We start from the raw sequence: 113337 nt of genomic DNA, 5'->3' as shown, positions 1-113337 counted from the left end.
TGAGTGAGCTTGGCCTCATCCTTCGTCCTGCGCCTCCAGCATGTAGCCCATTCCTCGGTAAGTGTGGAGCAGTTTCACCTCGAAGTTATCGTCAATCTTGGCCCTTAACCGCCGAATCGCTACCTCGATTACATTGGTGTCGCTGTCAAAATTCATGTCCCATACCTGGGAGGCAATCAGGGACTTAGAAAGGACCTCACCTCGCCGACGCATAAGCAACTCCAGCAAGGCAAACTCTTTGGCCGTAAGGTCGATTCGATTGCCGCCTCGCGCGGCTCGGCGTTTGAGTAGGTCAACCTGAAGGTCTCCGATTTGAAGATTCGTTTGAACCGGCAAGTTACTGCTGCTGCGCCGCAATAGCGTTCTGACCCGTGCGAGCAGCTCGGAAAAGGCAAACGGCTTGACCAGGTAATCATCAGCACCTAATTCAAGACCCTTGACTCGATCATCTACCCCATCCCGTGCCGTCAAAAACAACACCGGTACGGACTGACCTGCGGAGCGAAGGCGTTTGACGACCTCCCAGCCATCGAGTCCCGGCATCATCACATCAAGAATCAACAGGTCATAGGCTACAGCTTGCACCTGATCGATGGCATCGGTTCCAGTTATAACGCGATCCACCGTGAAGCCAGCCTCTCGGAGGCCCTGCTGCAGATAGATCCCGGTCTTGGGTTCGTCTTCTGCTACCAGTAGTTTCATACTCCAACCTCAGCGGCGCGATCTCGGTCTGGTGGAAATGCAGGCTCGGACAGGCTTACATTCCTGCTTCCATCTCAGGAGATAGGGTGCCAAGCCAGGCAACCAGACCCAGCACCAGAACAGCGGAGCCAAGCTCTAGCGCCATGCTGTAGCGGATGGACCGTGCTGCGCGAGTGTAGTCGCCCTGGTGCACAGCCTGCTCCAATGCCGGACTAAGGAAAAATCGGTTGGCCGAGGCCAACCCTATCATCCCGGTAAAGAGGACCAACTTACCGAGCAGTAGAGCGCCATAGGTGCTTTTCGTCAGGCTACTGATATGAGGTCCAACGATGAATAGATAATTCACCACACCCGTGAAGACGATCAGCGCCACAATCACTGCCCCAGCTCGCTCGAAGCTACTAAGCGTGCGTGACAGGATTTGAATTGACTCAAAGGTTTCTACTTTGCTGGGCCGTAGCATAAGAGCGAAAGCCACCAGTGCACCGAACCAGCCACTGGAGGCCAACAGGTGAAGGATGTCTGCACTAAAGTGCAAGAAGCGGCGGGAGCCTTCATCCATAGCACCGTGCCCGGCCCACGCTAACGTGGCCAGCGCAACGCCTGCCAGCAGCGACACCACCAATAGGCTCGCCATTGGCCAACGAGGGTTAAAGGCAATAGCCACAGCAACGGCCAAAAGTGCGACCATACGGATGAGCCAGGCGGTGCCGAGCTCCGTCTCGGCGACCATCATCTCCACGTGCGGCATGGCCTCCTTCCATTCCGCCGCCCCACTCATAGCCTTGGCCATTTGCACAATTGATACGGCCGAGAGCAAGAGGCCCACTAGCGCGGTTGCAGCCAGCAATGGCAGGAACGGCAATACCATGCCCGAGCGGCGTTCAGCGCCACGTAAGCTATAGAGGCCAAAGAGCGCCAGCCCGAACAGCATCATCAAATCGACATACAGGGCAAAGCGAAGTCCGACGCTGAACGGATCTTCCATGGTTATTTGACCTTGAACGTCACGCTACCGGTGATGGGGTGTGTGTCAGATGACACTGCCCGCCAATCGACCTTGTAAGTACCGGCCGTCAAAGGCGACGCAGGCGCGATGACCATAGTCTTGGGATCAGCACCGCCCGAAACCGCCGCTTTGATCGCCATCGGTGAATGCTCCATGCCGGGCATCGCTGTCATGACCAACTTCGCGCCGGAAAACTGGGTGACCAGATTTTCAGAGAAATGTAGTTCTATCTTCGCCGGCGCTGCGCCTTCACTGCCTTCGGCAGGCGTCGAAGACACCAGCTTCGGATGGGCTTGAGCCAGGGCACTGAGCAGCATTCCAGCGGCAAAGAACATTACGAAAGGTGCACGATTGAACATGCGAACTCCTACAGCCAAAGGGCCGTTCGTTGGGATGAAATCTAAAATTGTTAGGAATGAAACTTGAAGCCTAGTTAGAACCACATACGCACGCCCAGCACCAGACGGGCTTCGCTGCGATCTTCACCCTCCTCTCGGGCAAAATCAGCGGTATTGCCATAGGAGCGGTTCCAGGTAACACCGACGTACGGAGCGAACTCCCGGTAAATTTCGTACCTCAAGCGCACTCCAACTTCAGTCTCGGACAGGCCAGAGCCAATCCCGCGCTTAGGATCGTTGTGCCCATAGAAGTTGGCTTCAGCTGTGGGCTGTAATATTAGGCGGTTAGTCAGCAAAATGTCGTAATCGCCTTCCAACCTCAAGGCGGTTTGACCACCCTCTCCAAGGAAGGCAGTCGCTTCGGCTTCGAAGTTGTACAAGGCTAAACCTTGGAGACCAAACGCAGCCCAGGTCTGCGGTGAACCAGGCTTGAAGTCCTGCCGAACGCCGCCGACCACATCCCACCATGGACCAATCGAGTGTCCCCATAGCGCTTGTAATTCGGCAGATTCGGTTTTGCCGTTGGTACGCTCGCCCTCGGAGCGAATCCACAGCCGGTCGATGTCACCGCCGACCCAGCCGTTAACATCCCAGTTCAGGACACTGCCATTATTAGCGTCCTGCCATTCGAGCTGATCGAACAACAGGAAGTAGTTGAGCGCATCATCATGGACGGTATGACCTTTAGCACTTTGATACACCGCAGCCCGGTTGGCATCAGTGACGGGCGGGATAGGGGTGCGGCTTTGGGTGAGAGCTTCTGGCTTGCTAGGAGCCATGGTAGTCATTCCGGAGTCCATACCTTGCATGTTGGAATGATCCATCCCCTGCATCTGGCTGTGGTCCATCCTCTGCATCTGGGAATGATCCATCCCCTGCATCTGGCTGTGGGCCATCCCCTGCATTTGGGAATGATCCATCCCCTGCATCTGGCTGTGGTCCATCCCCTGCATTTGGGAATGATCCATCCCCTGCATCTGGCTGTGGTCCATCCCCTGCATTTGGGAATGATCCATCCCCTGCATCTGGCTGTGGTCCATCCCCTGCATCTTGGAATGATCCATCCCCTGCATCTGGCTGTGGTCCATGCCAGAACTGCCCGCCTCTGCAGCTAGGGCAATAGCCGGGGCGATGCTGAAGCTGGTGATGGCAAGCAGCGAACAAACTTGGAGTCGATTTATAGCGGTCACTGGCTTCACTCCTCTACCCGCACTTCGCGGAACATACCCATCTCCATGTGGTACAGCAGATGGCAGTGATAGGCCCATCGCCCAAGGGCATCGGCAGTCACGCGATAGCTGCGTTTGGAGCCTGGAGGCATATCGATGGTGTGCTTGCGTACCAGAAAGTTGCCCTCCTCGTCCTCTAAATCACTCCACATTCCGTGCAGATGAATTGGGTGCGTCATCATCGTATCGTTCACAAGCACGATCCTTACGCGCTCCCCGTATTTCAGAACCAGAGGGTGAGCTTCAGAGAACTTGATGCCGTCGAACGACCAAGCGAATTTCTCCATGTGTCCTGTCAGATGTAGCTCAATGGTGCGGCTTGGCTCGCGGCCATCAGGGTCTTCGAAAGCACTCCTAAGGTCAGCGTAGGTGAGCACCTTGCGCCCGTTGTTACGCAGGCCCAGGCCGGGGTCACTTAATTTGGCAGTAGGGGTCATCGCCTGCATGTCGACCAGCGGGTTGCTCTGCTCGCTCGCAGGATGGCCTTGCATCGTCATGCCGGCCATTCCAGCCATTGAGCTATGATCCATCCCTGGCATAGCGCTATGGTCCATGCCCTGCATGGTGGACATCTTGCTTTGGTCCATAGCCGACATGGGGTCGCCTCCCATGCTGCTCATGGCCTGCATACCGTCGCCGGAGCCTGAATCCATGCCGCTCATACTGCTATGGTCCATGGCGCCCATGCTACCGTGATCCATACCGCCCATACCCATATCGTCCATTGTGACGAGTGGTCGAGGATCGAGCGGCGGGACTTGGGCAACCAAGCCATCTCTTACGGCCAAGGTGCCACGGGCATAACCGGTACGATCCATGGATTGAGCGAAGAGTGTGTATGCGTCGGCAGTGGGCTCGACTATTACATCGTAGGTTTCGGCCACGGCGATGCGAAGCTCATCGACCTGAACTGGTTTAACGTACAAACCATCCGAAGCTACTACGGTCATTTTCAGGCCGGGGATACGGATATCGAAGTAGGTCATGGCGGAACCGTTGATGAATCGCAGACGCAGCTTTTCACCAGGACGGAACAAGCCGGTCCAATTCATATCGGGCGCTTGGCCATTAAGTAGGTAGGTGTAGGTCGCCCCGCTTACATCCGCAAGGTCCGTAGGGTTCATCTTCATCTCGGCCCACATCTTGCGATCCGCAAGAGTAGCGGCCCAGCCCTTATCAGCAACGTCATTGACGAAGTCGCCAACCGTGCGCTTGTGGAAGTTGTAGTAGTCGGACTGCTTTTTCAGCGTACGCATCAGCGAAGCCGGATCTTCATCTGTCCAGTCCGTCAGCATCACCACATGCTCACGGTCATACTTGAAAGGTTCTGGCTCCTTTGCCTCGATGACTAAGGGGCCGTACACCCCCAGCTGCTCCTGAAAGCCCGAGTGACTGTGATACCAGTACGTCCCGTTCTGTTGGACTTTGAACTGGTAAACGTACACACCGCCTGGCTCGATGCCCGCGAAGCTCAGTCCTGGTACGCCGTCCATATTGGGCGGCAAGATGATTCCGTGCCAATGTATGGACGTGGTCGTATCCAGTCTATTACGCACTCGTAGGGTGACCGTGTCACCCTCTTTCCAACGCAGCAAAGGCCCGGGTAAGCCTCCGTTAATCGCCATCGCCGTGCGACGTTTGCCAGTGATGTTTACCGGCATCTCACCAATTGACAGGTCGAACTCTTTACCAGAAAGCGTGCTGAGCGCGGGTAAGGCAGATGCCGCCCAGCCGGACGTACGCCATAAACCTAGTCCACCGAGCATGCCGGCAGCCGCAAGACCTTTCACGAAGGTACGTCGAGAACTTCTTGATTCCATACACGCGGGTCCAGAGGGCAAGGACGGCACTGAGGCCGTGCGAAGGAGGTAGTGAACGGGACAATGTCACAACTTCGTCAGCGGTACGATTACATTTTTGTAAGCATAGGAGATGCCGCGCCGTTAGCAAGATTCTTCAATTTTTGAAATTTTTGCCGCTACAGAGGCCGTCTCTGTTTCGGCCATTTTGCTAAGCGTTGTCTGTCGCGAATCCATCATTCGGGTGAGCATGCGGCCTGCGCCACCTTCCGAGAACGCAACAGTGGAGAAGGAAAAAACGAAGGTAAGTAGTGCAGGCTTGACCAGATTCATAATGGAGTACCTTGAGCTATACGCGCGGTATAACATGCCCTTGGGTATGAAGACCAATACAAACCCAAGAAGCTAACGCAGTGATGAACGCAAAACTACAATTTCGCAAACTTCCAGATCATCAACTATGCTTCCAACAATCTTCATCTCTTTGCTTCCAGGCAAGAAGCTGAAGCTGTTAAGCATGTAGCCCATGGAGGCGTCACTGCCATCGGAAACTAGGAAAAAATGCGCGTGCATTTAGAACAGACGCTGACATCCCAAATCTTTATCTTGACAACTAAGCGCACTGTAGAAATATGAAATATTTTGCATTATACCGAATCATAAGAACGACCAGTAATTACTGGAAATCGATCACTAGTCGACTAGCCTCTAAGTATCTTCCAAACTAAAACAGCGCACCGCAAAATGCGCAAATTTATCTACACCAAAATCAAAATAAACACCATATCTTCAGCTCATATCATCTTTAAAATAGATATCGACAAAGGCCGAGCCTCCTGACTTAAAGTCAACCTCCAACCCGACCAAATGCCCCGCTTGTTTATTCCCAGCACAGCAACAATGGTAGCTACCGGATAGCAATCTTATTATTCTTCCGCAAAGCAAAAGCATCAAAATTAAAAAGCCATAAAATTTACATTTCTTTAACGTCAAAGTCTCTGCCACTAGAGATCAGCGATTCAAACTGAAAACGTTACGCAATGAAAATTATACAAAATATCAGCAGCATCTCTAGATCATTATAAATCTGTACAGGCCGCGCGAGAGAATCTAGAAAATGACAAAATTGTAATGATATAGTCAGCTTCTTGAAAGGTTAACTATCGAAAAATAAGCCCTCAATAAGAAAAGACACGTCAGCTCATACCTGCCGAACCTTCTAGGAGAACCACCTTGCCCTCCCCTATAAAACCCCTATTGCTTTCCTCTTTATTTTTTTCACCACTGGCAGGCGCTGCTCTAGAAGAAAAAAACAGTCAAGGCTTTTTTGAAGACAGCTCTTTCTCCATTGTAAATCGCAACTATTATTTCAATAGAGACTTTAAAAAAGGCCAAGCGAATTCCGCAGGGAATGGTTATTCCGAAACGTGGGCGCATGGCCTGCTAGGATTTTTCAAATCAGGATACACACAGGGTACTGTGGGTGTAGGGATAGATGCAGTCGGTCTCCTTGGTTTGCGCTTAGATAGTGGCAAAGGTCGATCTGGAATAGGCGGCAGTGTCAACTTGCTTCCAGTAGACGATAACGGCAGTCCAACCGATGAATATTCAAAACTGCTTGGTGCTATAAAAGTAAAACTCCTAGAAACCGAGTTCAAATTTGGCGATGTGTTTCCAAGCACTCCCGTAGTACATTATGGGGGTTCTCGGCTTCTGCCAGAAAGCTTCAAAGGCATAACCCTCACAAACAGCAGGCTTGAAGCCTTAACAATTCAAGGTGGACGCTTACACGCGATGAGCCAGCCCCAAGAGAGCGAAACGGGTAGCGATTTCGTCACATTCTACGGCGGCCAAGTGAGCTCATCATACTTGTCGTACTTAGGCGGCGACTACAAGATCAACGAGTATCTCACCAGCAGCCTTTACACAAGCAAGCTCGACGACGCCTGGCGTCAATACTATTTTGGATCCATAGCAAGCTACCCTATCAATGATAGCTTAGCCATGACAGCGGGCTTCAATTATTACCGATCGATTGATGATGGAAAAAAACTTCTAGGAGAATTTACCACCAATATATGGAGTGTCAGCGGGGGGATTGTGGCTGGAGCACATTCCCTAACTCTTAGCTACCAACGCAACAATAGCGACAATGACTTTGACTACCTGAGACAGTCCGACTCTATCTATCTAAATAACTCAATCCAGTACAGTGACTTCAACTCCCCAGAAGAGCAGTCCGTACTACTGCGCTATGATATAAACCTTGCTCAATACGGCATTCCCGGATTAACCCTAATGACCCGCTACGGCAAGGGCTGGAATGCTGACTACTCTAACGCAAACCCAGTTTATATGCGCCGCGACGAAGGCGGGCTACCCCTGACGGACCAGCGCCGCTGGGAACGTGATATAGAAGCACGTTATGTAGTGCAAAGCGGCCCTGCAAAAGATTTGTCAATTCGACTGAGGCAGGCCACAACCCGCGCGAGCCAGTTTGAGTCAGACTTAGATGAAGTCAGAATAATAACCGAATACCCTCTTTCCATACTCTAAATAAGCAGCTGTTCTACGTACATCTTTTGTTCCTTTGGTTGGGATGTACGTCTTAGGGCGCCGAATGGCGCCCTTTTTTTTATCGCCATGGGCGCCATAGTCACACAGGGAAAGTAAATAACTAGCCTACCCTGACCGGCAAGGATCACATAGCAATATAAGTGTCGCCTTTCTAAAGCCTTTCTTGCCGATAACTCATAGTGACACACAGCGAAAGGCTTTCTTACCCTAGGCCTAAATCCTTACCAATCTAACATACACTGCGTACCGTAGACCGAATGACATTACTATTCGTGTACATCCTAGAGCATCCGCACTGTATGAGCCTTCTTGCTACCACAAGCCGAACCTCAAGCGAACCAAACTGCTTGATCGTGTGTCGGCCTTACTGCGCTGGATAGTCGCTTACGACTACCTGTTCTCCGGTTTTTTTCACCCCCACGATCTGATAAGCATTTCTACGATTCCCGTATTCCATACCCGGCGATCCCATGGGCATGCCCGGCGCGGCTACGCCTGCGAGGTCCTCTCGTTTCGCTAGCTCATTGATTTGCTCCACCGGAACATGGCCTTCTACGAATTTTCCGTTTACCACTCCGGTATGGCACGACATCAATTTCTCAGGTACTCCCAGCTTGGCCTTTAGCGGACTCATGTTGGCTTCCAAATGGTCGTTCACCGTAAAGCCGTGATCTCGAAGATAGGCAATCCATTTGGAGCAGCAACCGCAGTTGGGGTCTCGATACACATCAATCAGCTCACCAGCATCAGCTTGCGCTAACGAGGCAGTAGCCAGCGTAGCGAGAACGGCTAGACGCTGCATAGCTGAGGTAAGGCCTTTAATCTTCATAATTTTTTAGTCACCTGATTAGTTATTACTGGCGAGGACCGGCCCGTAGTGATTTCCTGCTCGCTAGCTCGTCCTGTTGCATTGCAGCAGGAACATGGACTGGTTATTGGAAGAGACCTCTGTGCATTTGACCAAAGACTGCGGCCTAGATCGTTGCACTGAGCACCGCTGCTATGCCACTTGGTGGTCCGGGCATGCATTGGCAACAGCCCAAGATTCGACACAATCCGTCTCTTCTACTTTGGCTGATTGCCACAGGCGCTACCAGAACAGCATCCCCCGGATGTTTGGGCGCGTTGTGCAGGCTTAACGGCCGCCACCTGCGGCGCGCTATCGCAGCACGGTGTGACAACGCTAATAACGCGTGCGGATACAGGAGTTGCAATTGGCACCGTCCGCTCGGAATCCGCCTGCCAGGCTTTCAAGGCCTCACGAATAACCTGCCGAGCCGAGTGCAGGAAAAGCGCAGCGATAGCCAAGCCGACCAAGACGTCCGGCCAGAGGCTGCCACTCACAGCCACAAGTACGGCAGCCACTACCACGCTTGCATTGGCCACCAGGTCATTCCGTGAGCAAATCCAGGTCGACCTCATGTTCAGATCGTCCGCTCTATGGCTGTACAGGAGATAGAAGCAGTAGGTGTTGGCTAGGAGTGCGGCTAGGCCAACGATGCCCATCCAGTCGGCCAGCGGCGCCTCCTGCAGAATCAGCTTACGCACTGCGTCTGCGATCACCACCAAGCCGAACAGCAACATGAAGCCACCTTTCACCAGCGCCGCGCCAGCCCGGGCTCGTTCGCTACGGTTCAGGACGAACAGCGTCAGGGCATAGACCGAGGCGTCCCCAAACATATCCAGCGAGTCCCCCAGCAGCGCGGTCGAGCCCGCCAACCAACCGGCCGTGAACTCAACCAGGAACATGACGGCGTTGATCGCTAGCACAATGTAGAGGACGCGGCTCTGACGACTCCGTAGCTGAGCGAGTTCGCTAGCTTTGTTTTCACAGCAACTGTCCATGGCACCCTCTCTGCAACACTTAGGATTTGCCTTAGGCTGAGGGTTATAGTCGCTATAAGGTCAACACCATGAACGTCAGCACCTACACCATCGGTCAGTTAGCCAAGGCCACGGACACCAAGACCGTCACCATCCGCTACTACGAAAAGGAAGGCTTACTGCCTAGCTCAACACGTTCAGTGTCAGGCTATCGGCTGTATGGCCCAGTTGAGCGGGATCGGCTGCAATTCATCAGGCGCGCCCGAGCGCTGGGCTTTAGCCTGGACGAAGTGCGCGAGCTACTCGGCCTGGCAGATCGCCAACAATCACCCTGCGATGCCGTGGATAGCTTGGTTGCGGAACACTTGCGGCAGGTACGGTTGAGGCTGGCCGATTTGCAGGCATTGGAGGGCGAACTGCAGCGTCTGTTAGCGTGCTGCCACGGCGGGACGATCTCGGAGTGCAGGATCATCGAAGCGCTTGTCAGCAGTGCCAAATCGCAAAAGGCGGGAACCTCTTGCTAGAAGTCAGTCGAGATCGACCCCACTTCGCAGGAACTTGCATTGTCAGGTCTTAACCGGAAGCGTTATCAACCACCGGCCATGTGTACATCATTCCAAGCAGTTTTGCTGAGTAGAGGCCGCAAGACGTGGCCATAAGCGATGCTATGATCGCTCATGGCCACAGGCTGTCAGTTCGTCGCCTGAACACTGCCTGTTTTGTCTGACTGGCGACCTTCTTTCGCCAACGTCTCATGCATCTCCCGGTGCTGCTTGAGAGCCGCTTGGCTCTCTCGGAAGTCTGCATTTTGCGATATAGAACGCTCGCTGCCATCGGCAGCAAAGCTGATATTTGCAACGACGAGTACGGCGGCAGCCACGGCAGCTTTAACGAAAGTCATGATGTTTTTTCCTTCTAGAGTGTAGCGTGGGTATGAGTATCACTCTAGACGGACTTGGCTGACGCCAGGATGAGCCGCGCATTACAATTCCGTCATCCTGCGCCTGCAGTTTCGCGCCGGCGCAGGACGCTGTGGTAGAGCGCAGGCAAGACCAGCAGTGTCAGGGCGGTGGAGGACAGGATGCCGCCGATCACCACGGTTGCCAGCGGGCGTTGTACCTCCGCGCCGGTGCCCGTCGCCAGCGCCATGGGAATGAAGCCCAACGAGGCCACCAGCGCGGTCATCAGCACCGGCCGCAGGCGGACCAGGGCCCCCTCGCGCACGGCGATGTCCAGCGGCTTGCCCTCCTCCAGCAGGCCACGGATGAAGGAGACCATCACCAAGCCATTGAGCACCGCGACGCCCGACAGCGCGATGAAGCCTACGCCTGCCGAAATCGACAAGGGAATGTCCCGTAGCCACAACGCCAGCACTCCGCCCGTCAAGGCGAAGGGAATGCCGGTAAACACCACGAGGCCGTCGCGCAGATTGCCGAACATCATGAACAGCAGCACGAACACCAGCAGCAAGGCCACCGGCACCACGAGTTGCAGCCGGGCGGCAGCAGCCTGCAACTGCTCGAATTGGCCGCCCCAACTGGTCCAGTAGCCTGCGGGAATGCGTATCTGGTCCGTGATGGCGGCGGTGGCATCCGCCACGAAGCTACCCAGATCCCGATCACGCACATTGGCACTGACGATCACAAGGCGCTTGCCGTCTTCACGGCTGATCTGATTCGGCCCCAGTACCGATTCCAGGCGCGCCACATCGGCCAGGGGGATGAACTCGACGCGGCCTTCCACCGCTGGCAATGGAATGGGCAGGCGCGCCAATACCGCCGGATCGCTGCGCAGGGTCTCAGGGAGACGGATCATCAGATCGAAGCGACGATCACCCTCGAAGAGCGTGCCGGCCTTGCGTCCGCCGAGCGCCGTTGCGACCACATCCTGGATGTCACCGACATTGAGGCCGTAACGCGCGGCTCGCTCACGATCGATCTGCACGCTCAGCAGCGGCAGCCCACCGGTCTGCTCCACCTTCACCTCGGCAGCGCCGGTGACCTTCTGCAACACCCTGGCAATGTCCGCAGCGGTCTTGTTCAGCACCGCCATGTCATCGCCAAAGACCTTGACCGCCACATCGCTGCGCACCCCGGAAATCAGCTCGTTGAACCTCAGCTGGATCGGTTGCGACAGCTCGTAGTTGCTACCGGGGACGCGCGCAGCCGCCGCCTCCAGCTCGGCCATCAGCTGCTCGCGCGACTTGCCTGGATCGGGCCACTGCGCCTGTGGCCTGAGCATCACATAGCTGTCGGAGATATTCGGCGGCATCGGATCCGCGGCGATCTCGGCAGTGCCGGTACGCGCGAATACCCGCTCCACCTCGGGTATCCGATCCAGGATGGAGCGCTCCAGGCGCTGCTGCATGTCCACCGACTGCCCCAGGCCGGTACCCGGCACCCTGAGCGCCTGCAGCGCGAAATCACCTTCGCTCAAGCTGGGCACGAATTCACTGCCCAGGCGCAGTGCCAGCAGCGCCGTCAGCACCACGCTCAGGCCAGCGCCGGCGAAGACCAGTGGCCGCCGACGCATGGCTGCATCCAGCGCGACGGCATAGCCGCGCCGCGCCGCGCTCATCAGCCGATTGTCCTTTTCCTGCACGCGACCCGTGACGAACAGCGCCACGGCCGCCGGGACGAAGGTGATGGACAGCAGCATGGCGCCCAGCAGGGCGATCACCACGGTGAAGGCCATGGGATGGAACATCTTGCCTTCCACACCCGTCAGGGCGAACACCGGCAGATAGACCACCATGATGATCAGCTGTCCGAAGATGAGGGGTCTTCGCGCCTCGCGGGCGGCGGCGAACACTTCCTGGAACCGCTCCCTGCGGTCGAGCACCCGGCCGTGCCGCCCCTGGGCATGAGCCAGCCGGCGGATGGCATTCTCCACGATCACCACGGCGCCATCGACGATGATGCCGAAGTCGAGCGCACCCAGGCTCATCAGGTTGGCGCTGACCCGATTCGCGGCCATACCGCTGAAGGTGAAGAGCATCGAGAGTGGAATCACCAGCGCCGTAATCAGCGCCGCGCGCAGATTGCCGAGGAAGACGAAGAGCACGGCGATGACCAGCAGCGCACCTTCCACGAGATTCTTACGTACCGTGGCGATCGCCTTGTCCACCAGCGTGGTGCGATCGTACACGGCGACCGCCTGCACGCCTTCCGGCAGGTTGCGGTTGATCTGAGCCAGGCGCTCAGCCACTGCCAGGGCCACCTCGCGGCTGTTCTCGCCCACGCGCATGAAGACGGTGCCGAGTACCGCCTCCTCGCCATTTTCGGTAGCCGCCCCGGAACGCAACTCCTGCCCTACCCCAACCGTGGCCACATCCCGGACCCGTACCGGGGTACCGTCCACGGTAGCGAGCACGATGGTGGCGATATCCTCGACGGAGCCGAGCTGACCTGGTACCCGGATCACCAGCTGCTCCCCGGCGCGCTCGATGAAACCGGCGCCGACGTTGGCATTGTTCCGCTCCAGCGCCACCGCCAGTTGTTCCAGGGTGATGCGATAGCCGGCCAGGCGCTTGGGATCAGGCGCGATCTGATACTCCTTGGCATAGCCGCCAATGGTGTTGACTTCCGCCACACCGGGTACGGTGCGCAACTGGGGTTTGACGATCCAGTCCTGGATCTCCCGCAGATCGGTGAGCGTATAGGCTTCGCCGTCAGCCCGGCGCACCTGGGGCGCCGCCTTCACCGTCCAGAGGAAGATCTCCCCAAGCCCCGTGGACAGCGGACCCATGTTGACCTCCACACCCTCTGGCAGGGCTTCGCGTGCCCCCTGAAGGCGTTCGCTCACCTGCTGGCGAGCGAAGAAGAGGTCAGTCCCGTCGGCAAAGATGACACTGATCTGCGCAAACCCCGAGCGCGACAACGACCGAGTCCGCTCCAGCCCGGGCAAGCCGGCCATGGCCGTTTCCAGGGGATAGGTGACCCGCTGTTCGACCTCCAGCGGCGAAGCGCCCGGTACTTCCGCGTTGATCTGTACCTGGACGTTGGTGATGTCTGGCACCGCATCGATGGGCAGGTGGCGATAGCTGTAGATCCCGAGTGCGGCGATGCCGAGCGTGGCGAGCAGCACCAGCCAGCGCTGCTCGATGGCGAAGCGAAGAATACGTTCGAACATGATGCGCCCTTAGTGGGAGTGCTCGGCCGAGCCCTTGCCCAGTTCCGACTTGAGAATGAAGCTGCCGCGGTCGGCCACTACCTGGCCGGCGCTCAAGCCCTGACGAATCTCTGTGCGCTCACCGTCCCGGACCCCGGTGACCACGGGTGTCGCCTGAAAGCCGTCTGCCGTCCGGACGAACACCACGGTGCGATCCTCCACGACATGCACGGCGCCACTGGGCACGCCCAGTACCTTGTCCCGTCGCTCGTCATCGAGCCGCACCGTGACAAACAGACCCGGGCGCCAGGCGCCCTCCGGATTGGCCAGGGTGACGCGGGCGGTCGCCGCCCGGGTCTGCTCGCCCAGCAGATTGCCGACATGCGCCACGGTGCCCTCGGTGCGGCTGTCCAGCTCTCCTGCGATTACCTCCACCGTTCGGCCAACGGTCACTCGATCGAGGTCGCGTGCGGGAACGGCGAATGTGGCCCAGACGCGGGACAGGTCGGTGAGCGTGAAGAGATTGCTGGTTTCGTCCACCCGCTCACCCAGGACCAGGTGCTTCTCCACTACCACGCCGTCGAAGGGCGCGCGCAGCTCGTAGCGACTGCCGCCCAGAGCGGAAGCCGCTCCACCCAGGGCCTGGGCTTTCTGGCGGGCGTTGCGGACGGCGATCTCGGCTTCCTGCAGGGTCTGCCGCGCCTGCAGCAGATCCTGCTCGGCACTGATCCGCTCCTGCCAGAGGCTCTGCTCGCGGGCATAGAGGGTGCGCGCCAGTTGCAGACGCTGCTGTGCGGTCGCCAACTCGCTGCGCACCTCGGACAGCTGTTCGCTGGCAATGACTGCCAGCACCTGCCCCTTGCGCACCCGGTCCCCGAGATTGGCCTTCACCTCCTCGATGATGCCGGGGGTTCGCGACACGACATGCGCGGTGCGATCCTCATCGAAGCGAATCTCGCCGGGGAGACTCAAGGAGGCGCCGACGCTCACCGGCGTGACCACCTGGGTCTCGATGCCGGCCGCACGAATTTGCTCCTCCGTCAGCTCGATTTCACCTTCGGCATGGCCCTCCTCCCCATCGGCATGTGCGCCCTCAACTGCCTCATGATCCTCTTTGCTTTCGGCAGGATCCGTGCGGGGTTGGGTCGTACCAGCATTGGCGTCTGCCACCTTTGCCGCTACTGGTGCAGAAGATTCTGGATGGTCATGGCCGGCACCCGCCTGAACCCTGGCAAAGGGCAGCCCGATACCAAGTACCGTGATCAGCAGCAACAATCTCGGCCTCAATGAAATCATGGTCATGCAAGAACTCCGCACCCGGTTTAGTCCCGGGATTTGTAGCGTCATGGGGAAGTGAAGAGCGGGCCGTGAAGGCGTTCAAGGCGGGTCCATGCCTCAATCTGCGCACGCTGGGAGAGCAGGTACTGCCCCCTGGCCGAAATCAGGGCGCGCTGGGCTTCAAGCACGTCTAGCTGGGCAAAACGGCCCAGCGAGAATCCACGCGTAAGGTCGTCGACGGTGCGTTGGCCAGCCGGCAATATTCGGTTGCGCAGGTCATCAACGTCTGCTGATGCGCTGCGCCAGTCACGCAGCGCTTGAAGGGTCTCGGCCTGAACTTGCAGCTCGGTCGCTCGCTGTAGATCGCGGGCCTGGTCGGCGCGACTGGAGGCCGCGAGCAGGTTGCCCTGGTTACGATCGAAGAGCGGTAGCGGGAGCGAGAAGCCCACCAGATTGACCCGCTCCCCCTCGAGCTCGTCGTATTGGCTGCCCAGGCTCACCCGCACGTCCGGATAGCGCTGGCTGCGCTGCAGATCGACGTCGGCATCCCCGGCGGCTACCTGCCACCGCGCCTTGAGCATTGCCGGTGTCTGGCGGATCGCCTGCAGCAGCAGGGCTTCGCCGGGAGGTGCGGGCAGACGATCCAGGTCACCGACCGGCTCACCGAGCTCGGTCACGGAGATACCCAGTTGGCGGGCAAGACTCACCCGCGCGTTGTCACGCTGCTGCAGTGCGCGTCTCAGCTCCAGCCGCTGGGTGACTTGCTCTACTTCAGCGCGGGTGCCTGATACCGGCGAGATCTTGCCGGCACGTATCTGCGATGCTGAGCTGTCTAGGCTACGCTGGGCCAACGCCTGCGACTGCTCGGCGAGACGTACTCCCTCTTCGGCGAGTAACAGTTCGTAAAAGCTTTGGATAATGTCCGCCCGTAGCGCATAACTTCGCGCCGTGAGTTCGGCGTCGACGACAGCGGCGTTAGCCTCCGCCAACGCAACCCGCGCGGCGCGCTTGCCTCCCAGTTCGAAGGGCTGGGTAAGGGTTACGCTGCGGGTCTGACTTGAAGAGCGGGTATCCTCTACCTCGAAGGCCAGCTCTGGATTTGGTATGAGACCGGCCTGCTGGCGTGCCCCCACCGCTGCGGCGGTCTCTTGGCGGGCGGCCAGGTAGTCGGGACTGTCGCGAAGGGCTTGAGCGAGCGCCTGCTCCAAGGTGAGCGGTGCAGCCTGGATGGGGCCACCAGCCAGTAGGAGACCTAGCCCGAAAAGCAGGCCCGTCAGGCGAGCGGACATGGAGTGTCGACAGCGAGGGTGTAACGGCACGACGGCGGCTCCTGTGCGGAAGGCGCGACGCCCGAAGGGATCGTCGCTCGATAGCGGAAGCCGACTCTAAGGAGCCCTACCTATCGCTCCGGTGACGCCAACATTACAAAGTTGCAAGGAAGTTGCTGTCGTGCAGGTATACCGGCACGCTTGCTCGCTTGATCCTCTAGCGACTACAGGCTTCAGCCTGCGCCACATTCTCTACACGACCGACAAAAAACGATGCGCTTACTGATAGTGGAAGACGAAGCTCGGGCCGCGGACTACCTGCAGCAGGGTCTCACGGAGAATGGCTATGTGGTCGATCGCGCCGCGAACGGGATCGATGGTTTGCATCTCGCCCTGCAGCAGGACTACGACCTGATCCTGCTGGACATCAATCTGCCGACGATGGATGGCCTGGAGGTTCTGGAACTACTCCGGCGACGCAAGCAAACTCGGGTGATGCTGCTAACGGGCCAAAGCCGAACCAGCGAACGCGTCCGAGGACTGGACGCTGGTGCTGACGACTACTTGACTAAACCGTTCGAATTTCCAGAGTTGCTTGCCCGTATTCGCGCACTGCTACGGCGCGGGGATACGCGGCAGGTCAGCGATACGCTACAACTGGCCGATCTTGAGCTGCATCCATTTCGCCATCGTGCCTTCCGCGGTGACCAGCGGATTGACCTGACCAGTAAGGAATTCGCTCTGCTTCAGCTGCTCATGCAGCGCCAAGGCGAGGTGCTCTCGCGCACTGAAATCATCTCAAGAGTCTGGGACATGAATTTCGACTGCGACACCAACGTGGTCGAAGTCGCTGTCCGACGCCTGCGGATGAAGGTCGATGAGCCTTTTGGTGAGCCGCTTATCCATACCGTACGGGGTGTTGGCTACGTGATGGAGCGGCGGTCATGAAACCCATGAGCCTGGCCTTGCGCCTGGGACTGATTGTTACAGGCGTGGGCTTGCTTTTGGCAACCGTTTTGGTGGTTCTGGTGTACGGCGTTTTGGCCCGCGAGTTGGATAAGCGCGCAGTTGACCAGCTGCAATCTAAATTGGGACAAATCCAGCACAGCTTGGAAGAGCGCCCCACGGATCCTGGAGCACCTTGGCAGCACATGTTGGCTGACGCGCTGCTCGGTCACGACGAGCTGTCTGTGACGGTGCTGTCTTCCGACGATGGCGCTCCCCTGTATGGTCTCGGCTCACACGCCTATGCTGAGGAGCTGCGACAAGGAAATTGGCCGAATGGCCAGACAATGGCCTGGCATGCCGACGACGGTCACGATCTGCTAACCGTTCGGGCAGACTTGGCAATCCCAGGCTTGCCCGCGCAGCGGCTGCTGCTAAGCCAGGACCGCAGTAGCGATAATTTTCTTCTTGATGCTTTCCTGCGCGCGGCTCTGATAAGCCTACCAATTTTACTGCTGCTAATCGGCGCCGCAGCTTGGTGGACAGGTTACCAAGGCCTGGCACCATTACGGCGCTTTCGCCGTACTACACGCGCCGTTACCACTCGGCAGCTGTCACTGCGGCTTGATGACACCGACCTGCCTGCGGAAGTGGCTGATCTAGCAGCCGCGCTGAACACTATGCTGGAGCGGCTCAATGCCGGCGTGCAGCAGCTTGATCGCTTCGCAGACGACGTCGCGCACGAGTTACGTGCCCCTCTAGGTACGTTGGTAGGTCGTACACAGATGGTATTGAGCCGAAAGCGAGATGAGGCGACATACCGGCAGGCGTTGGAGGAATCGTTGGATGAGCTGGACCGCTTGGGTCGGATCGTCGAGGACATGCTGCTACTGGCTCGACTGGATAGCCAGGAGCCCCTGCGCTCACCGACTCGAGTGAACGTTGATCAGGAAGCGCTCAAAGTCTGTAGCCTGTTCGAAGCCTATGCCGAGGCGCACGAAATCGAGCTGGTGGTCAAAGGTCACCTTGCAGTTGAAGGTGACAAGCTGATGATTCAACGTGCGCTTTCAAATTTGCTATCGAATGCGATTCGTCACGCGAATCCTAAAACACCGGTGTACATAGAGCTGGTAGCTCAAGAACACGGCGCTGGTGGCCACGTAGCTGTGATCAACCAAGGCAAGACGATTGATCCGCAGGACCTTCCCAAAATCTTCGAGCGCTTTTACCGATTGGGTAACCGGCAAACAGGCGGCAATGGACTAGGGTTGGCAATCGTACGCGCAATCATGGCTTACCATCAGGGGCAGGTGCAGGTCGAAAGTCAGAAAGGAAATACGAGCTTCGTCCTGACATTTCCCCCTATTTTCTCTTCTGCCCCCACCACAAAGATTAATGGCAGTCTCACCGTCCGCTAGCCCTCGTGGAATATGTAGGTATTATGTATGGGACTGCTTGGGTCCGAGATAGGGTGCTTGGATACGGATCAACTCCGCTAGTCTTGCAGCGGTGCAAACGACAAAAGGCTCCTTTCCCGCCTTGTTCCCCTTGCCTATTATTGAGCGTGCGGCTCTGTTGGACAGGACGTTTAGCTTGGATAGGGAGAGTTCAGGGCTAGTCAAAAAGCACGTATAGGGGTTTTATATTCCTTTGCCCTGGAGATGCTTTGATCCTTGCAAAGAAGGTAGGAGGACCGACTGCGTTAGTCTGACTGATGCTGGTTGTACTCATAACTACCCGCCTAGCTAAGGGAGCTTCTGAAGGTGACGCTCTGCACCAACCTGCCGTAGGTAAAGATGCGGCTGGATCGCCTCGCTTTAACGGACAACCGCCAACGCGCCAGGCTGCTAGCTGCCCGCTAGGTACGGCCGAGAGCGCGTCATGCTAATTGCTGCATCGATCTTCGTCCTACTCTGGTCCGGGAGATATGGTAGCCACAACAGTTGGGGTTGGCTCGAGCACAGTAGGAGATGCAGTAGTCCCGCTATGATCTGTAGCTTCGTCCGTGATGCAACGGCTATCTTCACCGCCGTGATCATAATCAGCCTGGTGCTGGAGGAAGTACTTTTTCAAGTAGACAGCACTTTAATCACGGCGAGACGCCTACTGTCATGCAGGTCAGTAGCGAATCCCAATCGTTGAATACGGTGAATCAGCTGCGGGTGCTCGGCCGGTAGATGCGCATGATGATCACCCCAAACGGGACGCATGAAGCCCTCGGCCATTATAAAAAGGAAGCAAACATCATGGGAAAGCTAATAAAATTAGCGCTCCTCAACGGAGGCCAAGCCCCCACTGACTGATCTTAATTTAGAGCAAAATGATAGTACTGATATTCGCTAAGCACTAGTTAAATCATGCTCGATATAATCGACCTGTCACAGCTAGCCTGAGGCACTCTGTGCACTTCATCTCCCGTCACACCTGGAAGAGATTCAAGCGCGAGCCATGGTGAAGTGTAGAGACGAGGATAGGCCTAGGCAATAGACCCTGTTGCACTGAAACTAAATGTGAACGGTATGCATAATCCATTTTGAATACACAAATTGCAAATTGCAATTTGCAAAGGCCATATCGCTATCTCGATATGCCCCAATCAGCAACGATTGTTAGGCATTGAACCATAGTATCGCTAGGCAAGCTTATTTGCAGAGATGAAGGGAAAAAATCTAATTGGTGCAGCGTGTAGATAAAAATATCGATAACGAGGAATAGCGAAAGCGCTATACGCACATGTTGCGCCCTCCACAAAAAAACATTGGTAAAACCTCCGTGCCGAAATATTCGAGCATGGCTGGCGCAAAGTACGTGACAAGATCACATATGGTCTGGCTGTCGCCCAGTCGACAATATTTACAGTACTGCAAATAGACCAAGAGAAAAACTAATAGCGATGACTACCATTGGCAGATAGCCATCGCTAATTAAGCAGGCGACCGGATGAAGCATTAGCAAGCAAATGGCATCAAGACGATGATTGTCACCTCGCCCCCCTGCCAAGACAGATGCGTACGCCGGCAGAATACTTACTATCACTTAATCGCCAAACAAGACACAAAAGAAATAGCTACTTATTAATCCATAAGTTGAGCTCATTAATGCTTTTGTTCTGCTCTGCTATGTTTCTTTCCGCCATTTCCCTTATAACAGGATCGCTAGTGTACTTAAGAACAACATTTGACATTTCAATCGCACCTTTATGATGCTCGACCATCATTCTTGCCCAAGTTGCCGACGGATCTGCACTCATGCTTCTCATCATTCCCTGATCCATTTTCTGCATCGCTTGTTTGTAACCTTCGGATGCTCCATTAACCCTTACAGACGACTCTACGCTTTCTGATCTGCCTTTATCTGTGAATGCAGCATGAGCGCTATTATTATCCGCAAATGACAACTGCGCAGAAAATAAAAAAACAAGACCCGCCATAGATACACCCGCCAAACGATGTTTTGTCATAGCACACCTCATATCATAGTACAGAAAAGGGCCAATCCTTCGGCAAGAACGTAGCACTCTACGTCTAAGATAGACTAGTCGACAAAAAGTGCCTTGTCCAACTCTTAGATTACATTCTTGTAAGGTTGGACACCCCTCTTTTCGACCCTTAATGTAGTGTCAATCGTCAAAAATTATTCGGAGCAACAACCGCATGAAAGACTGGAGATCAGTATTCACGTATAGCAGCGGTGTAAACGCCCAACTGATCTAGGATCTGCCAATAAAAGCCAAGACTTACATGCAATCCCTCAGCGCCTGCTCACCAGAATGCTGGTGAACTACGAAATCCAGCCTGACCGAAGGTCGCGGCACTACTATAAGATGTCATGAAGCATAAATAGCTTACAAGGGCGCTACCATAAGGAGCTGGCTCCAAAGCTATGGTTGTATGCTTGACCGAGCTTACAGAAATGTGATCGCGGGATCCACATTGCAATATCTTCTTTAATGACGGCGGTCTCACGTGCCTAGCCATAACAGGCAATGCGATGCGATTCAGCGAATGGATCATATTCGAAGGCAAGGTATGAACCATAGCCGAATAATGAATCGATTAAGCAAATAATAGCTTTGCTCAATGAACTTAAGCGGCAAGACGCTGACAATGCAAGCGCGTTTAGATAAGATGTCATCGGCGTGACTGGTAATGACATCAACAGGCTTAGGGCCCGTGCGGAAGGCGAGGACCTTAACGGCAAGACTGAAGAGGCAAAGGTACAGGCCCTGTATGGGCATACTGTTAAAATCTAGTAAGATGTTGTTACGGGCATTTGCTAGGACTTAAAGCCGGGTAAACCGCAGATCTGGGCAGCATTTGGTCTTCGGGGCCTGGCGTCGTATAACTTTGGAGCTGAAGCCACAGCCTTTATTGACAAAAGCGGGCAAACAGCATTGCGCTTTGAAGGCACTACGACGTTCTCCTGACAAATCGGCCCATCTAGCAACACACCGTATTGTCAATCTATACGGAAAGAATGACGCGTAGAGGGATATGGGGGCGGGGCTGGCCGAAAGCGAAGTGGTGGACGAATTCTCTACAGAATCCGCTGCTAGGTTGCTCCATATACCGGTATGACTTGGAACCAGCCATATGGGAATACTGCCGCTTATGCCGGCGACGAGGGCGAAGATCACAGTGAAGCCCGCTTGGTCCCCCTGCGTACGCATTTGCGTATAACACTTACCTCCATCCGGCAACCTCCTAATCGAGTACTTGTCTGTTTTAAAGTGCGTTTCATGTCTCCTTTAAAGTCTACCGGTATCGCCACAACCATTACTGCTTGCATGCTCGCAAGCGCGGTGGATCGAGCACATCCGAAGCTTATGGCTTCTACGCCTGCGCAAGGAACTGAAGGCATTGCCCCCAAGAAAATTGAACATCATTTATCAGGGACCATGTAACTCCACTTTCCGGTTCCAAGCTAATCAATACTGATATGCCTGACACGGGTAATTCTCCTATGCCAGTAAAAGCAAGCGTGGTCGGAGGTAGCGGTCCCAAAGCGATAGGCATTCCCCTACTTCGCTGCTAACGAACGGCAGCTAGAAGGTAGAGTGGCGCAAGATCTCGTCCGACACCCATCTCATCACTTGTCGCGATTTTCAAGGTGATATAAGCATGGCCGATCCGCTTAACGGCGCGCCTCGCTTCACTCTTTACATAGAACTAATAGCGCGTTTTGGCGCAGCTCAGTTTCAGATTGTATAGTCTGAGGGAGCCTGCGCGGCAATCATTTGTTGTTTTAAAATTTAGGCCACTATTCGCTAGGACAGCATTGCTAGGAGCCATGTTGCCCCCTGCCCCTGTTACAAATGACTAGAGCCATGAGTAATACTACCGAATGGGAGGAGCTTTATATACGCCATATCCAAATGCAAAGATGGAAGCCTCCCAATGCCTGAACCTACACTGATTTGCCCCTGACTCCGGCCAACGAGTCAAGGATGGCGCAGGCAGAGTCTTCGTTGCCCTGGCATTCATCGATCAAGGCCTGCAGCGTGTCGCGTAGGCTGATGAACTCCTCGATCTTGCAGTTCAAGTCCTGCACATGAGCGCTAGCCAGCGCTTTTACGTCGGCACTGGCGCGGTGTCGGTCGCGTTGCAGTTCGAGTAGGGTACCGACTTCTTCTAAGGAAAAGCCCAGGTCTCGGGCACGTTTGAGAAAAGCTAGGGTATCCAGATCAGCAGCCTGGTACTGCCGATACCCGCTTGCCGTTCGTATGGCCGGTTTAAGCAAACCAATGCTTTCGTAATAGCGCAGCATCTTGGGCGTTAGACCACTGGCCTGTGCAGCTTGGCTGATATTCATAGCGTGCTGCCCAATGCCGGTTGCCAGCGTTTGAGCAGCAAAGCATTGCTCACTACACTTACGCTTGAAAAAGCCATGGCGGCACCGGCAAAAACAGGATCGAGCAGGCCGAACGCTGCCAGTGGAATACCGATTACGTTATAAACGAAGGCCCAGAACAGATTCTGGCGGATTTTATAGTAGGTGCGCCGCGCAATATCCAGCGCTGCCGGTACAAGTCGGGGATCACTGCGCAGCAGTGTGATTCCGGCAGCATGCATGGCCACATCGGTACCGCTGCCCATGGCAATGCCGACATCAGCAGCCGCCAGGGCGGGCGCATCATTGATACCATCGCCGACCATGGCCACCTGCATGCCCTTCGCCTTGAGACTTGCAACGACGGCCGCCTTTTCCGCCGGCAGTACCTGGGCATGAATGTCCTTAATGCCCGCCTGATCGGCGACCTGCCTGGCACTGCTCCAGGTATCCCCGGTAATCAAATGGCTACTAATTTGACGTGAGGCCAACGCCGCTACCGCCTCCTGAGCACCTGGCTTAAGCGCATCGCCAAACGCAAGCAGGGCAAGCACCCTGGGCTCAGCGCCTTGCTCGATCAACCAGGACAAGGTCCGGCCTTCGTCGTCCCATTGGCGAGCTTGTTCAGCTAATACGCCTTGATCAAGCCCTAGCTCTTCGAGCAACCGGCCATTGCCTAAGGCAAGTTGCCGGCCTTCGACAGAGCCTTGGACGCCGCGACCAGGCAGCGCACGGACGCTGTTAGCTACGGGGATATCAAGGCCGCGTTCGCTACAGGCGGTCAGAACAGCGCTACCCAAGGGATGTTCACTACCTCGTTGCAGGCGGCCCGCCAGCGACAAGGCTTCGGCTTCGGGGATCAAAGCTACCGCCATATGAACCAGGTGGGGCTGCCCTGAGGTAAGGGTACCGGTCTTGTCAAAGGCCACCGCTTGCACCGCATGAGCCACTTCCAAGGTTTGTGCATCCTTAATCAGGATGCCATGCCGTGCGGCAACGCCAGTGCCTGCCATAATTGCGGTGGGAGTGGCCAAGCCCAAGGCACAAGGGCAGGCAATGACCAGTACGGCCACAGCGTTGATCAGCGCCGTCTCCCAGTCGCTCCCTGCCAGCAGCCAGCCCACAAGCGTTACCAGGGCAATACCGAGCACTACCGGCACGAAAATTTCGCTGACCTTGTCTACCAGGCGTTGAATAGGCGCCTTGGCTGCCTGCGCGTCTTCAACCAGACGTATGATCCGTGCCAGTACGCTTTCCCCGCCCAGGGCTGTGACCTGGACGATAAGCGTGCCTTCACCGTTGATAGAGCCACCAATGACCTTGTCGCCGGCTTTTTTGGCCATCGGCCGGCTCTCCCCGCTGATCAGGGCCTCATCTGTATGGCTATCGCCCGCCTCGATGACTCCATCCACCGGGATACGCTCGCCGGGCCTGACCCGTACGCGCTCATCCAGGCGTAAGTCAGCCACCGCAACGTCCTGCTCGCGGCCATCAGCGTCCAGACGTAGGGCGCGTTCGGGCCGCAACCCCTGAAGCGCACGTATGGCTTCGCCGGTCTGTCGTTTAGCACGGCTTTCAAGGTATTTACCCAGACGGACCAGGCCAATCACGACAGCAGCAGCCTCCAGGTACAGGTGTGGGGTATGACCCGGCATAGCGGTTATGGCTTCATACACGCTCAAGCCATAAGCCGCGCTGGTTCCCAAGGCGACGAGTAGGTCCATGTTGCCAGTGCGCGCCCGTAGTGCTTTCCAGGCGGCGCGGTAAAAACGGGCACCGAGCAGGAATTGCACCGGTGTCGCCAAAGTGAACTGAAGCCACACCGGCAACATGACGTGAATGCCTAACGGTTGCAGCAGCATGGGCAGCACGAGCGGAGCGGCCAGTAGCATGGCAGCGATCAATGCCCAGCGCTCCTGTACCAGTTGAGTATCTACAACGGCTGGGGCAATGGTAGTAAGAGGTTGCGCTTGGTAGCCTGCGTCTCTTACAGTGGCAATCAACGCCTGTACAGAGGTGCCTGCCACGGCATTGACATGGGCCTGTTCAGTAGCCAGATTGACGCTGACTTCACCCACCCCGGGCACTTGGCGTAAAGCTCGTTCGACGCGGTTAACACAACTGGCACAGGTCATGCCGGTGATGCCTAATACCAGGATTTCGTCCGGGACTTGGTAACCGGCGCGGGTAACCGCCTCGCGTAAAGCCGGCATTGCGTCTTCCGGCGCCTGAATGCGGGTCTGCTCGCTGGCCAGATTCACGCTGGCTTCCTGTACGCCCGCCACTTTCTTCAGCGCACGCTCCACGCGACCGGCACAGGCGGCACAGGTCATTCCTTGGATGGGTAAATTAAATTCAGCCATGACGGATTCCTCGCTATCAATGGGTAGAGGATCAACCTTGACCTCATGTAAAGGTCAACCTCATCCGCACCTAATCCTTCAGAACAGAAGGGGCTTGACCTTGACCTTGTGTCAACGTTGAAAGTAACGCAACCCCATGTTTTGGAGACTCGCTATGTATCAGTTCAACGTGCAGGGCATGAATTGCGGTCATTGTGTTAAATCGATCACCGCAGCGATTATGGCTCTGGACAGTGACGCAACGGTCGATGTGGCCTTAGCAAGCCGCACCGTACGGGTTCAAAGCAGCCATCCAGCGCAGGCCCTGCTCGAGGCGATCCAGGGAAAAGGCTATCCCGCTAAGCTCGCCTGATTCCACGCACTTAGCTTCGGTTCAGACTTTACTCGGACGTTTCTCGGCAACGAAATGGCGCCTAGGCCGGCGCCAGAAACCAAGGAGTGGAGGTCTCGGAAGTTAGCTGAACCAAGACTACCCCTTGGTGGCTGGCGTACGCCTGATAGGCTAACTACATTTGTGTGAGATGGCACGATACCTGAAGGTTAGGCAGCAGACTGAATCACGTTTGTAAATGAGGTTGCTGTCATGAAACTGTTGGTGGCGGAAGACCAACGCAAGACCGGCATGTATCTGCAGCAGGGCATGATCGAAGCTGAATTTAGTGTAGATCGGATAATGACCGGTACCGAGGCCCAAGCTAGGCACTGAATGAAGCCTACGACCTGCTTATCCTAGATGTGATATTGCCAGGCCTTGATGGCTGTGCCGTCATTAAGAATGCGCGACGCTAGACAGTCCGTCCCGTGTTGTTTCTCACAGCTCGAGACGGAGTGGATGATCCGGTGAAAGGACTTGAACTGGGAGCTTATGACTAACTAATAAAGCCTTTTGCTTTCTCGGAGCTGCTGGCGTGCGTGCGAAGCCTATTGCGTCGGGGCAGTACTGCCTGGGCTCAGACGACCATGCAGACAAGCGATCTTCAGGTTGACTTACTTAAGAGCAGGACAGTCCGTTCAAGCAAAGGATTGATCTCACAACGAAGGAATTTGCCATACTAAAACTTCTTATGCGCGGAAGGGCCGAAATATTACCAAATTCACCTATCGCTTCATAGGTCTGGGACACGAATTTTGACAGCAAGACGAACGTAATTGAAATGGCGATCCGGATACTGCATGCCAATATGGATAACGGTTTCGACCGAAATTTAGCCTATAGATCGCGCGGCACGAGTTATACGCTTGACACGCAGGAAGACTTATAAAGCTTAGATCACTGACACCACGCTCGACCATCCAGTTTGTAGCTTCAATCTTAACGGTACGAATAGTAGTAGCATAGCATTCAATAACCTGAGCGGGCACCACCTCAGCGCCATGGATAAGTAGATGCTTCTTGAGAAATTCAAAGCAGCGCGACTAACATTTATTAGTAGCCATAGCAGAAGATCGTTATCACCAGGGTACAGCTATACACCCACCAAGTGTCCATCCAGCGCTATCCGCAATAGTACTGACGTCAGACGCATCAATCATATTTTCTACCTAGCCTCGCCTTAAGTTTATTCTGCTAATGTAGGCGAATTACCTGAAGACATATGAGAACGGAGGCACGAAGGTCAGCTCTACTGCGGACTAAGCTCTAATATAGATTCAGACGCGAATTCTCTGTATTTTATATCGCACGAAAAGACCGCGCTATTGGCCTACTAATCGCATTTCGAGATAACGCAGACATCCTCTAAAAGCAATAGTCCCGACCTCCCTGCCCCACAACCATAGTCCACACCACCCTCTAAACTACTACAGAAACCAATTAATACCAAAATTGCTCAACAATATCTAGCCATCCATTTCAGCATGGGTGTACAAAAACGTCTCAAACTTCAACACTGAAGGACCTTCCTGTTTAATTTTTAATTCATATTATTTTGAAAGCGAGCATCAACTGAAGCCGCCTTTTCTGATTGAAAAGGGACCCGGGTGCTTCCGTCTGCCCCACCAAATATGCTCTCTTGACCCGCTTCGGCAATAGATGGCGAGCCTGTCTTACCATGCTTAGACTCTGGCTTCGCTAGAGCAGAAGCGCTAAATCCTACGAAAAAAATTATAACAATTACTGCTTTCATACTGCCTCCTATAAATCTAGACAACTCTTGCATCACGCATCGCATATTAACTAATTAACCTTGCAGCAAAATGACTCAAAAATTACAATCATGTCAGATACCTCCTAAAAAAGCGCACACCTTAAAAACATTAAAATTAGAATTCGATCATAACCCTTACTAGCCTTTGCCTATTCTTGAGTGCTCAGGCCGCTTATAGAAACGCCCTGCCTCTTCAAGTCAACCTTGCATCTCCACATAAGACACTTCCAGTTTTACAGGCAGCAGGGCCAAAATTACAGTTAGATATATATATCGCAACCTCTGCCATGTCTTAGCTTTTAGTCTGAACCGACACTGACTCGCAGTGGGAGTTTCTGGCACGGGTACGGCTATCGAAACATAGGTGGACGCAATTGTCGCTAAGCTGCGCAAATCCCGAAAACCGCGTACCATTCGAGCGTGATTGGAAGTCTACGCGTGTAAATATCGTAGCCACGCTTCGTCTTAACCCCTAATTTTTAGTTAGCTTCTCAGGCAAGTGATCATCTTGAACGGCAAAAGGTCGGCTGCTAACCGACCCGCTGAAAGCGTGATAATCATTAAGAACACGTCGGCTTGGCTGGCTCTCGCCAGCTGTACGAATTTGCAGCAGAATCGCGCACGTTAGCAGTAGCAAAACGAAGCGTTGCGGTATTAACCATAAAACGATTGCAAACCTTCATTCCTGATAAGCACCTAAATCGAGGCCTGGCAAAGCGCGCAGGTAAATCCAGGCAAAAAATTAATTCACTCACCTGTAACATTAAATTAATTTATTTTTAGAATCCACCATGAGCCGAGCCTGACCCTCCCCACATAAAAGCAACTCAACCGGCATTTGTCCTTGCAGACACCGCTATTTTCTTAGGAGACAAGTATTAAAATATGATCGGCATGGATGATCATATTCACCCCCACCATAAACGCTATCATAGATTGTGAAGAATCTATGACGCATTTAAAAACCCAACTTAATAGCCACCAACGGCGATTTTGGCTTTCAATACAAAGCTCACACAACTTATTAATTATCAAATTAAACGACTATCGCAGAAAGATTAATCGCAACGTCACTTGGGACCGAAAACTTTAGCTCTGAGATAGGGCAACTAGCTACAACTTGATTCACCCAACATTATAGCGCATCATACGAAACAAGGCTCCAATGCCGTCTATTTCCTCTTCCTTTCTTAGGCTCGAGTAGCGCGATTAATAAAAATGGAGCTCGGACGCCTGGTGCTGCTGCACATCGTGAACGACATAGGACTGGTCATCGCTGGCATAACCCAGTCCTATGGAGCGGCTTAAAGAGTCACAGCTTAATAAGGCTCAAGATTTTCGTGACATTTCCTTCCATACGGAATTTGAATGTCACCTTGTCGCCTACATTAAAGTTTTTCAACTGTGCAGGCTCAGCTTGGAAGCCATTGTCATCGATGGCCATTTCAGCTCTGCTACCGGGCCGTGAGCCACCGTGATTTTCCCGCTTTGAGGATCTAGAGCCTTTATTGTCCCCTCAGCACGCGCAGTAGGTGCCGCCTGGCTGCCTTGGTCACCCTTGACAGAAGCTGGCATCTTTTTCATCTCCATACCGTCCATGTCCTGGGCGTGCACACTGGCGGAGAAAGCCGTGACCAGCCCGGCGATGGCGATTAGCTTTTTCATAGAATTTCTCCTGAGATGTTGGGGGTAGTTACAGCAAGTCCACGGCGATGGATCAGCCAGTACGCCGCAGGAATCACAAAAAGGGAAAGCAAGGGGGCGGTGAGCATGCCGCCCACCATGGGCACCGCGATGCGGCTCATGACCTCGCTGCCGGTACCGCTACTCCAGAGGATGGGCAGCAGGCCTGCAACAATGACCGCCACCGTCATTGCCTTGGGTCTGATGCGTTGCACCGCGCCCTCACGGATCGCGTCGAGCAGCGCTGCTCGTGTGGCTTCGCCTTTGGCCTGACGCTCAGTCCAAGCGTTATTCAGGTAGATAAGCATGATCACCCCAAATTCCGCCGCTACTCCCGCCAGGGCAATGAAACCAACGCCTGTGGCCACGGACAGGTTGTAGCCCAGCAGGTACAGCAGCCAAACGCCCCCAGTTAAAGCGAACGGTAGCGTGCCCATGATGAGCAACGCCTCACCGAGGCGCCCAAAGGTCAGATAGAGCAGCACGAAGATAATGGCCAGCGTCGCCGGCACCACCCAGGCCAGACGGGCGTTCGCCCGCTCCAGGTACTCGAACTGGCCGGAGTAGTTCAAGCTCATGCCTGGATCGAGCTTCACCTCGCTGTTGACCGCCTGACGTATGTCTGCGACAGCAGACGATAGGTCCCGGCCGCGCACATCGATGTATACCCAGCCCGAGAGACGAGCATTCTCGCTCTTGAGCATGGGCGGGCCATCAGCGATACGTATACGGGCCACGCTGCCGAGGGTCAGTTGGCCGCCCTGCGAGGTGTAGATCGGCAGCTGACGCAACGCCTCCACGGAATCACGCCATTCGCGTGGATAGCGCACGCTGATGGGATAGCGGGCCAACCCTTCAACCGTTTCCCCGATGGTTTCGCCACCAATGGCGCCTGCGACAATGGCCTGTACGTCGGTGATGTTCAGGCCGTAACGGGCTGCGGCATGGCGGTCGATATCCAGATCAATGTAGCGGCCGCCAGTCAAACGCTCTGCCAGCGCCGAAGTCACTCCAGACACCTTTTTCGCTGCCCGCTCCACAGCGAGGGTAGCCCGGTCTATCTGGGCCAAGTCGCTGCCGGCAACCTTCACGCCGATCGGGCTCTTGATGCCGGTGGCCAGCATATCGATGCGGTTGCGAATGGGCGGGATCCAGATGTTGGTCAGCCCAGGCACACGCACAGTGCGATCAAGCTCCTCGATGAGTTTCTCCGTGGTCATTCCTGGACGCCACTCACTCTTGGGCTTGAGCCGAACGGTGGTCTCGAACATCTCCAGCGGTGCCGGGTCGGTAGCGGACTCGGCGCGGCCGGCTTTACCAAAGACACTGGCCACTTCGGGAACGGTTCGAATCAGACGATCCGTTCGCTGCAACAGCTCCGAAGCTTTCTGCGCCGAGAGTCCAGGCAAGGCTGAGGGCATGTAGAGCAGATCACCTTCATCGAGCGGAGGAAGGAACTCGCCCCCGAGATGATTCAACGGCCACAGACTGCTGAGCAGGATGAACAATGCTCCAGCGAGAGTAACCAGAGGCCGGCGCAGGACGACCTCCAATGCCGGACGATACAGCCGAATGAGGCCCCGGTTGAGCGGGTTGCGCTGTTCCTCAGGCAGTGGCCCTCTGATCCAGTACCCCATCAGCACCGGAATCAGGGTCACCGATAGCGCAGCCGCCGCTGCCATTGCGTAGGTCTTGGTAAAGGCCAGGGGTGCGAAGAGACGCCCTTCCTGGGCTTGCAGCGTGAACACCGGGATGAACGAAAGCGTGATGATCATTAGGCTGAAGAACAGTGCCGGCCCTACCTCGACGGCCGCCTCCGTCACTACCCTCCAATGCGCTTCGCCTCGCAACGGCTGACCAGGATGTCGGGCATGCCAAACCTCAACGCGTTTGTGGGCGTTCTCGATCATGACCACGGCAGCATCCACCATCGCGCCGATGGCAATTGCTATACCACCGAGTGACATGATGTTGGCGTTGATGCCCTGATGACGCATGACGATCAGCGCTATCAGGATTCCCACAGGCAGCGAAACGATAGCCACCAGTGACGAGCGCAGGTGCCAGAGAAAGGCTGCGCATACCAACGCCACTACCACGAATTCCTCGATCAGCTTGTGACTGAGGTTCTCCACGGCACGGTCGATCAACTGGCTGCGGTCGTAGACGGTGACAAGTTCCACCCCGGCTGGCAGGGCTTTCTTAAGGGTTTCGAGCTTGGCATTGACGTGCGCGATGGCCTCACGAGCATTCTTCCCGCTGCGCAGGATCACCACACCTCCTACGGCTTCGCCGAGGCCGTCCAGTTCGCCTATGCCTCTGCGGGCTTCCGGACCTATCTGCACCGTAGCGACGTCACCTAATGTCACCGGCACGCCCTTGGTAGCCAGTCGCAGGGGTATCGCTCTGAAATCATCCAGCGATCGCAGGTAGCCGGCCGCACGTACCATGAATTCCGCTTCGCCTTGCTCCAGTACACCGCCACCGGTCTCCTGGTTAGCCTTGCCTATAGCCTCCACCACCTCAGCCTGGGTGATACCGAGGCTGGCCATACGCAGCGGATCGAGCACGACTTGGTACTGCTTAACCATACCGCCGATGGTGGCCACCTCAGCGACATCCGGCACGGTCTTGAGCTCATAGCGCAGGAACCAGTCCTGCAGGCTGCGCAGTTGCGACAGGTCATGGCCGCCGTTGCGATCGACCAACGCATACTGATAAATCCAGCCCACCCCAGTGGCGTCAGGGCCCAGTACCGGCTTGGCTGCCGCAGGTAGTCGCGATTGAGCCTGGCTCAGGTACTCAAGCACCCGTGAGCGCGCCCAATACAGATCGGTACCGTCCTCGAACAGCACATAGACGAAGCTGTCACCGAAGGCGGAGAAGCCGCGAACCGTTTTGGCCCCCGGAACCGAGAGCATGGTAGTGGTCAGCGGATAGGTCACCTGATTCTCAACGATCTGGGGAGCCTGGCCTGGATAGGACGTGCGGATGATCACCTGCACGTCCGACAGGTCGGGCAAGGCGTCGATTGGCAGACTACGCACCGAGACGAAGCCCCATGCCACCAGAAACAGCGTGGCGAGGAGCACCAGCACACGGTTGCCTACCGACCAGCGGATCAGTTTGGCAATCATGGTTGGCCCTCCAACACTTTGATCTCATCAACGACCATGCCCTCGTCGCGTTCGCGTATGCCAAAGCGAATCTGCGCACCGACCTTGAGGCCATCAAGGAGAGACTGATCAGCCACAGGGAAGGTCATGGTCATCCCTGGCATACCCAGGGTGATGAAAGGACCGTGGGCAATGGTGAGCTGGGTGCCGTCTATCTGCACGACACGGCCATCCGCTTCATGCAGGGCTGGCCCCGCATTAGGCTGAATACCCTGCGCCGTCGCTGCCTCGATGCCTTTTAAATTAGCGTCGGAGTCCAACAGGAATTGCCCGGACGCGACAATGCGCTGGCCTGCCTGAAGGCCCTGCAATACCGCAACTTTCCCTCTGCTCTCCTGGCCCAACACGACTTCCACCGGCCGGAATCGACCACCGTCTTCAGCCAGCATCACCAGGTCTCGCTTGCCGGTGCGGATGACCGCCTCGGCAGGCACCAAGAGGCTTTGCTCGGCAGACTCGTCGGGATGGAGAGCCACTTGAGCGGTCATCCCAGGACGAAGCCGCCCATCTCGGTTGGGCAACTCGATACGCAAGCGCAACGTGCGGCTCTGCAAATCGGCATCGGCCAATAGTGCAGTCAACTTGCCTGGTATGGGATCGCCAGGGAACGCTGGCAATTGCGCCTGCACAGGCTGGCCTTCGCGAAGGCCTTGAGCCTGGGCTTCCGGCACAGCCGCTTCCAGCCAGACGTTGGCCACTCCATTGATCGTTGCCAAAGTAGCCCCCGGCGTCAGGGTCATTCCGGGTCGCAAATCGAGAGCTTGGATTACACCGGCAGTGGGTGCGGAGAGCGTGACCGAGAGATGCACCTTCCCAGTGCTCGCGACCCGGTTGATCAGGTCGGCCGGCATGCCGGCGAGCACGAGCCGCTGTCGTGCCGCCGCCGTCAGCTGCGCGTCGCCGGAATGCCGCAGCGCCAGGTATTCCTCCTGCAAACCCACCCACTCCGGGGTCAGCACATCGGCTAGCGGAGCGCCTTTGGCAACGATGTCCCCCGTCGCTCGGCCATAGACGCGTTCGACGTAACCGCCAGTTCTGGCCTGCAGCACGCTGAAGTCGCGTTCGTCGAACGTCAGAACGCCGCTCACACTCAGGGTCCGTTCTAGCCGGCCAGCCGTCACCGTTGCCAATCGAATCCCAAGGTTTTGCTGGAGCCCTACCGAGACCTGAACCGCGGGCTGCTCCTCGCCTGCCGTGTCATCCGAATACTTGGGCACGAGCGGCATGTCCATGAACGGCGATTTTCCGGGCGCCGGGAAGTGCTGCTGGGGATACATCGGGTCATACCAGTACAGCGCTTTTTGCTCACCCAATGGCTGCGATGGGGAATACGCACCTCTTCCACTCAGCCAGAAGCCAGCGCCTATCCCAATAGCAAGGGCAGCAGCCACGACGAAACCAATCGACCTATTCCTCATGCCCGTACCTCTCCATAAACGAAATGCAGACGCGCTGCTGTTGCCGCCAGCTGTCCTTGCAGGTCCACATCCTGTAGCAGTGCCTCTACACGCTGCCGGCGTGCCGACAGCACTTCACTCAACGGTGACTTACCGGCGCGGTAGTCCGTTAGAGCGAGGTGTACCCGGTCCTCGGCCAAGGGCAAAAGTGTTTCGCGACTGCGCCGCACTGCCCGTTGCAAGCGTTGGTACTCGGCAAGGTCTGTTTCAAGCTGGGCTTGATGCTCGCGCAGGGCAGCGTCCTGCTCGTCTTCCAACTGGCGAACTTGTGCGCGTCGTGCCGCAATCATCGGGTCTTGCCGTGAGCTGGTGAACAATGGCAACTGGAAGCTGACTTGCAGGCTGACCATATTGCTGAAGTCCGGACCACGGCGCTGATAATCCACCCCCCAGGACCAATCCGATTTCTTTTCCGCCTGAGCCTGGTGTACCTGGGCTTGAGCCTCGCGTGTCATGGCGTTGTAGGTATTGAGCTCCGGATGGGCATGGACGGAGTGCGAGTATTGAGCTGCATCTACAGGCCAGACAGGGAACGTCGGCGCGCCTACTTCAGCGTCCTGCCCAATCCATCGCTTCAGCGCGGCTCGCGCTTGAGCTGACTGACTCAACAGAATGTCTTTCTGCTCGTCCAACTGTGCGGCTTCTTGCTTGGGAGCCAGCGTATCGGCGGTGGAGCCTGCGCCTCCGGCCAGGCGGGCCCGCACCGTGGAAGCCAGCAGCTCGTTTTCTTTGTAGAAGGCGTCGAACTGTTCAAGCTTTCGCTGCACGGTGTACGCAGTAACCCAAGCCTGTGCGGTTGCCGCCCTAACCTTCAGGCGTTCGAAGATCGCCTCGGCATCGGCTCGCTCGACGGTGGCCCGCGCTGACTCTATGCGAGCTTTGCGCTTATCCCGGTTCGGTACTTCTTGGGACAGGCCAACCACCTGCATGGTCATGAAGTCTCTATTTATGCTCCAGCGATCGGTGCCTTCAATCGGCAGGTTTTGTACCCCGAGATTCAGGCGCGGATCGGGTAGTTCGCCAGCTGGAATGACTGCGCTGCGCGCAGCTGATGCTTGCTCCTGGCGGGCCTGTAGAGAGGGAGCGTTGCGTTCAGCCAGTTGCAGCGCTTCATCCAGCGACAGCGTTGCAGCCTGAGCCGAGACAGCCGGCAGCAGTATTAACAGGACGGCCGTGGTTATCCGTCCCTGAAAACGTTGGGGAGTCATGAAAATGATTCCTCGAAAGATCAGCGCCTAGGCGCGTGCCATCGCTCCGCTGCTAGGCGGAACGACTGTGTGAAATTTAGAGGGAATCAGACGCGGGGAGGCCGCCATGGATCGGGGAGAGAGCCTGTCGCTATGCCTACGGCATAGGTATCAGCAGGTCGTGGCTTGGCGAAGGTCAGCCCAGGCGTCAGGAAGCTGAGCTGTACGGTACTGGCAGTCCTGCACTCCTGGCCGACCTTGCACGATTGGGCATGATCGTCAGTCTTACCCAGGTCTCGGTCCTGGCAGCAGTCATGGTCCATACCCGCCATCATTTCGATGCCCATGGCCTGCATTGGGCACGGTTCAGTCGCCGAATCCATGCCCGCCATCCCGTTAAGTGGAAGCGTCACGATGAGCATTAGGATGGTGAGCAGTCGAATGAACCGATTCATGATAGGCGAGTATAGGTTACCTGAGCGAAGCTAGCATTAAGAGGTGGGGCTGCGTTACCAACCGTTCTGAGGCCAATAGTCTGATGTAGAAATTTAAAACTGCTCTGGTGTTGTCTGTTCTTATAAATATTTTAGATAGCTGATGGTGCCCTACAGCCTCGCCTACAACGAGCACCCTAACTAGCCGTAGTCCGGTATTCCACCGTAAGGTGGGCTATCGCATGTGCAGAGCCACACTTTGAAAAGTCCTGCGCTCACACGGTCGGTATCTGGAGTAGCAACCGGGAGGGCAACGATGACGACAGCCAGCTTCCCGTGTGGCGCCGTGGCTATTGTAGTGGTGATAGGATTGCGCTGCCACGGACCGCACCATTGCCTCGTCAGTGCTGGTGTGGGGTGTCGCGGGAGGCGTTAGTGCAGGCGCATGACGGCAACTGGCGCCGCTGCCTGGCCTGCTTGGAGCAACTTCTGCCAATGTTGCAGCAAAGACCGCGCTTGATCTGCACGAACGCTACAGCCATCGTCTAGCTTTATGCATGTTCTGGCTAAGGCGGGGATTGCATCGCCGTATCGCTGGTCAAGGCTGGTTTATTTCGAGCTGTGCAGGAAAACTAGACAGCAGGTCCACGCAGTTGTACCGAGACCTAAAGTGGCCAAGCTAGTACGGTCTGCAAACCAAGGCGCTGTGATGGCGTCCCGACGCCGGTAGTGATTCAAGACGTCCGGAGAGCAGGGTAATCTAGGCTCGCAATGTTGGCCTTGCGCACCTGCCGGCAACTGCTCGCCAACTCCGTCCTGGATGTCTACATAAAAGGTCTGTTGAAAGACTGGACCCATTTCTGAAGGATTCAATAAATACTGGCCGCGCTCCTTTCCTTCCTCTCCCTTCTATCGCGCGCGGCGCGAATGGATAGGGGTGGAGCTCGGGCAAAGGAGCTCAGGAAGTGGGTTGGCGACTGTGCCTTTCCCTCCTCCTCGCAACCTAAAATTTAACCTCCAAAGACCTAGATAAGGTTTCCTGCTGACTCCCTTCCGCGCTTCTGCGACCGTGCACGGCATCCTGTGCGAGGTCCCCTATGAAGCGCCCTTCCCTATCACAAACGCTCGTCGTCACTGGCTTTGCTGCCCTGTCTGGTGCCTGCCTGTATCTCTACGTTGAGCTGTCCCACGTCAATCGCGACCTGAACGCGACGGCTGACCAGAACACGGTGCATGCCATCACCAAGCGTCTGGACAAGATGCAGGACCAGATGGATGGCTTCGCTGGCGGCAAGCCGGTCCAGGATGTGAACTTCCGGGCGAGCCAGCAGGCGCTGTCGCAGCGCATCGATACCGCCCAGGCCATGCTGGTGGAGATCCAGCGCGCCAACCAGACCGCGCTCCAAGGGATGGCCCAGGCGGGCGACCTGGTGGTGCTCGAGGCCAAGCTCGAAGGCCTGCAAAACGATCTGGGGGACCTGCGCAAAAAAGCAGTGGAGCCGGCCAAGGCACCGCCGCCACTGATCGTCCCCAGGCAGCGCAGCACCCCGGCGATCGCTCGTAAGCCCGAGCCGGCCAAGCCGATCGAGACGACTCCTCCCTTCACGGTAGTCGGCATCGAGTACCGCGGCGGTGAGCGCTTCCTCTCCGTCGCTCCGCCCGGCAGCACCCAGCTCAGCGAGCTCTACCTGGTGCGCCCGGGCGACAACGTCGGCGGCACCCGCTGGCGGCTGGCCAATCTCGACGACCGCCAGGTGCAGTTCAGCGTCGACGGCGCGACCCGCACCCTTTCAGTCAAGTAGTAGAGGCAACTCATGCGCCCCCAGTCCCCTCTCTTCCCGGCGAGCCTTGCGATCGCCCTCATACTGCTCTCGCCGTCCGCACCGGCGCTCACCGCAGACCTTGTCGCCCCCCAAGTCTTCTCCGGCGAAACGGGTAGCGCTGAGCGCCACAGCGCGGTCCAGCGTAACGACAGTGCCGTCGCCCAGGAATGGGGCCTGAGCAGTCAGGAATTCCAGCGCTACCGGACCCTGATGCAGGGTAGTCGCGGCGTCTACTCGCCCGGTCTGGATCCGCTCACCGCCCTGGGCATCGAGGCCCAATCCGATGCCGAGCGGCGCCGCTACGCCGAGCTGCAGGTTCGCGCCGAGGCGCAGCGGGTGCAGAAGGAGCTGGCGTATGACCAGGCCTACCGCGACGCCTGGAATAGCCTCTACCCGAACCTGCAGCCGGTGCAGGCCGGCGGCCAGGCGGCGCCTCAAGCCAGCCCAGCCGTACGCGGCAATGGGCGGCTCGCCGTGTTCGTGACCGATAGCTGCGCAGCCTGTACCGAGCGAGTTCAGGCGCTGCAGAGCGCTGGCCAGGCCTTCGACCTCTACCTGATTGGCAGTCAGAACGACGATGCCCGTATCCGCCGCTGGGCCGTGCTCGCCGGCGTCGATCCGGCCAAGGTGCGCGGACGGCAGATTACCCTCAACCACGACGCCGGCCGCTGGGTCCAGCTGGGCCTGGGCGGCGAACTGCCGGCTGTCGTCCGCGAGGTGAATGGGCAATGGCTACGGCAATGATCAAGGCGCTCGGCGCAGCTGTAGCCGGCGTGGCACTTGCGATCGGCGCCCAGGCTTCCGAGACACCGCCGCCCGCCTATCAGCTGGCTGCTCATCAGGCGGGCATTCCCTCCGAGGTGCTGTACTCGGTCGCCCTGCAGGAGAGCGGCGCCCGACTGCGCGGCAGGGGCGCACAACTGGTCCCCTGGCCCTGGACGCTCAATGTCGCCGGCGCCGGCTATCGCTTCGCCACCCGCGCTGATGCCTGCACTGCGCTATTGGTCGCGCTGAGCACCGCCGGCGCCAAGCGCGTCGACGTCGGCATCGCCCAGGTCAACATGGGCTGGAACGGCCATCGGTTCGGCCGTGGCGTTTCGCCCTGTGAAGCGCTCAACCCCTATAAGAACTTGGAAGTCGCCGCGCAGATGCTCGCCGAGCTGCGCGCCCAGGGCGGCGACTGGATCAATGTCGCTGGCCGTTACCACCGTCCCGCCGGCGGCGCCCCGGCTGCCAAGTACCGCGAGCTCTTCGCCAAACACCTGAGCCGGGTTACCGGCGTCACCTTACTGGCCTCGAACCCATGAAGCAGATCCTCCCGCTCCTCATCCTGACTGTGACCCTACCCCTGGCCGCCCAGGCCGCCAGCCTCACCGTGGTCGAAGACCGCGGCGGCATCTCTGCCCTGCCCTACTACCGGAGCCTGAACCCGGAGCCAGCGCAGACACAACGGCAAGCGCCGCTGCCACAGCCTGCCCAGGCCTTAGGCTTCCCCGTGCGATCGCAGCGGCTCACTCCCGGCACAGTCGAGGGGCGCGCACTCAACGCACCTGGCTTGCAGCCCTTCTTCCTGATCGGCGATGACGATCTGTCTCGCCAGTGGCTGGCCAGCTGCAAAGAGATCTTGCAGCGCCTCGGCGCCGCTGGCTTGGCGGTCAATGTCGCCAGCGCTGACCGGCTGGCCGCGATCCGCAGCTGGGCCGCAGGGCTGGCCATCAGTCCCGTCGTCGGTGATGACCTGGCAGCCCGCCTAGGAATCACGCACTACCCCGTACTCATCACCCCCACCGCTCTGGAGCAATAGGAGATCCCAGTGCCCAGCTCTCAGACTCCACACTCAGCCGCTGATGATGCCTATAAGCCGGATGCGCATGGCGTGAGTCCATCTCAGGATGAACGCCTCGGTTACCCCGTCACCTTCGGCCCAACACGGTCAGGTGCTTCCTTCTATCTGACAATGGTCATTCGCTTACCTGACCATCAAAAGGCACGCGCCGCCCTGGCTGGCGACGTCGAGGTCCTGGTCGATCTCCATGGTGGCGAGATCACCCGGCGTTCTCTGGACGATGAGATGACGCTCTGCGAGCGCTTCGAAGCAGCGCTGCCGCCCGGTGCGGCCGAAGCCATTCGCGAGGAGCACGCCGCTGGCCTGACGCTGCCACGCGCTGGCGAGCTGGAGCGCTAACCATGGCTCGTAATCATGCCCTAGACACGCTGCTGCGGCCTGCGGTGGAGCTCTACACCGTGCAGGTGTGCCTGGCTCTGGCCTTCCTGTGCGTCTTCGCACCCTGGGCCGTTGCTCTGACGCCGCTGTTCGGCCTGGTCACGGCCGTCGCTTTCGTCGGCTTCGGGGTCTACCGCTTGCGTCAAGCACTACGCGTGCTCCGATACCGGCGCAACATTCGGCGCCTGTCGTTCTACAGAATGACCAGCAAGGAGATCCCGGTCAGCAATGAGCGGCTGTTCATTGGTAAGGGCTTCCGCTGGGAGCAGAAACACACTCAGCGCCTGGTCGACACCTACCTGCCGCAGTACGCGCCCTATGTGGGGCCGTCGGAATGGACCAACAAGGCGCGGCGCCTCGAGGCACGCCTGGAGTTCGCGCCCTTCCCGCTCACTCTGCTGGCCAAGGCCACCGCCTGGGACAACGCGGCGAACCCGTTCCGACCGCTGCCTCCGGTGGGCGGCCTGCCGCGCCTGCATGGCATTGAGCCCGAGGAACACGACGTCACCCTGCCGCTGGGCGAGCGAGTGGGTCATTCCATCGTTCTGGGCACCACACGGGTGGGCAAGACGCGCCTGGCCGAGCTCTTCATCACCCAGGACATCCGCCGCAAGCGGCGCGGCCAGCATGAGGTGGTGATCGTCTTCGACCCCAAGGGCGATGCTGACCTCCTCAAGCGCATGTACGTCGAGTGCGAGCGCGCCGGCCGGGCCAATGAGTTCTATGTCTTCCACCTGGGCTGGCCGGACCAGTCCGCACGTTACAACGCGGTGGGCCGCTTTGGTCGGATCTCTGAGGTGGCCACCCGCGTCGCCGGCCAGCTGTCCAGTGAGGGCAACTCGGCGGCGTTCAAGGAATTCGCTTGGCGCTTCGTCAACATCATCGCCCGGGCTCTGGTCGCCCTCGGCCGGCGGCCGGACTACCTGCAGATCCAGCAGCACGTGATCAACATCGAAGGGCTGTTCCTGGAATACGCCCAGAAATACTTCGATGAGCACGACCCCAAGGCATGGGAGAAGATCATCTTCATCGAGAGCAAGCTCAACGATAAGAACGTCCCCTTCAACATGAAGGGCCGACCGCTGCGGGTCATCGCCATCGACCAGTATCTGAACCAGACGCGCGTGCTGGATCCGGTCATGGATGGCCTGCGCAGTGCAGTGCGCTACGACAAGACCTACTTCGACAAGATCGTCGCCTCGCTGCTGCCGTTGCTGGAGAAACTCACCACCGGCCGCATGGCCGAGCTGATCGCCCCCGACTACCACGACGTCAACGACCCCCGGCCGATCTTCGATTGGATGCAGGTGGTGCGCAGACGCGCCGTGGTCTACGTCGGCCTGGACGCCCTCTCCGACACCGAGGTCGCCGCGGCGGTCGGCAACTCCATGTTCTCCGACCTGGTCTCGGTTGCCGGCCACATCTACAAGTACGGCATCGATGATGGCTTGCCCGGCGAGGCCAGCAGCAAGGTGGCCATCAACCTCCACGCCGACGAGTTCAACGAGCTGATTGGCGACGAGTTCATCCCCATGATCAACAAGGGCGGTGGTGCCGGCCTGCAGGTCACGGCCTACACCCAGACCCTGTCCGACATCGAGGCCAAGATTGGCAACCGCGCCAAGGCCGGGCAGATCATCGGCAACTTCAACAACCTCTTCATGCTGCGGGTGCGTGAGACAGCCACAGCCGAGCTGCTCACCAACCAGCTGCCCAAGGTCCAAGTTTTCACCGCCACGCCGGCAAGCAGCGCAAGCGACGCCGTCAACGGCAAGACTGCCTTCACCTCCAATACTCACGACCAGCTCAGCGCCACCAGTGTGCCCATGCTGGAGCCGGCTCATGTAGTGGGACTACCCAAGGGCCAGTGCTACGCGCTGATCGAGGGGGGCAACCTGTGGAAGGTGCGGATGCCCCTGCCGGCGGTGGATCCGGATGAAGCGATGCCCAAGGACCTGCAGGAGCTCGCGGAGAAGATGCGCAAGGCCTACCAGGTGGGTCAGGCCACCGGCAGCGAGTGGTGGGAAGCTCCTGGCCAGCGCCGGGTCGCGGACGAACTGCCCCTGGACCTGCAGGACGACTTCCGGCAGATGGCCCAAGGCGCCGCTGACGAAGGAGACGCGGCATGACCGGCGACCTCAATCATGCCCGCCTCGTCGCCCTGGGCGCCGCCTGGCTGCGCCGGCAGGGCTTTCCCCTCGTCGCCACCGAGCTGCGGTGCTTTGGCTCACGCGAGCAGCCGGATGTGCTGGGCTTTCGCAGCAACTGCTCGACGTTGATCGAAGTGAAGATCAGCCGAGCCGACTTCCTGGCCGATCGCAACAAGCCCGAGCGTGCCGCCGGCGGCCTTGGGCTCTACCGCTTCTACCTCTGTCCCGAGGGGCTGCTGCAGGCGGCGGATCTCCCGTCGGGCTGGGGTCTGCTGGTGGCCACCGGCCGCCAGGTGACCGAGGTCGTGCGACCACGCGGCAACCTCTGGCCACCAGCCGGCCGAGCCGGCGGAACCGAGTGGGAAGCCTTCCAGAACCAGCCGGATCTTGCCGCCGAGCGCCAAGCGCTCTTCTCTATCGCCCGGCGCGCCAGTGCCGCTCCCAGAGGACGCCGCTAATGGCCGACGTCGCCCAACGCGCTCAGCAACAGCAGGGCAAAGAGCAGACATTCATTGGGTCGGTGCTCAGCTTCCCCTTCCACTTCATCGGCGTGATGTTCCTGTCCCTGGGTGGCGCCATCGTGGTGGACTGGCTCTGCCTGCACTTCTTCTGGCCGGAGGCTGGCTGGCACCATGCCAAGGGCATGCTCGATCACGAGCTGGGCTGGCTGTCTCAGGGCTTTCTCTCCAGCGTTGTGGTTCAGGAGCCCGGGCGGACGGCGACCTGGCTGGTAGGGCTGCTCTATGACTGGCTGTTCGTAAAGACCGGCCTGGTCCAGTGGCTGACCGGGATGCAGCAACTGGCGGCTGCCGGCCCGCGGAGCGAGCTCGATGTGCGCTACCTGGCCGCACAGAGTGTCACGACGGTGCAGACCTACGGTCTGTCCGCCCTGTTCACTGTGTTGGTGTTCTGCGTGCGCCTGGTGATCCTGGTCTTGGCGGTACCGCTCTTCGCCATGGCCGCCCTGGTCGGTTTCATCGACGGCCTGGTGCGGCGGGACATCCGCAAGTTCAGCGCGGGCCGCGAGTCGAGCTACTTCTACCACAAGGCCCGCAGCACGATGCTGCCGCTCGCCTTGCTACCCTGGTCGCTGTACCTCGCACTGCCTGTCAGTGTGAGCCCGCTCCTGGTGCTGCTGCCGTGTGCGGCGCTGCTCGCTCTGTCGGTGAACCTTACAACCGCTTCGTTCAAGAAATACCTGTAGCCGCCGGCCTGCTCCGCGGCCGCCACCAGGCCAAGAGCAGCAGCCTCACACCCATGAATATGCAGGGGTGGTATTGAAACCCTGTCCCAGTCGATCTGGAGTTACCCATGCAGTGGACCGCCGAGCAAGCCCCCGCCATCGCGTCAAATGCCCGCAAGCTGCTGATCCAGGCCTTTGCCGGCACCGGCAAGACCACCACCCTGGTGGGCTACGCCAGCGCCCATGCGGACGTGCAGATGCTCTACCTTTGCTACAACAAGTCGGTGGAGATGGCGGCGAAGAATCGCTTTCCGCGCAACGTCACCTGCAAGACCGCCCACGGCCTCGCCTATGCGGTCTACGGTACCCAGTACCAGCACAAGCAGGCGGGCAACCTGCGCATCACCGAGGTCGCGCGGGTGCTGGACACTCAGGACTGGGAGCTGGCCCGGGACGTGGTCAACACCCTCAACACCTTCATGGCCAGCGCCGACATGGCCCTGGACAGTCGTCACTTCGCCCGCTACGACGGCCGCGGCCTGACGCCGCTGCAGGAGCGGCGTGTCACCCAGGTGGTGGGCATGGCCATCAGCGTCTGGAAGCGCATGATCGACCTACAGGACGCCGGCGTGCAGATCACTCACGACGGCTATCTCAAGCTCTACCAGATGAGCCGTCCGGACCTGTCCAACCGCTTCGGCGCCATCCTGCTCGATGAGGGGCAGGACGTGAACCCGGTAATCGCCGACCTGGTGCAGCGGCAGCGCACCATCCAGGTCATGGTCGGCGATCGCCACCAGCAGCTCTACCGCTTCCGCGGCGCCGAGGACGCCCTGAGCACGCCGTGGATGGCAGATGCCGAGAAGCACTACCTGACTCAGTCATTCCGCTTCGGCCCAGCCGTGGCCCACGTGGCCAACGTCATTCTGTCGTTCAAGGGCGAGACAGTGCAGCTGCAGGGCCTTGGCCAACGCACCCTGGTGAAGCGCTCGCTGCCTGAGGACCTCGCTCACCGGACCTGGCTGCATCGCACCGTCAGTGGTGTGATCGAGAACGCCCTACGCCTTGAGAAGCAGGGCGGCCACCGCATGTTCTGGATTGGCGGGATCGACAGCTACTCGCTGCGCGAGCTCGAGGACCTGTTCCAGTTCAGCCGAGGTCGTAATGACCTGGTGCAGCAGAAGAAGCTCTTACGCGACTACCGGGACTTCGAGCAGTACCAGGAGATCGCCAAGGCCACCCAGGATCCAGAGATGCAGCGCTCGGTGCGGATCATCGAGGCCTACTTCGACCTGCCCAAGCGCATCGAGCAGCTGCGGCGCTGCGCGGTGGCCAGCGAGTTAGATGCCACCGTCACCCTGACTACCGCGCATAAGGCTAAGGGCTTGGAATGGGACTTCGTAGGGCTCTATGACGATTTCAGCGCGGATCCTTTGGCACCGGAGATCGACCGAGCCAGCCGAGACGATGAGCTGAACCTGCTGTACGTGTCGGTGACCCGGGCTATGCAGATCTTGGCGCTCAACTCGCTGGTCATCGATATCATGCAGAAGTACAAGGAAACGCATGGCAGCATCGCCACGTAAGCCCCAATCCCCCTAGAAGGAACTATCAAATGCGCTTTGCCAACGTGGACGGCACTCGATCAGAAGCCCAGCCCAAACTGAGAGGTATCTGCCGAGGTTGCGGGGAAGAGGTCATCGCGAAATGCGGAAAGCACGTTGTCTGGCACTGGGCGCACCGCTCGCTCGCAAACTGCGATAGTTGGTGGGAAGCCGAAACGAAGTGGCATCGAGCGTGGAAAAATCAATTTCCATCCGACTGGCAGGAAACCATCCTGCATGACACCACGAAGGGTGAGAAACACATCGCTGACGTCAAAACGGCACACGGTGTCGTCGTGGAATTTCAAAGATCCTCGATTGATCCTGCCGAGGTGAAGCTTAGAGAGCAATTTTACCAGCGAATGGTTTGGGTGATTGACGGATCCAAAAATGAGCTTGATCAAGCGAACTTTGCTATGTCGATAAGTCGGGTAAACGAACACGCTATGGCAGGCTTGCGTTGGTACGGAAGAAGCAAGCTCTTCGCCCGCTGGCATACGACTACGCCAGTGTTCATCGATTTCGGCGAAGAATACGGCTTCTGGCGGGTATGTAGGTTCGATCCCGAAACCAAGAAGGGTGTGGTGATGTTTGTAGACCGCGCTCTATTCGTTGAAGCGCTGACAACTGGTCAGTCTGATTTCAGCAGCGGCGGTGGCCCGGCGTCGAAATGACGTGCAAGTCCGTACGGCATTCTAAGGTCGCTGAGATCGCTGAATCCTCTCGGCAACCGCCCCGGCTATTCGACGTCGAGGCTTTTGTTTGTGCTTGAGGTACTCGGATCGGCACTGGTCGAACAGCTTGGCCGCAGCTTTCAGTAGGAGCTTGCTCTGCGGCGGAGTGATCCGGTCGAAGTCCAGCATGGCCAGAATGTAGCCCTCGAGCTGCTCGTACAGCTTGGCCAGATGCCCCAGGCCCATGATGGCCATGGCGTGGGTCAGGTCCCGCCAGCGTTGTTTGGCTTCTTCGGGGAGAAACGCAATGTCGGTCATACGACCTCCCGTGATTTTTCTGATGACAGCATAGCCAAGCGGTTTGTTCGACGCACTGATCGTAACCTCTTGATACCCAGATACGGTTTCGCCTGGTGTGGTTGCAGTGGACCACAGGACGATGGCCAACCCATCGAACTGGAGCCGTCCATGTCCCCTGCCCGCTTCGAATACCACACCGAATTCGCGCCCCTTACCTACCGCGTCCAAGAGCGCGGCTGGCTGCTGTTCAAGCACGAAGAGCAGACCGGCACACCTGACATCGCGGCTTTCCTGGCCGATCCGGAGCGACAGGCACGGCTACAGGTCCTCGGCGCCGATGGCTGGGAATTGGTCAGCGTACAACCGGTGCTGGAAGGCCGCGCCCAGATCGGTCAGCAGACCGCTCAAGGCAACCAGGGCTGGGGTGTTGGCTACGCGGTGGCCACCGGCTTTCTGCTGTTCTTCAAGCGCCTTATTGCCCCTTCGCAGAGCCAGTAACCAAGCGGGTTTGCAACCTATTTGGGTGCAGTAATGGTTTCCCGCTGACCTCGCCTTCGGCCCTCGGCATCCTGTGCGGCATCCACCCGCTAGCCCAGGGCCATGCTGTGAAACTGTCCTCCTACCCTCGCACGACAAACCACCGCTTCGCCCTTGCCGGCAGCCTGGCCATCGCGCTCGGGATCCTGACGAGCCAGGCCCAGGCCGCTGGTACGGCCTCCGAGCAGGCCAACGTCGATGTCATGATCCGCCAGCTCAATGCCGTCGAGGCTGTTGCCCGGCGCAGTGCCGAGTTGCCCAGCGATGGCAGCACCCGCTACCGCCTGGACTACAACCGCCTGGCCGCCGACATCGCGCGGATCCGTCAGGGTCTGCAGGACTATCTGGCACCGAGCCGCGCCCAACCGCGCGATGCGGCCGAGCTCTCCGGTCAGTACCAGCGCGAAGGCACGCAGCCATGAGCATGACCGCAGCGCAGACCTCTGCCTTTCAGGCGGCGAGCGGTATTCCGCCCTCCGCCAGCAACCTGTTCTGGCTCTCCGCGGCGATGGCCGTCACCACCCTCTGGTTCGCCTGGCTTGCCATCAGCCTCTACAAGGGCTGGGCGAATCAGAACCTCAAACCCGCCACTGCCAAGGGCGCCCTTATCAAGGGGCTGATCCTCTACTTCGTCCTGTCCTGGCTGATTTTGCATTAACCCCTCGAGGATAAATCCATGCTGTCCCTCAAACGTCTGTCCACCCTCGGCGCCCGCGCCAGAGCACAAGCCGTCCTGGCAAGCGCCGCCCTGCTTCCGTCGATCAGCCAAGCCGCCCTTCCCCAAGCGCAAGCGCCCTCGCGCGGTGAAGGTGCTACCTGGCTCGAAACGCTCAAGAACTACGGCTACGACGGCTTCATGCTGATTGCACTGGCCCTGTGCGCCTTCTGCCTGATTGTCGTGGCGGCTCACGGCATCGGTGTCTATCACGAAATCCACACGGGGAAGAAAACCTGGAAAGACCTCGGTGCGACCGTTGTGGTCGGCGTGATCCTCATTGGCCTGGTGATTTTTATCGTCACCAAAGCCAGCGGCATCATGTAAGGCAGGGCGGCGCAGATGGACATCACCCAGGACCTGCATGAGGACGGCACGCTTCGCTTCTTGCCGAATCGACTCAATACCCAACCCGTCGTCACGGGCGGCCTGACCACCGACGAGATGTTCGCCACCGTCATCGTCTGCGCCTCCTTCGGCTTTGTAGTCGGCATCCCCTTGGCGTTTTTCACATCACCGGCCATGCCGATCTTTTCTGCGCTGGCCTGTGGTTCCCTGGGCCTCGTGCTCGCCGGACGCCTGCTACGTCGCTGGAAGCGTGGCCGACCGGAAACGTGGTTGTGGCGGCAAGTTGAGTGGCGCCTGGCCCATTGGGGCATTGCCGGCCGCCGCCTGGTGATCCGTAGCGGAAGCTGGACCTGCAAGCGGATGGCAGGACTATGAGTCGCGCCTGGAAGCTGTCCGATTCGCAGCGCGCCCACATCACGACCCTGCGCCTAGCCCTGGGCCTAATGACCGGTATCGCCATATGGAATGGCTACGGCTGGTCCACGGCGCCGAAGGACCTGACAGTGCACGTTCCGCCGGACCTGCGGTCGGGCAGCACGCGCCCCTGGTGGGAGATACCGCCTGAGTCGATCTATGCCTACGCCTTCTACATCTTCCAGCAAATGAACAGCTGGCCATCCGACGGCGAGAAGAATTACAGCGACAACATCGCCCGGCTGGCTAACTTCATCACGCCTTCCTGCAAGGTCTACCTGGAGGGCGATGAAGCGCTTAAACGCAACGCCGGCGAATTGCGCAGGCGCGTACGCAACGTGGCGGAGATCCCTGGTTCAGGCTACGGCGATGATCCGACCCGGCGCGTCCAGGTGCTGGGTAATAGCGAGTGGACCGTCATGCTCGACGTCGTGGCGAACGAGTACCTGGGCGGCGAGAAGGTTAAGACGGCGCTCACGCGCTACCCCCTCCACGTCGTCAGAGCCGATGTCGATCCTGAGAAAAACCCCTGGGGCATGAAGTGGGACTGCTACAGCGGTCAGCCGCAGCGGATCGAGGCCGGCGTCGAAGTTAAAGCCCGAGGTACACCATGAGGTCCAGTCATTCCCTCGCCCTGGTGCTGGGCGGCCTGGTGCTGAGCAGCCTCGCCCAGGCCATCGAGATCCGCAAATGGGAGCGCGTCCCCATGGCCATCCCCTTGGTGGTGGGCCAGGAGCGGATCCTGTTCGTCGACGCCAACGTCCGCGTCGGCGTGCCCCCTGCGATCGCCGACAAGATCCGGGTGCAAAGCACCGGCGGTGCCATTTACCTGCTGGCCAAGGACGCTATCGAACCCAGCCGCCTGCAGCTGCAGAACGCGGCCACCGGCGAGATCATGCTGGCCGACATCGCGGCTACCCCCGCTCAAGAAGGCCATGCGCCGCTGGAGGCCATCAAGATCGTGCCAGGCGATACCACGCCGACCCGATATGGCCAGGCAGCCTCGACCAGTGGAAGCAGTGCCCCGAAGGCCGCAGCAAAGACCAGCAGCCAGGCTGATGAGGATGACGACGAACCGGCCCCGCCCAAGCGCGAGACACCGATCCCTGTCGTGCTCACGCGGTATGCCGCCCAGATGCTCTATGCGCCGCTCCGTACGGTGGAGCCGGTCGACGGCGTCGCCCAGGTCAAGGTGGACAAGCGCCTGGATCTGTCGACGCTGCTGCCAGCCCTGCCCGTTGAGGCCAGCCAGTTGGGTGCCTGGCGGTTGGACGACCATTGGGTGACTGCCGTAAAGCTGCGTAACCAAACCGGTCAGCGCCTAGCCCTGGATCCACGTGAGCTGATGGGCGACTTCGCGACCGCCACCTTCCAGCACCCCTACCTCGGCGCCCGCGGCGATGCCAGCGACACTACGGTGCTTTACCTGGTCACCAAGGACCACGGCCTTGGCCAGTCGCTGCTGCCCAGCCTGAGCGCCGCTGATCCTCGGGTGAGCACGGAGGCACGCCATGCAGCTCAGAAGTAACCCGCTCCTCAAGTACGCCCTGCTACCCATCCTCGTCCTGGTGGTCTTCGTCGGGGTGAAAATGCTCGAACGCGGCAAGCCAACGGAGCCTGAGCAGCCGCAATCCGCCCAGCTCACCCCCGAACAGGCCAAGGCGCTTGGCATTGAAGGTGACACGGCCAATGACACCCTGCGCACTATCGTCGCGGAGAGTCGACAGCTGAAAGAACAGATGAGCAAGGTCCTGAAAGACAACGAAGAGGCCAAGCGGGAGAACGAAGGTCTCAAGGCTCAACTGAGCAACATCAACAGCACGGTCGACAACCGCGTCCAGGCGGGCATCAACCAGGGCATGGAGAATCAGCAGAAGCAGACCCAAGGACTCGTCGATAATTTGCAGAAGCAGCTCAACACCCTGTCGCAGATGGGCAGTCAGTTGGGCGGCGCTGCAGGTTCTGGCGGCGATATGCCTATCGGGCTCGGCATCAACCCGGGCGAAGGCAATCAGTTTAAGAAAGGCAGCGGTAGCTCGGACCTGGTCTGGATCGAGCCACAGGACGGCACGGCGGTCGATGCCAACGGCAAGCCTATCGCTGCCGGCAGTGGCCAGGTGGCCAGTGGCTTCGCCTTCCCAACCTCATTCGGCACCGCTGGCCAGAAGACCCTGGATGCGGCGTCTGGCAGCGCTCAGCGCGTGGCTGATGGCATGGGCGGCGATGAGCAGTCGCGCAAGAAGGTCCGCAAGGTCTACACCCTGCCGCAGAACTCGACGCTGATGGGCTCGGTGTCCATGACCGCCCTGGTGGGCCGCGTGCCGGTCGACGGCACGGTCAACGACCCTTACCCCTTCAAGGTGCTGATCGGCCCCGACAACCTGACCGCCAACGGCATCGATCTTCCCGATGTCGCCGGCGCTGTCGTGAGTGGGACGGCCTCAGGCGACTGGACCCTGTCCTGCGTGCGAGGCCAGATCCGCAGCATGACCTTCGTCTTCACCGACGGCACCGTGCGTACGCTGCCGGCACCGCAAGAGAACGGCGGTCAGCAGAACAACGGCCAGAACAACCAGAACACTTCCAGCAATGGCCAACCGGCTGCTGTTCAGGGCGGTATGGGTTGGATCAGCGATCCCTACGGTATCCCCTGCATCGCCGGTGATCGCCGCAGCAACGCTGCCCAGTACATCGGCTCCCAAGCCCTCATCACAGCCGCTGGCGCCGGCGCGGCCTCACTCATCAAGAGCGATGGCAGCAGCTCGAGCTACGTGCAGACCTCCAGCGGCACCATCGGCACGACCGGGATCTCCGGCAACGAGGCCATGGGCAAGATCCTGAACCAGGGTGTCAGCGACATCTCCACCTGGGTAAACAAGCTCTATGGCCAGGCCTTCGCCGCCATTTATGTCCAGCCCGGGGCGAAAGTAGCCATCCACCTCGACCAGGAGCTGGCCATCGACTACGAACTCAAGGGCCGCAAGGTCGACTATCGCAAGGGAGCCCGCCATGCCTCGGCTGACCTCGACTAATCACGCACGACTACAGATGGCGGCTGTGCTGGCCATGGCACTGCTGGCGAGTGGCTGCTCGGTCAACAAGGAGAAGATGCTGCCCCATGGTGACCAGACCATGATGGACGTCTGGAACGTCGGCACTACCGCCTCAGCCGGCAGCAGCCAGGGACGCCAACTGGTTGATGCCCGGGCGGAGCTGCGCCGTCCGATAGACACGGCCCAGGCCCGCCCGCTGGCGGACAACGCCGGCTATTCGCGCACCGCGCAGAACGAGATCTACAGCCAGTTCAAGCGCCTGCCCAATCCGGACCTGGTCATGTACGTCTTCCCGCACCTGGCGGGCTCGGACCCCGCACCTATTCCCGGCTATACCACCGTTTTTCCGCTCTACCAACGTGTGCAATACGCCATGCCCGGTGAGCGGGTGGAGAACTATTGATGGGCATCCTCGAACGTTTTCGCGGCCGAAAGACCGCACAATCCGTTGCAACTGAAATAGAAGCTGAGCCAACGGTCTCGGCGGAATCAGACCTCGACCTGCGACAGCATGAGCCAGAAGTAGGCCTTTCAGCCCCGCAGCAGGACGCCCCTCCCCATCACCCCCAATCCATCCGCGCTACGCGCGCCTTGGAGGTCGACGAGGAAGCGGCCTATCAGCGCCATTTGGATCGTCTGAGAGCTCATGGCATTCCCGAGCCCGGTGCCTGGATGACCGCTAAGGAGAAGCCTGCGACCGTGGCTGACGTGGCCAAGCTCTACGACGTCAATCCCAGCTTCACTAATCTGCTGCCCTGGATCGAGTACCTGCCCGAGCACCAGGCCATGCTGCTCGAGGACGGCAAGTCGCTGGCAGCCTTTTTCGACATCGTGCCGATCGGCACCGAGGGTCGGTCCCCGGACTGGCTCCGCCAAGCGCGGGATGCCCTGGAGAATGCCCTGCAGGATAGCTTCGATGAGCTCGAGGTCAGTCCCTGGGTCATCCAGATGTACGCCTATGACGAGATCCAGTTCGACAACTTCCTTGAGGGCTTCCGCAGCTACGTGAAGCCGCGTGCCCAAGGCACGGCCTTTACCGAGCTCTACCAGGGGCTGATGAAGCACCACCTCTCAGCCATCTCCAAGCCTGGCGGCCTGTTCGAGGACAAGGTCGTCTCCAAGCTGCCCTGGCGTGGCCAACAACGTCGTGTCCGCCTGGTGGTGTCGCGGCGCAGTGTTGGCGACGGCATGATGCGGGGCCAGGATCCCGCGCTTTACCTGCGCAACACCTGTGAGCGCCTGGTCGGCTCGTTGGCCAACGCCGGCGTCAAAGCCATCCGTATGGAAGAGCGTGCGATCCGGCATTGGCTGCTGCAGTGGTTCAATCCCTGCCCCGATCATCTGGGGACTACGCGCAAGGACCATGACCGCTTCTTCGAGCTGGTGAACACGCCAACCGAGGTCGAGGACGGCACCATCCCCGTACTGGCCAGTGGCACGGACTTCTCACAGTGCCTGCTGTACCGCGAGCCTCGCTCGGACGCAGACAAGGGCATCTGGTTTTTCGATGGCCAGCCTACTCGGGTGATCATGCTCGATCGCCTACGCGAGGCGCCGCGGACGGGGCACCTGACCGGTGAAACCCGCAAGGGCGGTGATGCGCTCAATGCGCTTATGGATAAGCTTCCCGAGGACACGGTGCTGGCCATCACCCTGGTGATCACGCCTCAGGATACGTTGGAAGCCTACCTCAACAACCTGCATAAGAAGGCCGTAGGCGATAATCAAGCCTCAGCTCTGACCCGCGAAGCCATCCAGGACGCCCGCTACCTGATTGGCCGCAAGCACAAGCTCTACAAGGGCAGCGTTGCCTTCTATGTCCGCGGCAAGCACGAGGCCGAGCTGACCCAGCGCTGTATGGACCTGACTAACATCCTGTTGGGCGCCAGCATGGAGCCAGTGCAGCCGGATGATGAGGTCGCTGGTCTTTCCAGCTATCTCAGATGGCTCCCGGCCAACTTCGACCCGAATCAGCCCAGGGCCCTGCAATGGTATGCCCAGATGCTGCTCGTCCAGCACGTGGCCAACCTGGCCCCGGTCTGGGGTCGGCACACCGGCACCGGCCACCCCGGGACTACCCTCTTCAACCGCGGCGGCGCGCCTCTGACGTTCGACCCCTTCAACAAGGAAGATCGTCAGATGAATGCCCATGGCTTTGTCTTCGGTCCCACCGGTGCCGGCAAATCGGCCACGCTCAACAATCTTATGATCCAGTGGCTGGCCAGCTACCGGCCGCGCATGTTCGTCGCCGAGGCCGGCAACAGCTTTGGTCTGCTGGCGGACTTCGCACAGCGTCTGGGCCTGACCGTGCATCGCGTGCGCCTTTCCCCAGGATCCGGTGTCAGCCTGGCGCCCTTTGCTGACGCTATCCGTCTTGCAGACGACCCGGCTCGTGTTGCCGTCCTTGATGCCGAGGACCTGGAGGCGTCGGACCGCAACAGTACCCCTCAGGCCAACCTCGAGGACGATCAGCGCGACGTGCTCGGTGAGATGGAGATCGTAGCACGCCTCATGATTACCGGCGGTGAGGAGAAGGAGGACGCCCGACTGACCCGTGCCGACCGCGCGGCAATCCGTCACGCCATCATCAATGCGGCCAAGACCTGCTCCAAGGCAGAGAAGACCGTGCTGACGAAAGATGTCCGCGATGCCTTAAGCGAGGCAGCGCGAGACGAAGGCCTTCCCGCAGCGCGCCGAGAGCGTCTGCAGGAGATGGCCGAGTCCATGGACATGTTCTGCATGGGCGCCGACGGGGAGATGTTCAACCGCCCCGGCACGCCTTGGCCGGAAGCCGACCTGACCGTGGTGGATTTCGCCACCTACGCCCGAGAGGGCTACCAGGCGCAGCTCGGCATCGCCTACATCTCGCTGCTCAACTCGATCAACAACATCGCCGAACGCGACCAATTCAAGGGTCGTCCGCTGATCAAGCTGACCGACGAAGGCCACATCATCACCAAGCATCCCCTGCTGCTGCCCTATGCCATGAAGATCACCAAGATGTGGCGAAAACTTGGAGCCTGGTTCTGGCTGGCCACCCAGAACATCGACGACATCCCGCTCTCCGGCGCACCGATGCTCAACATGATCGAGTGGTGGATCTGCCTCAACATGCCGCCGGATGAGGTCGAGAAGATTTCCAGATTCCGCTCCCTGACGCCCGCGCAGAAGGAGCTGATGTTGTCAGCGCGCAAGCAAAGCGGTGCCTACACCGAAGGGGTGGTGCTGTCCAAATCTATGGAGATCCTCTTTCGCGCGGTACCGCCCAGTCTATTCCTCGCCCTGGCGATGACTGAGCCTGAGGAGAAGGCTGAACGCGCGCAACTGATGGAGGAGCTCGGCACCGATGAGCTGGGTGCAGCCGTGGCCGTGGCGGCGCGGCTGGATCGGCTACGCGGCATCGAGCCCTATCACTTCGATCTGCCACCCGCTTCGGGGGCATGCGCATGAGGGCAATGGACCGCTTTACCCAGGACCTCATCGACAGCCTGACTAAGCTACTCAGCCAGCCTGGGCAAGACACCCTGACAGCGCTGCAGATCTGCGCACCAGTGCTGATCACCAACCTGCAGGCGGTGAAGGCGCGCGCAGTGGATCGCCGGGAGGTCGAGGCTCAGCTCGATACGGCGCTCAAGGATTGGTTGGCCAAGCATCCGCAGCCGGACGAGGCACAGCAGGCCTTGCTCGAGGCGCTGCATCGAGATGTGCTGGGTCGTGAACCTGATGAAACCGCCCCTAGGGAAGCGTCGGCATGATCAGGAGGTCGCTCTCTGGAAAGCCCGCGGCTCTAGCGCTGGCAATGATCGCCGTGGCGCTGTTCTGCTTGTGGCACCTGTTCGGACGGGTCGCAGCTACAAAAACTCCTACTCCAGAACCACCCATGTTCGTCTACGGGAATGCAAAGGCGCGCTTCACCCTTATCGAATATGCGGACCTGGAGTGCCCCTACTGCAAGGACGCTTTCCCCCAGCTGAAGCAGCTAGTTGAGCGGCAGGATTCGCTCAACTGGCAGTGGCATCACCTGCCTCTGGCCATGCACGGCGAGGCCGCTGTGCACGAGGCACGCTTGGTCACATGCGCGGGCTGGCTGGGCGGCAACGCCATGTTCTGGCAAGCCGTTGAGGCCGTCTACCGGCACAGCCGCGGTAATGGCGGTGGCCTTGCGGTGCCGATTGATCATCTGGGCTTGCAGTCCGCCTTATCGTCGCAGCACCTGCAGGACTGTATCCAGGACAACGCCACGGTACGCCGAGTGGTCGCGGAGCAGACTGCTGCTGCTGCGAAGAAGCGCATCGATGCCACGCCGACCTTTGAGCTGAGGGATAACAGTTCAGGCCGGGTCATCCGCCTACCGTCGCTGCTCGATGACGCCGGCATGCTGTCCGCCATGGACTGGCTGGCAAGCCAGGAGGGAGCGGATGCGCAGCAGCGCCAATGACATCCCGCTATGGCTGGCCAGCCTCTCCGATAAAACCCTGCAGCGGCTCAACAGCCGCCTCACCTATCTGCTGCGAATGATCGATGTTGAAAGACAACGTCGAGAGGCCCAGCGCCGCAATTCTCTTTCAGCAGGCATTCCCGATGAGTCATCCCGCTAAATCATCCACCTCGTCGGCAGTAGGCGCCTCGACTGTGAAAGCCCGGATCGTCTTCGAATCCAGAGACGCACTTCCTCCGATCAAGCTGGCACAGGTGACTCATCTGTACCAAGTCCAGTGGCTGTTCCGCGTGGGCGTCTATGAACATCAGGAAGCTTACGATAGCGAGCGGGAAGCGATGCAGTCCGCGGAACGTCTGCTGTTCACACTTTTCAGTGACATCGCCGATGCCCAGCAGCAGGCAGCCCTTCGCCGTGGTGATACTGCCCTGGCCTTTCGATTCGCTGAACGCCGTGGGTACTGGCAGGGCCGACAGGACGAAAAGCAGCTGCATCAGGCTGCCGTGGGTAGTGCCTTGGCAGCGCTGAGATACCTGACCTGAGTCGGGCTACTCGCGTCTGCTGGGAAGCTTTTTTAACCTCCAGCGACCTGGATATGGTTTCCCGCTGACCCAGCCCGCGTGATCGCGTTTCCTGTACCAGCCAATCCTTTGCCTGGTACTGCGCATGCACTCTCTACCCTCCCGCTCCCCTGCTGGGCGGCCGCTCCGCTGGCTCATCTGCGCCCTTGCCGCCTGCAACTCCTCCTTCGCCGCAGCGGACGTGCTTGCAGTCTCCGACGCCACTCATCCCCTCACCAACAGCGTCGGCGCCCGGGTGGTGCTTTTGGATGCCCCGGAGCGCCTTGAGCAAAAGCTATCTGAAGGCCTGCCGGCAGATCCGCGACAGTCTGTAGCCATCATGCAGCAGCGGATGCGCTCGGCGTCGGCGCAGCAGCTGGGCCGAGATCTCCCCAAGGCGCACCAGGACGTTGCCGATGCCTGGAGCCTGGGAGTGACCAAGCTGCCGGCCGTGGTAGTGGATCGCCGGTATGTGGTTTACGGGCAGCCTGACGTGGCAGCCGCCGTGGCCAGCATTGAGCGCTACCGGAGTACCGGACGATGAGCCGGCCTCTGCAACGTCTGCGGCGCCTTGCGCTGGCCATCCCTATGGCGACCAGCCTGCAGGCTACAGCGGCTGTCACGACCGCAACGATCGTGTCGTCCTCGCTCTCGCCTGAGTGCCTCGAATACAAGGTGGTTGGCATCTGCTACTGGCTGTTCTGTACCCCCTACGGCTGCAAGGTGAAGACCTCGGCCAAGGTACGGCACTTCGTGCCCGATGCCGTGGTGTCCAGCTACGCCAATACCGGCGAAAACCCCTGGACGGAGATGGCCTCTTTCAGCCCCGTCAGCAGCGTTGCCGCCGGCGGCAATGACCCGGGCGACAGCGCGACCCAGGCCAACACCACCATCAGCGCTCGCTTCAAGAACACCGATGTCATCGGCCACCCGGGCGGCTACGCCTTCAGCCAGTTCGCCAGCGCCTCGGGCTACACATGCAAGGGCGCCGGCACAGCCTACATGCCCTACCTGCTGAGCAATTACGACTACCTGGCCTGGCGGTACGGCATCCCCGAGATGGTCTATCCCGAAGCCCTCATCCCCGGCAAACGAGAAGTGGGCGGCACCCAGTCCGGCGACCTCTGGGGCAACGTCTATCCGCGCAGTGGCTTTCTGCATCAGCCCGATGACTACAAGGCTGCGGCGGTCATGGCCCAGCGCGCCGGCGATGTGGTCACGCGCTCCGGCCAGATCCACGTCTACCAGTCGTTGCTGGCCCAGCCGGAAGACGGCTACTGGCCCGCTGGCGAGCTTCTCGAGGGCGATGCCACCACAGGCAAGTGGCAGGAGCTCGCGCCCACGCTGAGCCAGAGCTGCGCTGCCTTCCCCAACCCGGGCCCACACATCCAGGACGCCGTGGGTGCCTATGCCTGGGCGCTGTGGCGCCCCTACAGCTGCTGCAAGCGTGAAGGCCAGGTCTTCCTGGGCAGCATCGACTTTCAATGATCAGGGAGCCGTCGGTCATGAATACCTCTCGCCTCACCTTGCTGGCCGGCACCTGCCTGGCCGGCCTTCTTCTCGGCAGCGCGGTCCAGGCGGTCGAGCCCTACCGTGTGCAGTCCCAAGGCAGCGTCATCGGTGACGACGTGCTCTACAGCATCGGCGGTGGCAATGCCGTGTCGATGGGCAGCGTTGGCAACATGGACAGCATCCAGATTGGCGGCGGCTGGAACACCAACCTGATCTGCGGAAACATGAGCCTGACCAACACCCTGCAGAACCAGCTAAACGGCGCCACCCAGGGCTTCCAGACCATCATGAGCTCGGTGCTGCAGAATGCCACCGGCGCCGTAGCTTCCCTACCCGGCTTGATCCTGCAGCGCGCCAACCCGGGCCTGTACAACCTCATCACCAATGGCATTGGCCAGGCGCGCCTGGACTTCGATCGTTCGAAAGGCACCTGCCGCGCGATCGCCGACAAGATGCTCGACGTCGCCGGCAGCCAGGTCGGCTGGAACAAGCTCGCCGAAGGCGAGGCGATGAAATCGGCCGCCGCCGGCACCACCGATGCCGTCGCCGCCATCAACCAGGTCGAGCAGAAGGGCGGCAACGAGGGCGTGACATGGGTCGGCGGGGGCAAGGCCGGTGGCAGTGGCCAGCAGCCCATCAAGGTGGTCGGCGACGTCACCAAGGCCGGCTACAACCTGCTCAGTGGCCGCTCACCCACCGCTACCGGCTCGATCCCGGCCAGCAGCTGCAACGGCGGCCTCGTCTGCAGTACCTGGTCGTCGCCGCAGGAGGCCGCGACCTTCGCCACCCGGGTGCTGGGCGAGCAACAACAGCAGACTTGCGACAACTGCCAGAAGACCGTGACCCAGGCCGGAGTCGGGCTTACCCCGCTGATTCAGGAAACCTACGACACCAAGCTCAAGGCGGTAAACGCGCTGATCGCCGGCACTCAGCCGATGACGCCCGAGAACCTGGCCGCTGCCGGCAGCAACTCCATCCCGATCACCCGCGGCATCATCGAATCGCTGCGTACAGAGCAGGAACAGGACGTTCTGGCCAAGCGGCTAGTGTCCGAGGTGGCCCTCGCTGATGTCATCGAGAAAGCCATGTCCTTGACACGCACCTTGGCCGCTGGCCGTCAGGAGCCCAATGTCGCCGCCAACCAAGTCGCCCAGACGCAGGTCGACCAGAACGCTGCCAACCTGCAGGCCGAGATCCAGAACCTCAAGACCGAGCTGGACATGCGCCGAGAGCTGGCTGGCAACTCGCCGACCACCATCCTGCAGCGCGCCTCGATCCGCAAGGACGCCTCCAAGGGCATCTTCCAGGGCGATCCGCTGCCGAACCGGCTGGATCGCACTGAAAACCCAGCAAGGAAGGGCGAATGACCATGACGACCTCTTCCTGGACCCAACGCGTTCGGACCGGCCTCCGGATCGGCCGGCGTAGCCTTCGGATTACCTGGTCACTGCTGTGGCCCTTCCTACTCGCGGTCTGTCTGGCCCTGGCCTTCGTCCTGGTCGCGGCTTGGGGCTTCGGCGACCTGCAGAGCTATCGGCAGTGGCAGGCCGATCATCACACCCACTTTCTGGTGTGGCGGATCTGCCTGTATGCCGGCCTGGTGATTTTCTGGTGGCCATGCCGGAAGCGCCTCATCGCTGCGAACGAGGATCGCGGACGCCTCTATCGCTGCGAAGTGATGACCGTATTGGTCATCGGTCTCTTCGAATTGCGCAATGCCGGCCTGCTGTAGGAGATCGCCATGCAGCTCTATACCAATGACTACCTCGAGTATTACCTGACCCTGGTGGGCTGGATCATCAACAGCGGCATCTGGGAGATGATCGGCGGGACCGGGCTTTTCGCCGCGCCGTTCGCTGCCATCATCATCCAGGAGTGGTTGCGCGCCCGTGGCGAGGGCCAGGACGAGGGCAACAAGGGGATTCTAAGCCTGGCCAGGATCGAGAATCGGTTCTATACGGCCATCTTCGTCATCATGCTCGGGCTGATGCCGTCCACCGCGGCGACGATCAGCTTCTCGACCATCCAGTACGACCAAACTCGCTCCAAGCAATGCCAGGTCGACGTACCCAAGCCTGATGGAACGGGTTGGGCGACGTCCTTCAGCACTCTCAACGGCAAGAGCGCCCAGGTACCGGTGTGGTGGATGGTGGTCCACGCCCTTTCCAAGGGTGCGGCCGCCGCCGCGGTGGCCAGCATTCCCTGCGGTCAGGATCTGCAGCAGCTGCGCATGGAGGTCAATGCCGAGCGGATCGACAACCCCCTCCTCGCTCAGGAGGTCGCAGATTTCACCAACGACTGCTACGCCCGGGCTCGCGCCAAGCTGTTCATGACTCAGCCCTCCCTGACGGACAAGCAGTATCTGGACGTGAGTTGGATCGGCTCCAAGTACTTTCTCAGCACCAGCGGCTACTACAGCGACGGCAGCTCGGGCTTCCGCTCGCATACCCCGCGCACGGCATGGCCCTACGATGCGACCCGGGACGCAGGCCTGGCACAGACCACCGGCGGAGGTGGCTATCCCACCTGCACCCAGTGGTGGTCGGATGGCTCAATCGGTCTAAAAGCACGACTGCTGGCACAGGTTGAGCCGGACACCCTCACCAAGCTGGCCAAATGGGCAAGCTTCATGTCACAGGACGAGGTGAATGACTCAGTGATTCGGGACCTGGTATCACCGAAGAAGCAGACGCTGACGCAGGGGCAAGTCTACGGGGACTACGGCGGCCAGATCGGCAGCTCGCTGTACAACGACGCCGCCAGGGTCACGGCTGGCCTGGGACAGGCAGTGGGCTCGCTCGCTTACTTCCCGGCCATGGACAGCGTCCGGCAGGCCGCGCCGATGGTGATGGCCTTCCTGAAGATGGCGTTCATCATCTGCATCCCACTCGTATTGGTACTGGGGACCTATGACCTCAAGGTGGCCATGACGCTGACATTTGCCCAGTTCGCGCTGATCTTCGTGGATTTCTGGCTGCAACTGGCGAGGTGGGTCGACAGTACGATCATGGATGCGCTGTACGGCACCGGCATCTACAAGGTCAATAACACCGCACCGCACGCGAACTTCGACCCTATCATCGGCCTGAGCAACATGCAGGGAGACATGCTGCTGAATTACGTCATGGGGGCGATGTTCTTGATCCTGCCAGCCTTCTGGATCACGGCTATGAGCTGGTCAGGAGCGAAGGTAGGTTCGGTTCTAGACGCGTTGAACAACGGGACAAAGGACGCCGCCGGAGCATCCAGAAAGGGAGCGGATGTAGCTCAAAGTATCGCTAAGAAATGACGCAGATAGATTGAGGGCACAGCCCTCAATCTATACGAACACCATCTTTGTAATGATGGCCATTAGAATAGTGGTCGTATTCGAAGGATTGCACACAGTCAGAGGGCTTGAAGGAAGACCTGGACAGGGTAGATGCCAGCAGTGCTGTAGCAATCAAACCGGTAGTGAGTAGGAGACCGACGAAAGAAAAGAAAGCAAGCGCAGCACCTATTGAGATGCGTACGAGCCACATGCCCACCACACAAAGATGCGAAGGCAAACCTAGCCCATGTACCGCCCGCCAAACTGCAGATTCGACACTTCCAAGGCGAACTAGAAACCTTCCGGCTAGAGCACCTAGTCGTGCAGCTGTGGAATTGCTGGAAGCCATTCGGTTCACCCAATGATGCTGTAGAGGGATTGCGTTATGACATCACTTATACGCCCCAGCTCACTAGCCCGCAACAGCTTTATCGTGCTTGGACCCATCAGGATTTGAGCTGTCCATCACATGAGCCAAGGGGTTAGAGGCAAAAATGGGCTAGAGCAAAAGAGGGAACGGAAGGGGGCCCTAAGGGTAAAAGCCCTACCAGAAAGGGCTCCGCCGTTGGCTGCGAGAGCAAAGGGTGCCCAGGCCTCAAACCATAGTAGCCATCCGCCTTCCCAACCTTCCGAGCCGTGATAGCGGTTTACCATTGTTCGCTTACCGCTGCTGATCGACAACGCAGGCCCAAGAACCGCCAAGGGCATGCCATGTTCGATCTCTTTTTCAGGAAGAAAGCCCCACCCGCCGTGCCTCTAGGCGCCAGCAAACACGGCTTCACACGACCGTCTGCAGGCCAGGACCTACTAGCCCTCCCCCGCCGGCAGAAGCTCATCGAGAACATCTGGCAGCGGACGTCGCTGTCCCGCGAGCAGTTCGCCTCACTCTATCGGGACCCTCTCGGGCGCTACGCTGACCTGGTCCAGCAGCTTCCCGCTTCGGAAAACCACCACCATGCCTATCCCGGGGGCCTGCTCGACCACGGGCTGGAGATCGTCGCCTACGCACTGAAGATCCGGCAGAACTACCTCCTTCCCATCGGCGCACCGCCTGAGTCACAAGCAGCCCAGGCCGAAGCGTGGTCAGCAGCAGTAGCCTACGGCGCCCTCCTCCACGACTTGGGCAAGATTGCTGTCGACATCGAGGTCGTCCTCGAGGACGGCGAGCCATGGCACCCCTGGCACGGTCGCATTGAGAAGCCCTACCGCTTCCGATACGTCAAAGGTCGCGATTACCAGCTTCATGGCGCTGCCTCAGCACTCGTCTATTTCCAGGTGCTGCCGTCCCACGTACTGGACTGGCTCAGTGGCTACCGCGAGCTATGGTCATCGCTGATCTTCGTGTTGGCCGGGCAATACCAGCACGCTGGCGTACTGGGCGAGATGATCGTCCAGGCCGACCAGGCGAGTGTCGCCCAAGAACTCGGCGCCAACCCGCAACGTGCGATGGAGGCGCCCAAGAACACGATCCAACGTCAGCTGGCCGATGGGCTACGCACTCTGGTCATTGAGAAGTTCAAGCTGAACCAGCCAGAAGGGCCCTCGGACGGGTGGCTGACCCAGGATGCGCTATGGCTCGTCAGCAAGCCTGCGTCAGACCAGCTGCGGGCGCTGATGCTTTCCCAAGGTGTAGAAGGTATCCCAACGTCGAACGCCCCATTCTTCAACCTGATCCAGGACCAGGCCATCATCCAGGTCAACGCTCAGGACAAGGCAATCTGGAAGGCGAAGGTCGACAATGGCAAGGGGTGGAGTCAGACGTTTACCTTCTTGAAGATTTCCCCTGCACTGATCTGGCCAGATCCTGCAGATCGACCAGCTCCATTTACTGGAACTCTCACACTCGAGCAGACAGACGGTGGAGAGCCAGAGCAGCAGCGGGTTGATATAGCGAGCGATATCACTTCGCCATCAATCGCGATAACACATACTGTGACAGATGTCACATCTTTCCAAACGACAGTCCATTCCGAAACACTGCGGCCGCCCGCATTCCAGACCGGTTTGGACTCCATGGAAGACACCCTCGCACTGGCAGATGACCTCTTCGGCCATACGCCCTCTGCTGTTCCACTCACTCCGCCCCAACCGACCATCGACCTCGCTCTCGATGACCAAGAAGCCCACCCAGTCGAGGATATTTCTGCGGCTGCAGTCGCGGTACCAGGTGGAGCGGAGCTAGGTCAGGCATTCATAGACTGGGCTCGTCACGGAGTCTTATCCCACAAGCTGGTGATCAACGATGCCAAGGCGATGATCCACACCGTGGATGGCACCGCGTTCTTGGTGAGTCCGGGGCTCTTCAAACGCTATGTCCTAGAACACCCTCATCTGCAGAAGGAGGCAAAGGAGCGCGATATCGATCCATGGCAACTGGTACAGCGTGCATTTGAGAAGCTCAAAATCAATCGCAAGACGCCGGACAACCTCAACATCTGGACTTGCGAGGTTATCGGCCCGCGAAAATCCAAGTCACTCAAGGGCTATCTGCTGCAGGATCCCACTTCAATCTTCGCTCAGCCGCCATTCGACAATCCCAGCATCAAACTGCAGGGCACGGAGGCAGAGCAATGAACTTGCCGCTGTTTGAGCTCACAGAGAAATTCATCGCTCTGAGCGATTTCCGCCCCGCCACCGAGAAAATCTACCGTGCGGCGGCGCGCGCATTCATACGCCGCTTCGAGGATCTATCGCTCGAACAGGTTGATCGGGAGAAAATTATCGAGTGGCGGAAGCAGTTGCTGGATGACGGCTTGAGCAAGCGGAGCTGGAATACCTATAGCAGCCACCTCAAGACCATCGCCGAGTTCGGCCTCAATGAAGGGCTCGTCGACCTGCAGCGTAACCCCTTCAAGAAGACAAGCGTGGTCCCACCGAAACGTAGGAAGAAGACGGTCGCCCGCAGCGCCATCGAGCGCGCTCGTGACCTTCTCCTCCTGCTGGAGCAGGACGAGCTCAAGGAGCAGAAACGGGCCAAGATCACGCCTGCGTGGTTCTGGCTGATCGTGTTCGAGACCTTCCATCTCACTGGGATACGGTTGAACGCACTAATCTCGATACGCCTGCAGGACATAGACCTAGAGGAGAACCTGATCGTAATTCGCGGAGAACTGGAAAAGACACACCGCGAGTTCGCCGTGCCGATTCCGACAGCCCTCTACCCACACCTGACCCGGCTACTGGATACAGCAGTGTCATGCGGATTTGAGCCTGCCGATCAGCTGTTCAACGTCAACCGCTTCTCAAGCCACTACCGCCGCGACGTGATGAACGACAATCAGGTCGAGGCCATGTACACGAAGCTGATTCGTATGACGGGTGTGAGGATGACTCCCCATCGATTCAGACATACCTTGGCAAGCGACCTGATGCGTCAGCCTGACCGGAACATCCATGTCACCAAGCAGCTGCTGAACCACTCGAATTTGGCGACCACGATGGAATACATCGAGCCAGACTATGAAGTGATGCGCGATGCCATGAACGATAGGATCGAGGCGGCCAAGCCGAAGCATCGGCAACGTGCTCGTGTGGATTACGGCGCTCCGGCGCCAGCTATCACTAAAGCACCATCGCACCATTCAACGCCTACCCTGACTGGCACGAGAGAGCCTGCCGCGGAATCGGTTCAGGCTTCTCCGCGCGCGCTACCAGCGCCAAACGCTGGCAGAGAGCAACGCTCAGCTGTTCGTCTGCCTGAGCGATCTGAAACGTTGATTGGTCCAGACTTGGAAGAAATGGCCCACCAGGTAAGGCAGCTGAGCCAGCTCCTATCGTCCAGTGGGTTGGATCAGCTGCTACTGAGATCTGGGCATTCGATGACGACGGAAACCCGGCTCCAGGCCAGCCCTGCCAGAATTTCCCCCGTAAGCAGATTCGAAGTCCGCTCAAAATCAGGGTGATCGCCCCCACCGCTTCGACTCCCAAAAGTCGCCGTTCATCCGAAATTGAGAACTAGCTCTCAAGGAACACTTTCGCGCCTTCGATAGATAACAGCCGTAATAACATGCCTTCCAGGCTCCTAGCCCAGTGCCAGAGCGTCATTGGCATGAGATATCGCGGTTTGACATCACTTCATTGCGAAGCTATGTTTCGCGACAGACGGCTGCTTGTATTAGCTGCGAGAAATGCCAAAACCCTCCGCAAGGAGGGTTCTGGGTGAAGATGGTGGGTCGTGCAGGATTCGAACCTGCGACCAATTGGTTAAAAGCCAACTGCTCTACCAACTGAGCTAACGACCCAAATATGGTCGGGGTAGGGGGATTCGAACTCCCGACATCCTGCTCCCAAAGCAGGCGCGCTACCGGGCTGCGCTATACCCCGAGAATGGAAGTGGCTCCGCGACCTGGACTCGAACCAGGGACCCAATGATTAACAGTCATTTGCTCTACCGACTGAGCTATCGCGGAATTTCGATCTTCCAACCCCTCTTACGTCAGTGCCTTTCGAGCTTTGCCGTAAGTGAGGTGCGCCATTTTACGGAAGTAGAAACAGACGTCAACACCTAGCCTGCTGTTTTTTCACAAATTTATGCGGAAAGCCGGGCAACCCTGAGGTCACCCGGTCTTTTCCTAGGCGAAGACGATCTCGTCGCCCTCTACGCTGCCGTGGATCCGCGTGTTTGGCGCGAAGGCACTCGACAGGATGCGCTGCGCCAGGGGGTTCTCGATCCAGCGTTGGATGGCCCGCTTGAGCGGACGCGCACCATAGACCGGGTCGTAGCCCACGGCGACCAGCTTGTCTAAGGCCTCCGGCGTCAGCTCGAGTTGCAGATCGCGCTCGGCCAGGCGCTGCCGCAGGTGCTGCAGCTGGATCTCGGCGATACCCGCGATCTGTTCGCGACCCAGGGGCTCGAACACCACCACCTCGTCGATACGGTTGATGAACTCGGGGCGGAAATGACCGGCCACCGCATCCATCACCGCGGCGCGCTGGGCATCGGGATCGCCCACCAGCTCCTGGATCTGCGCCGAGCCCAGGTTCGAGGTCATGACGATCACCGCATTGCGGAAGTCCACGGTACGGCCCTGGCTATCGGTCAGGCGCCCATCGTCGAGCACCTGCAGGAGGATGTTGAAGACATCCGGATGGGCCTTTTCCACCTCGTCCAGCAGAACCACCGAGTAAGGCTTGCGCCGCACGGCCTCGGTCAGATAGCCGCCCTCCTCGTAGCCGACGTAGCCGGGCGGCGCACCGATCAGGCGAGCCACGGAGTGCTTCTCCATGAATTCGGACATGTCGATGCGCACCATGGCGTCCTCGGTGTCGAAGAGGAATTCCGCCAGCGACTTGCACAGCTCGGTCTTACCGACCCCGGTCGGGCCGAGGAAGAGGAAGGACCCGCTGGGCTTGTTGGGATCCGACAACCCGGCCCGCGAGCGGCGCACGGCATTGGCCACGGCGGTGACCGCCTCGTCCTGGCCGATCACCCGGTTGTGCAGGGCCTCTTCCATGCGCAAGAGCTTGTCGCGCTCGCCTTCGAGCATCTTGCTCACCGGAATGCCGGTCCACTTGGAAACCACCTCGGCGATCTCGTCTTCGGTGACCTTGTTGCGCAGGAGCTGGTTGGCCGGCTTCTCGTGCTGGTCCACCATCTGCAGACTGCGCTCCAGATCGGGAATGGTGCCGTACTGCAGCTCGGCCATGCGATTGAGGTCACCCTTGCGGCGAGCGGCCTCCAGCTCGGTGCGGGCCTGTTCGATGCGCTGCTGCAACTGGGCGGAATCCTGGACCTCGGCCTTCTCGGCCTTCCAGATTTCCTCCAGATCGGCGTACTCCTGTTCGAGGCGGGTGATGTCCTCGTCGAGCTTTTCCAGCCGCTTGCGCGCCGCCTCGTCTTCTTCCTTCTTCAGCGCCTGGCGTTCTACCTTGAGCTGGATCAGCCGGCGATCCAGGCGATCCAGAGCCTCGGGCTTGGAGTCGATCTCCATGCGGATGCGGCTGGCCGCCTCGTCGATCAGGTCGATGGCCTTGTCCGGCAACTGGCGGTCGGTGATGTAGCGATGGGACAGCTTGGCCGCGGCGATGATGGCGCCGTCGGTGATGGCTACCTTGTGGTGCACCTCGTAGCGCTCCTTGAGGCCACGCAGGATGGCGATGGTGTCCTCTTCGCTCGGCTCGTCCACCAGCACCTTCTGGAAGCGCCGCTCTAGGGCCGCGTCCTTTTCGATGAACTGGCGGTACTCGTCGAGAGTGGTGGCGCCCACACAATGCAGCTCGCCGCGGGCCAGGGCTGGCTTGAGCATGTTGCCGGCATCCATGGCGCCTTCGGCCTTGCCGGCGCCGACCATGGTGTGCAGCTCATCAATGAACAGGATGATGCGCCCTTCCTGTTTGCTCAGTTCGTTGAGCACACCTTTAAGGCGCTCCTCGAATTCACCGCGGAACTTGGCGCCGGCGATCAGGGCGCCCATGTCCAGAGCGAGCAGGCGCTTGTCCTTGAGGCCGTCGGGCACCTCGCCGTTGATGATGCGCTGGGCCAGGCCTTCGGCGATGGCGGTCTTGCCGACGCCGGGTTCGCCGATCAGCACCGGGTTGTTCTTGGTCCGCCGTTGCAGGACCTGGATGGTGCGGCGGATCTCGTCGTCCCGGCCGATCACCGGGTCGAGCTTGCCGTCTTCGGCGCGCTTGGTGAGATCGACGGTGAACTTGTCCAGCGCCTTGCGGCTGTCTTCGGCATTGGGGTCATTGACCGCTTCGCCGCCGCGCAGATTGTTGATGGCGTTCTCCAGCGCCTTGCGCGAAACGCCCTGCCCCAGCAGCAATTTGCCGAGGCGGGTGTTCTCGTCCATGGCGGCGAGCAGGACCAGCTCGCTGGAGATGAACTGGTCACCCTTCTGCTGGGCCAGGCGATCGGCCTGGTTGAGCAGGCGCGCCAGGTCCTGGGACAGGTTCACGTCGCCGGTGGGATTCTGGATCTTGGGTAGCTTGTCCAGCTCTTCGCCGAGAGTCTTGCGCAGGCTGGCAAGGTCGAAGCCGACCTGGCGCAGCAGCGGGGAAATGGAGCCACCCTGCTGGTCGAGCAAGGCGGAAAACAGGTGCAGCGGCTCGATGGCCGGATGGTCGTGGCCGACGGCCAGGGATTGGGCATCCGCCAGGGCGAGCTGCAGTTTGCTGGTGAAACGGTCTATACGCATGGGCAAGGTCCTTATCTGAAACGCGGGATGGCGCAGCAGAAGGCGCTTTCGATTACCCGCGGGAATGACCTTTAGATAGGGGCGATGCGTAACGATTCAAGCCAGGAAGGCTTGACATCCCAAAAAAATGCCTAGGGCTTGATCCAGATCAGGCTGGCGAAGCGACCGGTGCGAGAGGCGCGCCGGTAGGAGAAAAAGCGCTGGTGATCGACAAAGGTATCGAAGCCACCCCCATAGACCGCCATGATGCCCTGGGCGGCGAGACGCAGACGGGCCAGAGCATAGAGATCGCCCAGGTACTTGTCCCCGCCCTTGGCCACGAAGCACTGCCCGGCGTCACCGTGCTGGGCAAGGAAAGCCTCACGCACCTCGACACCCACCTCGAAGCTGGCTGGGCCAATGGCCGGCCCCAGCCAGACCAGCACCTCGGCGGGCGGCACGGCCAGACTGGCGGCAGCCGCTTCCAGCACCCCACCGGCCAGACCGCGCCAGCCGGCGTGGGCCGCCGCGACGCGGGAACCGTCCCGCCGGCAGAACAGCGCCGGCAGGCAGTCGGCGGTCATCATGGTCACGGCGACACTAGGCGTAGCACTCCAGGCCGCATCGGCACGCAGCACCTGGGTCGGGTCGGCTTCGACCACCGCGGTGCCATGAACCTGTTCGAGCCAGGCCGGCTGGCACCCCAGGGCCTCGCCCAGCCGTCGACGGTTCTCGGCGACCGCCGCCGGGTCATCCCCGACATGGGTGCCCAGATTGAAGCTGTCAAAGGGCGCCTGGCTGACACCGCCCACGCGGGTGGTGACGCAGGCCTGGACGCCGATCGGCGCCGGCCAGTCCGGCCGCAGCCAGTCGGCGCCTGTCACTCGAAGGACTCCCGGTCCTGGCGCAACAGATCCAGCAGCCAGACCAGGTCTTCCGGCAGCGGCGACTCCCAGCGCAGCCGTTCACCGGTCACTGGATGGTCCAGTTCGAGGAAACGCGCGTGCAGCGCCTGGCGCGGAAATTCGCGCAGGGTCTTGATCAGGGTCGGATTGGTCGCTGGCGGAATCTTGAAGCGACCGCCATAGACCGGATCGCCGACCAGCGGGAAACCGACGTGGGTCATGTGCACGCGGATCTGGTGGGTACGGCCGGTCTCCAGCTTGACCCGGGTATGGGTATAGGCACGGAAGCGCTCTAGCACCCGGTAGTGACTGACGGCTGGCTTGCCGCCGGCGATCACCGCCATCTGCTGGCGACGCTGGGAATGACGGCCGATGGGCGCATTGACCGTGCCGCCGGCAACGATCACCCCGGCAACGACGGCTTCGTAGATGCGGCTCACCGAGCGTGCCTGCAACTGGGCGACCAGGTGGGTATGGGCCTCCAGGGTCTTGGCCACCACCATGAGCCCGGTGGTGTCCTTGTCCAGGCGATGGACGATGCCGGCGCGCGGCACGCTTTCCAGTCCCGGTACATGGTGCAGCAAGGCATTGAGCAGGGTGCCGTCGGCATGGCCGGCGGCCGGATGCACCACCAGCCCGGCCGGCTTGTCGAGCACCAGCAGGTGATCGTCTTCGTAGACGATGTCCAGCTCGATGTCCTGGGCCACCCACTCGCCCTGGGCCTCGCGCTCGGCACGCAGCGCCAGCTGGGCGCCGCCATGGACGGAGTCACGCGGACGCAGCACGGCGCCGTCGACGGTCAGGCTACCGTCCTTGATCCAGGCGGCGAGACGCGAGCGGGAATGTTCGGCGAACAGCTGGGCAGCGACCTGATCGAGGCGCTGGCCACCGAGTTCGTAGGGGACTTCGGCATTGAGAACGATGGATTCGGACATGGATCTGCGCGGGCAATGGCGGGGCTTTTGGAATCGGCCCGACCCTGTGGTTAAATACGGCGACTTTTTTGCCCCGGCATTCCGGGTCGATCATCATAACAGGACGGTTCCGGCCCCGTCACAGGCTAGGTGAGCGCTCTCCGCACTCATCCCTGCACCGCCGACCGTTTCGGGGAATCCAAGCCGCCATGCAATTGAAGCACCTGCTGCTGGTCACCAGCCTAGTCCTCACCGCCGCCTGCTCCTCGAAAGCGCCCGAGGTTCCGGAAAATCTGCCGGAAGGCGAGCTCTATACCCAGGCTCAGCGCGATATCTCCAGCAGCAGCTACACGGACGCCATCAGCAAGCTGAAGGCCCTGGAGTCGCGGTATCCTTTCGGCCGCTATGCCGAACAGGCCCAGCTGGAGCTGATCTACGCCAACTACAAGAATGGCGAGCCCGAGGCGGCGCGTACGGCAGCGGATCGCTTCATCCGCCTGCATCCGCAGCACCCCAATGTCGACTACGCCTACTACATGAAGGGCGTGTCCTCCTTCGAACAGGACCGCGGCCTGCTGGCGCGCTTCCTGCCGCTGGACATGACCAAGCGTGACCCGGGCGCGGCGCGCGATTCCTTCAACGACTTCGCCCAGTTCACCAGCCGCTTCCCCAACAGCCGCTACGCCCCGGACGCCAAGGCGCGCATGGTCTACCTGCGCAACCTACTGGCGGCCTACGACGTCCACGTCGGCCACTACTACCTGACCCGCAAGGCCTATGTGGCCGCCGCCAACCGCGGTCGCTACGTGGTCGAGAACTTCCAGGGCACCCCGTCCGTAGGTGACGGCCTGGCAATCATGACCGAGGCCTACAAGCACCTGGGTCTGAACGACCTGGCGGCCACCAGCCTGGAAACCCTCAAGCTCAACTACCCGGACAACGTCAGCCTCAAGGATGGCGAATTCCAGCTGCGCGAGCCGGACGACAAGGATCAGCAGCGTTCCTGGCTGACCCGCGCGACCCTGGGCCTGATCGATCGCCCGAGCGATCCGCTGCCGCCCGGCGAGACCCGCGCCAGCCAGGACATCCAGCGCAAGTACCAGGAAGAGCGTGACAACCTGGCGCCCGAGCTGCGCATCGTCGACCCGGCCGAAGCCGAGAAGGCCGGCGGCGCGACCCCGGCTCCGGCCAAGCGCTCCTGGTTCAGCCGCCTGACCTTTGGTCTGTTCGACTGATCCGGCAGCAGATGTGCAAAGGGGAAGCCACTGGCTTCCCCTTTTTTATTGCGTCAGAACCGGCGGATTAGTCGCCGATCCGCCAGCCCGAGGTGATCGGGTAGCGCCGGTCGCGACCGAAACCGCGCTGGGTCACTCGTGCACCGACCGCCGCCTGGCGTCGCTTGTACTCGTTGAGATCCACCAGACGCAATACCTTGCGCACCGTTTCCTCGTCAAAGCCGGCGGCGACGATGTCCGCGGCCGAGAGATCCTGCTCGACGTACAGTCGCAGGATCTCGTCGAGCACCGGATAGGGCGGCAGCGAGTCCTCGTCCTTCTGGTCCGGCGACAGCTCCGCCGACGGCGGCCGGTCGATCACCCGCTGGGGAATCACCTCACCGTGGCGATTGCGGTACGCGCAGAGGCGGAACACCAGGGTCTTGGGCACGTCCTTGAGTACATCGAAGCCACCGGCCATGTCGCCATAGAGGGTGGCGTAACCCACCGCCATCTCGCTCTTGTTGCCGGTGGTGAGCACCAGATAGCCCTTCTTGTTGGAAATGGCCATCAGCAGGGTGCCACGGCAGCGCGCCTGTAGATTCTCCTCGGTGGTGTCGCGCCCAAGTCCGGCGAATTCGCCGGCCAGGGTTTGCTGGAAGGCCTCGACCATGGCCGCGATGGGCAAGACGCTGTAGCGTACCCCCAGCTTCCGCGCCTCGGCTTCGGCATCGTCCAGGCTGATCTGCGCGGTGTAGTGGTAGGGCATCATCACCGCCTCCACCTGTTCCGCGCCCAGGGCATCCGCCGCGACTGCCAGGACCAGCGCCGAATCGATACCACCGGACAGGCCCAGGACCACGCCCTTGAAGCCGTTCTTGCGCACGTAGTCGCGTACCCCCAGCACCAGGGCGTCATAGACGCTGGCTTCCAACGAAGCCACGGGGGTGAGTTCGGCCGGCTGCGGGGTCAGGTCCCGGTCGAAGCTGACCGGATAGAGGCCCTCGACGAAGGCCGGCGCGCGCTGGCTGACCTGCCCCAGGGCATCCACCACGAAGGAGTGGCCGTCGAACACCAGTTCGTCCTGGCCACCCACCTGGTTGACGTAGACCACTGGCATGCCGCCCTCCCGGGCACGCTCGCCTACCACGGCCTCACGTTCCGGCTGCTTGCCACCATGGAAGGGGGAAGCGTTCAGATTGAGCATCAGCCGCGCCCCGGCGGCACGGGCCTTGGCCATGGGCTCGGCGAACCAGATGTCTTCGCAGATGGTGACGCCGATGGGCACGCCCTGGTAGTCGAACACGGCGGCACTGTCGCCCGGCTCGAAGTAGCGTTTTTCGTCGAACACCTGATAGTTGGGCAGTTGCTGCTTGCGATAGCAGGCCAGCTCGGCGCCATCGCGATAGACCGCACAGGCGTTGTAACGCCGCCCCTCTTCCAACCAGGGAAAGCCCACCAGCACATGGATGCCGGCGATCTCCTGGCGGATCCGCTGCAAGCCCTGCTTGATGCGGCGCTGCATGCTCGAACGCAGCAGCAGGTCCTCCGGCGGATAACCGCACAGCGACAACTCCGGGAAGACGATGAGATCCCCCTGCAACCGGTCCCGGGCCTCATGGGCCGCGGTGATGATCCGTTCCACATTGCCATGGATGTCGCCGACCTTGAGGTTCACTTGCGCCATCACGACCTTCAGCAGCTGACTCATGCACTCTTCCTTGCCCGATTCATCGCTGCATTTTCCTGCATGCAGCGAAGCGGGACAATCGATGCCTGCGGGGGCTCACCCACTGCGGCGGCCCTGCTAAACTCCACCCTCCTTCACGCTGCGAGATCGCCATGGGTCTGCTTCGCCTGCTATTGTGGCTCGTCCTCCTGGGCGCGCTGTTCTGGATGATCAGACGCTGGTGGCGCGGCAAGACGCAGAAGCCCGCTGCCAAGGCGCCTCCGCTGCCGCCCAATGCCATGGTGCGCTGCGCCCACTGCGGCGTGCATGTGCCCCAGGAAAGAGCCCTGGCCGACGGCGAAGGCCAGCGCTGGTATTGCAGTGCCGAACATCGCCGGTTGCAGCATGAGCACCGCGACTGATCCAGGCATCCTGAGAGCCGACGCGGTCCTGCGGCTCTATCATCTCTATCGCATCGTCATCGGTCTGGCGCTGGTGGTGCTGATTTCCAGCGATCTGGATCAGCACTGGCTGCGCACCGTCGACGGCCTGCTGTTCCGTCAGGCCAGCTGGGCCTATCTGGCCACCAACGTAGTGCTCGCGGTCGGCCATCGGCTGCTGCGCGGTCGCGCCTTCGCCCTGGCACTGATCGATATCCTCGCCCTGGGCGGCCTGTTCTTCCTGGCCGGCGGCATCGCCAGCGGCATGGGCAGTCTGCTGGTGGTGACCGTCGGGGTCTCCAACGTCCTGATCCGCGGACGCCGCGGCCTGCTGATCGCTGCCCTGGCCGCCATCGCCCTGCTGTTGGCGACCGGCTACCTGGACCTGCGCCGTGGCGACAGCGGCAGCGGCTATGTGCAGGCGGCAGGTCTGGGCACCCTTTGTTTCGCCACGGCGCTGCTGGTACAGGGCCTGGTCCGGCGGCTGCTGGACAGCCAGGCCCTGGCCGAAACCCGCGCCACTGCAGTGGCCGAACTGGAAGCCCTCAATGCCCTGATCCTTGAACGCATGCGTACCGGCATCCTGGTGTTCGATGCCGAGTACCAGGTGCTGCTGGCCAATCCAGCAGCCCGGCGCCTGCTCGGGGTGGACGACGAGGCCACCATCACGCCCCTGGCCCTGGGCCTCGCCCAGCGGCTGGAGGAATGGGAGCGCAATCCCAGCATCCGTCCCACGCCCTGGCGCGCCCATGCCAACGGCCCGCTGCTGCAACCCAGCTTCGCCCGGCTGCAGCAAGGTGAAGGCGAACGGGTACTCACCTTTCTCGAAGACGTCTCGCGCATCGCCCAGCAGGCCCAGCAACTCAAGCTCGCCTCCCTTGGTCGTCTCACCGCCGGCATCGCCCACGAGATCCGCAACCCGCTGGGGGCCATCAGTCACGCCGCGCAGCTGCTGCAGGAATCCGAAGAACTGACCACACCGGATCGACGCCTGGCGCAGATCATCCAGGACCAGTCACGGCGAATGAATCGGGTGGTGGAAAACGTCCTGCAGCTGTCGCGCCGACGCCAGGCCGCGCCGCAGCTGATCGATCTGCGCTATTGGGCGCACCGCTTCGCCGGTGAGTTGCGCCCTACCCTGCCCGCCGGCCAGACGCTGCACGTCAAGACCGAAGCCGGTACCCTGCAGACCCACATGGACCCCCACCAGCTGGGCCAGATCCTGACCAACCTGGTACAGAACGGCCTGCGCTACAGCTGCCAGAAACACGGCACCGGCCAGGTCTGGCTCAGCACCTACCGCGACCCGGAAAGCGACCTGCCCATCCTCGAGGTGGTCGATGACGGCCCAGGCGTCGCCGCCGAACAACTCGACCACCTGTTCGAACCCTTCTTCACCACCGAGAACAAGGGGACCGGGCTGGGCCTGTACATCTCCCGTGAGCTTTGCGAGAGCAACCAGGCCAGACTTGGCTATCATCCTTTGGCGAACGGCAGCTGTTTTCGCATCACCTTCGCCCATCCCCGCACAATGAGCTGAGCATGGCCCGACAGAAAGTCCTGATCGTCGACGATGAACCCGATATCCGCGAACTCCTGGAAATCACCCTGGGGCGGATGAAACTCGACACCGCCAGCGCCAAGAACATCGCCGACGCCCGGGCCATCCTCGAACGGGAAAGCTTCGACCTCTGCCTGACCGACATGCGCCTGCCCGACGGTTCGGGCCTCGACCTCATCCAATTCATTCAGCAGCGGCTCCCGCAACTGCCGGTGGCTATGATCACCGCCTTCGGCAGCCTGGAAACCGCCGTCCAGGCACTCAAGGCCGGCGCCTTCGACTACCTGACCAAGCCGGTGGATCTGCCGCGCCTGCGCGAGCTGGTGGGCACCGCCCTGCGCCTGTCCGGGCCAACCCCGGCAGTAGCCGGTGCCAGTGAAACCCAACTGCTCGGCGAGTCGCCCCCCATGCGCGCCCTGCGCGGCCAGATCGCCAAGCTGGCGCGCAGCCAGGCGCCGGTCTACATCAGTGGCGAATCGGGCAGCGGCAAGGAGCGCGTAGCGCGCCTGATTCACGAGCAAGGCCCCCGTGCCGGACGGCCCTTCGTCCCGGTCAACTGTGGCGCCATTCCCTCGGAACTGGTGGAGAGCGAATTCTTCGGCCACCGCAAGGGCAGCTTCACCGGCGCCATCGAAGACAAGCAGGGCTTGTTCCAGGCCGCCCAGGGCGGCACCCTGTTCCTCGACGAGGTGGCCGACCTGCCGCTACCGATGCAGGTCAAGCTCTTGCGCGCCATCCAGGAAAAGGCCGTGCGCCCGGTAGGCAGCCAGCAGGAGATCAGCCTGGACGTGCGCATCCTCAGCGCCACCCACCGGGATCTCGCCGCCGAGGTTGCCGCCGGCACCTTCCGCCAGGATCTCTACTATCGCCTCAATGTCATCGAACTGCAGGTGCCGGCCCTGCGCGAGCGCCGCGAAGACATCGGCGTCCTGGCCAACCATATGCTCGAGCGCCTGGCACGCGACTCCGGCCTGGCGGCGGCCACGCTGGGCGAGGATGCCCTGGCCAAGCTCAAGAGCTACCGCTTCCCCGGCAACGTGCGGGAACTGGAAAACATGCTGGAGCGGGCCTACACCCTCTGCGAAGGCGACGTCATCCGCCCGGCCGATCTACGCCTGGCCGATGCCCCAGCAGCCACTGCCACCGGCGAAGCCAGCCTGGCCAACATCGCCAACCTCGAAGACCACCTGGAGTCCATCGAGCGCCAGCTGATCATGCAGGCGCTCGAAGAGACCCGCTGGAACCGCACCGCCGCCGCGGAACGCCTGGGTCTATCCTTCCGTTCGATGCGCTACCGCCTGAAAAAGCTCGGCATCGACTGATCAGCCCGCTGCCAGCCGCGCGCCTGGCGCATAGGGCGCCGGATCGATGATCGGCGTGCGCTCGGTAAGCAGATCGGTCAGCAACTGGCAGGAGGCCGGCGCCAGTACCAAACCATTGCGATAGTGCCCGCAGTTGAGCCACAGCCCGGGCACTTCCGGCACCGGCCCGATGAAGGGCACGCCGTCCGGCGAGCCCGGCCGCAGCCCCGACCAGTGCGCCACCGGCGCCTGCTTGGCGAGCGCCGGCAACAATTCGGCCGCCGACGCCTGCAGACTGGCCAGCGCCTCGGCGGTCGGCGTCTTGTCGAATTCGGCGTGTTCAAGGGTGCTGCCGATGAGGATATGACCATCGCGCCGCGGAATGGCGTAGCGCCCCTTGGCCAGCACCATGCTGGTCAGAAAGCCCACCGGCTGGCGATACAGCAGCATCTGTCCCTTCACCGGCCGTACCGGCACCGCCAGCCCCAGGCCTTGCAGCAAGTCACCGCTCCAGGCCCCGGCACACACCACCACGGACTCGGCATGGATGGCCTCGCGCGCCGTCTGCACCCCTACTACCCGCTCGCCCTGGCGCAGGAACCCGGTCACCGGCGACTCACTCATCAGTGTCACATTCGGCATGTCTAGCAGGGCTTCGCGCAAGGAGCGCACCAGCCGGGGATTGCGCACATTGGCCACCCCCGCCATGAAGACCGCTCGCTCATAACCTGGCCCCAGCACCGGCACCCGCTGCCGCACCTCAGCGACCGACACCGACGCCAGCGGCCGCACATTGCGCCGCGCCCAATCCAGCGCCTCGGCTTCGTCCTCCAGATCGAGCCAGTACAGCCCGGTCACCTCGACCTCGGGGTCCACGCCCGTCTCCTGCCGCAACCGCTCCCCCAGCACCGGATAGAAATCCTGCGACCAGTGCGCCAGCGCCGTCACCGCGGGCTGGTAGCGCCACGGATACAGCGGCGAAACGATCCCGCCACCGGCCCAGGACGCCTCCCGCCCCGGCTCGCCCCGCTCGACCACCACCACCTGCCGACCGCTCAAGGACAGGTAATAGGCCGACATCAGCCCTATAGCACCCGCCCCGACCACCGCTACATCGAAAATCACGTCACACCTCTACATCCTGGAATTGACTGTTCCGCCGTCTTGGCGCAAAACGGCTCTTGTGGCCAGGACGGCCGCCTACCCACAAGGACGTCAACATGACCTATCGCACCTCGCGAGGCTTCAGCCTCTTCGAATCCTTGATCTGCCTCAGCGTGCTGAGCATCGTCGCCTCCCTGGCCATACCGGCCTTTGGCAGCATGCTGCAGCACAATCGTCAGCAACTTGCCATTCAGCAACTCAGGGAGACGATCAACTTCGCCCGTGCGGCCGCCATCAAAGGCTATGGCAGTGTGTCCATCTGTCATGCGCCAGCAGGCGACTGCGACAGCTCGAACCTCTGGTCGGCCACCACACGCGTTTTCCGCGATGGGGATCGCGATGGCTTGCAGTCTGCCGAGGAGCCCACCCTGCTGATCAGTCAGCTTCCCGAAGGCCTGCACTGGCGGTGGAACAATTTCCGTACGCTACCTCATCTGACGTTTTTAAACAGTGGCGTGACCAACGCCCTGAATGGCAGCTTCATTCTCTGCCAAGGCACCGAGCCGCGCGCACGACTCGTTCTGAACAAGGCCGGACGAATCGAGACAGCGGATCTTCGCGACAGCGATCGCTGCGCCTGAACGCCCTGACCAGACACCTTCCCGTTTCGACCGGATATCCACCGTACGCTGTTCCAGCCGCCTGCGATACCCCATGCTTGGCTTTCCAGCCTGGCGAAAACGATGATGCGTACCCAGTACGGCTTTACCCTGATCGAAACTCTGGTAGCGCTCGCCATTCTGGCGATCGTGGTTAGCATTGCTGCGCCGTCGTTTACCCGCATGCTGCAAAGCAATCGCGCGGCTGTGTTAAGCAACGAGTTGCTGGGCACTCTGCAACTCGCCCGGTCCGAAGCCCTCAAGCGGCGAACCAATGTCGTGCTTTGTCGCAGCACCGCAGGTAGCAACGTTTGTGTAGACGGCGCGGACTGGTCATCTGGCTGGCGCCTGATGCAAGGCACCGCCGTGTTACGAACCTGGGAACCTATCAGTGGTGGCACTCTCACGGGCCCAAGTACGGGCATGACCTATCAAAGCAATGGCCTCAGCGGTGCTCAAGCAACGTTCACGATCACCACGGCATCCACGTGCAGCCGTACCATCCAGGTCAGCGCAACCGGCAATGCCACGGTCAACGCGGGTGGCTGCCCATGAGCGGACACGAACGGCAAAAGGGCGCCACCCTGATCGAGGTACTGGTCGCCATGCTCATCCTGGCTATCGGCTTACTGGGTCTGGCCGGCTTGCAGACAGTGAGCGTACAGAGCAACCAGGGCGCCTACTACCGCTCCCAGGCTACTATTCTGGCCAATGACATCGTTGATCGCATGCGCGCGAACCGAGTTGCAGCGCTGGCCAATCGGAGTAGCTATTCAGTGAGCTTTCCGACCTCAAAAAGCGATAACGCACTTTCGGGCTCAGCCGCCCAGCAAGACGTCAATGGCTGGCTGAACGCCCTGGCTTTGAGTCTTCCCCAAGGCACAGGCAGTCTAAGCCTGGACAACAGCAACGCAGTCGTCGTCACCATCTGCTGGAATGATCGCCGGGCCGCGATCAAATCAGCTCAAGCGGTGGCACCGACAAGCGACAGTTGCAGCAGCCCCGCCAGCAGCAACAGCAGTTTCGAGCTCTTCACCTACAGGACGCAGCTATGAGGCCCATCTCAGCCAAGCGGCAAGGCGGCCTTTCCATCATCGAACTGATGATAGCCCTGCTACTCGGGTTACTCTTGATGGGCGGCGTACTGCAGTTATTCCTATCCTCCAAACGCACCTACCAGACCAATTCCGCGCTGTCACAGGTGCAGGAGTCGGGACGCTTTGCCTTGGAATTTCTGTCCTTCGACCTGCGTAACGCGGGTTATCGAGGGGGATGCCTGACAGCGCTCACCAGTCTGCTGCCGAGCACCCTTACCCAACAGGCGGACGGCACGGACGATGTCCGCTTTGTCTTGACTACGGGTATTCAGGGCTGGAGTACCGCGAGCGATACCAATAACCAAGCCCCGAACAAGACGCCCCTATGGTTCAAGCCAACCTTCGATGCACGTACATCTGACACCGATGTAGTCTTTCTTGCCCACGCGGTAACACCTGCCGGTGTCTTGTTAACTGACGCCACGACAACTCAAATCTCGACCTCCGCCGGCCTGCCCCAGAATCGTCTATTGGTCATCAGCGATCCATTGAGCTGCCATCTGTTCGCCAATCAGAGCGCTGCCAACGACAATCGCGTATCTCTGCCCAATGGCAGGACCTTTGCCCCACACGATTACGGCACCACCATCGCCAAGAATACCAGTAGCAGCACTAATCCCAGTACTAGCAGTGACATGGCTCAGCTGTTGCTTTATCAAAGCGTGGTCTACTACCTGCAGAACAATCCTGATACCGGCGTACCTTCACTTTGGCGCAGGGTCTATGACGGCCTCAATCAACCAGCTGAAGAATTGGTCAGTGGTATCCAGCGGCTCCAGATCCGTTATGCCACGGCGACCACTAATGGCAGCCTTAGCACCTCGGGTACCGGTATCTATAAAGACGCCAGCGATATCACCGATTGGCAAAGCGTCGTCTCGGCCCGCATCCGTCTATTGGCGGTGAGTCGCGAGCGCAATGCCGTCTCGCCTAATCAGCAACTGGTCTTCAATGATCCTCCGGTCCAGGGTGTCGATCCGCTAACCATCGCCGATGGCCGCATTGGCCAGGTCTTCACCCTTACCGTCAGCATCCGAAATCATCTGCCATGAACCAGTTTCCTTCAGCACAGCGCGGCGCGATATTGATCGTCACCCTGGTGATGCTATTGCTCTTGACCCTGTTGGCATTGGGCAGCATGCGCGGTACTACACTAGAGGAGCGCATGGCCGGCAATCTACGTGACGAAAGTCAAGCCTTCCAGGCCGCGGAGATGGGCCAACGAGTCGCCGAGGCGTGGGTAACGAACGCCAGCCTCGCTACGCTGCAAAGCATGACGACGCCGCGATCTGTAACGATCAATCCGCCAGAGTTGCAGTCGACCACCTACAGCATCGTACCGCTGCCTGGGGTCACCCTGAGAACTGCTGGAGTGGATATAGGTAGCAGCAAACCCATCACGACTAGCGTCGTCCGTATCCTCAGCAAGGGTCAGGGCGCAGCTCAAGACTTGTCTTCCTCTGGCAACAGTCAGTCCGCCAGCTCTGCAGCCAGTTCCAGCGTAGAAATCAGCACTCTTTACATCAGGCGTTAGGCCCGGAGATTTCCATGCGCCGATCTATTGCATCTTTCAGCCGCCTTCGCGCTCCCAGCCTGCTGGTCTGTATTGCCATAACGCCATTGGCCCAGGCGACCGTTTCGCAATCGCCTCTGGTAACCGGTGGTGACATACCCGGCAGTCTGGCGCTGGTCCCTTCGGTAGAGTGGCCAACGGTCCTTTCAGTAGCCAACCTTGGCAGCTATAGCTCTGCCAGTACCTACAGTGGCTATTTCGATTCTGACAAGTGCTATGTCTACAGTTACGCCAATGCGTCCAGTCAAGGCGGCACCAATCTGGATAACAGCTGGTTTGAGCCTCAGAGCGCGACCAACGGCCATGAGCCTCAGAGCACGGTCAACGACCATAAGTGCACTGGGGCCAGGCAGTGGAGCGGCAACTTTCTCAACTGGGCTGCGACACCTACCATCGACCCGTTTCGCAGTGCCCTGACGGGAGGTGCTCGGGTTAGGGATACCGCAACCCTTACGGTGCTTCAGAAAGCCCGGCACGATGGGCAGAACAGCGCAGGCAATCGCCTGAACACCAACCAGGGGATCATTCCCTACGCCGAAATCGCTGGCGCAACACCTTTCGCAGCCACCTGGGACAATCTCTATGTCCGGTTGGAAGGTCAGGGTTTCGACATGCTGTTTTCCAACTGGAACGACCGTATTGGCGGCGGCGGTTCCGCGAACTATGGTTATGGCAACAACTGGCCTGAGGTCTGGGTCGATCTGGACCCCAGCAATACGCGTCAATGGGATGGCAACAATCTTCGCAGAGACTACGATCCGGGTGGCAAAGCTGCCTATACCAACAGCGTCTATCGCGTACGCGTTCAGGTACGGGTTTGCAATCCGGCGGTGGGCATTGAGACTAACTGCAAGCGTTATTCAAACACCAACTACAAGCCCGAAGGCTTGCTGCAACAGTATTCGGACCGACTGCGCTACTCGGTATTCAGTTATCTCAACGATTCCGATCAGCTTCGCGATGGCGGCGTACTTAGGGCCAATCAGACATTCATCGGCCCGGTAAATCCCGACCAGAGCAGCAACTCCAGGGCGGAGTGGGACGCGACCACTGGCGTTCAAAGTATCAATCCTTCACCTACAGAAGCCAGCGATACACTGGGTACCACGGGCATCACCAACAGTGGCGTTATCAATTACCTGAACAAATTCGGCTCAATGCCCTATGACGCCCAGAAAAACTATCGAAACTTGAAGAGTATAGACCCGGTAAGCGAGCTCTATTACACAGCCATCCGCTACTTCAAGAATCAAGGCAACGTGGCCTCCTATAGCAATCTTACCGGCAACGCTACCAATCGCTATGCCCAAGCCGATGGCTTTCCAGTCGTTACCAGTTGGCGAGACCCCATCACCTATTCCTGCCAGAAGAACGTGATTCTCGGTATCGGCGATACCAATACCTGGCAAGACAAGAATCTCCCAGGCGGCGACACTTCCTCGGGCGGCGAACCCGCGAAGCCTCCCGAGGTGACAGCAGACACCACGGTGAATGTACAAACCGCCACCCAGAAAGTTGCCTCGCTGGAAAACATTCCCATCACCACGCCCTTTACCGGGCGTGGAAACTCCGCCTATATCGCCGGCCTTGCCTACGATGCCCATACTCGTGATCAGCGGTCGGATCTGGCCGGCAATCAAACGATATCCACCTACTGGATGGACGTCCGGGAAAACCAGACGCTCGCGGGAAAAGGTCAGAACCAGTATTGGCTTGCAGCCAAGTATGGTGGCTTCATAGTACCCAGCAACTTCCAACCCTATGCAACCACGACCACCCAGGCCAGCATCACCGAAAATCTTTGGACCACCAACGGCGAAACCCTGTCAACGGGAGACAAACGTCCGGACAACTTCTTCGTGGCCAGCGACGCTCAAGCCATGACCACCAGTCTGAAGAACGCCTTTGCCAAGATCGTCAGCGAAACCAGTAGCACCAGTACCTCTCTGGGCGCCAACAGCGGCTCTCTGGAAACCGGTACCGCGTTCTACCAAGCGAACTTCAGTGCTCGGTACTGGAGCGGGGATCTGATTGCAAAGACCTTCAATACCGACGGCACGCTATCTGCTACCAGCCTCTGGAGCGCTGCAGCCAAGCTGGATGCCCAGTCCTGGTCTACGCGCAAGATATTCACCATAGGACCTTTCACGGATACCAACCTGGTGTCAATGGATCGCCAGAACTTCGACTGGGACGGCATCAAAGCGCAAGGGCAGGCTGCGCTGCGTCGCAATACCGATGGCAGTCAAGCCAGTGAGGAAGAGGGTAAACGGCGACTGGCCTATCTGCGGGGCAACCGCAACGAGGAAACCGCCGCCGCTAATCCTTTGCGTAAGCGTGCCAGCCGCCTGGGCGATATCGTCAATTCCGACCCGCTGTTTGTGGGTCAGCCAGACTACGGCTATAACCTGCTGCCTAGCACTCTGGGCGGCGACAAATATATCGCTTTCCGCCAAGGCGCAGCCTATAAGAGTCGTACACCTTTGATCGTCGTCGGCGCCAACGATGGCATGCTGCATGGCTTTGATGCGAGTCTTACCGCCACTGGCGGAACTGAACTCTTCGCCTATGTGCCCCAGACCGTGATGGGCAACCTCTATCGGCTAACCCAAAGCAACTACAGTCACAGATACTTCGTGGATGGCTCCCCAGCGACCTCTGACGTCTACTTCGGCGGCAACTGGCATACCTTGGTCGTAGGTACTACGGGGGCCGGTGGCAATGGAGTCTTCGCCTTGGATGTCACGAATCCCGGAGCCATGACGAATCAGGCAGCACTCTGGGAGTTTTCCTCCCCAGACATGCGCTATCCCATCCAGAAGCCCGCCATCGTTGCCCTACCCAATGGCAAATTCGGCGTCATCGCCACCAGCGGCTTTAGCGATAATGCCGTGACTTCAGGCAAGGTCTGGATTCTTGATGCCAGCAATGGCGAGGTACTCAAGACCTTTACCCTGAGCACCACGGGCGGACTGGGTGAGCCCCTGGCGATAGATCTGAACAATGATCGCATCACCGACTATTTCTATGTGGGAGACACCGCGGGGAATCTATGGCGTTTCGATGTTTCCAGCACTGATAGCACGGCCTGGCAAACGCCCAGTGCCCCCATGTTCATCGCGACTGCCGGCAATGCCAGCAACGCTGCCAGACAACCCATCACCGCTCCCCTCAGCGCAGCCCTGAATAGCGATGGCAAAGCCATCATCCTGTTTGGAACAGGTAGCTACTTTCAGGTGGGCGACAACAACCTGACGGGCACGCCGCGCATGGAAACCTTCTACGGGATCATTGATCGCGGGCAGACGGTTACTAGAAGTCAGCTGCTCGAGCAGAAAATCCTTAACGAACGGACGGTTGGCACAAGAAAAGGACGTCGTGTCAGCACCGTCGACCTTGCCTCAACCCAAGCCGGCTGGTTCCTGGACCTGGTATGGAAGAGCGAAAAGGGCGGTCCCGGCACCCTGACGGGAGAAAGAGTGGTTTCGTCGAGCAGGCTGCACGGTGGTGCATTGGTGTTCACGACCCTTACGCCTTCGAGCGACCCCTGCACCGGCGGCGGTACCAGCTGGACCATGGCGATCAATCCGTTGAATGGTGGTTCGCTGAAATACACCTATTTCGACCTGAACCAAGACAATCAACTGAACGATAGCGACAACGACACCTTGCTCGGCGGAAACATACCGGACTCCGGCATGATAGATATCAATGGCGGTATTCTCAAAACACCTACCACATTGAATAGGGATACCCTGGCCGATGGTAGTCCTTCGCCTACGGACGTGCTTTATGACAGCCAGGGCAACCGCCTTGTCATTCCCAAGGGAACGAGGACATCAGGGCGAGTCTCCTGGCGAGAAATTAGGAATTGATCATGCCTGTATCCAACAAGTGGCCACATCGACCCAGACAGACCGGCTTCACGCTCATTGAACTGATGATCGTAGTAGCCATCGTTGGTATCCTGGCCGCCATCGCCTATCCGTCATATCAGGAGCATATACGCAGGGCCAACCGAGCCGATGCTCAGGCCTCACTTATGGAGCTGGCGCAGTTCATGGAGCGAAACTACACCCGTCTGGGACGCTACACCACGGATACGACCGGCACGGCACCCACCCTGCCGTTCACTACCGCTCCCAAGGATGGAGGGCGGCCCGTCTATGATTTGAGCCTGAGTGCGGTGACGGCTACTGGCTACACCCTTCAGGCGACCCCTCGTGCAGGCGGCTCCATGGCCGGCGACCGTTGCGGCAACTTGACGCTCGACAATGCCGGCCTGAAGGGCCAAACCGGTACCGGTGCCACCACCGCCGACTGCTGGCGCCGCTAGGGCGCCAGCGACGTCCTATACCGCCTTTACCCTGAGCTCCCGCGGCAGGGTGAAGGTGATATTCTCCGGCTCGCCTTCCAGCTCGACCTCGCCAGTGGCGCCCCAGCTCTGCAGCTGGTCGATGACGCCGCGTACAAGGACTTCGGGGGCCGAGGCGCCGGCGGTGACGCCGATGCGTTGCACGCCTTCGAACCAGCTCTGCTGCATATCCTCGGCGCCATCGATGAGATAGGCCGGGGTGCCCAGGCGTTCGGCGAGTTCGCGCAGGCGGTTGGAGTTGGAGCTGCTGGGACTGCCCACTACCAGTACCACGTCGCTTTCTAGCGCCAGGGTCTTCACCGCGTCCTGGCGGTTGGTGGTGGCGTAGCAGATGTCGTTCTTGCGCGGGCCGTTGATCTGGGGAAACTTGGCGCGCAGGGCGTCGATCACCTTGCGGGTGTCGTCCATCGACAGGGTGGTCTGGGAGACGTAGAACAGGGCTTCGGGGTTGCGCACCTCGAGCTTTGCCACGTCGTCCTCGTCTTCCACCAGGTAGATGGCGCCACCGGCGCGATCGTCGTACTGACCCATGGTGCCCTCCACTTCCGGATGCCCGGCGTGGCCGATGAGGATGCACTCCTGGCCATCGCGACTGTAGCGCGCGACTTCCATGTGCACCTTGGTCACCAGCGGACAGGTGGCGTCGAACACTTTGAGGCCACGCGCGGCGGCCTCGCGGCGCACGGCCTGGGAGACGCCATGGGCGCTGAAGATGAGGATGACGTCGTCCGGCACGTCGGCCACGTCTTCGACGAAGACGGCGCCACGGGCGCGCAGGTTGTCGACCACGAACTTGTTGTGCACCACTTCGTGACGCACATAGATGGGCGGACCGAAAACGTCCAGCGCCCGGTCGACGATGTCGATGGCGCGGTCCACGCCGGCGCAGAAGCCGCGGGGATTGGCGAGCTTGATCTGCATAGGCTCCTCTGCCCGATTCACGGGCGGCGTTGGATCAATGGGAGACGGCAGGCTCGATGGCCAGGATTTCCACGTCGAAGGTCAGTACACGGCCGGCCAGCGGGTGGTTGAAGTCGATGATCACCTGGTCATCGTCGTAGCTCTTGACCACGCCAGGCATCTCGCCGCCGGCGGCGTCGCTGAAGATGATCAGCAGGCCGGGCGACAGCTCCATGTCGCTGAAGTCGTCACGGGCCATGGTCTGCAGATTGCCGTCGTTGGGCTGGCCGAAGCCACGCTCCGGCGGAATGGTCAGGCTGGTCTTGGTGCCGGCCTCGAGCCCGAACAGGGACTGTTCGAAGCCGGGCAGCAGGTTGCCGTCGCCGACGGTGAAGGTGGCCGGCGCCTTGTCGAAGGTGCTGTCCACCACATCGCCGTTCTGCAGCTTGATGGCGAAATGCAGGGTGACCCGGGTATCCGGGCCGATGGTGATTTCAGCCATGGGCTTCCTCGGGTGTTTTCTTGCGGAACATATCCAGGGCCAGCATCACGGCGCCTACACAGATTGCACTGTCGGCCAGGTTGAAGGCCGGGAAGAACCACTCTTGGCGCCAATGGACCAGAACAAAGTCGATGACGTGGCCTAGCACCATACGATCATAGAGATTGCCCAGGGCACCGCCGAGGATCAGGGCCAAGGCGATCGCGGTCCAGGTATCGTTGCGCAGGCGCTTGAGCCAGACCACCAGCACCACGCTCACTACCAGCGCGATGCCGGCAAAGAACCAGCGCTGCCAGCCGGAGTGGTCGGCCAGGAAGCTGAAGGCGGCACCGGTGTTGTAGGCCAGGGTCCAGCTGAACAGATCGGTGATGACCGGTACCTGTTGGTAGAGCGACAGGTTGTTCTGGAAATAGGCTTTGCTCAGCTGATCCAGCAGGATCACCACCACGCTCAAGACCAACCAGGGCAAGGCGCCAAAACGCTGCGCATCACGCATGCTCGCGCACCTCGCCCGAACCATAGACGTTGGTCACGCAGCGCTCGCAGATCTCCGGATGCGCGGCGTCCTGGCCGACGCTGTGGCTGTGATGCCAGCAGCGGGCGCACTTGGGTGCCTCGGACTTGCGCACCACCAGCTTGAGCCCGCTCAGCTCGCTGACCACGGCGCCTTCCGGGGCCTGTTCCAGCGGCTGGACAGCGGCCTGGGACGAGATCAGCACGAATCTGAGTTCGTTGCCCAGGGCTTCCAGCACGGTCTGCAGGGCGCTGTCGGCGTAGAGGGTGATCTCCGCCTGCAGGCTGCCGCCCAGGGTCTTGGCGGCGCGCTGGTTCTCCAGCTCCTTGTTGACCGCGGCCTTGACCGCCATCACCTGATCCCAGTAGGCACGATCCAGGGTCGCACCCTCGGGCAGGGCGAAGAGGCCGTCGTACCAGGTGGTCAGCATCACCGACTCTTCCCGCTCGCCCGGCAGGTACTGCCAGATCTCGTCGGCGGTAAAGGACAGGATGGGCGCGATCCAGCGCACCAGGGCCTCGGCGATCAGATACAGCGCGGTCTGGCAGGAGCGGCGCGGCAGGCTGTCGGCCCCGGTGGTGTACTGGCGGTCCTTGATGATGTCGAGGTAGAAGCCGCCCAGCTCCTGCACGCAGAAGTTGTGCACCTTCTGGTAGACGTTGAGGAAGCGGTACTCGGCGTAGGCCTGCTCGATTTCCTGTTGCAGCAGCAGCGCACGATCCACCGCCCAGCGATCCAGGTCGATCATGTCTTCGGGAGCGACCCGATTCACCGCCGGATCGAAGCCGGAGAGGTTGGAGAGCAGGAAGCGCGCGGTGTTGCGGATACGGCGATAGGAGTCGGCGCTGCGCTGCAGGATCTGGTCGGAGACCGCCATCTCGCCGGTGTAGTCGGTGGAGGCGACCCAGAGGCGCAGGATGTCGGCGCCCAGGCTGTCGATGACCTTTTGCGGGGCGACCACGTTGCCCAGCGACTTGGATTGCTTGCGGCCCTGCTCGTCCACGGTGAAGCCGTGGGTCAGCAGTTCCTTGTAGGGCGCGTGGCCGTCGATGGCGCAACCGGTCAGCAGCGAGGAGTGGAACCAGCCACGGTGCTGGTCAGAGCCCTCAAGGTAGAGATCGGCCGCCGGACCCTGCTGGTGCGCCAGTTCGGCATGGGAGCCGCGCAGCACGTGCCAGTGGGTGGTACCCGAGTCGAACCAGACGTCAAGGGTGTCGCGGCTCTTGTCGTACTGGCTGGCTTCTTCGCCAAGCAGTTCGACCGGATCGAGCTTGAACCAGGCTTCGATGCCTTCACGCTCGACGCGCTGGGCGACCTCCTCCATCAGCTCGACGGTGCGCGGGTGCAGCTCGCCGCTTTCCTTGTGGGTGAAGAAGGGAATCGGCACACCCCAGTTGCGCTGGCGCGAGATGCACCAGTCGGGCCGGCCGGCGATCATGCCGTGCAGCCGCGCCTGGCCCCAGGCCGGGACGAACTGGGTCTGCTCGATGGCCGCCAGGGAGCGCTCGCGCAAGGTAGCGCCTTCGTTGGGCTGCTTGTCCATGCCGACGAACCACTGGGCGGTGGCGCGATAGATCAGCGGGGTCTTGTGCCGCCAGCAATGCATGTAGCTGTGATTGATCGCCTCGTGCTTGAGCAGTGCACCCGCCTCTTCCAGCGCGGCGACGATGGCCGGATTGGCCTTCCAGATGAACTGGCCACCAAACAGCGGCAGCGACTCGGCGTAGACGCCATTGCTCTGCACCGGATTGAGGATGTCGTCGTTGCTCAGGCCGTACTGCTTGCAGATACGGAAGTCATCTTCGCCGTAGGCAGGCGAGCAGTGCACAATGCCCGTACCGGCGCCCAGTTCGACGTATTCGGCCAGGTAGATGGGCGACAGCCGCTCGTACAGCGGGTGGCGGAAGTTGATCAGTTCCAGGGCGGTACCCGGGGCAGTGGCGATCACCTCGCCCTGCAGGCCGTAGCGCGCCAGGCAGCTTTCCACCAGCTCCTCGGCCAGCAGCAGCAGGCGATCGCCGACGTCCACCAGCGCATAGGTGAACTCGGGATGTACGTTGAGCGCCTGGTTGGCCGGGATGGTCCAGGGGGTGGTGGTCCAGATGACGATGGCGGTGGGCTTGGCCAGCGCGCCGAGGCCGAAGGCGGCCGCCAGCTTGTCGGCATCGGCGACCGGGAAGGCCACGTCGATGGCGTCGGAACGCTTGTCCTGGTACTCCACCTCGGCCTCGGCCAGGGCCGAGCCGCAGTCGAAGCAGAAGTTGACCGGTTTGAGGCCCTTGAAGACGAAGCCCTTCTTGACCAGTTCGCTCAGGGCACGGATCTCGCCGGCCTCGTTGGCGAAGTTCATGGTCAGGTAGGGATTGCTCCAGTCACCCAGTACGCCCAGGCGGACGAAGCCGGCCTTCTGCTCTTCGATCTGCTCGCTGGCATAGGCGCGGCAGCGCTCGCGGGTCAGGTCCGCCGGCTGATTCTTGCCGAAGGTGGTCTCCACCTTGTGCTCGATGGGCAGGCCATGGCAGTCCCAGCCCGGCACATAGGGGGCATCGAAGCCGGCCAGGGTCTTGGACCGGGTGATGATGTCCTTGAGGATCTTGTTCAGCGCATGACCGATGTGGATGCTGCCGTTGGCATAGGGCGGACCGTCATGCAGGATGAAGGTCGGCCGGCCCTTGCCGATGGCGCGCAGCTTCCCGTACAGGTCGATGTCCTGCCAGCGCTTGAGCGCTTCCGGCTCGCGCTGCGGCAGGCCGGCTTTCATCGGGAATGCCGTTTCCGGCAGATTGAGCGTCGCTTTGTAATCGGTCATGTCAGTCCAGGCTCGTTGACGGTTGCCCCTGCCAGTAGGCGCGGGCCGTGGCGACGTCCGCTTCGATCGCCGCCTTGAGGGCCTCCAGAGAGGCGAATTTCTGTTCGTCGCGGACCTTCTGCACGAAGGTCACGCTGAGGTGGCGGCCATAGAGGTCGCCGGCAAAGTCCAGCAGATGGATCTCCAGGTGCGGACGGCCATCGCCCTGCACCGTCGGCCGCTGGCCGATGTTGGCCACCCCTGGCACCACCCGCCCATTGATCAGGCTGCTGACCAGATAGACGCCGCGTAGCGGCGGCCGACGCCGCTTGAGCTGGACGTTGGCGGTGGGCCAACCCAGCTGACGCGCCAGCTTCTGGCCATGCAACACCCGCCCCGAAAGGCTGTAGGGTCGTCCCAGCATGCGCGCGGCCAGAGCCAGATCGCCATCGGCCAGGGCCTGGCGGATCAGGGTACTGCTTACCCGCAGGCCATCCAACTCGACGGTGGTGGCGGCTTCCAGGGTGAAACCGTGGTCGCGAGCGGCCAGATTCAGGTAGGTGAAGTCGCCGGCACGGTCGCAGCCGAAACGGAAGTCGTCACCGATCTCCAGGTGCTTCACCCCCAGGCCGTCCACCAGCACCTGCTGGACGAAGGCTTCGGCGGACAACTCGCGCAGCCGCCGATTGAAATTCAGGCAGAGCACGTTGTCGACGCCCAGGCGCGCGAAGCATTCCAGCTTCTCGCGCAGGCGGGTCAAGCGCACCGGCGCGATGTCAGGCAGGAAGAATTCCCGGGGCTGCGGCTCGAAGATCACCACGCAACTGGGCACTCCGAGCTCTGCCGCCCGTTCACGCAGCCGCGCGAGGATGGCCTGGTGCCCCAGGTGAACCCCGTCGAAGTTGCCGATGGTGGCAACGCAGCCCTTGGGAAAGGCGTCGAGATGATGGAGACCGCGAAACAGCTGCATGGGTAGGGATTGCTCAGAAATTAATCGATTATATCTGGATGCCCGCCGCGAGGACAGGCGCACACCCGGCCTTGTGCAATCACAGCACCGCCCGCCGATTGAAGTCGCGCAGGCGGAAACCGAGCAGGAACAGGCTGGCGAAATAGGCCAGTACGCCCGCCGCGACCAGGCCGCCCAGACGCAGCAGGCGCTGCCACATCAGCCCTTCGCTCCAACTGGGCAGCAGCTGCATCAGGCCGAACAGGACGGCGCTCATCACCGCCACCGCGATCAGCAGTCGCAGCAGGAAGCCCGTCCAGCCGGCCTGGGGAATGAACAGGTTATGGCGGCGCAACTGCCAGAATAAAAGGCCGGCGTTGAGACAGGCCGCCAGACCTATGGCCAGGGCCAGGCCGACGTGCTGCAGCGGCCCGATCAGGATCAGGTTGAGCACCTGGGTCACCGCCAGGGTGAAGAGCGCGATCTTTACCGGCGTCTTGATGTTCTGCTGGGCATAGAAGCCCGGCGCCAGCACCTTGACCAGGATGATGCCGAGCAGCCCGACGGCATAGGCGACCAGCGCCCGCTGGGTCATCAGGGCGTCATGGGCATCGAAGCGGCCGTACTGAAACAGCGAGACGGTCAGCGGCTCGGACAGCAACGCCAGGGCCGCGGAACAGGGCAGCACCAGCAGGAAGCACAGCCGCAGGCCCCAGTCGAGCAGCCGCGAGTATTCCTGGCGATCGGCCTTGGCATAGGTCCGCGACAGCGCCGGCAGCAGGATGGTCCCCAGGGCCACGCCGAGCACCCCCGAGGGCAATTCCATGAGGCGATCGGCGTAGTACATCCAGGACACCGAGCCGGCGGCCAGGAAGGAGGCGAAGATGGTGTTGATGATCAGCGAGATCTGGCTGACCGAGACCCCTAGGATCGCCGGCCCCATCTGTTTCATGACCCGCCAGACACCGGCGTCGCGCAGATTCAGCCGCGGCAGCACCAGCATGCCGATGCGCTTGAGGTGCGGTAGCTGATAGAGGAACTGCGCCAGGCCACCCACCAGGGTCGCCCAGGCCAGCGCCATGATCGGCGGATCGAAATAGGGCGTCAGGAACAGCGCGAAGATGATCATGCTGATGTTGAGCAGGGTCGGCACGAAGGCCGGTACGCTGAACCTGTTCCAGGTGTTGAGCACGGCGCCGGCCAGGGAGGCCAGGGAGATCAGCAGGATGTAGGGAAAGGTCACCCGCAGCAGATCGGACGTCAGGGCGAACTTTTCCGGGGTATCGGCAAAGCCCGGCGCGGTGATCCAGATCACCAGGGGCGCGGCCAGCATGCCCAGCACCGTGACCACGGCCAGCACCAGGGTCAGCAGGCCGCTGACGTAGGCCAGGAAGGTGCGGGTGGCCTCCTCGCCCTGCTGGGCCTTGTATTCGGCCAGGATGGGTACGAAGGCCTGGGAGAAGGCGCCCTCGGCGAAGATACGCCGCAAGAGATTGGGCAGCTTGAAGGCGACGAAAAAGGCATCGGTAGCCATGCCGGCGCCAAAGGTGCGGGCGACGATGGTGTCGCGCACGAAACCCAGCACGCGGGACAGCATGGTCATGGAGCTGACGGCGGCCAGGGACTTGAGCAGATTCATGACTGAGAGAGCACTCGGTGAACGCAGCGGGAGGTGACGAAAGATGCGCGTGAGCGCAGTCGCGCGATGGGCACAAGCGATCGAGTGTAACGACGCACTTCATCGGCGACCAGCCGGATATCCATCCAGACAGCCTTGACAGCCGCCGCCAGGGGCGTCAAGATTCGCGACCTTAATTTAGCTCTGTACTCGCTACAGAGTTCGCTCTGTACCCAATACAGTCTTTTTCGAAGGAGCTCCACGGTGGCTAACTCCCCCTCCGCCAAAAAACGCGCCAAACAGGCTGAGAAGCGTCGCAGCCACAATGCGAGCCTGCGCTCCATGGTGCGCACCTACATCAAGAACGTCGTCAAGGCGATCGACGCCAAGGACCTGGAAAAAGCCAAGTCCGCCTATATCGCTGCCGTTCCGGTCATCGACCGCATGGCCGACAAGGGCATCATCGACAAGAACAAGGCCGCTCGCCACAAGAGCCGCCTGAACGCTCACATCAAGGCCCTGGCTACCCCCGCCGCCGCCTGATCAGCGTTCGAATAAAAAACCGGCCTCGGCCGGTTTTTTATTGCCTGCGATTTGAGAACACAACGCCTCCGAAGAGGCGCCAGGATCGACGATCGTCAGACCAGGACCAGATTGTCCCGATGGATCAGCTCGGGCTCGTAGACGTAACCCAACTCGACGACGATGGCATCCGAAGGTCTTCCCAGGATGCGTCGCGCCTCGGTCGCACTGTAGTTGACCAGACCACGCGCCACTTCGCGCCCATCCGGACCGACGCAGGCGACCATCTCGCCACGCCGAAAGCTGCCCTCCAACTCCCGCACACCCACCGGCAGCAGACTACGATGCCCGCCCACCAGGGCCTGCACCGCACCGGCGTCCAGGCGCAGGGTGCCACGCACCTGCAAATGCCCGGCCAGCCACTGCTTGCGCGCCGCCACCAGGCCGCGCTCGGGTGACAGCAGGGTGCCCAGCTGCTCGCCCTGCTGCAGGCGACTGAGCACCTGCTGGATACGGCCACCGACGATGACGGTATAGGCACCGGAGCGCGCCGCGAGACGAGCCGCGCGCAGCTTGGTCTGCATGCCGCCACGCCCCAGGGCGCCGCCGGTACCGCCAGCGACCAGATCCAGGGCCGGATCGTCGGCGCGCGCCTCGCTGATGAGGCTGGCGTCGGGGTTGTTGCGCGGATCGGCGTCGAACATGCCATCGCGATCGGTGAGGATGACCAGCAGATCGGCCTCGACCAGGTTGGCCACCAGGGCAGCCAGGGTGTCGTTGTCGCCAAAGCGGATCTCGTCGGTCACGACGGTATCGTTCTCGTTGATCACCGGCACCACACCCAGGCTCACCAGGGTGCGCAGGGTGCTGCGGGCATTGAGATAGCGCTTGCGATCGGACAGGTCGTCATGGGTGAGCAGGATCTGCGCGGTCTGCACCTGATGCTCGGCGAAACTGGATTCCCAGGCCTGCACCAGCCCCATCTGCCCCACCGCCGCCGCGGCCTGCAACTCGTTGATGGCGGTCGGGCGCTGCGCCCAGCCGAGCCGACTCATACCAGCCGCCACCGCCCCCGAAGAGACCAGCACCAGCTCGATGCCGGCCTGGTGCAGCGCCACCATCTGCTCGACCCAGCCGGCCATGGCCCCGCCGTCCAGGCAACGACCGTCGTCGGTCAGCAGGGCACTACCGATCTTCACCACCCAGCGCTGGGCGCCAGACACCTGATCACGCATGGGCAAGCTCCTTTCTTACCGTACGTAGAAGATTTCCGGACCGTCGCCGTCGTCTTCGTCATCGAAGTCGTCATCGGCATCGTCCACTGCCTTGACTCCGGAACGACGCAGCGCACGCTGGTCGTCCAGCGCCTGCAGCCGCGCCCGCGCCTCGTCCTCGATGCGCTGATCGAGTTCTTCCAGCGCCTCGGCATAGGCCGGATCCTCGGCAAGACGCAGGGTACGCTCGTCGAGGTACTGCATGATCGCCTGACAGAGCTGCTCGGTGCCTTCCCGCTCCAGGGCGGAGATGACGAAGACCGGACCCTGCCAGTCCAACCGCTCGACCATCGCCTTGAGGCGCTCTTCGCGCTCGTCATCGAGCAGCTGGTCGGCCTTGTTCAGCACCAGCCAGCGATCACGCTCGCCCAGCGCCGGGCTGAACTTGGTCAGCTCGTTGATGATGGTCTCGGCAGCCTCGGCCGGATCGCTCTCGTCCAGGGGCGCCATGTCGACGAGGTGCAGCAGCAGGCGGGTGCGCGCCAGGTGCTTGAGGAAACGAATCCCCAGGCCCGCGCCTTCCGAAGCGCCTTCGATCAGCCCCGGAATGTCGGCGACCACGAAGCTCTTGAAACGCCCGACGCTGACCACGCCTAGGTTCGGCACCAGGGTGGTGAAGGGATAGTCCGCCACCTTGGGCTTGGCGGCCGACACCGCACGGATGAAGGTGCTCTTGCCGGCATTGGGCAGGCCGAGCAGACCGATGTCCGCCAGCACCTTGAGCTCCAGCTTGAGGTCGCGCTCTTCACCGGGCTTGCCGGGGGTGGTCTGCCGCGGCGCGCGATTGGTACTGGACTTGAACCGGGTGTTGCCCAGGCCGTGCCAGCCGCCCTGGACGACACGGATGCGCTGACCGGGCTGGGTCAGGTCACCAATGATCTCCTGGGTTGCCGCATCGATCACCGTGGTGCCCACGGGAACCGGCAGCACCAGGTCTTCACCCTTGGCGCCGGTGCACTCGGTGCTCCCGCCCTTCTCACCGTTCTGCGCGGTGAAACGCCGGGTGTAACGGTAATCGACCAGGGTGTTCAGGTTGATGTCGGCTTCGAGCCAGATCGACCCGCCATCGCCGCCGTCACCGCCATTGGGGCCACCCTTCTCGATGAATTTCTCCCGGCGGAAACTCATCATGCCGTTGCCGCCGTCACCCGCTTTTACGTGTATGGATACTTCATCGACGAATTTCATCTGGACCTCCCGCGCTCGCGGGCCGCTGCAAACAAGGAAATAGCTTAACTACAAGGGAAATAGCTTAACTACAAACGAAAAAGCCCCGTCGGGTAGACAGGGCTTTTCTTTCGTCACGGGCCTTAGGCGGCGGCGACGATGCTCACGTAACGACGGCCGAAGGCGCCCTTCACGTCGAACTTGATCACGCCGTCCACTTTCGCGAACAGGGTGTGATCCTTGCCAAGGCCCACGCCGTAACCGGCATGGTACTGGGTGCCGCGCTGACGCACGATGATGTTACCGGCCTTGACGACCTGGCCGCCGTACAGCTTCACGCCAAGGCGTTTGCTTTCGGAATCGCGACCGTTACGAGTAGAACCACCCGCTTTTTTGTGTGCCATGAGTCAATTCTCCGTTAGAGGCGAGATCAGGCCTGGATGCCAGTGATCTTGATTTCAGTGAACCACTGACGGTGGCCCTGACGCTTCATGTGATGCTTACGACGACGGAATTTGATGATGGTGACCTTGTCGTGACGGCCCTGGGCGGTCACTTCGGCGGTCACTTTGGCACCATCAACGACCGGCAGACCGATCTTGACGTCGTCACCGTTGCCAACCAGCAGAACCTGGTCGAAGGTGACGGTTTCACCGGTGGCGATGTCGAGCTTCTCGACCTTCAGGTACTCGCCTTCGGCGACCTTGTATTGCTTGCCACCGGTAACGATAACTGCGTAGGACATGGTAAATCTCCGTTAAACCTGCTCACCCGGTGCTTTATAGGAGGTATCGTCGACCGGCATGGCTGCACGGGACCGGAAGGAGCGCCGCGCAATTGCGTAAGACAGGGGGTTAACCCTAGGAATGTTCAGGGCCCGCGATTCTACGCAAGCCAAGGCCAGGAGGCAAGAGCCGCCCGCCCGCGCCTTGACAGTCCCCCACCCCACCCCTAGCATGCCGCGCAACCTCGTTCAGCGGCCATGCCGGGCCGGTGCCCAGCCGAATCGGCAGGAGCGGCGAGCCGCGGGAGCGCGATGGCAATCCCTGGGCATGGCACTGGTGCCGGTCCCTAGGGCATAGTCTGGCGGTCATGCGCCATCCGGCCGCCTGAATATTGCCCGGACCTCCAGTGGACACCTCTCAATGACGCAGCAATCCCAGTCCTTCTATCGCGTGGTGACGGACGATTTCACCGCCGTAGACGGCATCATCCGCCAGCAGCTGACCTCGCGCGTGCCGCTGGTCGAGAAGATTGGCGACTACATCGTCTCCGCCGGCGGCAAACGCCTGCGTCCGCTGCTGGTCCTGCTGGCCGGCAAGGCCCTCGGGCGCGCCGACCACGATCTGCAGCTGCTGGCGGCCACCATCGAATTCCTGCACACCTCCACCCTGCTGCACGACGACGTCGTCGATGCCTCGGGGATGCGCCGCGGCCGTTCCACCGCCAATGCCCTCTGGGGCAATGCGCCCAGCGTGCTGGTCGGCGATTTCCTCTATGCCCGCTCCTTCGAGATGATGGTGGCGCTGGGCTCCATGGAGGTGATGCGCATCATCTCCCAGGCGACCCGCGTCATCGCCGAAGGCGAGGTACTGCAGCTGTCGAAGATCCGTGACGCCAGCACCACCGAAGAGATCTACATGGAGGTCATCCGCGGCAAGACCGCCATGCTCTTCGAAGCCTCCACCCACAGCGCGGCGATCCTGGCCGGCGCCAACGCCGAGCAGGCCGAAGCCCTGCGCCGCTATGGCGATCACCTGGGCGTGGCCTTCCAACTGGTCGATGACCTGCTCGACTACCAAGGCGACGCCGTGGCCCTGGGCAAGAACGTCGGTGACGACCTCGCCGAGGGCAAGCCGACCCTGCCGCTGATCGTGACCATGCGCGAAGGCACTGCCGAACAGGCGGCGCTGGTGCGCCAAGCGATCCGCCAGGGCGGCAGCCAGGACCTGGAAAGCGTGCGTGCCGCCGTCGAAGCCGCCGGCGCCCTCGACTACACGGCGCGCAAGGCGCAGGAATTCGCCGAGCGGGCCATCGCTTGCCTGGACGCCCTGCCCGCCAGTGAATATCGCGACGCCCTGGCCGAACTGGGTCGCTTCTCGGTGGCCCGTACCCATTGACGCCCGGCGCTGACTGATCAAGCCCGCCGTCGTCAGACTGCGGGCTTTTTCATGTCCGACCAAAAAAGTCAGGTAACCCCTTGCTATTTATTGAATAAGAATTATTCTCATAAATAGCACAGTAGGAGCCTTGCCATGACTTATCTGATCGACGCCTGGCTGGACCGGCCTCATCCCTATCTGCGCATCCTCAATCGGGAAACCGGCAAGGTTTGCGCGGAGTTGGACGAGACGGCCCTGGAAGAGCTCAAGGACCTAGGCGAGCTGGATCTGCACAGCCTCACTTCCAGCGAACCGCGGGTGGTGAAGGATCAGATCCGCCAGGTCTTCCTGTTCAGCTACGCCCTGGCGCTGCGCCCGGAAAACGAGGCGCTACGCCTGGACTGCTAGCGTTAGAGAACGTCGAGCAACTCGACGTCGAACACCAGCACGCTGTGCGGCGGGATGCCGCCGACGCCTTGGGCGCCATAGGCCAGTTCGCTGGGCACATGCAGGCGCCACTTGCTACCGGCGGGCATCAGTTGCAGGGCTTCGGTCCAGCCGGCGATCACGCCGCCGACCGGAAACTCGGCCGGCTGGCCGCGCTGGTAGGAGCTGTCGAACACGCTGCCATCGATGAGGGTGCCATGGTAGTGGGTGCGTACCTGGTCTTCGCGGGTTGGCGTAGCGCCCTCACCTTGGGTGAGCACTTCATATTGCAGACCGGACGGCAGCACCACGACGCCGGGGCGCTCGGCGTTGGCCTTCAGGTAGTCGACGCCTTCCTGGGCCGCTGCGGCGGCCTTGGCCTGGGCTTCCGCCTGCATGCGCTCGCGGATAACGCGGAAGCTGGCATTCAGCGACTCGACGTCCACCTGGGAATCCTGGCCATCGAAAGCTTCGGTGAGGCCGGCGAGCACGGCAGCCAGTTGCATGCCGGGGACCGGATTCTGGCGCAGCTGATCGCCCAGCTGGCGGCCGATGCCGTAGCTGACGCGAGCCTCGTCGGTATCGAGCAGGATGTCGTTCATAGCAGCCTTTCCATCGTGAAAAAAGGAGCCGAGCCTAGCACATCAGGGTCCCGGCTCGCCGCCGAGGCTGCCGCGCTGCCGGCGACAGCGCTCGGAGCAGTAGCGCACCTCGTCCCAGTTGCGCTCCCATTTCTTGCGCCAGGCGAAGGGCCGCTGGCAGACCGGACAGACCTTGGTGGGCAGATCGCCCTTCTTCATAGGGATTCTCCCGCGTCGAGACGCGCCAGCAGGGCCTCGCCACGCCGCCAGAGGGCCTGCTGGCGCTCGGGGGCCTGGGAATCGAGATTGCGATAGAGATTGAGCATGCGCGGATACTGGGCGAACCGCTCGCGATGGCGGATCAGGAAATGCCAGTAGAGGGCATTGAAGGGGCAGGCCCGCTCGCCCAGGGCCTCGCCGACCTGATAGTGGCAGCCCTTGCAGTAGTCGGACTGGCGACGGATGTACTGGCCGCTGGCGCAATAGGGCTTGCTCGCCAGATAGCCACCGTCCGCATGCATCACCATGGCCTGGGTATTGGGCAGCTCGACCCACTCGAAGGCATCCAGGTAGACCGCCAGATACCACTCGCCGATGGCCTGGGGCGCGATACCGGCCAGCAGGGCGAAGTTGCCGGTGACCATCAACCGCTGGATATGGTGGGCGTAGCCCAGCGCCAGAGTCTGGCCGATGGCCTCGCGCATGCAAGCCATGTCAGTGGCTCCGGTCCAGTAGAAGTCCGGTAGCGCCCGGGTATTGCCGAGTACGTTGAGCTCCCGATACTCGGGCATGCGCAGCCAGTAGACGCCATGGACATACTCCCGCCAGCCGATCAGCTGGCGCAGGAAGCCCTCGGCGCTGTTGAGCGGCACCCTCCCCTCACGATAAGCGGCATCCACCTCCGCGCAGAGCTGGCGCAGGTCCAGCAGCCCGATATTGAGCGCCGCACTGATCCGGGCGTGATGCAGATAGGGCTCGCCGCGGGCCATGGCGTCCTGGTAGGTACCGAAGTCGCGCAGCCCTGCATCCAGGAAGTGCCGCCAGAGGCGCTCGGCATCCGCGCGGGTCACCGGATAGTCGAAGCCGTCGAGCCGGCCATAGTGGTGAGCGAAGCGCTGCCCGACCAGCTTGAGCACTTCTTGGGTACAGGCATCGGGCGGACAGCTGAAGGGCTCGGGAACAGGATGGCCACTGGGCAGCGCCTTGCGATTGTCCTTGTCCAGATTCCAGACGTCACCGCAAGGCTCGCCTGGTCCCTCCATCAGCCAGCCGTGGCGCCTGCGCATGCCGCGGTAGAAGGCCTCCATGCGCAATTCGGTGCGGGTTCCGGCCCAGCGGGCGAAGGCGGCGCGACTGCAGAGAAATCGGTCGTCGCCGTGCCAGTGCACAGGCACCGCCAGATCGAGCCCGTGCAGCGCCTGCTCCAGTCGCCATTCGCCGGTCTCGGTCAGATGGACCTCATGCGCGCCCGACGCCCTGACCCAGCAGGCGATCTCGGCCGGCAGCGAGCCCTGGTTGTCCGGGTCGTCCAGGGTACGGTAGTGGACCTGGAAGCCACGCGCGCGCATCTCGATGGCGAAATGGCGCATGGCACTGAAGATCAGGGCGATCTTGCGCGGATGGTGAGGCACATAGCTGGCCTCGCTCATGACCTCTGCGAGCAGCAAGACGTCCTGCGCGGGATCGGCTTCACGTAGCGACGCCAGCTGGGGCGACAGCTGATCGCCGAAGACCGGTAGCAGGCGCCGGACGGCGCCTTCGCTCAAGAGGCGTTCCGGTAGTTCAGCGGGATCTTCAGCGGCTCGGCCGAGCGTGGCGCCATGCCGACCATCTCGTCGTAGGCGCTGTGCTGGATGAGAAAGCACGGCAGTGCCGGCAGATCGGCCAGCAGGCGGCGGGCCTGGGCGGCCGAGCCCAGGCGGTAGAAGTGCCCGTCCCGTCCGGTCAGCCGCGTGCGACCGTCCTGGGTGAGCACCTCGAGCACATAGAAGCCGCCCTCGATGGACAGCAGGTTGAGTTCACGGACCTCGCCGGCCTGGGCGCGCTGGGTCAATTCCGGCAATTGCATGGGAACCTCCGGGTCGAGATCGACATCCGGGATGACGTCGATTGGCAGCTGTGAGCATTCGACAACCTAGGACAGGCAAGCGCAACGGCGCAATCCACAAAGCGTAAGCGAAAGATGCCGACGGCGGACGAGTGGCCGCTCTGCCGGTCAGTGCTTGGTCAGCCGATCCAGGTAACCCATGGCGAAGGCCGAGACCACGAACACCAGGTGAATGATCACGTACCACTTGAGATATTCGGGATTGGTGTTCTGGGCATCCATGAAGATGCGCAGCAGGTGGATCGAGGAGATGGCGACGATGGAGGCGGCCACCTTGTTCTTGAGCGACCCCGAATCCATCTTGCCCAGCCAGCTGAGCTTTTCCGACCCTTCGTCGATGTCCAGCTGGGACACGAAGTTCTCATAGCCGGAGATCATCACCATGACCAGCAGACCACCCACGAGCGCCATGTCAATGAGCGACAGCACCAGCAGGATCAGCTCGGCTTCGGTGGATTCGAAGATATGCGGCAGGACGTGGAAGACTTCCTGAAAGAACTTGAGCGCCAGCAGAACCAGCGCCAACGACAATCCCAGATAGATGGGCGCCAGCAGCCAGCGGGAGGCGTAAAGGGCTTTTTCGATCAGACGTTCCATGCAGACTCGCTCGGTTTACCAGGGCCGGGCGAGTATACCGGGGCGTTGCGGACGGACCAATGCGGCAGGTTGTACCGTCGCTCAGGCGTCGGGACCGACCTGGAAGCGAACCTGCTGATGGGCGCGTTCGCCATTCATCTTGCGCAGTTCACTCTGCATGTGCAGGCGCCAGATCTGGGTCTCTTCGACCTGGATATAGCCCTGTTCGACCAGGTTCTCGGCGATGGCGGTCATGACGCCTTCGGCCGCCTTGGGCCCGTGGAAAGGCCCCTGGGCCTTGATGGCGGTGGGCTGCTGGCCATTGAGGCCGGCAGCGCACAGCAGGGTCCAGAGGCCCTGTTCCTGACCGAGCGGTTTGATTTCGCATTCGATACGGGTGACGAGGCCCAGGCAGGGACGGATCAGGGTAATGGTGCGGGACATGGCGTCATCCTCTCGAAGCGCTCAATGCTCGCCGGTCCTAGGCCAGAGGTATCCACAAAGGCTGTGGACAACCCTGTTGGTCAACAGGGGGCAAGCGGGTCTGGGCGCCGTGCTACTTGGGCTGCGACGCCTTGTACAAAATCCGACCTGCCCCCTGGACCTCAGTTCTCCTCCGCTTCGTTGTTTTTCCCTTTTGCCTTGGAGTTATCACTGAGTTTGTCGGCCAGTTCATCTTCCAGTTCGAGCTCGGCGATTTCCTTGAGACGCTGTACCACGCGCGCATTGACGCTGCCGTCGGGGAAGCGGCCCTTGGCATCGGGCGCCCCGGCGGGCTCGCCCACCAGCAGCGACAGGGCCTCGTCCGCCTGACGTACGGCATAGACATGGAACAGCCCTTCACGGACCGCTTCCAGCACGGTTTCGTCGAGCATCAGGTTGGTGACATTGGCGCGCGGGATGATCACGCCCTGCTCGCCGGTCAGGCCGCGGGCCTGGCAGAGGCGGAAGAAACCTTCGATCTTCTCGTTCACGCCGCCGACCGGCTGGACCTCGCCGAACTGGTTGATGGAGCCGGTGATGGCGAAACACTGCTTGAGCGGGGTGCGCGACAGCGCGGAGATCAGGGTACAGGCCTCGCCCAGGGAGGCACTGTCGCCATCGACGTAGCCATAGGACTGTTCCAGGGCGATGCTGGCCGAGATCGACAGGGGGAATTCCTGGGCATAGCGACTCCCCAGGTAGCCGGTCAGGATCATCACCCCCTTGGAGTGGATCGGCTGGCCCAGGCTGACCTCACGCTCGATGTCGAGGATGCCGCTGGCACCCGGGTAGACGGTGGCCGAGATGCGCGCCGGCATGCCAAAGGCGGAATCGGCCACTTCCAGCACCGTCAGGCCGTTGCACTTGCCCACCGCGGCGCCCTGGGTGTCGATGAGGATGAGCCCGGTGAGCATGTCGTCCAGCACCCGGGCACAGACGCGTCCGGTGCGGGTTTCCTTGGCCTTGAGCGCGCGCTCGACATGGCCCTTGTCGGTGCGCTCGTCCCCGGCCAGATGGCGGATGAAATCGGCTTCGCTGACCAGCTGGAAGAGATCGCCGATACGCGCTGACAGCCGCCCCTGGTGCTCGGCCAACCGGGCACTGTAGGTGGCCAGACGGGCTACGGCCGCCGAGGTCAGGGGCGCCATGCCCTCTTCCGAGGTGCGCGTCTTGAGCAGCTGGGCGAACTGTTCCAGGCTCTCGTCACGCAGCGGCAGTTCCTCGTCGAAGTCCACCAGCACCCGGAACATCTCCTGGAAGTCCGAATCCAGCTCCTGCAGGGTGTAGTAGATGTTGCGCGAGCCGATGATGATGACCTTGAGCTGCAGCGGGATCTGCTGGGGCGCCAGGCTCATGGCGGTGAGGCGCCCCAGCTCGGCCAGTGGCGATTCCATCTTCAGCTGGCGCGAATGCAGGGCGCGCTTGAGCGCGTCCCAGACGAAGGGCTCGGTCAACAGCTTGTCGGCTTCGACGATGAGGAAGCCGCCATTGGCACGATGCAAGGCGCCCGGGCGCAGCTGGCGATAGTTGGTGTAGAGCGCGCCCTGATCGGATTGGTACTCGATGCGACCGAAGAGATTGTCGTAGGTAGGGTGGGACTCGAACACCACGGGTGCACCGCCGGTGACGTGGTGGCCGATGATCAGATTGGGCTCGTACTGCTCGCGCAATTCCTTGCGCCGCTGCATGTCGGGCTTGGCGTCGTCGGCCAGTTGCTCGACCACCGTCTTGAGTAGATCCACCTGCATGGCCTGCAGATAGGCGCAGACCCCGGGGTTGTCGTTGTACTTCTCCGACAAGGGCGCCAGCAGCGGCTGCAGGGCCTGGATGATGGTGTCCTCGTTCAGCGCCCGCAGCTGGTTGCTCGACTCGCGCCGCCATTGCGGCAGGCTGGACAGTTCTTCGTTGAGGCGTTCTTCGAGGCTGGAGATATCGGCGTGGAAGCGCTCGCGCTCGGCCTCGGGCAACTGGGCGAAGTCGGCCTCATCCAGCGCCTTGCCGTCCTTCATGGGGGTGAAGGCGACATTGTTGGCGTCGCGGTAGAGGGCGATCTCCTTTTCCAGGGCGAGCTTTTCTACCACGTCCAGGGCCTGGTCGTAGCGCTGGTTGAAGGCACGCTCGATGGCGTTCTTCTTCTGCTGGAACGCCGGGTGTTCGAACACCGCCGGAAAGGTGGCCAGCAGGTTGTCGATGAAATGGGCCATGTCGGCCACGAAGGCCTCGCCCTCGCCAGGTGGCAGTTCCAGGGCTCCCGGTGCGCGCGGCTCTTCGAAGTGATTCAGGTACACCCAGTCGTTGGGCGTCGGCTGCCGCTTGGCCTCGGCCTTGAGATAGCGTTGCACGAAGGAGAAGCGACCGGTGCCCGGCTCGCCCATGACAAAGACGTTGTAGCCGGGCCGCGGCATGGCCACCCCGAACTGCAGGGCTTCAACCGCGCGCTCCTGGCCCAGGATGCCGCGGAAGGGTTCGAGCTGATCGGTATCGGCAAAGGAGAATTGTTCGGGAGCGAAGGGGCGGGTCAGCTCATCGGGAGCGAGCCGGAGACCGGCCGCGACGGGATCGTGCATCGTAAGTCCTTGTCAGGCATGCAAGCAGTGTCCGCATTCTGCGACCGGGATGACAGCGGAGGCAAGGCAAGCAGCGCTCCCCTGCATATTTAAACGCAGCGGTTCGAAGAGGCTGACATGACGTCTGTCGGTATTTTCCGACCCCAGCGTTTTTTGACGAAATTCTCACCAGACGCCTACTAAGCTCTCTGTAGGGGGATCAGTCGTAGGATCCCGTGAGGAGGCCCCATGGCTGGCTCTCGTCGTTTCATTCCGCTGTTCTTCCTGCTGTCCGCGCTCGCGGCCTGCACCAGTTATCACGACCAACTGATTGCCAAAGGCTATCCGCCGGCCTATGCCGACGGCTTCAGCGACGGCTGCCAGACCGGCAAGCAGGCGGTCAATGGCATTGGGTACGAACACAAGGATGCGCGCCGCTTCGTCGCGGAGAAGCCCTATCAGCAGGGCTGGGACGCGGGCTACGCGCAATGCGTGCAGGTGGCCCAGCGCGAAGAGCAGCAGCGCTTCATCGAGCAGGTCCGGGAAAACCGCGAAGGCGCGGAGCAACTGCATCTGCGCTCCAAAACACGTTGAGGTCGCAGCCATCCTTGCAGCACAGATAGGATGACCTATGCTGGCGGGCCCGCTTGTTGAGCTCAGCCAATGTCCGCCCGTTCGCCGCTGTTCGCCGTCGCCCTGCTGCTGGTCGCCATGACCTCGATCCAGACCAGCGCGAGTCTGGCCAAGACGCTGTTCCTGCGCCTCGACCCGGTGGGTGTCACCACCCTGCGCCTGATCTTCGCCGCCCTGGTCCTGCTGATCGTGCTGCGTCCCTGGCGCAACTTCCGCCGCGAGGCGCTGGGCAGTCTACTGGGCTATGGCGTCGCCATGGGCGTGATGAACCTGACCATCTATATGGCCATGCAGCGCCTGCCGATCGGCATCGCCGTTGGCCTGGAATTCGTCGGCCCCCTGGTGGTGGCGCTGTGTGCGCTGCGCCGCTGGCTGGACCTGCTGTGGATCGTCCTGGTGGTCGCCGGCCTGGCCGTGCTCCTGCCCTTCGGTCACAACGCCTCGGCGCTGGATCCCCTGGGTACCAGCCTGGCACTGGGTGCCGGTGCCTGCTGGGCGTTGTACATCGTGCTGGGCAAGCGCGCGGGCGCGGTCCATGGCACCGGCACGGTGGCCTTTGGCGCTTCCATCGCCGCCCTGGTGATTCTGCCCATCGGCATCGTTCACAGCGGCAGCAATCTCTTGCAACCGGAAATCTGGCCACTGGCACTGGCCTTGGCTCTGATGTCCACGGCCATTCCCTATGCCCTGGAAATGGTCGTGCTCACCCGCCTGCCGGCCTCGACCTTTGGCACCCTGATGAGTCTGGAACCCGCGCTGGGCGCCCTTTCCGGCTGGGTGTTCCTCGGCGAGATCCTGGGTGTCGCCCAATGGTTCGCTCTCGCCTGCATCATCGCCGCCTCGATCGGCGCCACCTGGAGCAGCCGTCTGACCCCGGAGCAAACGCCGCTCTAGGGACTCTATAACGAGGCGAATCCTCACGCGGAGTACCGACGATGATCTATCTGATAATGGGCGTCTCGGGCAGTGGCAAGACCACCCTGGGCGAACTCCTGGCCAGCCGACTAGGCTGCCGTTTCGACGATGCCGACACCTTTCACAGCCAGGCCAACAAGGACAAGATGGCCAAGGGTATCGCCCTCACCGACGAGGATCGCTGGCCTTGGCTGGATGCCATCCACGCTGCCATGCAGCAGGCGCGGGCCGAGGGCACCACCCGGGTGTTCGCCTGTTCGGCGCTGAAGAAAGTCTATCGAGATCGCCTGCTGAACGGCCTCGAAGGTGTGCGTCTGCTGTTTCTCAAAGGCTCCCCGGAGCTGCTCGCCGAGCGTATCGGCAGCCGCCGTGGGCACTTCTTCGATCCAAAGCTGTTGCAGAGCCAACTCGATACCCTGGAAGCGCCCGACCACCTGGAGGCCCAGGTACTTGACGTACGCCAGTCGCCCGAGCAACTGGTGGACGAGGTGCTGGAACACGACCGCAGCGCCTGAGCGCTGCGGTCACGGCGTCAGACCGCGACCGGTGCCTTGATGTGCGGATGGGCCTGATAGCCTTCCAGCTCGAAATCCTCGAAGCGGAAGGCGAACAGGTCCTGTACCGCTGGATTGAGCTTCATGGTCGGCAGCGGCAGCGGTTCGCGGGTCAGCTGCAGATCGGTCTGCTCCAGGTGATTGGCATAGAGGTGGCAATCACCGCCGGTCCAGATGAATTCGCCCGGTTGCAGCCCGGTGACCTGGGCCACCATCAGGGTCAGCAGCGCATAGCTGGCGATGTTGAAAGGTACGCCGAGGAAGATGTCGGCGGATCTCTGATAGAGCTGGCAACTCAGGCGGCCATCGGCGACATAGAACTGGAACAGCGCATGGCACGGCGGCAAGGCCATCTCGTCCACCAGCGCCGGATTCCAGGCCGAGACGATCAGGCGGCGTGAATCGGGCTTGGCGCGGATCATGTCCACCACCCCGGCGATCTGGTCGATATGGCGACCATCCGGTGCCGGCCAGCTGCGCCACTGGTAGCCGTAGACTGGGCCCAGTTCGCCATTCTCGTCGGCCCACTCGTCCCAGATGGAGACGCCATTGTCCTTGAGATAGCGGATGTTGGTCTCGCCCTGCAGGAACCACAGCAGCTCGTGGATGATGGATCTGAGATGGCACTTCTTGGTGGTGACCAAGGGAAAGCCCTCGGCCAGATCGAATCTCATCTGGTAGCCGAAGACGCTGTAGGTCCCGGTGCCGGTGCGGTCGCTCTTGAAGGTGCCGTGTTCGCGCACGTGGCGCATCAGGTCGAGGTACTGTTTCATGGCGGGAGCGCTACCTGGCAAAAGCCAAATGGTATCAAATCGCGCCCTGCGGGAGCGGTCGCGCTTGTCGCAGCCCTGACCATCGGACACAAAAAAGGCGGCCCTGAGGCCGCCTTTTCCACCAATCCTCAGCTGTTGGCTGGCGGCGCCGTGAGGGTCGCCGTCTCGCGTTCGCGCTGGGTGATCTCCGAGGCCGTGGCATCCATGGCCTCCTGCAAGCCTTGCAAGCGCTTCTTCTCGGCGCGCCGGGTGAAGTACCAGGCGAAGAAGGTGAACAGCGAGACCGCCAGCAGGATCAGGCTGGCGATGGCGTTGATCTCCGGCTTCACGCCCAGGCGCACCGCGGAGAACACCTCCATGGGCAGGGTGGTGGAGCCGGGACCGGACACGAAGCTCGCCAGCACCAGGTCGTCCAGCGACAGGGCGAAGGACATCATGCCACCCGCCGCCAGCGACGGCGCGATCATGGGGATAGTGATCAGCAGGAACACCTTCCAGGGGCGGGCGCCCAGGTCCATGGCCGCCTCTTCGATGGACAGGTCCAGTTCGCGCAGGCGCGAAGAGACCACCACCGCCACATAGGAGGCGCAGAAGCTGGTGTGGGCGATCCAGATGGTGGTCACGCCGCGGTCCTGCGGCCAGCCGATCAGCTGCGCCATGGAGACGAACAGCAGCAGCAGCGACAGACCGGTGATCACCTCGGGCATCACCAGCGGCGCCGTGACCATGCCGCCGAACACGGTGCGGCCGCGGAAGCGTGGGATACGGGTCAGCACGAAGGCCGCCAGGGTCCCGAGGATCACCGAGGAGATGGCCGTGTAGAAGGCGATTTCCAGGGAGCGGAACACCGCACTCATCAGCTGGGTGTTGTCCAGCAGGCCGACATACCACTTCACCGACCAGCCACCCCAGACGGTCACCAGGCGCGACTCGTTGAAGGAGTAGATGACCAGGATGACCATCGGCAGATAGATGAACAGCAGTCCGAGCACCAGCATCAGGTTGGTGAACTTGAGGCCTCTCATAGCTTGCCCTCCAGTTCCTTGGCTCGGCTCCAGATTGGAGAGCCGGTTGAACAGCACGATGGGCACAGAATGGCTGTCTGGCTCACAGCTTGCCCTCCAGTTCCTTGGCTTGGTTGCGATTGAACAGCACGATGGGCACGATCAGGATCAGCAGCATCACCACCGCCAGGGCGGAGGCCACCGGCCAGTCACGGTTGTTGAAGAATTCCTGCCAGAGTACGCGGCCGATCATCAGGGTCTCCGGGCCGCCCAGCAGCTCGGGAATGACGAATTCGCCCACCGCCGGAATGAACACCAGCATGCAGCCGGCGATGATGCCGTTCTTGGACAGTGGCACGGTGATCTTCCAGAAGCTGGTAAAGCGACTGGCACCCAGGTCGCCGGCGGCTTCCAGCAGGGTCAGGTCATGCTTCACCAGATTGGCGAACAACGGCAGGATCATGAACGGCAGATAGGAATAGACGATCCCCAGGTACACCGCGAAGTTGGTGTTGAGCATCTGCAGCGGACTGCTGATGATGCCCAGATTCATCAGGAAGCTGTTGATCAGGCCATTGGTGGAAAGCAGCCCCATCCAGGCATAGACGCGGATGAGAATGGCGGTCCAGGTCGGCATCATGATCAGCAGCAGCAGCACCGTCTGCTTCTCGCGACTGGCGCGGGCGATGGCATAGGCCATGGGATAGCCGATCAGCAGGCAGATCAGGGTACTGATGCCGGCCATCTTCAGCGAGCCGAGATAGGCATCCAGATACAGCGGATCGCCGGCGAACATCAGGTAGTTGCCGAAGTTGAGCGCGATATCCAGTTGCTGATCGGCGTAGCTGAACAGCTCGGTATAGGGCGGGATGGCCACGTCCGCCACCGAGAAGCTGATCTTGAGCACGATCAGGAACGGCAGCAGGAAGAACAGGAACAGCCAGACGAAGGGCACGCCAATGGTCAGGCGGCGGCCATCGAGCAGGCGCTTGAGCAAGGGAGGTCTGGTCATGCTTGCAGTACCACGCCGCTGTCGTCTTCCCAGTACACCACCACGGCGTCGTCCCAGGTGGGTCGTTTGCCGAGACGCTCGGCGTTGGCGATGAAGCACTGGACGATGGGCCCGGTCCCCAACTTGACGTGATAGACCGAGTGCCCACCCAGGTAGGCGATGTCATGCACGGTGCCGCTGCACCAGTTGTAGTCGGGATGCTCGTGATCCGCTGGCAGGCTGGTGCCCATCAGCAGTTTCTCGGGCCGCAGAGCGAAGGTGACCTGCTTTTCCTGGGCGCGGGTGCTGATGCCGTGACCGATGTAGATCGGCCGCTCCAGTTGCGGACTGTGGATGATGGCGTGGTCGGCGCCATCGTCGGTCAGCTCGCCGTCGAAGATGTTGACGCTGCCGATGAACTCGCAGACCAGCCGGCTCGCCGGGGTCTCGTAGATGTCCATGGGGCTGCCCACCTGGGCGATCCAGCCCAGGTGCATGATGGCGATGCGCTCGGCCATGGTCATGGCCTCTTCCTGGTCGTGGGTCACCATCACGCAGGTCACGCCCACGCGCTCGATGATCTCCACCAGTTCCAGCTGCATCTGCGAGCGCAGCTTCTTGTCCAGGGCGCCCATGGGCTCGTCGAGCAACAGGAGCTTGGGTCGTTTGGCCAGGGAACGCGCCAGGGCCACCCGCTGGCGCTGGCCACCGGAGAGCTGGTGCGGCTTGCGCTTGGCGTACTGGGTCATGTGCACCAGCTTGAGCATCTCGGCCACGCGGGCGTCGATCTCGGCCTTGGGCAGCTTGTCCTGCTTGAGGCCGAAGGCGATGTTCTGCTCCACGCTCATGTGCGGGAACAGCGCATAGGACTGGAACATCATGTTGATCGGCCGCTCGTAGGGCGGCATGTCGGTGATGTCCTCGCCATCGAGGAAGATGCGTCCTTCGCTGGGCCGCTCGAAACCGGCCAGCATGCGCAACAGGGTCGACTTGCCCGAACCCGAGCCGCCGAGCAGGGCGAAGATCTCACCCTTGTTGATGGTCAGGGAGACGTCGTCGACAGCGACGGTTTCGTCGAACTTCTTGGTGACCCGGTCGATCTTGACCAGGACTTCCTTGGCTTTCTTGTCGCCGGTGGCGGCTTTCTTGAAGGCACTGGTGGCGGTCGCCATGTACATCTCCCCAGGAAAATCGGGGACCGGCCGGGCCGGTCCGCTTAGCGTTGGTTATTTGCCGGACTTGACCCGCGTCCAGCTACGGGTTTCCAGGCGCAGGAGTTGCGGGGGCAGCTCCTTCATGACGTACAGCTTGTCCATCACCGCCTGAGGCGGGTAGACGGTTTCGTCCTGCCGCAGCTCGGCATTCATCAGCTCGCCCGCCTTGGGATTGGGGTTGGCGTAGCCGACATAGTCACTGACCTTGGCGATGACCTCGGGCTGCAGCAGATAGTTGATGAAGGCATGGGCCTCCTTCACGTTCTTGGCATCCTTGGGGATGGCCAGGAGGTCGAACCAGAGGTTCGCGCCCTCCTTGGGAATCGCGTAGCCGATGTTGACGCCCTTCTTCGCTTCCTCAGCACGCGAACGTGCCTGAAAGACATCGCCGGAATAGCCGAAGGCCACGCAGATGTTGCCGTTGGCCAGGTCCGAGATGTACTTGGAGGAATGGAAATAGGTGATGTAGGGCCGCACCTTGAGCAGCTGTGCCTCGGCCTTCTTGTAGTCGTCGGGATTGGTGCTGTTGGGATCGAGTCCCAGGTATTGCAGTACCGCCGGATAGACCTCATCGGGCGAATCCATGAAGGAGACACCGCACTTGCTCAGCTTCTTGAGGTTCTCGGGTTCGAACAGGATGGCCCAGGAATCGAGCTTGTCGGTACCCAGCGCGGCCTTGACCTTGTCGACATTGTACCCGATGCCGTTGGTGCCCCACAGGTAGGGCACGCCGTATTGATTGCCCGGATCGCTCTTTTCCAGTTGCTTGAGCAAGGCCGGGTCGAGATTCTGCCAGTTCGGCAGCTGACTCTTGTCCAGTTTCTGGAAGGCGCCCGCCTTGATCTGCTTGGCCAGGAAGTTGCTCGAAGGCACCACCACGTCGTAGCCGGTGTGGCCGGCCAACAGCTTGCCTTCGAGGGTTTCGTTGGAATCGAAGACGTCATAGACCGGGGTGATGCCGGTGGCCTTCTGGAAGTCTTCCAGCGTGGTCTCGCCGACGTAATCGCTCCAGTTGTAGACACGTACCGTCGGGTCGGCGACAGCGGTTCCCATGACGGTCAGGGTCGTCATGGCCAGCAGGGTTTTACGCAACGAAAGCACGGGCGGCTCCTTTCATGATGGGCATCGACGGCGACACCCTTTCAGCGGTCCATACAGACGTACGGCACGCCGGAGCGACTCCGGCGTGCCGTCCTTTCAGCCGCACGCGGCGGCGGCACTCACTTGCCGGACTTGATGGTGGTCCAGGTACGGGTCATCAGACGCTGGGTCTTGGCCGGAAGATCCGGGAAGGCATACAGCTTGGTCATGGTTTCCTGGGTCGGATAGATCCCCGGGTTGGTGCGGATCTCTTCGGCCACCAGCGGGGTGGCCGCCTTGTTGCCGTTGGGATACTGCACATAGTCGCTGACCGCCGCGATCACCTTGGGCTCCATCAGGTAGTTGATGAACTTGAGCGCGCCCTCGGGATTCTCGGCATCCTTGGGAATGGCCATGGTGTCGAAGAAGGTACCGGCACCTTCCTTGGGAATGTTGTAGGCCACGGTCACGCCGTTCTTGGCATCGGCGGCACGGGCCTTGGCCTGGGCGATGTCGCCGGAGTAACCGACCGCCACGCAGACGTTGCCATTGGCCAGGTCCGAGATGTACTTGGAGCTGTGGAAATAGGTGATGTACGGACGCACCTTGAGGAACAGCTCTTCGGCCGCCTTGATCTCCTTGGGATCCTGGCTATCCGGCTTGTAGCCGAGGTAGTGCAGGCCGGCGGGAATGATCTCGGTGGGCGAATCCAGCACCGCCACGCCGCAGCCCTTGAGCTTGGAGAGATTCTCGGGCTTGAAGATCAGGTCCCAGGAATCCACCGGGGCATTGTCGCCCAGGGCAGCCTTGACCTTGGCCGGGTTGTAGCCGATGCCGATGGTGCCCCACAGGTAGGGGATGGCGTACTGGTTGCCCGGATCGCTGACTTCCAGGGTCTTCATCAGCTGCGGATCCAGGTTGCTGTAGTTGGGCAACTTGGACTTGTCCAGCGGCTGGTAGACGCCGGCCTTGATCTGCTTGGCCAGGAAGGAGTTGGACGGCACCACCACGTCGTAGCCGGAACGACCGGCCAGCAGCTTGGCCTCGAGGGTCTCGTTGCTGTCATAGACGTCATAGACCACCTTGATCCCCGACTCCTTCTCGAAGTTGGCGATGGTGTCTTCGGCAATGTAGTCGTTCCAGTTGTAGACGTGCAGGACCTTGGGGTCCGCCGAGGCGTTGCCGGCAAAGAGGCCGGCCAGGCTCAGCGCTAGAAGAGTCTTGCCAAAAACATTCATGCGGTGGTGCTCCTCAAGTCATCGTTGGTCTTTTGATTCGGTGCGCGGCCAGCGCCCGCGCGCAGTCTGGCAAGGTCCGCCGCCGCGCTCAAGCCTTGCCGGCCATTAGCCACGTTGACGTAGCACCGCATGGGTCTGATCGAGACTCAGGCGCGCCAGGGTGACGAGCTCGTCGATGGACTCCGGCGTGATGACCAAAGGCGGGGCGATGATCATGGTATCGCCCACCGCACGCATCACCAGCCCATTGCGGAAGCAGTGCTCACGGCAGAGCATGCCCGCCCCACCCTCGTACCTGGTCCGCGTCTTCTTGTCGCGCACCAATTCCAGCGCCGCCACCATGCCGACCCCGCGGGTCTCGCCCACCAGCGGATGGTCGGCCAGCTCGGCCCAGCGTTTCTGCAAATAGGGTGCCGTGGCGTTGCGAACCCGGTCGACGATGCCTTCGTCACGCAGGATGCGGATGTTTTCCAGGGCCACGGCGGCGGCCACCGGATGCCCGGAATAGGTGAAGCCGTGATAGAACTCGCCACCCTCGTCGAGCACCCTGACCACTTCGTCGCGTACCACCACGCCACCCATGGGCACGTAGCCGGAGGTGAGCCCCTTGGCGATGGGCATCAGGTCCGGGGCATTGCCGTAGTACTGGCTACCGAACCATTCGCCGGTGCGACCGAAGCCGCAGATGACCTCGTCGGCGATGAAGAGGATGTCGTACTTGTCGAGGATCTGGCGCACTCGCGGCCAATAGCTTTCCGGCGGCACTATCACCCCGCCGGCACCCTGGATGGGCTCGGCGATAAAGGCGGCGACACGCTCTTCGCCGACCTCGAGGATCTTCTGCTCCAACTGATCGGCCGCCCAGACGCCGAACGCCTCCGGACTCATCTCGCCACCTTCACCGAACCAGTAGGGCTGCGGAATATGCACGATGTCGGGCAGCAGACCGCCCTGTTCGTGCATCGCCGCCATGCCGCCCAGGCTGGCGCCGGCCATGGTCGAGCCGTGGTAGCCATTCCAGCGGCCGATGACTACCCGCTTCTCCGGCTGGCCCTTGGTTGCCCAGTAATGGCGCACCAGACGCAGCACCGTGTCGTTGGCCTCCGAGCCCGAACCGGTGAAGAACACGTGATTCATGCCCTCCGGTGCCAGTTCGGCGATGGCCTTGGCCAGCTCCAGCGCCGGCGGGTGGGCGGTCTGGAAGAACAGGTTGTAGTAGGGCAGCTCACGCATCTGGCGACTGGCCGCTTCGACCAGCTCTTCACGGCCGTAGCCGACGTTGACGCACCAGAGCCCGGCCATGCCGTCGAGAATGCGCTGACCCTCGCTGTCCCAGAGGTGCACACCCTCGGCACGGGTAATGATGCGTGCGCCCTTCTCGTTGAGCTGGCGATAGTCGGTGAAGGGCGCCAGCAGGTGCCGACGACTCAGGTCCTGCCAATGGGCGGTGGTAAAGGTAGTCACGAAGCCTCTCCTTGAATCGCGGTCAGACGCTGAGCAGCAGGAATTCCCGCTCCCACGAACTGATCACGCGCTTGTAATTCTCATGTTCGGCGCGCTTCACCGCGACGTAGCCACGGGTGAAACGACTCCCCAGATAACGCTCCAGGGTGGCCGACTGCTCCATGCGCTCCAGGGCGGCTTCCAGGGTCAGCGGCAGGCGCAGGTTGCGGCGCTCATAGCCGCGGCCCTG

107 protein-coding genes, 3 tRNA genes and 3 pseudogenes (2 of these 113 running past the window's edge) are annotated in these 113337 nt (G+C 60.8%); 57 read left to right on the top strand and 56 right to left on the bottom strand.

What is annotated here, in order from left to right; all coding sequences use genetic code 11:
- From BMZ43_RS18605 to BMZ43_RS18575, 7 genes are all read right to left on the bottom strand, one after another.
- Positions 1 to 19, bottom strand: the 5' portion of a protein-coding gene (locus BMZ43_RS18605; protein WP_093255649.1) for a heavy metal sensor histidine kinase. The gene continues 1379 nt to the left of window position 1, outside the view; only the first 19 of its 1398 coding nucleotides appear in the window; it begins with the start codon at positions 17 to 19; the stop codon falls past the left edge of the window.
- Entirely contained in the window at positions 16 to 702 is a 687-nt protein-coding gene (locus BMZ43_RS18600; protein ID WP_093255646.1) for a heavy metal response regulator transcription factor, read from the bottom strand. The genes BMZ43_RS18605 and BMZ43_RS18600 overlap by 4 nt, the downstream gene beginning before the upstream one ends.
- A gap of 55 nt (positions 703 to 757) precedes the next feature.
- Entirely contained in the window at positions 758 to 1690 is a 933-nt protein-coding gene (gene copD / locus BMZ43_RS18595; RefSeq protein ID WP_093255643.1) for a copper homeostasis membrane protein CopD, read from the bottom strand.
- 2 nt (positions 1691 to 1692) lie between these two features.
- Positions 1693 to 2070 (bottom strand): copper resistance system chaperone CopC, encoded by a 378-nt coding sequence (gene copC / locus BMZ43_RS18590; RefSeq protein WP_093255641.1) that lies wholly within the window; start codon positions 2068 to 2070, stop codon positions 1693 to 1695.
- Between the two features lie 74 nt (positions 2071 to 2144).
- The gene (locus tag BMZ43_RS18585) at positions 2145 to 3014 is read right to left on the bottom strand and encodes a copper resistance protein B (protein ID WP_305881735.1); all 870 of its coding nucleotides are present in this window, start codon (positions 3012 to 3014) and stop codon (positions 2145 to 2147) included.
- Between the two features lie 290 nt (positions 3015 to 3304).
- Positions 3305 to 5158: a copper resistance system multicopper oxidase gene (locus tag BMZ43_RS18580; RefSeq protein ID WP_093255639.1), complete on the bottom strand. Its 1854-nt coding sequence runs from the start codon at positions 5156 to 5158 to the stop codon at positions 3305 to 3307.
- 123 nt (positions 5159 to 5281) lie between these two features.
- On the bottom strand, positions 5282 to 5470 hold the full coding sequence (locus BMZ43_RS18575) for a co-regulatory protein PtrA N-terminal domain-containing protein (RefSeq protein WP_093255637.1): 189 nt from the start codon (positions 5468 to 5470) through the stop codon (positions 5282 to 5284).
- Positions 5471 to 6421: 951 nt separating this feature from the next.
- On the opposite strand from BMZ43_RS18575, the gene BMZ43_RS18570 reads away from it, so the two are divergent.
- On the top strand, positions 6422 to 7693 hold the full coding sequence (locus BMZ43_RS18570) for an OprD family porin (RefSeq protein WP_371913889.1): 1272 nt from the start codon (positions 6422 to 6424) through the stop codon (positions 7691 to 7693).
- Between the two features lie 385 nt (positions 7694 to 8078).
- On the opposite strand, the gene BMZ43_RS18565 is transcribed toward BMZ43_RS18570, so the two are convergent.
- Both BMZ43_RS18565 and BMZ43_RS18560 read right to left on the bottom strand, forming a co-directional pair.
- Complete coding sequence (locus BMZ43_RS18565) at positions 8079 to 8543, bottom strand: DUF411 domain-containing protein (protein ID WP_093255635.1); 465 nt, start codon at positions 8541 to 8543, stop codon at positions 8079 to 8081.
- Positions 8544 to 8779: 236 nt separating this feature from the next.
- Positions 8780 to 9559: a cation diffusion facilitator family transporter gene (locus BMZ43_RS18560; protein WP_093255633.1), complete on the bottom strand. Its 780-nt coding sequence runs from the start codon at positions 9557 to 9559 to the stop codon at positions 8780 to 8782.
- A 68-nt stretch (positions 9560 to 9627) separates the two neighbouring features.
- Between BMZ43_RS18560 and BMZ43_RS18555 the strand changes: the two genes are divergently transcribed.
- The gene (locus BMZ43_RS18555) at positions 9628 to 10062 is read left to right on the top strand and encodes a MerR family transcriptional regulator (protein ID WP_093255631.1); all 435 of its coding nucleotides are present in this window, start codon (positions 9628 to 9630) and stop codon (positions 10060 to 10062) included.
- Positions 10063 to 10229: 167 nt separating this feature from the next.
- Here the strand turns inward: BMZ43_RS18555 and BMZ43_RS18550 are convergent, their stop codons facing one another.
- The 4 genes from BMZ43_RS18550 to BMZ43_RS18535 form a co-directional block, all read right to left on the bottom strand.
- Positions 10230 to 10439 (bottom strand): hypothetical protein, encoded by a 210-nt coding sequence (locus BMZ43_RS18550; RefSeq protein ID WP_093255628.1) that lies wholly within the window; start codon positions 10437 to 10439, stop codon positions 10230 to 10232.
- Positions 10440 to 10531: 92 nt separating this feature from the next.
- Positions 10532 to 13669 (bottom strand): CusA/CzcA family heavy metal efflux RND transporter, encoded by a 3138-nt coding sequence (locus tag BMZ43_RS18545; protein WP_093255625.1) that lies wholly within the window; start codon positions 13667 to 13669, stop codon positions 10532 to 10534.
- A 9-nt stretch (positions 13670 to 13678) separates the two neighbouring features.
- Positions 13679 to 14950 carry an efflux RND transporter periplasmic adaptor subunit gene (locus tag BMZ43_RS18540; protein ID WP_093255622.1) on the bottom strand — a complete coding sequence of 424 codons (1272 nt, stop codon included), beginning with the start codon at positions 14948 to 14950 and terminating at the stop codon, positions 13679 to 13681.
- Between the two features lie 41 nt (positions 14951 to 14991).
- Positions 14992 to 16215: a TolC family protein gene (locus BMZ43_RS18535; RefSeq protein WP_093255619.1), complete on the bottom strand. Its 1224-nt coding sequence runs from the start codon at positions 16213 to 16215 to the stop codon at positions 14992 to 14994.
- Positions 16216 to 16467: 252 nt separating this feature from the next.
- Between BMZ43_RS18535 and BMZ43_RS18530 the strand changes: the two genes are divergently transcribed.
- A complete protein-coding gene (locus BMZ43_RS18530) occupies positions 16468 to 17142 on the top strand; it encodes a heavy metal response regulator transcription factor (RefSeq protein WP_027597896.1) in 675 nt (224 codons plus the stop codon).
- Positions 17139 to 18557: a heavy metal sensor histidine kinase gene (locus BMZ43_RS18525; protein WP_093255615.1), complete on the top strand. Its 1419-nt coding sequence runs from the start codon at positions 17139 to 17141 to the stop codon at positions 18555 to 18557. The genes BMZ43_RS18530 and BMZ43_RS18525 overlap by 4 nt, the downstream gene beginning before the upstream one ends.
- Before the next feature lie 1649 nt (positions 18558 to 20206).
- Here BMZ43_RS18525 and BMZ43_RS18520 read toward each other — a convergent pair.
- Positions 20207 to 20599, bottom strand: a complete 393-nt coding sequence (locus BMZ43_RS18520; protein ID WP_093255611.1) for a DUF305 domain-containing protein — start codon at positions 20597 to 20599, stop codon at positions 20207 to 20209.
- 678 nt (positions 20600 to 21277) lie between these two features.
- Here BMZ43_RS18520 and BMZ43_RS27475 point away from each other — a divergent pair.
- Both BMZ43_RS27475 and BMZ43_RS26950 read left to right on the top strand, forming a co-directional pair.
- Positions 21278 to 21565, top strand: a pseudogene (locus tag BMZ43_RS27475) (copper resistance protein B).
- Positions 21566 to 21877: 312 nt separating this feature from the next.
- A pseudogene (locus BMZ43_RS26950) lies at positions 21878 to 22184 on the top strand (copper resistance protein CopC); the annotation flags it as partial.
- 361 nt (positions 22185 to 22545) lie between these two features.
- On the opposite strand, the gene cueR reads toward BMZ43_RS26950, so the two are convergent.
- Together cueR and BMZ43_RS18505 are read right to left on the bottom strand one after the other, a co-directional pair.
- Entirely contained in the window at positions 22546 to 22950 is a 405-nt protein-coding gene (gene cueR, locus BMZ43_RS18510; protein ID WP_093255607.1) for a Cu(I)-responsive transcriptional regulator, read from the bottom strand.
- On the bottom strand, positions 22947 to 25331 hold the full coding sequence (locus tag BMZ43_RS18505) for a heavy metal translocating P-type ATPase (protein ID WP_093255600.1): 2385 nt from the start codon (positions 25329 to 25331) through the stop codon (positions 22947 to 22949). Before BMZ43_RS18505 ends, cueR begins: the two co-directional genes overlap by 4 nt.
- 154 nt (positions 25332 to 25485) lie before the next feature.
- Here BMZ43_RS18505 and BMZ43_RS18500 point away from each other — a divergent pair, with 154 nt between their 5' ends.
- Together BMZ43_RS18500 and BMZ43_RS18495 are read left to right on the top strand one after the other, a co-directional pair.
- Positions 25486 to 25683, top strand: coding sequence for a heavy-metal-associated domain-containing protein (locus BMZ43_RS18500; RefSeq protein WP_093255596.1), 198 nt, complete (start codon positions 25486 to 25488; stop codon positions 25681 to 25683).
- Positions 25684 to 25914: 231 nt separating this feature from the next.
- Positions 25915 to 26593, top strand: a pseudogene (locus BMZ43_RS18495) (response regulator).
- A gap of 651 nt (positions 26594 to 27244) precedes the next feature.
- Here the strand turns inward: BMZ43_RS18495 and BMZ43_RS26145 are convergent.
- The 5 genes from BMZ43_RS26145 to BMZ43_RS18475 all read right to left on the bottom strand — a co-directional run bounded on the left by BMZ43_RS26145 (position 27245) and on the right by BMZ43_RS18475 (position 35002).
- Positions 27245 to 27457: a hypothetical protein gene (locus BMZ43_RS26145; RefSeq protein WP_143075282.1), complete on the bottom strand. Its 213-nt coding sequence runs from the start codon at positions 27455 to 27457 to the stop codon at positions 27245 to 27247.
- A 1419-nt stretch (positions 27458 to 28876) separates the two neighbouring features.
- A complete protein-coding gene (locus BMZ43_RS18490; RefSeq protein ID WP_256563025.1) occupies positions 28877 to 29143 on the bottom strand; it encodes a copper-binding protein in 267 nt (88 codons plus the stop codon).
- On the bottom strand, positions 29140 to 32298 hold the full coding sequence (locus BMZ43_RS18485) for an efflux RND transporter permease subunit (RefSeq protein ID WP_093255593.1): 3159 nt from the start codon (positions 32296 to 32298) through the stop codon (positions 29140 to 29142). The genes BMZ43_RS18490 and BMZ43_RS18485 overlap by 4 nt, the downstream gene beginning before the upstream one ends.
- Positions 32295 to 33755, bottom strand: coding sequence for an efflux RND transporter periplasmic adaptor subunit (locus BMZ43_RS18480; RefSeq protein ID WP_093255589.1), 1461 nt, complete (start codon positions 33753 to 33755; stop codon positions 32295 to 32297). The genes BMZ43_RS18485 and BMZ43_RS18480 overlap by 4 nt, the downstream gene beginning before the upstream one ends.
- Complete coding sequence (locus tag BMZ43_RS18475; protein ID WP_093255586.1) at positions 33752 to 35002, bottom strand: TolC family protein; 1251 nt, start codon at positions 35000 to 35002, stop codon at positions 33752 to 33754. Before BMZ43_RS18475 ends, BMZ43_RS18480 begins: the two co-directional genes overlap by 4 nt.
- A 251-nt stretch (positions 35003 to 35253) precedes the next feature.
- Here BMZ43_RS18475 and BMZ43_RS27085 point away from each other — a divergent pair, with 251 nt between their 5' ends.
- From BMZ43_RS27085 to BMZ43_RS18420, 11 genes are all read left to right on the top strand, one after another.
- A complete protein-coding gene (locus tag BMZ43_RS27085; protein WP_177344828.1) occupies positions 35254 to 35406 on the top strand; it encodes a hypothetical protein in 153 nt (50 codons plus the stop codon).
- Positions 35407 to 36512: 1106 nt separating this feature from the next.
- Positions 36513 to 37217, top strand: coding sequence for a hypothetical protein (locus tag BMZ43_RS18465; protein ID WP_093255581.1), 705 nt, complete (start codon positions 36513 to 36515; stop codon positions 37215 to 37217).
- Between the two features lie 12 nt (positions 37218 to 37229).
- Entirely contained in the window at positions 37230 to 37982 is a 753-nt protein-coding gene (locus tag BMZ43_RS18460) for a TIGR03759 family integrating conjugative element protein (RefSeq protein ID WP_093255578.1), read from the top strand.
- A complete protein-coding gene (locus tag BMZ43_RS18455; protein WP_093255575.1) occupies positions 37979 to 38545 on the top strand; it encodes a lysozyme family protein in 567 nt (188 codons plus the stop codon). The genes BMZ43_RS18460 and BMZ43_RS18455 overlap by 4 nt, the downstream gene beginning before the upstream one ends.
- Positions 38542 to 39042 (top strand): integrating conjugative element protein, encoded by a 501-nt coding sequence (locus BMZ43_RS18450; protein ID WP_093255572.1) that lies wholly within the window; start codon positions 38542 to 38544, stop codon positions 39040 to 39042. Before BMZ43_RS18455 ends, BMZ43_RS18450 begins: the two co-directional genes overlap by 4 nt.
- Before the next feature lie 72 nt (positions 39043 to 39114).
- Positions 39115 to 39423: a hypothetical protein gene (locus tag BMZ43_RS18445; RefSeq protein WP_218189461.1), complete on the top strand. Its 309-nt coding sequence runs from the start codon at positions 39115 to 39117 to the stop codon at positions 39421 to 39423.
- A 2-nt stretch (positions 39424 to 39425) separates the two neighbouring features.
- Entirely contained in the window at positions 39426 to 41591 is a 2166-nt protein-coding gene (traD, locus tag BMZ43_RS18440; protein WP_093255566.1) for a type IV conjugative transfer system coupling protein TraD, read from the top strand.
- The gene (locus tag BMZ43_RS18435; protein ID WP_093255563.1) at positions 41588 to 42070 is read left to right on the top strand and encodes a hypothetical protein; all 483 of its coding nucleotides are present in this window, start codon (positions 41588 to 41590) and stop codon (positions 42068 to 42070) included. Before traD ends, BMZ43_RS18435 begins: the two co-directional genes overlap by 4 nt.
- Positions 42070 to 42816, top strand: a complete 747-nt coding sequence (locus BMZ43_RS18430) for a TIGR03747 family integrating conjugative element membrane protein (RefSeq protein ID WP_093255561.1) — start codon at positions 42070 to 42072, stop codon at positions 42814 to 42816. The genes BMZ43_RS18435 and BMZ43_RS18430 overlap by 1 nt, the downstream gene beginning before the upstream one ends.
- Positions 42817 to 42923: 107 nt before the next feature.
- On the top strand, positions 42924 to 44381 hold the full coding sequence (locus BMZ43_RS18425; RefSeq protein ID WP_093255557.1) for a UvrD-helicase domain-containing protein: 1458 nt from the start codon (positions 42924 to 42926) through the stop codon (positions 44379 to 44381).
- Between the two features lie 29 nt (positions 44382 to 44410).
- Positions 44411 to 45073, top strand: a complete 663-nt coding sequence (locus BMZ43_RS18420; protein WP_093255554.1) for a competence protein CoiA — start codon at positions 44411 to 44413, stop codon at positions 45071 to 45073.
- A gap of 21 nt (positions 45074 to 45094) precedes the next feature.
- Here BMZ43_RS18420 and BMZ43_RS18415 read toward each other — a convergent pair whose 3' ends face one another.
- Entirely contained in the window at positions 45095 to 45391 is a 297-nt protein-coding gene (locus BMZ43_RS18415) for a hypothetical protein (protein WP_093255551.1), read from the bottom strand.
- A gap of 150 nt (positions 45392 to 45541) precedes the next feature.
- Between BMZ43_RS18415 and BMZ43_RS18410 the strand changes: the two genes are divergently transcribed.
- The 19 genes from BMZ43_RS18410 (at position 45542) to BMZ43_RS18320 (ending at position 60239) form a co-directional block, all read left to right on the top strand.
- Positions 45542 to 45871: a hypothetical protein gene (locus BMZ43_RS18410; RefSeq protein WP_093255549.1), complete on the top strand. Its 330-nt coding sequence runs from the start codon at positions 45542 to 45544 to the stop codon at positions 45869 to 45871.
- A gap of 164 nt (positions 45872 to 46035) precedes the next feature.
- Entirely contained in the window at positions 46036 to 46332 is a 297-nt protein-coding gene (locus BMZ43_RS18405) for an integrative conjugative element protein, RAQPRD family (RefSeq protein WP_256563031.1), read from the top strand.
- On the top strand, positions 46329 to 46568 hold the full coding sequence (locus BMZ43_RS18400; protein ID WP_093255544.1) for a TIGR03758 family integrating conjugative element protein: 240 nt from the start codon (positions 46329 to 46331) through the stop codon (positions 46566 to 46568). Before BMZ43_RS18405 ends, BMZ43_RS18400 begins: the two co-directional genes overlap by 4 nt.
- 18 nt (positions 46569 to 46586) lie before the next feature.
- Complete coding sequence (locus BMZ43_RS18395) at positions 46587 to 46952, top strand: TIGR03745 family integrating conjugative element membrane protein (RefSeq protein ID WP_093255542.1); 366 nt, start codon at positions 46587 to 46589, stop codon at positions 46950 to 46952.
- 15 nt (positions 46953 to 46967) lie between these two features.
- Entirely contained in the window at positions 46968 to 47348 is a 381-nt protein-coding gene (locus tag BMZ43_RS18390; protein WP_093255538.1) for a TIGR03750 family conjugal transfer protein, read from the top strand.
- Positions 47345 to 48001, top strand: a complete 657-nt coding sequence (locus tag BMZ43_RS18385) for a PFL_4703 family integrating conjugative element protein (RefSeq protein WP_093255535.1) — start codon at positions 47345 to 47347, stop codon at positions 47999 to 48001. The genes BMZ43_RS18390 and BMZ43_RS18385 overlap by 4 nt, the downstream gene beginning before the upstream one ends.
- Positions 47998 to 48915, top strand: coding sequence for a TIGR03749 family integrating conjugative element protein (locus BMZ43_RS18380; protein ID WP_093255529.1), 918 nt, complete (start codon positions 47998 to 48000; stop codon positions 48913 to 48915). The genes BMZ43_RS18385 and BMZ43_RS18380 overlap by 4 nt, the downstream gene beginning before the upstream one ends.
- Complete coding sequence (locus BMZ43_RS18375; protein ID WP_093255527.1) at positions 48899 to 50419, top strand: TIGR03752 family integrating conjugative element protein; 1521 nt, start codon at positions 48899 to 48901, stop codon at positions 50417 to 50419. The genes BMZ43_RS18380 and BMZ43_RS18375 overlap by 17 nt, the downstream gene beginning before the upstream one ends.
- A complete protein-coding gene (locus tag BMZ43_RS18370) occupies positions 50397 to 50843 on the top strand; it encodes a TIGR03751 family conjugal transfer lipoprotein (RefSeq protein WP_093255523.1) in 447 nt (148 codons plus the stop codon). The genes BMZ43_RS18375 and BMZ43_RS18370 overlap by 23 nt, the downstream gene beginning before the upstream one ends.
- Positions 50843 to 53890: a conjugative transfer ATPase gene (locus BMZ43_RS18365; RefSeq protein ID WP_256563022.1), complete on the top strand. Its 3048-nt coding sequence runs from the start codon at positions 50843 to 50845 to the stop codon at positions 53888 to 53890. Before BMZ43_RS18370 ends, BMZ43_RS18365 begins: the two co-directional genes overlap by 1 nt.
- The gene (locus tag BMZ43_RS18360) at positions 53887 to 54195 is read left to right on the top strand and encodes a hypothetical protein (protein ID WP_093255695.1); all 309 of its coding nucleotides are present in this window, start codon (positions 53887 to 53889) and stop codon (positions 54193 to 54195) included. The genes BMZ43_RS18365 and BMZ43_RS18360 overlap by 4 nt, the downstream gene beginning before the upstream one ends.
- Before the next feature lie 125 nt (positions 54196 to 54320).
- The gene (locus tag BMZ43_RS18355) at positions 54321 to 54878 is read left to right on the top strand and encodes a DsbA family protein (protein WP_177344826.1); all 558 of its coding nucleotides are present in this window, start codon (positions 54321 to 54323) and stop codon (positions 54876 to 54878) included.
- On the top strand, positions 54859 to 55038 hold the full coding sequence (locus BMZ43_RS18350) for a hypothetical protein (RefSeq protein ID WP_093255516.1): 180 nt from the start codon (positions 54859 to 54861) through the stop codon (positions 55036 to 55038). The genes BMZ43_RS18355 and BMZ43_RS18350 overlap by 20 nt, the downstream gene beginning before the upstream one ends.
- Positions 55022 to 55420: a hypothetical protein gene (locus BMZ43_RS18345; RefSeq protein ID WP_143075281.1), complete on the top strand. Its 399-nt coding sequence runs from the start codon at positions 55022 to 55024 to the stop codon at positions 55418 to 55420. Before BMZ43_RS18350 ends, BMZ43_RS18345 begins: the two co-directional genes overlap by 17 nt.
- A 220-nt stretch (positions 55421 to 55640) precedes the next feature.
- Positions 55641 to 55982, top strand: coding sequence for a TIGR03757 family integrating conjugative element protein (locus tag BMZ43_RS18340; RefSeq protein WP_093255692.1), 342 nt, complete (start codon positions 55641 to 55643; stop codon positions 55980 to 55982).
- A gap of 44 nt (positions 55983 to 56026) precedes the next feature.
- On the top strand, positions 56027 to 56926 hold the full coding sequence (locus BMZ43_RS18335; RefSeq protein ID WP_256563030.1) for a TIGR03756 family integrating conjugative element protein: 900 nt from the start codon (positions 56027 to 56029) through the stop codon (positions 56924 to 56926).
- A 17-nt stretch (positions 56927 to 56943) separates the two neighbouring features.
- Positions 56944 to 58317: an integrating conjugative element protein gene (locus BMZ43_RS18330; RefSeq protein WP_093255509.1), complete on the top strand. Its 1374-nt coding sequence runs from the start codon at positions 56944 to 56946 to the stop codon at positions 58315 to 58317.
- Positions 58318 to 58319: 2 nt separating this feature from the next.
- A complete protein-coding gene (locus tag BMZ43_RS18325; protein ID WP_143075280.1) occupies positions 58320 to 58682 on the top strand; it encodes a hypothetical protein in 363 nt (120 codons plus the stop codon).
- 9 nt (positions 58683 to 58691) lie between these two features.
- The gene (locus tag BMZ43_RS18320; protein WP_093255505.1) at positions 58692 to 60239 is read left to right on the top strand and encodes a conjugal transfer protein TraG N-terminal domain-containing protein; all 1548 of its coding nucleotides are present in this window, start codon (positions 58692 to 58694) and stop codon (positions 60237 to 60239) included.
- Between the two features lie 25 nt (positions 60240 to 60264).
- Here the strand turns inward: BMZ43_RS18320 and BMZ43_RS27470 are convergent, their stop codons facing one another.
- Positions 60265 to 60609 carry a DUF3742 family protein gene (locus BMZ43_RS27470; protein WP_143075279.1) on the bottom strand — a complete coding sequence of 115 codons (345 nt, stop codon included), beginning with the start codon at positions 60607 to 60609 and terminating at the stop codon, positions 60265 to 60267.
- 362 nt (positions 60610 to 60971) lie between these two features.
- Between BMZ43_RS27470 and mobH the strand changes: the two genes are divergently transcribed.
- Together mobH and xerC are read left to right on the top strand one after the other, a co-directional pair.
- Positions 60972 to 62834 (top strand): MobH family relaxase, encoded by a 1863-nt coding sequence (gene mobH / locus BMZ43_RS18315; RefSeq protein ID WP_093255503.1) that lies wholly within the window; start codon positions 60972 to 60974, stop codon positions 62832 to 62834.
- A complete protein-coding gene (gene xerC, locus BMZ43_RS18310) occupies positions 62831 to 64162 on the top strand; it encodes a site-specific integrase (protein ID WP_093255500.1) in 1332 nt (443 codons plus the stop codon). The genes mobH and xerC overlap by 4 nt, the downstream gene beginning before the upstream one ends.
- Positions 64163 to 64425: 263 nt before the next feature.
- Here xerC and BMZ43_RS18305 read toward each other — a convergent pair.
- The 6 genes from BMZ43_RS18305 to rluD all read right to left on the bottom strand — a co-directional run bounded on the left by BMZ43_RS18305 (position 64426) and on the right by rluD (position 69215).
- Positions 64426 to 64501, bottom strand: a tRNA-Lys gene (locus tag BMZ43_RS18305).
- A gap of 5 nt (positions 64502 to 64506) precedes the next feature.
- Positions 64507 to 64583: transfer RNA gene (locus BMZ43_RS18300), tRNA-Pro, on the bottom strand.
- 10 nt (positions 64584 to 64593) lie between these two features.
- Positions 64594 to 64669: transfer RNA gene (locus BMZ43_RS18295), tRNA-Asn, on the bottom strand.
- A 162-nt stretch (positions 64670 to 64831) separates the two neighbouring features.
- Complete coding sequence (clpB, locus tag BMZ43_RS18290; RefSeq protein WP_093255497.1) at positions 64832 to 67396, bottom strand: ATP-dependent chaperone ClpB; 2565 nt, start codon at positions 67394 to 67396, stop codon at positions 64832 to 64834.
- Between the two features lie 131 nt (positions 67397 to 67527).
- Positions 67528 to 68259, bottom strand: coding sequence for a peptidoglycan editing factor PgeF (pgeF, locus tag BMZ43_RS18285; RefSeq protein WP_093255494.1), 732 nt, complete (start codon positions 68257 to 68259; stop codon positions 67528 to 67530).
- On the bottom strand, positions 68256 to 69215 hold the full coding sequence (gene rluD, locus BMZ43_RS18280; protein ID WP_017640836.1) for a 23S rRNA pseudouridine(1911/1915/1917) synthase RluD: 960 nt from the start codon (positions 69213 to 69215) through the stop codon (positions 68256 to 68258). The genes pgeF and rluD overlap by 4 nt, the downstream gene beginning before the upstream one ends.
- 188 nt (positions 69216 to 69403) lie before the next feature.
- Between rluD and BMZ43_RS18275 the strand changes: the two genes are divergently transcribed.
- Positions 69404 to 70429 (top strand): outer membrane protein assembly factor BamD, encoded by a 1026-nt coding sequence (locus tag BMZ43_RS18275; protein WP_093255491.1) that lies wholly within the window; start codon positions 69404 to 69406, stop codon positions 70427 to 70429.
- A 67-nt stretch (positions 70430 to 70496) separates the two neighbouring features.
- Here the strand turns inward: BMZ43_RS18275 and BMZ43_RS18270 are convergent, their stop codons facing one another.
- The gene (locus tag BMZ43_RS18270; RefSeq protein WP_064307841.1) at positions 70497 to 72119 is read right to left on the bottom strand and encodes an NAD+ synthase; all 1623 of its coding nucleotides are present in this window, start codon (positions 72117 to 72119) and stop codon (positions 70497 to 70499) included.
- A gap of 131 nt (positions 72120 to 72250) precedes the next feature.
- On the opposite strand from BMZ43_RS18270, the gene BMZ43_RS18265 reads away from it, so the two are divergent.
- The 3 genes from BMZ43_RS18265 to BMZ43_RS18255 are packed head-to-tail and all read left to right on the top strand — an operon-like array spanning position 72251 to position 75400.
- Entirely contained in the window at positions 72251 to 72499 is a 249-nt protein-coding gene (locus tag BMZ43_RS18265; protein ID WP_017640839.1) for a PP0621 family protein, read from the top strand.
- Positions 72483 to 74057, top strand: a complete 1575-nt coding sequence (locus tag BMZ43_RS18260) for a sensor histidine kinase (protein ID WP_093255488.1) — start codon at positions 72483 to 72485, stop codon at positions 74055 to 74057. The genes BMZ43_RS18265 and BMZ43_RS18260 overlap by 17 nt, the downstream gene beginning before the upstream one ends.
- A gap of 2 nt (positions 74058 to 74059) precedes the next feature.
- Positions 74060 to 75400 carry a sigma-54-dependent transcriptional regulator gene (locus BMZ43_RS18255; protein WP_064307839.1) on the top strand — a complete coding sequence of 447 codons (1341 nt, stop codon included), beginning with the start codon at positions 74060 to 74062 and terminating at the stop codon, positions 75398 to 75400.
- Here BMZ43_RS18255 and thiO read toward each other — a convergent pair whose 3' ends face one another.
- On the bottom strand, positions 75401 to 76504 hold the full coding sequence (gene thiO, locus BMZ43_RS18250; RefSeq protein WP_082900409.1) for a glycine oxidase ThiO: 1104 nt from the start codon (positions 76502 to 76504) through the stop codon (positions 75401 to 75403). It lies immediately after the preceding gene.
- Between the two features lie 95 nt (positions 76505 to 76599).
- Here thiO and BMZ43_RS18245 point away from each other — a divergent pair, with 95 nt between their 5' ends.
- The 7 genes from BMZ43_RS18245 (at position 76600) to BMZ43_RS18215 (ending at position 84148) form a co-directional block, all read left to right on the top strand.
- Positions 76600 to 77124, top strand: coding sequence for a GspH/FimT family pseudopilin (locus BMZ43_RS18245; RefSeq protein WP_017640843.1), 525 nt, complete (start codon positions 76600 to 76602; stop codon positions 77122 to 77124).
- Between the two features lie 102 nt (positions 77125 to 77226).
- Complete coding sequence (locus BMZ43_RS18240) at positions 77227 to 77697, top strand: GspH/FimT family pseudopilin (protein WP_017640844.1); 471 nt, start codon at positions 77227 to 77229, stop codon at positions 77695 to 77697.
- On the top strand, positions 77694 to 78197 hold the full coding sequence (pilV, locus tag BMZ43_RS18235; protein WP_017640845.1) for a type IV pilus modification protein PilV: 504 nt from the start codon (positions 77694 to 77696) through the stop codon (positions 78195 to 78197). The genes BMZ43_RS18240 and pilV overlap by 4 nt, the downstream gene beginning before the upstream one ends.
- Positions 78194 to 79291, top strand: coding sequence for a PilW family protein (locus BMZ43_RS18230; RefSeq protein WP_064307837.1), 1098 nt, complete (start codon positions 78194 to 78196; stop codon positions 79289 to 79291). The genes pilV and BMZ43_RS18230 overlap by 4 nt, the downstream gene beginning before the upstream one ends.
- The gene (locus BMZ43_RS18225; RefSeq protein WP_064307836.1) at positions 79288 to 79773 is read left to right on the top strand and encodes a pilus assembly PilX family protein; all 486 of its coding nucleotides are present in this window, start codon (positions 79288 to 79290) and stop codon (positions 79771 to 79773) included. Before BMZ43_RS18230 ends, BMZ43_RS18225 begins: the two co-directional genes overlap by 4 nt.
- A 14-nt stretch (positions 79774 to 79787) precedes the next feature.
- The gene (locus BMZ43_RS18220) at positions 79788 to 83687 is read left to right on the top strand and encodes a pilus assembly protein (RefSeq protein WP_064307835.1); all 3900 of its coding nucleotides are present in this window, start codon (positions 79788 to 79790) and stop codon (positions 83685 to 83687) included.
- Between the two features lie 2 nt (positions 83688 to 83689).
- Complete coding sequence (locus BMZ43_RS18215; RefSeq protein ID WP_017640849.1) at positions 83690 to 84148, top strand: type IV pilin protein; 459 nt, start codon at positions 83690 to 83692, stop codon at positions 84146 to 84148.
- A 15-nt stretch (positions 84149 to 84163) separates the two neighbouring features.
- Here the strand turns inward: BMZ43_RS18215 and ispH are convergent, their stop codons facing one another.
- The 6 genes from ispH to murJ form a co-directional block, all read right to left on the bottom strand.
- Complete coding sequence (gene ispH, locus BMZ43_RS18210) at positions 84164 to 85108, bottom strand: 4-hydroxy-3-methylbut-2-enyl diphosphate reductase (RefSeq protein ID WP_093255486.1); 945 nt, start codon at positions 85106 to 85108, stop codon at positions 84164 to 84166.
- A gap of 34 nt (positions 85109 to 85142) precedes the next feature.
- Positions 85143 to 85589, bottom strand: coding sequence for an FKBP-type peptidyl-prolyl cis-trans isomerase (gene fkpB, locus BMZ43_RS18205; RefSeq protein WP_093255483.1), 447 nt, complete (start codon positions 85587 to 85589; stop codon positions 85143 to 85145).
- The gene (lspA, locus tag BMZ43_RS18200) at positions 85582 to 86085 is read right to left on the bottom strand and encodes a signal peptidase II (protein ID WP_064307832.1); all 504 of its coding nucleotides are present in this window, start codon (positions 86083 to 86085) and stop codon (positions 85582 to 85584) included. Before lspA ends, fkpB begins: the two co-directional genes overlap by 8 nt.
- Positions 86078 to 88912: an isoleucine--tRNA ligase gene (gene ileS / locus BMZ43_RS18195; protein ID WP_093255480.1), complete on the bottom strand. Its 2835-nt coding sequence runs from the start codon at positions 88910 to 88912 to the stop codon at positions 86078 to 86080. The genes lspA and ileS overlap by 8 nt, the downstream gene beginning before the upstream one ends.
- Position 88913: 1 nt before the next feature.
- On the bottom strand, positions 88914 to 89861 hold the full coding sequence (gene ribF / locus BMZ43_RS18190) for a bifunctional riboflavin kinase/FAD synthetase (RefSeq protein WP_093255476.1): 948 nt from the start codon (positions 89859 to 89861) through the stop codon (positions 88914 to 88916).
- 79 nt (positions 89862 to 89940) lie between these two features.
- The gene (gene murJ / locus BMZ43_RS18185) at positions 89941 to 91479 is read right to left on the bottom strand and encodes a murein biosynthesis integral membrane protein MurJ (protein ID WP_064307830.1); all 1539 of its coding nucleotides are present in this window, start codon (positions 91477 to 91479) and stop codon (positions 89941 to 89943) included.
- Positions 91480 to 91722: 243 nt separating this feature from the next.
- On the opposite strand from murJ, the gene rpsT reads away from it, so the two are divergent.
- Positions 91723 to 92001, top strand: coding sequence for a 30S ribosomal protein S20 (gene rpsT, locus BMZ43_RS18180; RefSeq protein WP_017640855.1), 279 nt, complete (start codon positions 91723 to 91725; stop codon positions 91999 to 92001).
- 95 nt (positions 92002 to 92096) lie between these two features.
- Here rpsT and proB read toward each other — a convergent pair whose 3' ends face one another.
- The 4 genes from proB to rplU form a co-directional block, all read right to left on the bottom strand.
- Positions 92097 to 93215: a glutamate 5-kinase gene (gene proB, locus BMZ43_RS18175; protein WP_017640856.1), complete on the bottom strand. Its 1119-nt coding sequence runs from the start codon at positions 93213 to 93215 to the stop codon at positions 92097 to 92099.
- Between the two features lie 15 nt (positions 93216 to 93230).
- Positions 93231 to 94442 carry an Obg family GTPase CgtA gene (gene cgtA / locus BMZ43_RS18170; RefSeq protein WP_064307829.1) on the bottom strand — a complete coding sequence of 404 codons (1212 nt, stop codon included), beginning with the start codon at positions 94440 to 94442 and terminating at the stop codon, positions 93231 to 93233.
- 122 nt (positions 94443 to 94564) lie between these two features.
- Positions 94565 to 94825, bottom strand: coding sequence for a 50S ribosomal protein L27 (gene rpmA / locus BMZ43_RS18165; RefSeq protein WP_007160792.1), 261 nt, complete (start codon positions 94823 to 94825; stop codon positions 94565 to 94567).
- A 26-nt stretch (positions 94826 to 94851) separates the two neighbouring features.
- Positions 94852 to 95166: a 50S ribosomal protein L21 gene (rplU, locus tag BMZ43_RS18160; protein WP_007160791.1), complete on the bottom strand. Its 315-nt coding sequence runs from the start codon at positions 95164 to 95166 to the stop codon at positions 94852 to 94854.
- A gap of 400 nt (positions 95167 to 95566) precedes the next feature.
- Between rplU and BMZ43_RS18155 the strand changes: the two genes are divergently transcribed.
- Together BMZ43_RS18155 and BMZ43_RS18150 are read left to right on the top strand one after the other, a co-directional pair.
- On the top strand, positions 95567 to 96541 hold the full coding sequence (locus tag BMZ43_RS18155; protein ID WP_064308079.1) for a polyprenyl synthetase family protein: 975 nt from the start codon (positions 95567 to 95569) through the stop codon (positions 96539 to 96541).
- Positions 96542 to 96676: 135 nt separating this feature from the next.
- The gene (locus tag BMZ43_RS18150; RefSeq protein ID WP_093255473.1) at positions 96677 to 96931 is read left to right on the top strand and encodes a hypothetical protein; all 255 of its coding nucleotides are present in this window, start codon (positions 96677 to 96679) and stop codon (positions 96929 to 96931) included.
- 2 nt (positions 96932 to 96933) lie between these two features.
- Here BMZ43_RS18150 and BMZ43_RS18145 read toward each other — a convergent pair whose 3' ends face one another.
- From BMZ43_RS18145 to BMZ43_RS18115, 7 genes are all read right to left on the bottom strand, one after another.
- Entirely contained in the window at positions 96934 to 97551 is a 618-nt protein-coding gene (locus BMZ43_RS18145) for a BamJ family beta-barrel-assembly machinery protein (RefSeq protein WP_064308080.1), read from the bottom strand.
- A gap of 42 nt (positions 97552 to 97593) precedes the next feature.
- Positions 97594 to 97749, bottom strand: coding sequence for a DUF2256 domain-containing protein (locus tag BMZ43_RS18140; RefSeq protein ID WP_081737463.1), 156 nt, complete (start codon positions 97747 to 97749; stop codon positions 97594 to 97596).
- On the bottom strand, positions 97746 to 99296 hold the full coding sequence (locus BMZ43_RS18135; RefSeq protein ID WP_064308081.1) for a cryptochrome/photolyase family protein: 1551 nt from the start codon (positions 99294 to 99296) through the stop codon (positions 97746 to 97748). Before BMZ43_RS18135 ends, BMZ43_RS18140 begins: the two co-directional genes overlap by 4 nt.
- Positions 99293 to 99598 carry a DUF6482 family protein gene (locus BMZ43_RS18130; RefSeq protein ID WP_064308082.1) on the bottom strand — a complete coding sequence of 102 codons (306 nt, stop codon included), beginning with the start codon at positions 99596 to 99598 and terminating at the stop codon, positions 99293 to 99295. Before BMZ43_RS18130 ends, BMZ43_RS18135 begins: the two co-directional genes overlap by 4 nt.
- Positions 99599 to 99745: 147 nt before the next feature.
- On the bottom strand, positions 99746 to 100234 hold the full coding sequence (locus tag BMZ43_RS18125) for a TIGR00645 family protein (protein ID WP_017640865.1): 489 nt from the start codon (positions 100232 to 100234) through the stop codon (positions 99746 to 99748).
- A gap of 81 nt (positions 100235 to 100315) precedes the next feature.
- Positions 100316 to 100657, bottom strand: a complete 342-nt coding sequence (locus tag BMZ43_RS18120) for a PA4575 family protein (RefSeq protein WP_007160783.1) — start codon at positions 100655 to 100657, stop codon at positions 100316 to 100318.
- A gap of 161 nt (positions 100658 to 100818) precedes the next feature.
- A complete protein-coding gene (locus BMZ43_RS18115) occupies positions 100819 to 103263 on the bottom strand; it encodes a Lon protease family protein (RefSeq protein WP_017640866.1) in 2445 nt (814 codons plus the stop codon).
- A 228-nt stretch (positions 103264 to 103491) separates the two neighbouring features.
- On the opposite strand from BMZ43_RS18115, the gene BMZ43_RS18110 reads away from it, so the two are divergent.
- The 3 genes from BMZ43_RS18110 (at position 103492) to BMZ43_RS18100 (ending at position 105305) form a co-directional block, all read left to right on the top strand.
- A complete protein-coding gene (locus tag BMZ43_RS18110; RefSeq protein ID WP_017640867.1) occupies positions 103492 to 103836 on the top strand; it encodes a hypothetical protein in 345 nt (114 codons plus the stop codon).
- Between the two features lie 69 nt (positions 103837 to 103905).
- On the top strand, positions 103906 to 104769 hold the full coding sequence (locus BMZ43_RS18105; RefSeq protein ID WP_017640868.1) for an EamA family transporter: 864 nt from the start codon (positions 103906 to 103908) through the stop codon (positions 104767 to 104769).
- Positions 104770 to 104810: 41 nt separating this feature from the next.
- Positions 104811 to 105305 (top strand): gluconokinase, encoded by a 495-nt coding sequence (locus BMZ43_RS18100; protein ID WP_068383540.1) that lies wholly within the window; start codon positions 104811 to 104813, stop codon positions 105303 to 105305.
- Positions 105306 to 105322: 17 nt separating this feature from the next.
- On the opposite strand, the gene BMZ43_RS18095 is transcribed toward BMZ43_RS18100, so the two are convergent.
- From BMZ43_RS18095 to BMZ43_RS18060, 8 genes are all read right to left on the bottom strand, one after another.
- Positions 105323 to 106117: a thymidylate synthase gene (locus tag BMZ43_RS18095; RefSeq protein WP_017640870.1), complete on the bottom strand. Its 795-nt coding sequence runs from the start codon at positions 106115 to 106117 to the stop codon at positions 105323 to 105325.
- A gap of 128 nt (positions 106118 to 106245) precedes the next feature.
- Entirely contained in the window at positions 106246 to 107142 is an 897-nt protein-coding gene (locus tag BMZ43_RS18090) for an ABC transporter permease subunit (RefSeq protein ID WP_059316118.1), read from the bottom strand.
- An 82-nt stretch (positions 107143 to 107224) separates the two neighbouring features.
- Positions 107225 to 108133 carry an ABC transporter permease subunit gene (locus BMZ43_RS18085; protein WP_017640872.1) on the bottom strand — a complete coding sequence of 303 codons (909 nt, stop codon included), beginning with the start codon at positions 108131 to 108133 and terminating at the stop codon, positions 107225 to 107227.
- Positions 108130 to 109284 carry a polyamine ABC transporter ATP-binding protein gene (gene potA, locus BMZ43_RS18080; protein ID WP_017640873.1) on the bottom strand — a complete coding sequence of 385 codons (1155 nt, stop codon included), beginning with the start codon at positions 109282 to 109284 and terminating at the stop codon, positions 108130 to 108132. Before potA ends, BMZ43_RS18085 begins: the two co-directional genes overlap by 4 nt.
- Positions 109285 to 109338: 54 nt before the next feature.
- On the bottom strand, positions 109339 to 110397 hold the full coding sequence (locus BMZ43_RS18075; RefSeq protein ID WP_173149200.1) for a polyamine ABC transporter substrate-binding protein: 1059 nt from the start codon (positions 110395 to 110397) through the stop codon (positions 109339 to 109341).
- A gap of 149 nt (positions 110398 to 110546) precedes the next feature.
- Positions 110547 to 111644 (bottom strand): polyamine ABC transporter substrate-binding protein, encoded by a 1098-nt coding sequence (locus tag BMZ43_RS18070; protein ID WP_064308089.1) that lies wholly within the window; start codon positions 111642 to 111644, stop codon positions 110547 to 110549.
- 105 nt (positions 111645 to 111749) lie between these two features.
- Positions 111750 to 113108 (bottom strand): aspartate aminotransferase family protein, encoded by a 1359-nt coding sequence (locus tag BMZ43_RS18065; protein ID WP_017640876.1) that lies wholly within the window; start codon positions 113106 to 113108, stop codon positions 111750 to 111752.
- Between the two features lie 22 nt (positions 113109 to 113130).
- Positions 113131 to 113337: the end of a glutamine synthetase family protein gene (locus BMZ43_RS18060; protein WP_017640877.1), read on the bottom strand. It continues 1152 nt past the right edge of the window; only the last 207 of its 1359 coding nucleotides appear in the window; its start codon lies beyond the right edge, outside the window; the stop codon is at positions 113131 to 113133.

Origin of the sequence: Pseudomonas sp. Snoq117.2 (assembly GCF_900110545.1) — a bacterium.
Lineage (GTDB): Bacteria > Pseudomonadota > Gammaproteobacteria > Pseudomonadales > Pseudomonadaceae > Chryseomonas > Chryseomonas benzopyrenica.
This window is presented reverse-complemented; position numbering and strand designations above follow the sequence as displayed.

Excerpts from the sequence above, each read along its gene's own strand:
- BMZ43_RS18600 (WP_093255646.1), bottom strand. The coding sequence starts at position 702 with ATGAAACTACTGGTAGCAGAAGACGAACCCAAGACCGGGATCTATCTG.
- copD (WP_093255643.1), bottom strand. The coding sequence starts at position 1,690 with ATGGAAGATCCGTTCAGCGTCGGACTTCGCTTTGCCCTGTATGTCGAT.
- copC (WP_093255641.1), bottom strand. The coding sequence starts at position 2,070 with ATGTTCAATCGTGCACCTTTCGTAATGTTCTTTGCCGCTGGAATGCTG.
- BMZ43_RS18585 (WP_305881735.1), bottom strand. The coding sequence starts at position 3,014 with ATGCAGGGGATGGCCCACAGCCAGATGCAGGGGATGGATCATTCCCAG.
- BMZ43_RS18580 (WP_093255639.1), bottom strand. The coding sequence starts at position 5,158 with ATGGAATCAAGAAGTTCTCGACGTACCTTCGTGAAAGGTCTTGCGGCT.
- BMZ43_RS18575 (WP_093255637.1), bottom strand. The coding sequence starts at position 5,470 with ATGAATCTGGTCAAGCCTGCACTACTTACCTTCGTTTTTTCCTTCTCC.
- BMZ43_RS18565 (WP_093255635.1), bottom strand. The coding sequence starts at position 8,543 with ATGAAGATTAAAGGCCTTACCTCAGCTATGCAGCGTCTAGCCGTTCTC.
- BMZ43_RS18560 (WP_093255633.1), bottom strand. The coding sequence starts at position 9,559 with ATGGACAGTTGCTGTGAAAACAAAGCTAGCGAACTCGCTCAGCTACGG.
- BMZ43_RS18555 (WP_093255631.1), top strand. The coding sequence starts at position 9,628 with ATGAACGTCAGCACCTACACCATCGGTCAGTTAGCCAAGGCCACGGAC.
- BMZ43_RS18550 (WP_093255628.1), bottom strand. The coding sequence starts at position 10,439 with ATGACTTTCGTTAAAGCTGCCGTGGCTGCCGCCGTACTCGTCGTTGCA.
- BMZ43_RS18545 (WP_093255625.1), bottom strand. The coding sequence starts at position 13,669 with ATGTTCGAACGTATTCTTCGCTTCGCCATCGAGCAGCGCTGGCTGGTG.
- BMZ43_RS18540 (WP_093255622.1), bottom strand. The coding sequence starts at position 14,950 with ATGACCATGATTTCATTGAGGCCGAGATTGTTGCTGCTGATCACGGTA.
- BMZ43_RS18535 (WP_093255619.1), bottom strand. The coding sequence starts at position 16,215 with ATGTCCGCTCGCCTGACGGGCCTGCTTTTCGGGCTAGGTCTCCTACTG.
- BMZ43_RS18530 (WP_027597896.1), top strand. The coding sequence starts at position 16,468 with ATGCGCTTACTGATAGTGGAAGACGAAGCTCGGGCCGCGGACTACCTG.
- BMZ43_RS18525 (WP_093255615.1), top strand. The coding sequence starts at position 17,139 with ATGAAACCCATGAGCCTGGCCTTGCGCCTGGGACTGATTGTTACAGGC.
- BMZ43_RS18520 (WP_093255611.1), bottom strand. The coding sequence starts at position 20,599 with ATGACAAAACATCGTTTGGCGGGTGTATCTATGGCGGGTCTTGTTTTT.
- cueR (WP_093255607.1), bottom strand. The coding sequence starts at position 22,950 with ATGAATATCAGCCAAGCTGCACAGGCCAGTGGTCTAACGCCCAAGATG.
- BMZ43_RS18505 (WP_093255600.1), bottom strand. The coding sequence starts at position 25,331 with ATGGCTGAATTTAATTTACCCATCCAAGGAATGACCTGTGCCGCCTGT.
- BMZ43_RS18500 (WP_093255596.1), top strand. The coding sequence starts at position 25,486 with ATGTATCAGTTCAACGTGCAGGGCATGAATTGCGGTCATTGTGTTAAA.
- BMZ43_RS26145 (WP_143075282.1), bottom strand. The coding sequence starts at position 27,457 with ATGAAAGCAGTAATTGTTATAATTTTTTTCGTAGGATTTAGCGCTTCT.
- BMZ43_RS18490 (WP_256563025.1), bottom strand. The coding sequence starts at position 29,143 with ATGAAAAAGCTAATCGCCATCGCCGGGCTGGTCACGGCTTTCTCCGCC.
- BMZ43_RS18485 (WP_093255593.1), bottom strand. The coding sequence starts at position 32,298 with ATGATTGCCAAACTGATCCGCTGGTCGGTAGGCAACCGTGTGCTGGTG.
- BMZ43_RS18480 (WP_093255589.1), bottom strand. The coding sequence starts at position 33,755 with ATGAGGAATAGGTCGATTGGTTTCGTCGTGGCTGCTGCCCTTGCTATT.
- BMZ43_RS18475 (WP_093255586.1), bottom strand. The coding sequence starts at position 35,002 with ATGACTCCCCAACGTTTTCAGGGACGGATAACCACGGCCGTCCTGTTA.
- BMZ43_RS27085 (WP_177344828.1), top strand. The coding sequence starts at position 35,254 with ATGATCGTCAGTCTTACCCAGGTCTCGGTCCTGGCAGCAGTCATGGTC.
- BMZ43_RS18465 (WP_093255581.1), top strand. The coding sequence starts at position 36,513 with ATGAAGCGCCCTTCCCTATCACAAACGCTCGTCGTCACTGGCTTTGCT.
- BMZ43_RS18460 (WP_093255578.1), top strand. The coding sequence starts at position 37,230 with ATGCGCCCCCAGTCCCCTCTCTTCCCGGCGAGCCTTGCGATCGCCCTC.
- BMZ43_RS18455 (WP_093255575.1), top strand. The coding sequence starts at position 37,979 with ATGATCAAGGCGCTCGGCGCAGCTGTAGCCGGCGTGGCACTTGCGATC.
- BMZ43_RS18450 (WP_093255572.1), top strand. The coding sequence starts at position 38,542 with ATGAAGCAGATCCTCCCGCTCCTCATCCTGACTGTGACCCTACCCCTG.
- traD (WP_093255566.1), top strand. The coding sequence starts at position 39,426 with ATGGCTCGTAATCATGCCCTAGACACGCTGCTGCGGCCTGCGGTGGAG.
- BMZ43_RS18435 (WP_093255563.1), top strand. The coding sequence starts at position 41,588 with ATGACCGGCGACCTCAATCATGCCCGCCTCGTCGCCCTGGGCGCCGCC.
- BMZ43_RS18430 (WP_093255561.1), top strand. The coding sequence starts at position 42,070 with ATGGCCGACGTCGCCCAACGCGCTCAGCAACAGCAGGGCAAAGAGCAG.
- BMZ43_RS18425 (WP_093255557.1), top strand. The coding sequence starts at position 42,924 with ATGCAGTGGACCGCCGAGCAAGCCCCCGCCATCGCGTCAAATGCCCGC.
- BMZ43_RS18420 (WP_093255554.1), top strand. The coding sequence starts at position 44,411 with ATGCGCTTTGCCAACGTGGACGGCACTCGATCAGAAGCCCAGCCCAAA.
- BMZ43_RS18415 (WP_093255551.1), bottom strand. The coding sequence starts at position 45,391 with ATGACCGACATTGCGTTTCTCCCCGAAGAAGCCAAACAACGCTGGCGG.
- BMZ43_RS18410 (WP_093255549.1), top strand. The coding sequence starts at position 45,542 with ATGTCCCCTGCCCGCTTCGAATACCACACCGAATTCGCGCCCCTTACC.
- BMZ43_RS18400 (WP_093255544.1), top strand. The coding sequence starts at position 46,329 with ATGAGCATGACCGCAGCGCAGACCTCTGCCTTTCAGGCGGCGAGCGGT.
- BMZ43_RS18395 (WP_093255542.1), top strand. The coding sequence starts at position 46,587 with ATGCTGTCCCTCAAACGTCTGTCCACCCTCGGCGCCCGCGCCAGAGCA.
- BMZ43_RS18390 (WP_093255538.1), top strand. The coding sequence starts at position 46,968 with ATGGACATCACCCAGGACCTGCATGAGGACGGCACGCTTCGCTTCTTG.
- BMZ43_RS18385 (WP_093255535.1), top strand. The coding sequence starts at position 47,345 with ATGAGTCGCGCCTGGAAGCTGTCCGATTCGCAGCGCGCCCACATCACG.
- BMZ43_RS18380 (WP_093255529.1), top strand. The coding sequence starts at position 47,998 with ATGAGGTCCAGTCATTCCCTCGCCCTGGTGCTGGGCGGCCTGGTGCTG.
- BMZ43_RS18375 (WP_093255527.1), top strand. The coding sequence starts at position 48,899 with ATGCAGCTCAGAAGTAACCCGCTCCTCAAGTACGCCCTGCTACCCATC.
- BMZ43_RS18370 (WP_093255523.1), top strand. The coding sequence starts at position 50,397 with ATGCCTCGGCTGACCTCGACTAATCACGCACGACTACAGATGGCGGCT.
- BMZ43_RS18365 (WP_256563022.1), top strand. The coding sequence starts at position 50,843 with ATGGGCATCCTCGAACGTTTTCGCGGCCGAAAGACCGCACAATCCGTT.
- BMZ43_RS18360 (WP_093255695.1), top strand. The coding sequence starts at position 53,887 with ATGAGGGCAATGGACCGCTTTACCCAGGACCTCATCGACAGCCTGACT.
- BMZ43_RS18355 (WP_177344826.1), top strand. The coding sequence starts at position 54,321 with ATGTTCGTCTACGGGAATGCAAAGGCGCGCTTCACCCTTATCGAATAT.
- BMZ43_RS18350 (WP_093255516.1), top strand. The coding sequence starts at position 54,859 with ATGCGCAGCAGCGCCAATGACATCCCGCTATGGCTGGCCAGCCTCTCC.
- BMZ43_RS18345 (WP_143075281.1), top strand. The coding sequence starts at position 55,022 with ATGAGTCATCCCGCTAAATCATCCACCTCGTCGGCAGTAGGCGCCTCG.
- BMZ43_RS18335 (WP_256563030.1), top strand. The coding sequence starts at position 56,027 with ATGGCGACCAGCCTGCAGGCTACAGCGGCTGTCACGACCGCAACGATC.
- BMZ43_RS18330 (WP_093255509.1), top strand. The coding sequence starts at position 56,944 with ATGAATACCTCTCGCCTCACCTTGCTGGCCGGCACCTGCCTGGCCGGC.
- BMZ43_RS18325 (WP_143075280.1), top strand. The coding sequence starts at position 58,320 with ATGACGACCTCTTCCTGGACCCAACGCGTTCGGACCGGCCTCCGGATC.
- BMZ43_RS18320 (WP_093255505.1), top strand. The coding sequence starts at position 58,692 with ATGCAGCTCTATACCAATGACTACCTCGAGTATTACCTGACCCTGGTG.
- BMZ43_RS27470 (WP_143075279.1), bottom strand. The coding sequence starts at position 60,609 with ATGGCTTCCAGCAATTCCACAGCTGCACGACTAGGTGCTCTAGCCGGA.
- mobH (WP_093255503.1), top strand. The coding sequence starts at position 60,972 with ATGTTCGATCTCTTTTTCAGGAAGAAAGCCCCACCCGCCGTGCCTCTA.
- xerC (WP_093255500.1), top strand. The coding sequence starts at position 62,831 with ATGAACTTGCCGCTGTTTGAGCTCACAGAGAAATTCATCGCTCTGAGC.
- clpB (WP_093255497.1), bottom strand. The coding sequence starts at position 67,396 with ATGCGTATAGACCGTTTCACCAGCAAACTGCAGCTCGCCCTGGCGGAT.
- rluD (WP_017640836.1), bottom strand. The coding sequence starts at position 69,215 with ATGTCCGAATCCATCGTTCTCAATGCCGAAGTCCCCTACGAACTCGGT.
- BMZ43_RS18275 (WP_093255491.1), top strand. The coding sequence starts at position 69,404 with ATGCAATTGAAGCACCTGCTGCTGGTCACCAGCCTAGTCCTCACCGCC.
- BMZ43_RS18270 (WP_064307841.1), bottom strand. The coding sequence starts at position 72,119 with ATGAGTCAGCTGCTGAAGGTCGTGATGGCGCAAGTGAACCTCAAGGTC.
- BMZ43_RS18265 (WP_017640839.1), top strand. The coding sequence starts at position 72,251 with ATGGGTCTGCTTCGCCTGCTATTGTGGCTCGTCCTCCTGGGCGCGCTG.
- BMZ43_RS18260 (WP_093255488.1), top strand. The coding sequence starts at position 72,483 with ATGAGCACCGCGACTGATCCAGGCATCCTGAGAGCCGACGCGGTCCTG.
- BMZ43_RS18255 (WP_064307839.1), top strand. The coding sequence starts at position 74,060 with ATGGCCCGACAGAAAGTCCTGATCGTCGACGATGAACCCGATATCCGC.
- BMZ43_RS18245 (WP_017640843.1), top strand. The coding sequence starts at position 76,600 with ATGACCTATCGCACCTCGCGAGGCTTCAGCCTCTTCGAATCCTTGATC.
- BMZ43_RS18240 (WP_017640844.1), top strand. The coding sequence starts at position 77,227 with ATGATGCGTACCCAGTACGGCTTTACCCTGATCGAAACTCTGGTAGCG.
- pilV (WP_017640845.1), top strand. The coding sequence starts at position 77,694 with ATGAGCGGACACGAACGGCAAAAGGGCGCCACCCTGATCGAGGTACTG.
- BMZ43_RS18230 (WP_064307837.1), top strand. The coding sequence starts at position 78,194 with ATGAGGCCCATCTCAGCCAAGCGGCAAGGCGGCCTTTCCATCATCGAA.
- BMZ43_RS18225 (WP_064307836.1), top strand. The coding sequence starts at position 79,288 with ATGAACCAGTTTCCTTCAGCACAGCGCGGCGCGATATTGATCGTCACC.
- BMZ43_RS18220 (WP_064307835.1), top strand. The coding sequence starts at position 79,788 with ATGCGCCGATCTATTGCATCTTTCAGCCGCCTTCGCGCTCCCAGCCTG.
- BMZ43_RS18215 (WP_017640849.1), top strand. The coding sequence starts at position 83,690 with ATGCCTGTATCCAACAAGTGGCCACATCGACCCAGACAGACCGGCTTC.
- ispH (WP_093255486.1), bottom strand. The coding sequence starts at position 85,108 with ATGCAGATCAAGCTCGCCAATCCCCGCGGCTTCTGCGCCGGCGTGGAC.
- fkpB (WP_093255483.1), bottom strand. The coding sequence starts at position 85,589 with ATGGCTGAAATCACCATCGGCCCGGATACCCGGGTCACCCTGCATTTC.
- lspA (WP_064307832.1), bottom strand. The coding sequence starts at position 86,085 with ATGCGTGATGCGCAGCGTTTTGGCGCCTTGCCCTGGTTGGTCTTGAGC.
- ileS (WP_093255480.1), bottom strand. The coding sequence starts at position 88,912 with ATGACCGATTACAAAGCGACGCTCAATCTGCCGGAAACGGCATTCCCG.
- ribF (WP_093255476.1), bottom strand. The coding sequence starts at position 89,861 with ATGCAGCTGTTTCGCGGTCTCCATCATCTCGACGCCTTTCCCAAGGGC.
- murJ (WP_064307830.1), bottom strand. The coding sequence starts at position 91,479 with ATGAATCTGCTCAAGTCCCTGGCCGCCGTCAGCTCCATGACCATGCTG.
- proB (WP_017640856.1), bottom strand. The coding sequence starts at position 93,215 with ATGCGTGATCAGGTGTCTGGCGCCCAGCGCTGGGTGGTGAAGATCGGT.
- cgtA (WP_064307829.1), bottom strand. The coding sequence starts at position 94,442 with ATGAAATTCGTCGATGAAGTATCCATACACGTAAAAGCGGGTGACGGC.
- rpmA (WP_007160792.1), bottom strand. The coding sequence starts at position 94,825 with ATGGCACACAAAAAAGCGGGTGGTTCTACTCGTAACGGTCGCGATTCC.
- rplU (WP_007160791.1), bottom strand. The coding sequence starts at position 95,166 with ATGTCCTACGCAGTTATCGTTACCGGTGGCAAGCAATACAAGGTCGCC.
- BMZ43_RS18155 (WP_064308079.1), top strand. The coding sequence starts at position 95,567 with ATGACGCAGCAATCCCAGTCCTTCTATCGCGTGGTGACGGACGATTTC.
- BMZ43_RS18150 (WP_093255473.1), top strand. The coding sequence starts at position 96,677 with ATGACTTATCTGATCGACGCCTGGCTGGACCGGCCTCATCCCTATCTG.
- BMZ43_RS18145 (WP_064308080.1), bottom strand. The coding sequence starts at position 97,551 with ATGAACGACATCCTGCTCGATACCGACGAGGCTCGCGTCAGCTACGGC.
- BMZ43_RS18140 (WP_081737463.1), bottom strand. The coding sequence starts at position 97,749 with ATGAAGAAGGGCGATCTGCCCACCAAGGTCTGTCCGGTCTGCCAGCGG.
- BMZ43_RS18130 (WP_064308082.1), bottom strand. The coding sequence starts at position 99,598 with ATGCAATTGCCGGAATTGACCCAGCGCGCCCAGGCCGGCGAGGTCCGT.
- BMZ43_RS18125 (WP_017640865.1), bottom strand. The coding sequence starts at position 100,234 with ATGGAACGTCTGATCGAAAAAGCCCTTTACGCCTCCCGCTGGCTGCTG.
- BMZ43_RS18120 (WP_007160783.1), bottom strand. The coding sequence starts at position 100,657 with ATGTCCCGCACCATTACCCTGATCCGTCCCTGCCTGGGCCTCGTCACC.
- BMZ43_RS18115 (WP_017640866.1), bottom strand. The coding sequence starts at position 103,263 with ATGCACGATCCCGTCGCGGCCGGTCTCCGGCTCGCTCCCGATGAGCTG.
- BMZ43_RS18110 (WP_017640867.1), top strand. The coding sequence starts at position 103,492 with ATGGCTGGCTCTCGTCGTTTCATTCCGCTGTTCTTCCTGCTGTCCGCG.
- BMZ43_RS18105 (WP_017640868.1), top strand. The coding sequence starts at position 103,906 with ATGTCCGCCCGTTCGCCGCTGTTCGCCGTCGCCCTGCTGCTGGTCGCC.
- BMZ43_RS18100 (WP_068383540.1), top strand. The coding sequence starts at position 104,811 with ATGATCTATCTGATAATGGGCGTCTCGGGCAGTGGCAAGACCACCCTG.
- BMZ43_RS18095 (WP_017640870.1), bottom strand. The coding sequence starts at position 106,117 with ATGAAACAGTACCTCGACCTGATGCGCCACGTGCGCGAACACGGCACC.
- BMZ43_RS18090 (WP_059316118.1), bottom strand. The coding sequence starts at position 107,142 with ATGAGAGGCCTCAAGTTCACCAACCTGATGCTGGTGCTCGGACTGCTG.
- BMZ43_RS18085 (WP_017640872.1), bottom strand. The coding sequence starts at position 108,133 with ATGACCAGACCTCCCTTGCTCAAGCGCCTGCTCGATGGCCGCCGCCTG.
- potA (WP_017640873.1), bottom strand. The coding sequence starts at position 109,284 with ATGGCGACCGCCACCAGTGCCTTCAAGAAAGCCGCCACCGGCGACAAG.
- BMZ43_RS18075 (WP_173149200.1), bottom strand. The coding sequence starts at position 110,397 with ATGACGACCCTGACCGTCATGGGAACCGCTGTCGCCGACCCGACGGTA.
- BMZ43_RS18070 (WP_064308089.1), bottom strand. The coding sequence starts at position 111,644 with ATGAATGTTTTTGGCAAGACTCTTCTAGCGCTGAGCCTGGCCGGCCTC.